Annotated in this window: 108 protein-coding genes and 2 tRNA genes (2 of these 110 only partly in view); 69 read left to right on the top strand and 41 right to left on the bottom strand. The window is 68.0% G+C overall.

The features are described 5' to 3' along the window. The 4 genes in view from WG903_RS14830 to WG903_RS14815 are tightly spaced (each overlapping or abutting the next) and all read left to right on the top strand, a layout consistent with a single transcriptional unit that may run on beyond the window. On the top strand, positions 1–109 hold the 3' portion of the coding sequence (locus tag WG903_RS14830) for a HutD/Ves family protein (RefSeq protein WP_340076748.1). It extends 446 nt beyond the left edge of the window; 109 of the gene's 555 nt are visible here — the last part of the coding sequence; its start codon lies off the left edge, out of view; the stop codon is at positions 107–109. Beyond that, complete coding sequence (hutI, locus tag WG903_RS14825; RefSeq protein ID WP_340076746.1) at positions 106–1311, top strand: imidazolonepropionase; 1206 nt, start codon at positions 106–108, stop codon at positions 1309–1311. The genes WG903_RS14830 and hutI overlap by 4 nt, the downstream gene beginning before the upstream one ends. Next, the gene (hutG, locus tag WG903_RS14820; RefSeq protein WP_340076744.1) at positions 1308–2108 is read left to right on the top strand and encodes an N-formylglutamate deformylase; all 801 of its coding nucleotides are present in this window, start codon (positions 1308–1310) and stop codon (positions 2106–2108) included. The genes hutI and hutG overlap by 4 nt, the downstream gene beginning before the upstream one ends. Continuing rightward, positions 2098–3474 carry a formimidoylglutamate deiminase gene (locus tag WG903_RS14815; protein ID WP_340076741.1) on the top strand — a complete coding sequence of 459 codons (1377 nt, stop codon included), beginning with the start codon at positions 2098–2100 and terminating at the stop codon, positions 3472–3474. The genes hutG and WG903_RS14815 overlap by 11 nt, the downstream gene beginning before the upstream one ends. Here WG903_RS14815 and WG903_RS14810 read toward each other — a convergent pair. Then, positions 3471–4289 carry an AraC family transcriptional regulator gene (locus tag WG903_RS14810; protein ID WP_340076739.1) on the bottom strand — a complete coding sequence of 273 codons (819 nt, stop codon included), beginning with the start codon at positions 4287–4289 and terminating at the stop codon, positions 3471–3473. The genes WG903_RS14815 and WG903_RS14810 overlap by 4 nt on opposite strands. 70 nt (positions 4290–4359) lie before the next feature. On the opposite strand from WG903_RS14810, the gene WG903_RS14805 reads away from it, so the two are divergent. The 3 genes from WG903_RS14805 to WG903_RS14795 are packed head-to-tail and all read left to right on the top strand — an operon-like array spanning position 4360 to position 7752. Further along, entirely contained in the window at positions 4360–5595 is a 1236-nt protein-coding gene (locus tag WG903_RS14805) for an MFS transporter (protein ID WP_340076737.1), read from the top strand. Between the two features lie 18 nt (positions 5596–5613). Continuing rightward, positions 5614–7158: an AAA family ATPase gene (locus WG903_RS14800; protein ID WP_340076735.1), complete on the top strand. Its 1545-nt coding sequence runs from the start codon at positions 5614–5616 to the stop codon at positions 7156–7158. A gap of 3 nt (positions 7159–7161) precedes the next feature. Continuing rightward, positions 7162–7752 (top strand): general secretion pathway protein GspB, encoded by a 591-nt coding sequence (locus WG903_RS14795; RefSeq protein ID WP_340076733.1) that lies wholly within the window; start codon positions 7162–7164, stop codon positions 7750–7752. On the opposite strand, the gene WG903_RS14790 is transcribed toward WG903_RS14795, so the two are convergent. Continuing rightward, a complete protein-coding gene (locus WG903_RS14790; RefSeq protein WP_340076731.1) occupies positions 7746–8441 on the bottom strand; it encodes a hypothetical protein in 696 nt (231 codons plus the stop codon). The genes WG903_RS14795 and WG903_RS14790 overlap by 7 nt on opposite strands. A gap of 216 nt (positions 8442–8657) precedes the next feature. Here WG903_RS14790 and WG903_RS14785 point away from each other — a divergent pair, with 216 nt between their 5' ends. Further along, positions 8658–9179 carry a bactofilin family protein gene (locus tag WG903_RS14785; protein WP_340076729.1) on the top strand — a complete coding sequence of 174 codons (522 nt, stop codon included), beginning with the start codon at positions 8658–8660 and terminating at the stop codon, positions 9177–9179. Positions 9180–9193: 14 nt separating this feature from the next. Here WG903_RS14785 and WG903_RS14780 read toward each other — a convergent pair whose 3' ends face one another. From WG903_RS14780 to WG903_RS14760, 5 genes are all read right to left on the bottom strand, one after another. After that, positions 9194–10045: a sugar phosphate isomerase/epimerase family protein gene (locus tag WG903_RS14780; protein ID WP_340076727.1), complete on the bottom strand. Its 852-nt coding sequence runs from the start codon at positions 10043–10045 to the stop codon at positions 9194–9196. Further along, complete coding sequence (locus tag WG903_RS14775) at positions 10042–11199, bottom strand: dihydrodipicolinate synthase family protein (RefSeq protein ID WP_340076723.1); 1158 nt, start codon at positions 11197–11199, stop codon at positions 10042–10044. The genes WG903_RS14780 and WG903_RS14775 overlap by 4 nt, the downstream gene beginning before the upstream one ends. A gap of 7 nt (positions 11200–11206) precedes the next feature. Next, on the bottom strand, positions 11207–12370 hold the full coding sequence (locus tag WG903_RS14770; protein ID WP_340076720.1) for a Gfo/Idh/MocA family protein: 1164 nt from the start codon (positions 12368–12370) through the stop codon (positions 11207–11209). Then, a complete protein-coding gene (locus WG903_RS14765; RefSeq protein WP_340076718.1) occupies positions 12370–13347 on the bottom strand; it encodes a tripartite tricarboxylate transporter substrate binding protein in 978 nt (325 codons plus the stop codon). The genes WG903_RS14770 and WG903_RS14765 overlap by 1 nt, the downstream gene beginning before the upstream one ends. Positions 13348–13441: 94 nt before the next feature. Continuing rightward, positions 13442–14092 (bottom strand): TetR family transcriptional regulator, encoded by a 651-nt coding sequence (locus tag WG903_RS14760; protein WP_340076716.1) that lies wholly within the window; start codon positions 14090–14092, stop codon positions 13442–13444. A gap of 34 nt (positions 14093–14126) precedes the next feature. Between WG903_RS14760 and WG903_RS14755 the strand changes: the two genes are divergently transcribed. Continuing rightward, on the top strand, positions 14127–15812 hold the full coding sequence (locus WG903_RS14755; protein WP_340076714.1) for a thiamine pyrophosphate-binding protein: 1686 nt from the start codon (positions 14127–14129) through the stop codon (positions 15810–15812). A 78-nt stretch (positions 15813–15890) separates the two neighbouring features. Here the strand turns inward: WG903_RS14755 and WG903_RS14750 are convergent, their stop codons facing one another. Beyond that, positions 15891–16322 (bottom strand): SWIB/MDM2 domain-containing protein, encoded by a 432-nt coding sequence (locus WG903_RS14750; protein ID WP_340076712.1) that lies wholly within the window; start codon positions 16320–16322, stop codon positions 15891–15893. A gap of 136 nt (positions 16323–16458) precedes the next feature. Continuing rightward, positions 16459–17361, bottom strand: a complete 903-nt coding sequence (gene yedA / locus WG903_RS14745) for a drug/metabolite exporter YedA (RefSeq protein WP_340076710.1) — start codon at positions 17359–17361, stop codon at positions 16459–16461. Positions 17362–17451: 90 nt separating this feature from the next. Here yedA and WG903_RS14740 point away from each other — a divergent pair, with 90 nt between their 5' ends. Further along, entirely contained in the window at positions 17452–17946 is a 495-nt protein-coding gene (locus WG903_RS14740) for an Lrp/AsnC family transcriptional regulator (protein WP_340076708.1), read from the top strand. Here the strand turns inward: WG903_RS14740 and WG903_RS14735 are convergent. Continuing rightward, positions 17912–18808: a DMT family transporter gene (locus WG903_RS14735; protein WP_340076706.1), complete on the bottom strand. Its 897-nt coding sequence runs from the start codon at positions 18806–18808 to the stop codon at positions 17912–17914. The two genes, WG903_RS14740 and WG903_RS14735, sit on opposite strands and share 35 nt — an antisense overlap. Before the next feature lie 43 nt (positions 18809–18851). On the opposite strand from WG903_RS14735, the gene WG903_RS14730 reads away from it, so the two are divergent. From WG903_RS14730 to WG903_RS14655, 16 genes are all read left to right on the top strand, one after another. Next, positions 18852–19253, top strand: a complete 402-nt coding sequence (locus WG903_RS14730) for a gamma-glutamylcyclotransferase family protein (protein WP_340076704.1) — start codon at positions 18852–18854, stop codon at positions 19251–19253. A gap of 217 nt (positions 19254–19470) precedes the next feature. After that, positions 19471–20799 (top strand): isocitrate lyase, encoded by a 1329-nt coding sequence (gene aceA / locus WG903_RS14725; RefSeq protein ID WP_340076702.1) that lies wholly within the window; start codon positions 19471–19473, stop codon positions 20797–20799. Positions 20800–20930: 131 nt separating this feature from the next. Next, positions 20931–23240, top strand: a complete 2310-nt coding sequence (locus WG903_RS14720; protein WP_340076700.1) for an SLC26A/SulP transporter family protein — start codon at positions 20931–20933, stop codon at positions 23238–23240. An 87-nt stretch (positions 23241–23327) separates the two neighbouring features. Continuing rightward, positions 23328–23522: a hypothetical protein gene (locus WG903_RS14715; protein ID WP_340076698.1), complete on the top strand. Its 195-nt coding sequence runs from the start codon at positions 23328–23330 to the stop codon at positions 23520–23522. 172 nt (positions 23523–23694) lie between these two features. Further along, on the top strand, positions 23695–25602 hold the full coding sequence (gene thrS, locus WG903_RS14710; RefSeq protein ID WP_340076695.1) for a threonine--tRNA ligase: 1908 nt from the start codon (positions 23695–23697) through the stop codon (positions 25600–25602). An 87-nt stretch (positions 25603–25689) separates the two neighbouring features. Then, on the top strand, positions 25690–26298 hold the full coding sequence (gene infC, locus WG903_RS14705; protein WP_340078249.1) for a translation initiation factor IF-3: 609 nt from the start codon (positions 25690–25692) through the stop codon (positions 26296–26298). Between the two features lie 132 nt (positions 26299–26430). Then, positions 26431–26634, top strand: a complete 204-nt coding sequence (gene rpmI, locus WG903_RS14700; RefSeq protein ID WP_340076692.1) for a 50S ribosomal protein L35 — start codon at positions 26431–26433, stop codon at positions 26632–26634. 18 nt (positions 26635–26652) lie between these two features. Next, positions 26653–27012: a 50S ribosomal protein L20 gene (rplT, locus tag WG903_RS14695; protein ID WP_340076690.1), complete on the top strand. Its 360-nt coding sequence runs from the start codon at positions 26653–26655 to the stop codon at positions 27010–27012. 88 nt (positions 27013–27100) lie between these two features. Then, a complete protein-coding gene (pheS, locus tag WG903_RS14690; protein WP_340076688.1) occupies positions 27101–28147 on the top strand; it encodes a phenylalanine--tRNA ligase subunit alpha in 1047 nt (348 codons plus the stop codon). Between the two features lie 13 nt (positions 28148–28160). Continuing rightward, positions 28161–30578, top strand: a complete 2418-nt coding sequence (pheT, locus tag WG903_RS14685) for a phenylalanine--tRNA ligase subunit beta (protein ID WP_340076686.1) — start codon at positions 28161–28163, stop codon at positions 30576–30578. 19 nt (positions 30579–30597) lie between these two features. Further along, the gene (locus tag WG903_RS14680) at positions 30598–30951 is read left to right on the top strand and encodes an integration host factor subunit alpha (RefSeq protein ID WP_340076683.1); all 354 of its coding nucleotides are present in this window, start codon (positions 30598–30600) and stop codon (positions 30949–30951) included. A gap of 143 nt (positions 30952–31094) precedes the next feature. Next, complete coding sequence (locus tag WG903_RS14675) at positions 31095–31547, top strand: MerR family transcriptional regulator (protein ID WP_340076680.1); 453 nt, start codon at positions 31095–31097, stop codon at positions 31545–31547. 23 nt (positions 31548–31570) lie between these two features. Further along, a tRNA-Pro gene (locus WG903_RS14670) sits at positions 31571–31647 on the top strand. A 117-nt stretch (positions 31648–31764) separates the two neighbouring features. Continuing rightward, positions 31765–32658: an adenylate/guanylate cyclase domain-containing protein gene (locus WG903_RS14665; RefSeq protein WP_340076678.1), complete on the top strand. Its 894-nt coding sequence runs from the start codon at positions 31765–31767 to the stop codon at positions 32656–32658. Positions 32659–32676: 18 nt separating this feature from the next. Further along, entirely contained in the window at positions 32677–33759 is a 1083-nt protein-coding gene (locus tag WG903_RS14660; RefSeq protein ID WP_340076676.1) for a type VI secretion system-associated FHA domain protein, read from the top strand. An 89-nt stretch (positions 33760–33848) separates the two neighbouring features. Next, entirely contained in the window at positions 33849–36044 is a 2196-nt protein-coding gene (locus WG903_RS14655; protein WP_340076673.1) for a serine/threonine-protein kinase, read from the top strand. Between the two features lie 10 nt (positions 36045–36054). Here the strand turns inward: WG903_RS14655 and WG903_RS14650 are convergent, their stop codons facing one another. From WG903_RS14650 to WG903_RS14615, 8 genes are all read right to left on the bottom strand, one after another. Then, positions 36055–36612 carry an NUDIX hydrolase gene (locus WG903_RS14650; RefSeq protein ID WP_340076671.1) on the bottom strand — a complete coding sequence of 186 codons (558 nt, stop codon included), beginning with the start codon at positions 36610–36612 and terminating at the stop codon, positions 36055–36057. Positions 36613–36629: 17 nt separating this feature from the next. Continuing rightward, on the bottom strand, positions 36630–37682 hold the full coding sequence (locus WG903_RS14645) for a TRAP transporter substrate-binding protein (RefSeq protein WP_340076669.1): 1053 nt from the start codon (positions 37680–37682) through the stop codon (positions 36630–36632). A gap of 70 nt (positions 37683–37752) precedes the next feature. Continuing rightward, positions 37753–39072: a TRAP transporter large permease gene (locus WG903_RS14640; RefSeq protein ID WP_340076667.1), complete on the bottom strand. Its 1320-nt coding sequence runs from the start codon at positions 39070–39072 to the stop codon at positions 37753–37755. Beyond that, positions 39069–39554, bottom strand: coding sequence for a TRAP transporter small permease (locus WG903_RS14635; protein WP_340076664.1), 486 nt, complete (start codon positions 39552–39554; stop codon positions 39069–39071). Before WG903_RS14635 ends, WG903_RS14640 begins: the two co-directional genes overlap by 4 nt. 40 nt (positions 39555–39594) lie before the next feature. Further along, positions 39595–40299 (bottom strand): fumarylacetoacetate hydrolase family protein, encoded by a 705-nt coding sequence (locus tag WG903_RS14630; protein ID WP_340076662.1) that lies wholly within the window; start codon positions 40297–40299, stop codon positions 39595–39597. Next, complete coding sequence (gtdA, locus tag WG903_RS14625) at positions 40296–41351, bottom strand: gentisate 1,2-dioxygenase (protein ID WP_340076660.1); 1056 nt, start codon at positions 41349–41351, stop codon at positions 40296–40298. Before gtdA ends, WG903_RS14630 begins: the two co-directional genes overlap by 4 nt. After that, positions 41348–42694, bottom strand: a complete 1347-nt coding sequence (locus tag WG903_RS14620) for an FAD-dependent oxidoreductase (RefSeq protein ID WP_340076658.1) — start codon at positions 42692–42694, stop codon at positions 41348–41350. Before WG903_RS14620 ends, gtdA begins: the two co-directional genes overlap by 4 nt. Continuing rightward, positions 42691–43884, bottom strand: a complete 1194-nt coding sequence (locus WG903_RS14615; protein WP_340076656.1) for a 3-hydroxybenzoate 6-monooxygenase — start codon at positions 43882–43884, stop codon at positions 42691–42693. Before WG903_RS14615 ends, WG903_RS14620 begins: the two co-directional genes overlap by 4 nt. A gap of 52 nt (positions 43885–43936) precedes the next feature. On the opposite strand from WG903_RS14615, the gene WG903_RS14610 reads away from it, so the two are divergent. Next, the gene (locus WG903_RS14610; protein WP_340076654.1) at positions 43937–44368 is read left to right on the top strand and encodes a MarR family winged helix-turn-helix transcriptional regulator; all 432 of its coding nucleotides are present in this window, start codon (positions 43937–43939) and stop codon (positions 44366–44368) included. Here WG903_RS14610 and WG903_RS14605 read toward each other — a convergent pair. Genes WG903_RS14605 through WG903_RS14590 form a run of 4 tightly spaced genes read right to left on the bottom strand, consistent with a single transcriptional unit; the run spans position 44352 to position 47778 of the window. Further along, entirely contained in the window at positions 44352–44654 is a 303-nt protein-coding gene (locus WG903_RS14605) for an antibiotic biosynthesis monooxygenase family protein (RefSeq protein ID WP_340076652.1), read from the bottom strand. The genes WG903_RS14610 and WG903_RS14605 overlap by 17 nt on opposite strands. Positions 44655–44662: 8 nt before the next feature. Further along, on the bottom strand, positions 44663–44992 hold the full coding sequence (locus WG903_RS14600) for a 2Fe-2S iron-sulfur cluster-binding protein (protein ID WP_340076650.1): 330 nt from the start codon (positions 44990–44992) through the stop codon (positions 44663–44665). Next, positions 44993–46408 (bottom strand): glutamine synthetase family protein, encoded by a 1416-nt coding sequence (locus WG903_RS14595; protein ID WP_340076648.1) that lies wholly within the window; start codon positions 46406–46408, stop codon positions 44993–44995. After that, complete coding sequence (locus WG903_RS14590; RefSeq protein ID WP_340076646.1) at positions 46405–47778, bottom strand: Rieske 2Fe-2S domain-containing protein; 1374 nt, start codon at positions 47776–47778, stop codon at positions 46405–46407. The genes WG903_RS14595 and WG903_RS14590 overlap by 4 nt, the downstream gene beginning before the upstream one ends. 36 nt (positions 47779–47814) lie before the next feature. Here WG903_RS14590 and maiA point away from each other — a divergent pair, with 36 nt between their 5' ends. Together maiA and pgeF are read left to right on the top strand one after the other, a co-directional pair. Then, on the top strand, positions 47815–48456 hold the full coding sequence (gene maiA, locus WG903_RS14585; RefSeq protein WP_340076644.1) for a maleylacetoacetate isomerase: 642 nt from the start codon (positions 47815–47817) through the stop codon (positions 48454–48456). Next, a complete protein-coding gene (gene pgeF / locus WG903_RS14580; protein ID WP_340076642.1) occupies positions 48456–49193 on the top strand; it encodes a peptidoglycan editing factor PgeF in 738 nt (245 codons plus the stop codon). Before maiA ends, pgeF begins: the two co-directional genes overlap by 1 nt. Here pgeF and WG903_RS14575 read toward each other — a convergent pair. Continuing rightward, positions 49125–49397: a hypothetical protein gene (locus WG903_RS14575; RefSeq protein ID WP_340076640.1), complete on the bottom strand. Its 273-nt coding sequence runs from the start codon at positions 49395–49397 to the stop codon at positions 49125–49127. The two genes, pgeF and WG903_RS14575, sit on opposite strands and share 69 nt — an antisense overlap. Positions 49398–49488: 91 nt before the next feature. Between WG903_RS14575 and WG903_RS14570 the strand changes: the two genes are divergently transcribed. Genes WG903_RS14570 through phbB form a run of 3 tightly spaced genes read left to right on the top strand, consistent with a single transcriptional unit; the run spans position 49489 to position 53154 of the window. Next, a complete protein-coding gene (locus tag WG903_RS14570; RefSeq protein WP_340076637.1) occupies positions 49489–51177 on the top strand; it encodes a PHA/PHB synthase family protein in 1689 nt (562 codons plus the stop codon). Between the two features lie 9 nt (positions 51178–51186). Further along, complete coding sequence (locus WG903_RS14565; RefSeq protein ID WP_340076635.1) at positions 51187–52374, top strand: acetyl-CoA C-acetyltransferase; 1188 nt, start codon at positions 51187–51189, stop codon at positions 52372–52374. Between the two features lie 39 nt (positions 52375–52413). Then, on the top strand, positions 52414–53154 hold the full coding sequence (phbB, locus tag WG903_RS14560) for an acetoacetyl-CoA reductase (RefSeq protein WP_340076633.1): 741 nt from the start codon (positions 52414–52416) through the stop codon (positions 53152–53154). Between the two features lie 61 nt (positions 53155–53215). Here phbB and WG903_RS14555 read toward each other — a convergent pair whose 3' ends face one another. Together WG903_RS14555 and WG903_RS14550 are read right to left on the bottom strand one after the other, a co-directional pair. Then, positions 53216–54361 (bottom strand): outer membrane beta-barrel protein, encoded by a 1146-nt coding sequence (locus WG903_RS14555; protein ID WP_340076631.1) that lies wholly within the window; start codon positions 54359–54361, stop codon positions 53216–53218. Between the two features lie 32 nt (positions 54362–54393). After that, positions 54394–56349 (bottom strand): Ig-like domain-containing protein, encoded by a 1956-nt coding sequence (locus tag WG903_RS14550; RefSeq protein ID WP_340076629.1) that lies wholly within the window; start codon positions 56347–56349, stop codon positions 54394–54396. Between the two features lie 297 nt (positions 56350–56646). On the opposite strand from WG903_RS14550, the gene WG903_RS14545 reads away from it, so the two are divergent. Beyond that, positions 56647–56958 (top strand): BON domain-containing protein, encoded by a 312-nt coding sequence (locus WG903_RS14545; protein WP_340076625.1) that lies wholly within the window; start codon positions 56647–56649, stop codon positions 56956–56958. Between the two features lie 6 nt (positions 56959–56964). Continuing rightward, on the top strand, positions 56965–57333 hold the full coding sequence (locus WG903_RS14540; protein ID WP_340076623.1) for a hypothetical protein: 369 nt from the start codon (positions 56965–56967) through the stop codon (positions 57331–57333). 10 nt (positions 57334–57343) lie between these two features. Here the strand turns inward: WG903_RS14540 and WG903_RS14535 are convergent, their stop codons facing one another. Next, positions 57344–57769 carry an RNA-binding protein gene (locus tag WG903_RS14535; protein ID WP_340076621.1) on the bottom strand — a complete coding sequence of 142 codons (426 nt, stop codon included), beginning with the start codon at positions 57767–57769 and terminating at the stop codon, positions 57344–57346. Positions 57770–57883: 114 nt separating this feature from the next. Between WG903_RS14535 and dusA the strand changes: the two genes are divergently transcribed. From dusA to WG903_RS14500, 7 genes are read left to right on the top strand one after another with little or no spacing between them, the layout of a single operon-like run. Further along, the gene (gene dusA / locus WG903_RS14530) at positions 57884–58888 is read left to right on the top strand and encodes a tRNA dihydrouridine(20/20a) synthase DusA (RefSeq protein WP_340076618.1); all 1005 of its coding nucleotides are present in this window, start codon (positions 57884–57886) and stop codon (positions 58886–58888) included. Between the two features lie 50 nt (positions 58889–58938). After that, entirely contained in the window at positions 58939–61278 is a 2340-nt protein-coding gene (locus WG903_RS14525) for a bifunctional salicylyl-CoA 5-hydroxylase/oxidoreductase (protein ID WP_340076616.1), read from the top strand. Then, positions 61262–62122, top strand: a complete 861-nt coding sequence (locus WG903_RS14520; RefSeq protein WP_340076614.1) for an enoyl-CoA hydratase family protein — start codon at positions 61262–61264, stop codon at positions 62120–62122. The genes WG903_RS14525 and WG903_RS14520 overlap by 17 nt, the downstream gene beginning before the upstream one ends. Position 62123: 1 nt before the next feature. Beyond that, the gene (locus WG903_RS14515) at positions 62124–63266 is read left to right on the top strand and encodes an acyl-CoA dehydrogenase family protein (protein WP_340076611.1); all 1143 of its coding nucleotides are present in this window, start codon (positions 62124–62126) and stop codon (positions 63264–63266) included. Further along, entirely contained in the window at positions 63263–63661 is a 399-nt protein-coding gene (locus tag WG903_RS14510; RefSeq protein WP_340076609.1) for a RidA family protein, read from the top strand. Before WG903_RS14515 ends, WG903_RS14510 begins: the two co-directional genes overlap by 4 nt. Next, the gene (locus WG903_RS14505; RefSeq protein ID WP_340076607.1) at positions 63658–64869 is read left to right on the top strand and encodes an MFS transporter; all 1212 of its coding nucleotides are present in this window, start codon (positions 63658–63660) and stop codon (positions 64867–64869) included. The genes WG903_RS14510 and WG903_RS14505 overlap by 4 nt, the downstream gene beginning before the upstream one ends. A 28-nt stretch (positions 64870–64897) precedes the next feature. Continuing rightward, the gene (locus WG903_RS14500; protein ID WP_340076604.1) at positions 64898–66076 is read left to right on the top strand and encodes an acyl-CoA dehydrogenase; all 1179 of its coding nucleotides are present in this window, start codon (positions 64898–64900) and stop codon (positions 66074–66076) included. A 3-nt stretch (positions 66077–66079) separates the two neighbouring features. Here the strand turns inward: WG903_RS14500 and WG903_RS14495 are convergent, their stop codons facing one another. Then, positions 66080–66556: a GNAT family N-acetyltransferase gene (locus WG903_RS14495; protein WP_340076601.1), complete on the bottom strand. Its 477-nt coding sequence runs from the start codon at positions 66554–66556 to the stop codon at positions 66080–66082. A 36-nt stretch (positions 66557–66592) separates the two neighbouring features. Between WG903_RS14495 and WG903_RS14490 the strand changes: the two genes are divergently transcribed. Continuing rightward, positions 66593–68302, top strand: coding sequence for a M14 family metallopeptidase (locus WG903_RS14490; RefSeq protein ID WP_340076598.1), 1710 nt, complete (start codon positions 66593–66595; stop codon positions 68300–68302). A gap of 11 nt (positions 68303–68313) precedes the next feature. Here WG903_RS14490 and dbpA read toward each other — a convergent pair whose 3' ends face one another. From dbpA to WG903_RS14470, 4 genes are all read right to left on the bottom strand, one after another. Further along, positions 68314–69708 carry an ATP-dependent RNA helicase DbpA gene (gene dbpA, locus WG903_RS14485; protein ID WP_340076596.1) on the bottom strand — a complete coding sequence of 465 codons (1395 nt, stop codon included), beginning with the start codon at positions 69706–69708 and terminating at the stop codon, positions 68314–68316. Between the two features lie 38 nt (positions 69709–69746). After that, complete coding sequence (locus tag WG903_RS14480; RefSeq protein WP_340076594.1) at positions 69747–72353, bottom strand: FG-GAP-like repeat-containing protein; 2607 nt, start codon at positions 72351–72353, stop codon at positions 69747–69749. Between the two features lie 138 nt (positions 72354–72491). Next, positions 72492–73517, bottom strand: coding sequence for a redoxin family protein (locus WG903_RS14475; protein WP_340076591.1), 1026 nt, complete (start codon positions 73515–73517; stop codon positions 72492–72494). Continuing rightward, positions 73517–73936, bottom strand: coding sequence for an organic hydroperoxide resistance protein (locus WG903_RS14470; RefSeq protein ID WP_340076589.1), 420 nt, complete (start codon positions 73934–73936; stop codon positions 73517–73519). The genes WG903_RS14475 and WG903_RS14470 overlap by 1 nt, the downstream gene beginning before the upstream one ends. Before the next feature lie 105 nt (positions 73937–74041). Here WG903_RS14470 and WG903_RS14465 point away from each other — a divergent pair, with 105 nt between their 5' ends. Next, positions 74042–74494 carry a MarR family winged helix-turn-helix transcriptional regulator gene (locus WG903_RS14465; protein WP_340076587.1) on the top strand — a complete coding sequence of 151 codons (453 nt, stop codon included), beginning with the start codon at positions 74042–74044 and terminating at the stop codon, positions 74492–74494. A gap of 3 nt (positions 74495–74497) precedes the next feature. On the opposite strand, the gene WG903_RS14460 is transcribed toward WG903_RS14465, so the two are convergent. Then, positions 74498–75238: an SDR family NAD(P)-dependent oxidoreductase gene (locus tag WG903_RS14460; RefSeq protein WP_340076584.1), complete on the bottom strand. Its 741-nt coding sequence runs from the start codon at positions 75236–75238 to the stop codon at positions 74498–74500. Further along, a complete protein-coding gene (locus tag WG903_RS14455) occupies positions 75239–76528 on the bottom strand; it encodes an FAD-binding oxidoreductase (RefSeq protein ID WP_340076582.1) in 1290 nt (429 codons plus the stop codon). A gap of 20 nt (positions 76529–76548) precedes the next feature. Between WG903_RS14455 and WG903_RS14450 the strand changes: the two genes are divergently transcribed. Then, the gene (locus WG903_RS14450) at positions 76549–77427 is read left to right on the top strand and encodes a decaprenyl-phosphate phosphoribosyltransferase (protein ID WP_340076580.1); all 879 of its coding nucleotides are present in this window, start codon (positions 76549–76551) and stop codon (positions 77425–77427) included. Here WG903_RS14450 and WG903_RS14445 read toward each other — a convergent pair. Continuing rightward, positions 77424–79247, bottom strand: a complete 1824-nt coding sequence (locus WG903_RS14445) for a hypothetical protein (protein ID WP_340076578.1) — start codon at positions 79245–79247, stop codon at positions 77424–77426. The two genes, WG903_RS14450 and WG903_RS14445, sit on opposite strands and share 4 nt — an antisense overlap. Before the next feature lie 43 nt (positions 79248–79290). Beyond that, entirely contained in the window at positions 79291–79929 is a 639-nt protein-coding gene (locus WG903_RS14440; RefSeq protein ID WP_340076576.1) for a GntR family transcriptional regulator, read from the bottom strand. 109 nt (positions 79930–80038) lie between these two features. On the opposite strand from WG903_RS14440, the gene scpA reads away from it, so the two are divergent. The 12 genes from scpA to WG903_RS14380 all read left to right on the top strand — a co-directional run bounded on the left by scpA (position 80039) and on the right by WG903_RS14380 (position 95118). Further along, positions 80039–82198 carry a methylmalonyl-CoA mutase gene (scpA, locus tag WG903_RS14435; RefSeq protein ID WP_340076571.1) on the top strand — a complete coding sequence of 720 codons (2160 nt, stop codon included), beginning with the start codon at positions 80039–80041 and terminating at the stop codon, positions 82196–82198. Next, a complete protein-coding gene (locus WG903_RS14430) occupies positions 82195–82926 on the top strand; it encodes an SGNH/GDSL hydrolase family protein (protein ID WP_340076569.1) in 732 nt (243 codons plus the stop codon). Before scpA ends, WG903_RS14430 begins: the two co-directional genes overlap by 4 nt. Next, the gene (meaB, locus tag WG903_RS14425) at positions 82923–83894 is read left to right on the top strand and encodes a methylmalonyl Co-A mutase-associated GTPase MeaB (RefSeq protein WP_340076567.1); all 972 of its coding nucleotides are present in this window, start codon (positions 82923–82925) and stop codon (positions 83892–83894) included. The genes WG903_RS14430 and meaB overlap by 4 nt, the downstream gene beginning before the upstream one ends. 12 nt (positions 83895–83906) lie before the next feature. Continuing rightward, entirely contained in the window at positions 83907–85439 is a 1533-nt protein-coding gene (locus WG903_RS14420; protein ID WP_340076565.1) for an acyl-CoA carboxylase subunit beta, read from the top strand. Next, positions 85436–86224, top strand: coding sequence for a YdcF family protein (locus WG903_RS14415; RefSeq protein ID WP_340076563.1), 789 nt, complete (start codon positions 85436–85438; stop codon positions 86222–86224). Before WG903_RS14420 ends, WG903_RS14415 begins: the two co-directional genes overlap by 4 nt. Further along, positions 86217–88238 (top strand): acetyl-CoA carboxylase biotin carboxylase subunit, encoded by a 2022-nt coding sequence (gene accC / locus WG903_RS14410; RefSeq protein WP_340076560.1) that lies wholly within the window; start codon positions 86217–86219, stop codon positions 88236–88238. The genes WG903_RS14415 and accC overlap by 8 nt, the downstream gene beginning before the upstream one ends. Positions 88239–88329: 91 nt before the next feature. Then, a complete protein-coding gene (locus WG903_RS14405) occupies positions 88330–89370 on the top strand; it encodes an alkaline phosphatase D family protein (RefSeq protein ID WP_340076558.1) in 1041 nt (346 codons plus the stop codon). Then, positions 89367–89849 carry a VOC family protein gene (locus tag WG903_RS14400; RefSeq protein ID WP_340076556.1) on the top strand — a complete coding sequence of 161 codons (483 nt, stop codon included), beginning with the start codon at positions 89367–89369 and terminating at the stop codon, positions 89847–89849. Before WG903_RS14405 ends, WG903_RS14400 begins: the two co-directional genes overlap by 4 nt. A 102-nt stretch (positions 89850–89951) precedes the next feature. Continuing rightward, the gene (locus tag WG903_RS14395; RefSeq protein ID WP_340076554.1) at positions 89952–91772 is read left to right on the top strand and encodes an FAD-dependent oxidoreductase; all 1821 of its coding nucleotides are present in this window, start codon (positions 89952–89954) and stop codon (positions 91770–91772) included. After that, a complete protein-coding gene (locus WG903_RS14390) occupies positions 91769–93613 on the top strand; it encodes a 2-oxoacid:acceptor oxidoreductase subunit alpha (RefSeq protein WP_340076552.1) in 1845 nt (614 codons plus the stop codon). The genes WG903_RS14395 and WG903_RS14390 overlap by 4 nt, the downstream gene beginning before the upstream one ends. After that, positions 93610–94665, top strand: a complete 1056-nt coding sequence (locus tag WG903_RS14385; protein WP_340076550.1) for a 2-oxoacid:ferredoxin oxidoreductase subunit beta — start codon at positions 93610–93612, stop codon at positions 94663–94665. The genes WG903_RS14390 and WG903_RS14385 overlap by 4 nt, the downstream gene beginning before the upstream one ends. Positions 94666–94680: 15 nt before the next feature. Next, complete coding sequence (locus tag WG903_RS14380) at positions 94681–95118, top strand: CBS domain-containing protein (protein WP_340076548.1); 438 nt, start codon at positions 94681–94683, stop codon at positions 95116–95118. Here the strand turns inward: WG903_RS14380 and rsxB are convergent. The 3 genes from rsxB to WG903_RS14365 form a co-directional block, all read right to left on the bottom strand. After that, a complete protein-coding gene (gene rsxB / locus WG903_RS14375; protein WP_340076546.1) occupies positions 95115–95762 on the bottom strand; it encodes an electron transport complex subunit RsxB in 648 nt (215 codons plus the stop codon). The genes WG903_RS14380 and rsxB overlap by 4 nt on opposite strands. After that, positions 95759–97081 (bottom strand): polyhydroxyalkanoate depolymerase, encoded by a 1323-nt coding sequence (locus tag WG903_RS14370; protein ID WP_340076543.1) that lies wholly within the window; start codon positions 97079–97081, stop codon positions 95759–95761. The genes rsxB and WG903_RS14370 overlap by 4 nt, the downstream gene beginning before the upstream one ends. Before the next feature lie 123 nt (positions 97082–97204). After that, entirely contained in the window at positions 97205–98404 is a 1200-nt protein-coding gene (locus tag WG903_RS14365) for an amino acid aminotransferase (protein WP_340076540.1), read from the bottom strand. Positions 98405–98523: 119 nt separating this feature from the next. On the opposite strand from WG903_RS14365, the gene uvrB reads away from it, so the two are divergent. Continuing rightward, the gene (uvrB, locus tag WG903_RS14360; RefSeq protein ID WP_340076538.1) at positions 98524–100626 is read left to right on the top strand and encodes an excinuclease ABC subunit UvrB; all 2103 of its coding nucleotides are present in this window, start codon (positions 98524–98526) and stop codon (positions 100624–100626) included. 6 nt (positions 100627–100632) lie between these two features. Here the strand turns inward: uvrB and WG903_RS14355 are convergent, their stop codons facing one another. Further along, positions 100633–101427 (bottom strand): FkbM family methyltransferase, encoded by a 795-nt coding sequence (locus tag WG903_RS14355; protein WP_340076536.1) that lies wholly within the window; start codon positions 101425–101427, stop codon positions 100633–100635. Between WG903_RS14355 and WG903_RS14350 the strand changes: the two genes are divergently transcribed. The 8 genes from WG903_RS14350 (at position 101402) to fdx (ending at position 107264) form a co-directional block, all read left to right on the top strand. Then, complete coding sequence (locus tag WG903_RS14350) at positions 101402–101896, top strand: low molecular weight protein-tyrosine-phosphatase (RefSeq protein ID WP_340076534.1); 495 nt, start codon at positions 101402–101404, stop codon at positions 101894–101896. The genes WG903_RS14355 and WG903_RS14350 overlap by 26 nt on opposite strands. A 128-nt stretch (positions 101897–102024) precedes the next feature. After that, positions 102025–102558 carry a Fe-S cluster assembly transcriptional regulator IscR gene (gene iscR, locus WG903_RS14345; protein WP_340076531.1) on the top strand — a complete coding sequence of 178 codons (534 nt, stop codon included), beginning with the start codon at positions 102025–102027 and terminating at the stop codon, positions 102556–102558. Between the two features lie 13 nt (positions 102559–102571). Beyond that, positions 102572–103795 carry an IscS subfamily cysteine desulfurase gene (locus WG903_RS14340; RefSeq protein ID WP_340076529.1) on the top strand — a complete coding sequence of 408 codons (1224 nt, stop codon included), beginning with the start codon at positions 102572–102574 and terminating at the stop codon, positions 103793–103795. Between the two features lie 15 nt (positions 103796–103810). Next, positions 103811–104197 carry a Fe-S cluster assembly scaffold IscU gene (gene iscU, locus WG903_RS14335; RefSeq protein ID WP_340076527.1) on the top strand — a complete coding sequence of 129 codons (387 nt, stop codon included), beginning with the start codon at positions 103811–103813 and terminating at the stop codon, positions 104195–104197. A 22-nt stretch (positions 104198–104219) separates the two neighbouring features. Then, positions 104220–104543, top strand: a complete 324-nt coding sequence (gene iscA, locus WG903_RS14330; protein WP_340078248.1) for an iron-sulfur cluster assembly protein IscA — start codon at positions 104220–104222, stop codon at positions 104541–104543. Further along, positions 104540–105058, top strand: a complete 519-nt coding sequence (gene hscB, locus WG903_RS14325; RefSeq protein WP_340076525.1) for a Fe-S protein assembly co-chaperone HscB — start codon at positions 104540–104542, stop codon at positions 105056–105058. The genes iscA and hscB overlap by 4 nt, the downstream gene beginning before the upstream one ends. Before the next feature lie 4 nt (positions 105059–105062). Next, on the top strand, positions 105063–106922 hold the full coding sequence (gene hscA, locus WG903_RS14320) for a Fe-S protein assembly chaperone HscA (RefSeq protein WP_340076523.1): 1860 nt from the start codon (positions 105063–105065) through the stop codon (positions 106920–106922). A 3-nt stretch (positions 106923–106925) separates the two neighbouring features. After that, the gene (gene fdx, locus WG903_RS14315) at positions 106926–107264 is read left to right on the top strand and encodes an ISC system 2Fe-2S type ferredoxin (protein ID WP_340076521.1); all 339 of its coding nucleotides are present in this window, start codon (positions 106926–106928) and stop codon (positions 107262–107264) included. A gap of 33 nt (positions 107265–107297) precedes the next feature. Here the strand turns inward: fdx and WG903_RS14310 are convergent, their stop codons facing one another. Beyond that, positions 107298–108050: an SDR family NAD(P)-dependent oxidoreductase gene (locus WG903_RS14310; RefSeq protein WP_340076519.1), complete on the bottom strand. Its 753-nt coding sequence runs from the start codon at positions 108048–108050 to the stop codon at positions 107298–107300. Between the two features lie 20 nt (positions 108051–108070). On the opposite strand from WG903_RS14310, the gene dnaQ reads away from it, so the two are divergent. Then, complete coding sequence (dnaQ, locus tag WG903_RS14305; protein ID WP_340076517.1) at positions 108071–108784, top strand: DNA polymerase III subunit epsilon; 714 nt, start codon at positions 108071–108073, stop codon at positions 108782–108784. 24 nt (positions 108785–108808) lie between these two features. Further along, positions 108809–108883 (top strand) — tRNA-Val (locus WG903_RS14300). A gap of 5 nt (positions 108884–108888) precedes the next feature. On the opposite strand, the gene WG903_RS14295 is transcribed toward WG903_RS14300, so the two are convergent. Then, positions 108889–109749: a hypothetical protein gene (locus tag WG903_RS14295; RefSeq protein WP_340076515.1), complete on the bottom strand. Its 861-nt coding sequence runs from the start codon at positions 109747–109749 to the stop codon at positions 108889–108891. An 88-nt stretch (positions 109750–109837) separates the two neighbouring features. Between WG903_RS14295 and WG903_RS14290 the strand changes: the two genes are divergently transcribed. Continuing rightward, complete coding sequence (locus WG903_RS14290) at positions 109838–110686, top strand: N-formylglutamate amidohydrolase (RefSeq protein ID WP_340076513.1); 849 nt, start codon at positions 109838–109840, stop codon at positions 110684–110686. Further along, positions 110686–111679 carry the 5' portion of an NAD(P)/FAD-dependent oxidoreductase gene (locus WG903_RS14285; protein ID WP_340076510.1) on the top strand. It continues 116 nt past the right edge of the window, so 994 of the gene's 1110 nt are visible here — the first part of the coding sequence; its start codon is at positions 110686–110688; its stop codon lies off the right edge, out of view. Before WG903_RS14290 ends, WG903_RS14285 begins: the two co-directional genes overlap by 1 nt.

Raw genomic sequence — 111679 nt, 5'->3', positions numbered from 1 at the left:
AGTGCGCATCGTCATCCCGCCGCGCACGCTGGCGTGGCACGTCGTGCCGCGGGACGAGCGCGTCGACTTCGCGACCGACGGCGCACTGTGGTTCGAGGTGCAGCCATGACCGTGCGCATCTGGGACAACGCGACGCTCGCCACGATGGAAGGCGGCGACTACGGAACGGTCGACGCCGGTGCGCTCGCGGTCGACGGCGAGCGCATCGCCTGGGCCGGGCCTTCGTCGCAATTGCCGCGCGAATGGCGCGACCGCAGCGCCGAAACGCGCGACCTTGGCGGGGCGCTCGTCACGCCGGGGCTGGTCGACTGCCACACGCACCTGGTCTACGGCGGCGACCGCGCCCATGAATTCGAGCTGCGCCTGAAGGGCGCGAGCTACGAGGAGGTCGCGCGCGCCGGCGGCGGCATCGTGTCGACGGTCAAGGCCACGCGGGCGGCCAGCGAAGAAGAGCTCTTCGCGCAGAGCGAGAAGCGGCTCGCGGAGCTGCTGGCCGAAGGCGTGACCACCGTGGAGATCAAGACCGGCTACGGCCTGGCGCTGGAGCACGAACGCAAATGCCTGCGCGTCGCACGCGGGCTCGGCGAGCGGCACCGCGTCACCGTGAAGACGACCTTCCTGGGCGCGCACGCGATCCCGCCGGAATTCGCGGGCAGGGCCGATGCATACATAGCCGACGTGCTGCACATGTTGCGCGACTTGCACCGCGAGGGTCTCGTCGACGCGGTGGATGCGTTCTGCGAGCGCATCGCGTTCACGACGCAGCAAACCGACAAGGTCTTCGCCCTGGCGCGGGAGCTGGGGCTGCCCGTGAAGCTGCACGCCGAGCAATTGAGCGACAGCGGTGGCACCCAGCTGGCGGCGCGCTACGACGCGCTGAGCTGCGATCATCTCGAATGGGTGGGCGAGGAGGGCGTGCGGGCGATGGCCGCCGCAGGCTCGGTGGCCGTGCTGCTACCCGGCGCCTTCTACTTCCTGCGCGAAACGAAACTGCCGCCAGTGGAGCTGCTCCGTGCGCATGGCGTGCCGATCGCCATCTCGACGGACTGCAACCCGGGCAGCTCGCCGTGCACCTCGCTCCTCTTGATGATGAACATGGCATGCACCTTGTTCCGGCTGACGCCCGCGGAGGCTTTGGCCGGCGTCACGCGCAACGCGGCGCGCGCGCTCGGGCTCCAGGACCGCGGCGTGCTGGGCGCAGGCAGGCGCGCGGACTTCGTGGTGTGGGACGCTGACCATCCGGCGCAGCTCGCGTACGCCATCGGCGCCAATCCCTGCCGGCAGGTCGTTTTCGGGGGAGAGGCGGTATGAGCTTCAGCTTGCACCGGGGCAGCGCGCCGCTGCTGGTGAGCATGCCGCACGTGGGCACGGAGATCCCCGCGGAGTTGCGCGACCGCTATGTCGAGCGTGCGCTGCAGGTCGAGGACACCGACTGGCACCTGGCGCGCCTGTATGCGTGGGCGCGCGACATAGGCGCCAGCGTGCTGCAGCCGCGCTATTCGCGCTACGTGATCGACCTGAACCGCCCGCCCGACGACGCCCCGATGTACCCGGGCGCTTCCAACACCGAGCTGTGCCCCACGCGCTTCTTCACCGGCGACCCCCTGTACCGCGAAGGCCGCGAGCCGGATACCGCCGAACGCGCGCACCGGCGCGCGACGTACTGGCAGCCGTACCACGATGCGCTGGCGGGTGAACTGGAGCGCATCAAGGCGCAGCACGGCTTTGCGCTGCTGTGGGACGGCCACAGCATTCGTTCTCGCATCCCCTGGCTCTTCGAAGGCGAGCTGCCGGGCCTGAACATCGGCACGGCGAACGACGTCAGCGCCGACGAGACGATCACGCGCGCCGTCGCCAACGCCGCGCGCCGCCACCCCGAGTTCACGCACGTGGCCAACGGCCGCTTCAAGGGCGGCTACATCACCCGCCACTACGGCCGTCCCGCGCAGGACGTGCACGCAGTGCAGCTGGAGATGTGCCAGAAGCTGTACATGCAGGAGGAGGCGCCGTTCGCCTACGACGAGGAGAAGGCGGCAACCGTGATCCCCGTCGTGCGCGAGATGCTGCTGGCAGCGCTGGTGACTGCGGAGGCGATTCATGCGCGATGACGGCCGGCGCTTTTACGCGCCCATGGCCTGGGTGCGCGGGGGCTGGCAGCACGACGTGCTGCTGGAGGTGGACGCGGCGGGCCTCTGGTCGCGCGTCGAGGCCGGCGCATCGCTCGCGCAGCGCGCGGGTGCGACATCGCTCGGGGGCCCCGTGCTGCCCGGCATCGTCGACGCGCACAGCCACGCGTTCCAGCGCGCCATCGCCGGGCTGACCGAACGCAGCCCCGGCGGCGACGACGACTTCTGGAGCTGGCGCGACCGCATGTACCGCGCCGCCAACCGCATCACGCCGGAGCAGCTCGAAGCGATCGCGGCCTTCCTCTACGCGGAGCTGTTGGCTGCGGGCTACACGCAGGTGTGCGAGTTCCACTACCTGCACAACGACGCGGATGGCCGGCCCTACGCGGACCCGCTGGAGCTGTCGCGCGCGCTGGCCCGTGCCGCGCGGCGCGTGGGCATCGGGCTGACGCTGCTGCCCACGCTGTACATGCGGTCGGGTTTCGCGGCGAAGGGCTTGCGCGACGACCAGCGGCGCTTCGCCTCGACACCGCAATCGGTGCTGGCCATCGCCGAAGCCGTGCGCGCGGGCGCGAGCGACGCCGGGCGCATCACGGCCGGCGTGGCGATCCACTCGCTGCGCGCGGCGGATGTCGCCGCCATCCGCGAGACGGCGCAAGGTGCGCGCGGCCTTCCGGTGCACATCCACATCGCGGAGCAGCGGCGTGAGGTGGAAGACTGCCAGGCCGAACACGGGCTGAAACCCATGGAATTCCTGCTCGCGCAGGCGCCGGTCGATGCGCGCTGGAACATGGTCCATGCCACGCAAGCCAGCGCGTCGGAACTCGCGGCGCTGCGCCAGACCGGCGCTTCGATCGTGATCTGCCCGACCACCGAGGCGAACCTCGGCGATGGCATCTTCGACTTCGCCACGTGGGCGGGCGAGAGCGGCGTGTGGTCCGTCGGCTCCGACAGCCACGTGACGCGCAGCTGGCGCGAGGAGCTGCGCCTGCTCGAGTACTCGCAGCGCCTGCACGCGCGCAAGCGCAATGTCGCGGCGCAGGCCGGCGTCGCGGAAAGCAGTGCGGCGGCCTTGTTCCAGGGCGCGCTGGAAGGCGGCAGCGCCGCCGCGGGACTGCCGCTGGGCGGCATCGCCGTGGGCCAGCGCGCCGACTTCGCCGTCGTCGATGCCGATGCGCCGGAGCTTGCGGGCCTGCCCGCGGACCACGTGCTGGATGCGCTCGTGTTCTCCACGCCCGAGTCGAAGTTCGCGCGCGTGTTCGTCGCGGGCGACGAGGTGCTGGGGGGCGGCGAGATCGCGGAACTCGCACGCGGCTTCCGCGCCGCGATGAAAGCCCTCTGGGCCTAGGCTTTGCCGAGGAAGCGGCTGGGCGGCTGGCCCATCGCCGACTTGAACATCGCGGTGAACGCGCTCTCGCTCGAATAGCCGCTGGCCGCCGCGACGTGGCTGACGGGCGCGCCGCGCGCCAGCATCGGCAGCGCATGCGCCAGGATCGCCTGCTGCCGCCATTGCTGGAACGTGGTGCCGAGCTCGTCGCGGAACAGGCGCGCCATCGTGCGTTCGCTCGCGCCGAAGCGTGCTGACGCTTGCGCGAGCGTCTCGCGTTGCTCGGGCGCATCGAGAACGGACTGGCACAGCGCGCGCAGTCGCTTGTCACCGTGCGCGCGCGGCATCGGCACGCCGAGCTCATGCGGGTCGGCGTGCCCGATCTCGTCGAGCACGAGTTCCACCAGGCGCTGCTCGCGCTGGCGCGCAATGCCCTCGACGTCGAGCGAGCCCACCAGCTCGCGCAGCAGTGGCGATACGACGATGACACGGCAACCTTCCCAGCCGGCGGGCGTAGCGCTGGCATCGATGTAGAGCGTGCGGAACTGCGCGTCTTCGAGCACGTGCACCGAATGGCGCGCGCCCGGCGCGATCCACACCGCGCGCGACGGCGGCACGATGAAGGTCGCTTCGTCGTCCGATCCCGCCTCGCGCTGCGCCGTCACCTGCACGATGCCGGTGGCGCAGTAGGCCAGTTGCGACCAGGAATGCCGGTGTGGCTCGAAATGCGTGTCCGCCGCCATCGAACGCGCCCGCACCCGCACTGGCCGCTGGCGCGTGGGGCGGAAGGCGTCGGTGTCGCCGACGGGGGCGGCGCGGAAGCTGCGGCGGGCCATTGGCCGATTCTCGCCGATTCCTGTCCTTCTGTCGCAATCCGGAAACAGCGCCCCGACGTACGATGCGGCCATGAGCACGACGATGGCCAACGGGGCGATGGCGCCGGCGACCCTGCGCGAGGACGCGGGCGTGATCGGTTTCGTGGGCCTGGCCCACATGGTCAGCCACTTCAGCCAGCTGATCCTGCCGCCGCTGTTCCCATGGCTCAAGGACGCGCTCCATGCCAGCTACACCGAGCTGGGCTTCCTCATGACGGTGTTCTTCGTCGTTTCCTGCGGCGTGCAGACGCTCTCGGGGTTCCTCGTCGACCGCTGGGGCCCGCGGCCCGTGCTGTTCGCGGGGCTGGCGCTGATCGGGATCGCCGCTTTCGGCTTTGCGTGGAGCCCCGATTACGTCACGATGGCCCTGTGCTCGGTCATCGCTGGCGTCGGCAACGGCGTCTTCCATCCCGTCGACTACACGCTGATCAACCGCAAGGTCAGTCCCGCGCGCCTGGGCCATGCCTACAGCGTGCATGGCATCACCGGCAGCCTGGGCTGGGCGCTCGCACCGGCGGTGGTCGTGCCGCTCGCGCTGGCGTATTCGTGGCGCGTGGCGCTCATGGGCGCGGGCACGATCGCGTTCGCCGTCCTGGTGGTCATCTGGTTCAACCGCAGCAAGCTGGCCTTGCCCGCGGCCGCACCCAAGGCGCACACGAGCGGCCCCGCCGAACACAGCCTGGCTTTCCTGCGCATTCCCGCCGTGTGGATGTGCTTCGGGTTCTTCTTTTTCTATGCCGTGGTCCTGAGCACCATCCAGGCTTTCGCGCCCGAGGCGGCGCGCCGCCTGCACGACGTGCCCGTGGGCTGGGCCGCGATGTGCCTCACGGTGTACATGGTGTGCGCGGCCGGCGGCATGGTCGTGGGCGGCTTCCTCGCGTCCGACCCCGAGCGCTGCGAACGCATCGTGGGCGCGGGCTTCGGCATGGCGGCGCTGGTCGCGCTGCTGATCGGCCTGGGCCATGTGCCGGCCATCGCCGTGCCGGCCCTCTTCGGCGCCATGGGTTTCGCCAGCGGCATCGCCGGCCCTTCGCGCGACCTGCTGGTGAAGAAGTCCACCCCCGACAACGCGACGGGGCGCGTGTACGGCGTCGTGTACTCGGGCCTGGACATCGGCCAGGCCATCGCACCGCTGTTCTTCGGCGCCCTGATGGACCACCAGCAGTACCGCGGCGTGTGGCTGGGGCTGGTCTTCATGCAGGCGGTGCTGATCACGAGCGCCTTCAACGTGCGCAAGGTCCGCCGGACGTCGCTGGCCCCGGCATAGGGGGTTATCCTTCGGGCCATGTACGCCTCGTACTTCGGCCTGAAGCACGAACCCTTCTCGATCGCGCCCGACCCGCATTTCCTCTTCATGAGCGAGCGGCACCGCGAGGCGCTCGCGCACCTGCTGTATGGCTTGGGCGGTGGCGGCGGCTTCGTGCTGCTGACCGGCGAGATCGGCACCGGCAAGACCACGCTGTGCCGCCTGTTCCTGGAGCAGATCCCCGCCAACTGCAACGTCGCCTACATCTTCAACCCGAAGCTCACGGTCACCGAGCTGCTGCAATCCATCGGCGAGGAATTCCACCTGCCGGCGCCGCAGGGCGACACGGTGAAGGCCCACGTCGACAGGCTGAACGGGTTCCTGCTGCAGTCGCATGCGGCGGGCCGCAACAACGTGCTGATCATCGACGAGGCGCAGAACCTCGAGCCCGATGTACTGGAGCAGCTGCGGCTGCTCACGAACCTGGAGACGCGCGAGCGCAAGCTGCTGCAGATCGTGCTGATCGGCCAGCCCGAGCTGCGCGACATGCTGGCGCAGCCGCAGCTGGAGCAGCTCGCCCAGCGCGTGATCGCGCGCTACCACCTGGGGGCGCTGACCCCGGCCGAAACCGAGCAATACATCCGCCACCGGATGGATGTCGCCGGGCTGGAGCGGCCGTTTCCCTTCGAGCCGCGTGCCCTCAAACGCATCCATGAGATCTCGCGCGGCGTCCCGCGCCGCATCAACCTGCTGTGCGACCGGGCGCTCCTCGGCGCCTACGCGACCTCGCGCGCGACCGTCGATCGCAAGGTCGTCGACCAGGCCGCGCAGGAGGTGTTCGGCAAGGCCAGCGTCCAGCCGCCGGTGCGCCAGCGCACGGCGCTCGTGCTGGGGCTCGGGCTCGCGGCGGGCGCGGGCCTGTACGCGGCGGCCACCCGTGTGGCGCAGGACGATGACGCGCCCCGCGTGGTGGCCAAGGCGCCGGCCGTCCGCGCCGCGCCGGCCCCGACGACGAAGGCGAGTGCACCTGCGGCGCCACCGCGCTTGCACAAGGACGTGCAGGAAGCGTGGCGCGAACTCGCGGCGCTGTGGAAGGCGCCGGCGGGCGAGGGCGATGCTTGCGCCGAGCTCGCGAAGTCGCAGGTGCAATGCTTCACGAAGACGCTGCCGCTCGCGCTGGTGCGCGAGCTGGACCGCCCCGGCATCGTCACGCTCGACGCGCAACAGGGCACGCCCAGCTACGCGCTGCTCACGCGCCTGACGCGCGACAGCGCGACGCTGCGCGCGGGCGGCACGGAGCAGACCGTCACGCTCGATGCGCTGGCCGCTCGCTGGAACGGCGAGTTCGCGACCTTGTGGAAGTCGCCGCCCGGTTACGCGCCGCGCGGCGAGCCCGGCGTGCAGACCACCGAGTGGATGCGCCGCCTGCTCGCCGCCGCGCCCGACGCGCCGTTCAAGCCGCAACTGCGCAGCTTCCAGCTGGCGCACGGACTGCCGGCCGACGGCCAGCCCGGTCCCATGACCTACATGCAGCTCAATCGCGCCGGTGGCGCCGACGAGCCGCGCCTTGCCACGGGACCCTGATCCATGTCGTACATCCTCGATGCCCTGCGCAAGGCCGACGCCCAGCGTGAACGCGATGCCTCGCGCGGCATCCACGCGCAGCCGGCTTCGCTCGGCACGCCGTCGGCTGCGGGTGCGCCGGAGCGGCGCGGCGGTTGGGTGGCGTTGGCAGCGGCCGGCATGGTCGTCGCCGCTGCCGCGGGCTGGTACTTCACGCGCAGCGAAGTTCCCCCGCCAGTGGTCACGGCGCCGCCTGCCGTCGTTCCATCCCCGCCGGCGGCGGCTGCGATCTCACCGCCTCCGCCCGCTCCCATGGCCCCGGCGGCCCTGCAGGCGAGGGAGGCCGCTTTCACCAAGCAGGCCACCGCTGCGCCTGCCGCAACGGATGCAAGTGCGGTTGCTGCACCGATCCCGGGCGGACTGCCCGCCGATGCGCCGCGCGTGGCGATCAGCGGCGGTGTCTACTCGCCCAACCCGGCGCAGCGCCTGCTGATCGTCAACGGCCAGGTATTCAACGAAGGCAGCGAGGTCGCGCCGGGCGTGAAGGTCGAGGCGATCCAGGCGCGCACCGCGACGCTGTCGTTCCGCGGCGGGCGCTACACCGTCGCCTACTGACCGCGCGGGGGCTGGAACACCGACCAGCGCCCGTCCTTGAACAGGTACAGGCCGGATGACACGCGGCGGCCGCCGCCGCCCGCGTAGAGCGCCGCCGCCGAGAAGCGCAGCGCGTCGATGGCATCGTCGTCCTTGGCCGACGCGAACACCAGTCCGCCGCGCTGGGGCACGGCGGCGACGACGCCTTCCGGGTGGCCGCGCTGCACGCCCAGCCAGAACTCGCGGTCGAGGAAGTAGCTGCTGGCGAAATCGGGCGCCATGCCTTGCACCTGCATGAGCCCGCCGCTCCACGGCGTGGCCGTCGGCTGGCCATAGACGCGCCGCAGGTTGCGCACGGCGGTGTCGAGCGCCTCTTCGGGCGACAGGCGCAGGCGCTCGAGGTCGTTGGGCGAGGCGCTCTGCAGGGTCTGCCCGCCGTCGAACACCAGGCGGATGTGCATATCGCCGATGTAGTGGTACCAGCTGGTGGCGAGTTCCACGCGCTTGCCGTCGGGCAATTCGGCGACCACGCGGCCATAGGGGCGCAGCGTCGTGTCGGGGTGGTTCTCGCCCAGCGACTCGCGCAGGACCACGATCAGGTTCGCGGCCGACGTGTCGATCACTTCCTCGCCCGTCGGCGCGGCGAAAGCGGGAGTCGTTGCAATGGCAAGGGCCGCGGCCCAAGCGCGCAGCCGGTCGATGGCGCCCATGGAGTTCCCCTCGTTCGAACCCCCAATGTGCCGCGAGAGCCGCGCGGATGCAACGGCCGTTTACAAGCGCCGCGAAATATGTCGCACGCGCGTGTGGACGAGCGTGTACGCCGCCACGAATTCGGTTACTTCCGTTGCGTAAAACGTCTTTGTGCGGGCGTGGGTCATCCGTAGCATCGGCACCTCATTCAACGCCACCTCAGAGGAAGCATCACCATGGCCTTGCAATCCCCCTTCTTCAACAAGCGCGACGAGAACAACCCGAACATGCGCGCGCCGGGCACCAGCCCCAACCAGGCCGCCGCCTCGGGCGCGACGAACATCGTCGCCGCCACCGCCGCGCCCACCGCCGCCGCCGCCAACACGACGGCCGGCAAGGAAGGCGAGAGCAAGCTGACCGTGGGCCCGAACATCAAGCTGAAGGGCGTGGAGATCACCGACTGCGACACGCTGGTGGTCGAAGGCTCGGTCGAGGCCACCATGGACTCGCGCGTGATCCAGATTTCCGAGCGCGGCTCGTTCAAGGGCTCGTGCGAGATCGACATCGCCGAGATCCACGGCCAGTTCGAAGGCAGCCTGACCGTGCGCCAGAAGCTCACGATCTACTCCACCGGCAAGGTCACCGGCAAGATCCGCTACGGCAAGGTGGTGATCGAGGAGGGCGGCCAGCTCTCCGGCGAGATCGACGCCGGCGGCACGCGCGCGGCGGACAAGAGCCTGCGCGTCGCGAACGCGTAACTACCCGGCGGCGGTCACACGAAAGTGTGGTGCCGCTGTATGCAGGTGTCGAGCACGTCACCGTGCTCGCGCCGCCACCAGTTGTTCTCCGAGAAGATTTCGACTTCGCTGTAGCCGGCGAAGCCCGCATCTTCCACCCAGCCGCGGATGCGGCGGATTTCGATGACGCCGTCGCCCATCATGCCGCGGTCGAGCAAGAGGTCGGTCGTGGGCACGAGCCAGTCGCAGACGTGGAACGCAAGCAGGCGTTCGCGTCCTGCGCGAGCGATCTGCGCTTGCAGCTTCGGGTCCCACCACACGTGGTAGACGTCGCACGCGACGCCGAGGGCCCCTGACTTCGACGGGTCGAGTTCGTCGCAGAGGTCGAGCGCATGCTCCATCGTGTTCACGCAAGCACGATCAGCCGCGTACATCGGGTGCAGCGGCTCGATCGCGAGCGGCATGCCGACCGACCGCGAGTGCTCGAGCAGTTTCGCGATGCCGTCGCGCACTTGCGTGCGCGCAAGCGCGATGTCCTTGCCGCCGCCGCCGACCACGAGGACCAGGCACCGGGCGTTCAGCTCGCGCGCTTCATCGACCGCGCGCCGGTTGTCGTCGTGTGCGGCCTGCAACCCTTCGGGCGTGCCCGCGGGGAACATCCCGCCGCGACAGTACCCCGAGAGCTCCAGGCCATGCGCCTTCACGAGTTTCGAGATCGTCGCAAGGCCCGCCGCCGCCACCTGGTCGCGCCAGGGCGAGATCGCGCGGATGCCGCGCCCGACGCAGGCTTCGATGATGTCCGGCAAGGGCAATTCCTTGCCTTCGCTCTTGCGGATCGTGGCCGTGTTGATGGACAGCCAGTGGGGGTCTTGCGAAAAATCCCTCATTCGACCCCGTGCACCGCGAGGAGCGATTTCATGCGCTGCACCGCGAGGTCCGGCTTCTCGAGCAGGTTGGCGCGGTCGGCCAGGCGGAACAGTTCCGCGAGGTGAACGAGCGAGCGCGTGCTCTGCTGGCCGCCCACCATGGTGAAGTGCGACTGGTGGCCATTGAGCCACGCCATGAACACCACGCCCGTCTTGTAGAAGCGCGTGGGCGCCTGGAAGATGTGGCGCGACAGGGGCACCGTCGGGCCCAGGATGTCGTGGAACCTCGCGGTGTTGCCCTGCGCGAGTTCTCCCAGCGCCGCGCTGGCGGCGGGAGCGATGGCGTCGAAAATGCCCAGCAGCGCGTCGCTGCCGGTCTCGATCAGCTCCGCGTAGTTGAAGTCGTCGCCGGTGTACATGCGCACGCCCTTCGGCAGGCGCGCGCGCATGGCGATCTCCTTGTCCTTGTCCAGCAGGGAGATCTTGATGCCGTCGACCTTGGCTGGGTGCGCCTCGATGATGCCGAGCGCGGTGTTCATCGCCGCATCGACGTCCTTCGATCCCCAATAGCCCGCCAGCGCCGGGTCGAACATGTCGCCCAGCCAGTGCAGCACGACGGGCTGCTTCGCCTGCGACAGCACGCGGTCGTACACGCGCTCGTAGTCCGCCGGCGACTTCGCGACCTTCGCGAGCGCGCGGCTGGCCATCACGATCAGCTTGCCGCCCAGCTTCTCGATCGCAGCCATCTGCTCCTCGTAGCCGCGGATGACGTCGTCCACCGACTTCACCTCGTCGATGGCGAGGTGGTCGGTGCCGCAGCCCGATGCGACGATCGCGCCCGGCACGTCGCGCGCGGCGTCGAGCGAGCGGCGGATCAGCTCGAGCGAGGTCGGCCAGTCCAGGCCCATGCCGCGCTGCGCCGTGTCCATCGCCTCGGCCACCCCCAGGCCCAGCGACCACAGGTACTGGCGGTACTTGATCGTCGTGTCCCAGTCGACCGCGCATTGCAGCCACGGGTCGATGGCCGCACGCGGGTCGGCCACGACGTGCGCGGCCGAATAGGCGATGCGGTTGAACGCCACGCCCTTCGCGGGACGCACGGGCTTGGTCCCCGAGAGTGCGTAGTTCTCGATCCGGCCGTTGGCGGCCGCGGGCAGGTACAGCGTCAGTGCCATTGCGCCCTCAGATCGCGAGCTTCGGAACGTCCACCCAGCGCCGCTCCTTCCAGCTTTGCAGCGCGGCTTCCACCAGCTGCACGCCCTTGGCGCCTTCGGGCAGCGTCCACTTGTAGGGCGCGTCCTCGACGATGTGGCGGATGAAGTGCTCCCACTGGATCTTGAAGCCGTTGTCGTAGGTCTGGCTGTCCGGCACTTCCTGCCACTGGTCGAAGAAGTCCATCGACTGCTTGACGTCCGGGTTCCACACGGGCCGCGGCGTCGTCACGCGCGATTGCGCGCGGCATTCCTGCAGGCCCGCGACGGCGGAGCCGTGCGTGCCGTCGACGTGGAAGGTGACGAGGTCGTCGCGGCGCACGCGCGTGGCCCACGACATGTTCAGCTGCGCAATGATCGGCTCGCCGTTGTGGCCCACGAGTTCCGCCGTTGCGTACGCGGCGTCGTCCGCCGTGGCCGCGTACGGCTTGCCGTCTTCGTCCCAGCGCTGCGGGATGTGCGTGGTGCCCAGGCACGAGATCGACTTCACCTCGCCGAAGATGTTGTCCAGCACGTAGCGCCAGTGGCACATCATGTCCAGGATCATCCCGCCGCCGTCCTCGGCGCGGTAGTTCCAGCTCGGGCGCTGGATCGGCTGCAGGTCGCCTTCGAACACCCAGTAGCCGAACTCCAGGCGCAGCGACAGCATGCGGCCGAAGAAGCCGGCGCGGCGCAGCATGTCGAGCTTGCGCAGCCCCGGCAGGAACAACTTGTCCTGCACGGCCCCGTGCTTCAGGCCGGACTCCTGCGCCAGGCGCGCGATCTCCACCGCCTCGTTCAGGTTGGTGGCGATCGGTTTCTCGCAGTACACGTGCTTGCCGGCGCGGATCGCCTTGGCCAGCAGGGTGGGGCGCATCTGCGTCGTGCCCGCGTCGAAGAACACCGTGTCGTTCTTGTCCGCCAGCGCCTTGTCGAGGTCCGTGGTCCAGCGCTCGATGCCGTTGGCCTTGGCCAGCGCCGCGATCTTTTCGGCGTTGCGGCCGACGAGGATCGGGTCGGGCATGACCTTGTCGCCGTTGGAAAGCATCACGCCGCCTTCCCTGCGGATCGCGACGATGGAGCGGATCAGGTGCTGGTTCATGCCCATGCGTCCGGTGACGCCGTGCATGACGATGCCGAGTCTTTGCGTAGCCATTACTTGTGCACCTCCAGGCCGGCAGCCTTCACCAGGCCCGCGTTGGCCTTGATTTCGTCGTGGACGTAGGCGTCGAACTGCTCGGGCTTGAGCGTCCACGCATCGGCGCCCAGTGACGCGAAACGTTCCTTCACCTCGGGCGTGTTGAGCGCCTTGATCACTTCCGCGTTCAGGCGGTCGACGATCTCCTTCGGCGTCTTCGCGGGCGCGAACATGCCGATCCAGAAATTGAACTCGGAGCCGGGCACGCCCGCTTCGGCGGTGGTCGGCACGTTGGGCAGGGCGGCGGCGCGCTTGGGCGAACCGACGGCCAGCGGCACGAGCTGGCCGTTGCGGATCTGGCCGATCACGGGCGCGATGGGCGAGAAGTAATAGTCGACGCGGCCCGAGATGACCTCGGTCACCGCTTCCGCCGAGCCCTTGAACGGCACGTTCACCGCGTCGATCTTCGCGGCGAGCTTGAACTTCTCGGCGTTCAGGTGCGTGGCGCTGCCCTGGCCGGCGGAAGCGAAATTGAGCTTGCCGGGGTTCGCCTTGCCGTACGCCAGCAGGTCTTGCAGCGTCTTGATGTTCTTGGCGGGGGAGATCACCAGCACGTTCGGCGTCGTCGAGATCGGCGTGATGGCGACGAAGTCCTTCTCGGTGTCGAAGGGCAGCTTCGCGAAGGTGTGCGGGCTGACGGTGTGCGACGACGAGTGCACCATGATCGTGTAGCCGTCGGGCTGCGCCTGCGCCACGGCCGCCTGGCCGATGGTGCCGCTGGCGCCGCCGCGGTTGTCGACCACGAGCTGCTGGCCCATGCTCTGGCTCATCTTGTCGGTGATCGCGCGCGCAATGATGTCCGTGGTGCTGCCCGCCGCGAAGGGGACGATGACACGGATCGGCTTGTTCGGGTAGCCGGCCTGCGCGAAGGCGGCCAGGGGTGCGGCGAGCGAAAGGGTGGCTGCGGCCAGTGCGGCGCGGCGGGAAAGGCGCATGGAAGTCGTCTCCTGGGGCGGTGGACCTTAATTCACTAACTGGTGAATTATAGGGCGCAGGACGGCCGGCGCAAGCCCCCGCGGAAAACGCGGCTCAGCTCCTCAGCAGGTAGCCCAGCGTCACGTCGACCATGTGCGAGAGGCGCTCGGCCTTGGCCTTGGTCGACAGGAGGTCGCGGCCGAAGATGGCCGACAGTGTGTAGCTGTTCGAAAGGTAGAAGTACGACAGCCCGGCGATCGACACGTAGAGCTGCACGGGGTCGACGCCGCCGCGGAACGTGCCTTCGCGCCGGCCGCGCTCGAGGATCTGGCCGAGCGTCTCGATGAGCGGCGAGTTGAGTTCCTTCGCGCGCCGTGACTCCGCCAGGTGGCGCGCCTTGTGCAAGTTGGCGCTGTTCAGCAGCGTAAGGAACTCCGGGTGCGCGAGGTAGTAGTCCCAGGTGAATTCCACCAGCTTGCGCACGGCGTCGGTGGGCGCCAGATCCAGCAGGTGCAGGTGCCTTTCTTCCTCGCGGATGTCGAGGTAGGCCTGCTCCAGCACGGCCTCGAACAGCTTCTCCTTGTCCTCGAAGTAGTAGTAGATCAGGCGCTTGTTCACGCCGGCGCGTTCGGCGATGCGGTCCATGCGCGCGCCGCCCAGCCCGAACTCGGCGAACTCGTCCCGGGCCGCTGCTAGGATGGTGAGCTGCGAGCGGTCGGCATCGCGCTGGCGCTCCTCCGCGACGGGGGCGGTGTCTCTCGTCATGGCGCAATAATTCACCACACGGTTAATAAAGTCAATGACTCAGATCGCCGGCCACCTCATCGTCGAATGCCTCGTGGCGCAGGGCGTGACGCATGCCTTCGGCGTGCCGGGCGAGAGCTTCCTCGCGGTGCTCGACGGCTTCCACGCCTATCGCGACAAGATCGAATTCGTCATCAACCGCCAGGAGGGCGGCGCCGCGTACATGGCGGAAGCCGCGGGCAAGCTCACGGGACGGCCCGGCGTGTGCTTCGTCACGCGCGGTCCCGGCGCGACGAACGCGTCGATCGGCGTGCACACCGCGTTCCAGGATTCGACGCCGATGGTGCTGTTCGTCGGCGACGTCGCGAGCGACCAGCGCGACCGCGAGGCCTTCCAGGAGGTCGACTACCGCAGCTTCTTCGGCCCGTCCACCGGCGGCATGGCCAAGCGCGTCGAGCGCATCGACGACCCGAACCGGATTCCCGAATACGTCGCCCGTGCCTTCGCCACGGCGATGAACGGCCGCCCCGGCCCCGTGGTGCTGGTGCTGCCCGAGGACATGCTGGTGCAGCAGACGGCCTCGCGGCCCGTGGGACGCGTCGAAGCCGTCGAAGCGTGGAGCGACCCCGGCGCGATCCGCGAGTTGCGCGAGATGCTGCTCGCGGCGAAACAGCCTTTCGTGATCGCGGGCGGCGGCGGCTGGACGCAGCAGTCGGCGCAGGCGCTGCAGCGCTTCGCCGAGAACTGGAAGCTGCCCGTGGGCAACGCCTTCCGCTTCCAGGACACCTTCGACAACCACCACGCGCTGTACGCGGGCGACGTGGGCATCGGCATCAACCCGAAGCTCGCGGCGCGCATCAAGGAAGCCGACCTGATCCTGGCAATCGGCCCGCGCCTGGGCGAGATGACCACCAGCGGCTACACGCTGCTCACGCCGCCCAAGCCGAAACAGAAGCTGGTGCACATCCACGCGAGCGCGGAGGAGCTGAACCGCGTGTACCAGGCCGACCTGGCGATCAACGCCACGATGAACGCCGCGGCGCGTTCGCTCGAGGTGCTGACGGCGCCGCCCGACGTGCCGTGGGCCGCATGGACCGAAGCCGTGCATGCCGAGTACGAGCAGAACCTCGTCCCGACGAAACTGCCGGGCGACATCGACATGCCGGCGATCGTGGCCGTGCTCAAGAAGCACCTGCCCGACGACGCGGTGCTCACCAACGGGGCCGGCAACTTCGCCAGCTGGATCCACCGCTTCTTCAAGCACCACGGGCTGGCGAAGGGCCACAAGACGCAGCTCGCGCCCACGGTGGGTTCGATGGGCTACGGCGTGCCGGCAGGCATCGCCGCGAACATCGTCAGCGGCCGCACCGCGTTCACCATCGCGGGCGACGGCGATTTCTTGATGAACGGGCAGGAGCTCGCGACCGCCGCGCAGTACGGCGCGAAGAGCATCGTCGTGCTGCTGAACAACGGCATGTACGGGACGATCCGCATGCACCAGGAGCGCGAGTACCCGGAACGCGTGCACGGCACCCAGCTCGCCAACCCCGACTTCGCCGCGCTGGCGCGCGCGTATGGCTATGCGGGCGTGCGCATCACGAAGACCGCGGAGTTCGAGCCGGAGCTCATCGCCGCGCTGGAGCGCAAGCAGGGCACGCTGATCGAAGTGGTGCTCGACCCCGAGGTGATCAGCACGCGCGGCACCTTGAGCGCGATCCGCCAGAACGCGCTGAAGAAGTAGCCGCGCAAATGAGAAAGGGCCGGTTGCCCGGCCCTTGCAAGTCGCGCAAGGCGACCGCGCCTTTCGGCGCGGGCCTGCTTACTTGATGTGCTTGCCGATGAGGCCGGCCATCTCGAACATCGAGACCTGGGCCTTGCCGAACAGCGCGCGCAGCTTCTCGTCGGAGTTGACCATGCGCTTGTTGACGTTGTCCTGCAGCTTGTTCTTCTTGATGTAAGCCCACAGCTTCGACACGATTTCCGTGCGGGGCATCGCGCTGTTGCCAACCACCGCGGCCAGCGCCGCATCGGGTTGCAGGGGCTTCATGAACGCCGCGTTCGGCGTGCGCTTCTTCGCGGGCTTCGCGGCCTTCTTCGCCGGCGCCTTCTTCGCAGCGGCCTTCTTGGCCGGAGCCTTCTTCGCCGGTGCCTTCTTCGCGGCCGGCTTCTTCGCTGCGGCCTTCTTCGCCGGAGCCTTCTTCGCGGGGGCCTTCTTGGCCGACTTCTTCGCAGCTTTCTTTGCAGTTGCCATGACTTGATTTCCTTCTAGAAGTTGATTGACCACCATTGGGACTTCATCCCGTTGGCAGAGCGGATGCTAATGGCAAAAAAGCGCGTTTCCAAGGGGAGAAAGCGTTTTTCTCCTCTGGCGTTGCGCTTTTTTCACTCTAGGAGGAGCCCGATTTCCCTCTGAAAATCAGCAAGACGCCCGCGAGGATCACGCCGCACGCCGCCCATTCGCCCCCCGTGACGTGCTCGGAGCCGACGAAAACGCCCAGCAAAAGCGCGATCACGGGGTTCACGAAGGCGTAGCTCGTCGCTACCGCGGGCGTCGCGTGCGCCAGCAAATACATGTACGCGCTGAACGCGATGAGCGAGCCGAACACCACGAGGTAGAGCCACGCGGCGATCGAAACCGGCTGCAGCGGCAGCACCGCTTGCTCACCCAATGCGAGAGAAACCACCATCAACACCGCGCCGCCACACAACATTTCGCTGGCGAACCCCATCGCGCCGCGCGCCAGCGGGAGCTTGGTGGTGGTGAGGACGGACGCAAGCGTCCACGTGAGGACGGCGCCGGCGACGCAGGCGATGCCGACCGGCGAAGCCGCGAAGCTCGCGCCGCGCACCAGCAGGAGCACGCCGGCGACGCCCACGGCCATCCCGGCGAATTCCATCCGGGTGGGCTTCTGGCCGAAGAACAGGCCCCAGCCGCTGTTGACCATGGGCGAGACGGCGATGAACGCCGCGATCAGCCCGGAGCCGATGTATTGCTCCGATGCCGCGCACAGCCCCATCCCGCCGCCGAGCATCAGGGTGCCGATGACGAGGGCGTTGCGCCACTCCACGGCGGTGGGCCAGGGATCCTTGCTGCGCCAGGCGAGCCAGGCCATGAGCAGGCTCCCGGCCACGAGGAAGCGCGTCCCCATCTGCAGGAAGGGCGGCAGACTCTCGAGCGCGAAGCGGATGGCCAGGTAGGTGGAGCCCCAGATCAGGTAGCACGCGAGCAGCGCGGGAACCAGCAGGGATGGGCGGGCGGCGGGCCCGGGGGAGGTGAGCACGGCGGACATGGCCGCATCTTAGGAGCGGATGGGCGGCAGCGCCATGCAGAAATCAAGGCGCGTCCTATACTGCTGCCATGTTTTTCAAGGTGGAATGAGATGCCGACCGAAATCGCCCCGCTGGACGGCTCCGACGCGCAGATCCTGGGGGAGCTGCAGCGCGATGCGCGCATCACCATGGCGGAGCTCGGCCGGCGCGTCGGCCTGAGCCAGCCGGCGGTGACGGAGCGCGTGCGCAAGCTGGAATTGAGCGGCGTGATCCGCGGCTACCGCGCCATCGTCGACGCGCAGCGACTGGGCTATGGCATCCGCGCGCTGGTGCGGGTGGGGCGCGCCGAGTACGCGCGCGTCGTCAAGCTGATCGAGCAGACGCCGGAGGTGGTCAACGCCTGGAACGTGACCGGCGAGGACAGCTGGATGCTGCAGATCGCCGTGATCGACGTCGAGCACCTCGATGCCGTGGTCACCAAGTTCTGCATCCTGACCGAGACCTCGACCGCGATCGTGCTCAACGCGCCGCGCGAAGACGCGCCGCTGTTGCCGGCGCGGCGCGAGAACATCAAGCCCGCGATCCGGAAGGTGACCGGGCGCTAGCGAGGACGACGCCGGCCAGCGCCAGCGCGAAGGCGACGGCCTGCACCGCCGTGAACGGCTCTCCCAGCACGACGACACCGACCATCGCTGCCGACACCGGCAGCATCACCGTGAATACTCCCCCTTGCGACGCCGGCACGGTCTTCAAGCCAGTCATCCACAGCCACACCGTCCACACGCTCGCGGCGAGCGAATAGAACAGCAGCAGCACCCAGGTCGGCGCCTGGACCTGCGTGAAGTCGAAGTGCAGCGCCTGGTACAGGCCGAAGGGCGTGACCAGCGCGAAGCCCCACAGGTTGATCAGCGAGGTGATGCGCCGCGGCGCCAGCGCGCCGGTGAGCTTCTTGCCGATCACGGCATACGACGCCTCGCAGACCACGGCGCCGAACACCAGCAGGTTTCCCAGCAGGGAGGACGTGCCTTGCGCCTCGGGCTTCGCGATCGCCAGCAGCCCGATGCCGGCGGCCGCGCAGGCCACCGCACCCCACACGCGCGGGCCGACGCGCTCGCGCAGGAAGATCCAGCTCAGGACAGCGACCACCGCGGGGATCGCCGCCATGATCACGCCCGCCGAGACGGCGCTGGTCATGCTCACGCCGAACAGCATGCAGATCGAGAACAGGAAGTTGCCCAGGAAGGATTCGAGGAACAGCAGCTGGCGGACCTGGGGCGACAGCGGCAGCTCGCCCATCGGCTTGCGCAGCCAGTGCACCATCGCCAGGCCGCCGATGCCGAAGCGCAGCCAGGCGAGCAGGAAGACGGGGATCGCCGCCGCGAGCGGCTTCGAGAGCGCGACGTAGCTGCCCACCAGGGACATCGACAGCGCGAGGCAGGCGTAGGCGAGTAGGCGCTCGGCCTTCATTCGTCGGAAAATCCGCGGCTGGGAAGCAAGGAAGAGCGGGATCATGCCTGAAGGCGGCATTCGCCATGTCTTCGTCTACGGCACGCTGCGCAAGGGCGGCCGCAACGACATCAATCGCCTGGCGCCGGCGCCGAAGTACCTCGGCATGGGCGAGGTGAAGGGCAGCCTGTACCACCTCGATTGGTACCCGGGCCTCGCGCTGGGAGGCGAGCAGGCGGTGACGGTGGTGGGCGAGGTCTACGAAGTCACGCGCGAGCTCGAGGCAGTGCTCGACGACATCGAGGGGCTCGTCGACGGCGCGCACAGCGAGTACTTCAAGCGCGACCTCGAAGTGGCCGTGGCGGGCCGGCCGGTGCCGTGCTTCCTCTACGAGATCAACCCCTCGCGCATCGCCGGCAAGGAGCCGATCGGGCATGGCGACTGGATCCGATTTCACTCATCGTGAAAACCGTTTCGCATCGCGAAATGACGGGATGTTGCGCCGCGCCAAAATTTCTCGATATGAGAGATCAATTCCCATATCGAGAAATTGCAGGTGCAAGTCATTGATTTGCATGGATAAAAATTTATCTCTTGTATAAGACACAAGACGTTCACAAAGTCTTGTAGAAGACTTAAAGTTCAGCCATCGATTTCGGCAACTACCCTGATGGAGTGAACCCATGACGAACTGGACCCACCTCACCCGCGAACAGCAGATCGCGCAGCTCGAGAAGGACTGGGCTGAGAACCCCCGCTGGAAGGGGATCAAGCGCGGCTACAGCGCCGCCGACGTCGTGAAGCTGCGCGGCTCGCTGCAGATCGAGCACACCCTGGCCAAGCGCGGCGCCGAAAAGCTCTGGAACCTGGTCAACACCGAGCCCTTCGTCAACACGCTGGGCGCGCTGACGGGCAACCAGGCCATGCAGCAGGTCAAGGCCGGCCTGAAGGGCATTTACCTCTCCGGCTGGCAGGTGGCAGGCGACGCCAACAGCAACGGGGAGATGTACCCCGACCAGTCGCTGTACTCGGTGGATTCCGTGCCGAAGGTCGTGAAGAAGATCAACGCCACGTTCGCGCGTGCCGACCAGATCCAGTGGAGCGAAGGCAAGGGCCCCGGTGACGAGGGCTACATCGACTACTTTGCGCCCATCGTGGCCGATGCCGAAGCCGGTTTCGGCGGCGTGCTGAACGCCTTCGAGCTGATGAAGGCCATGATCGAAGCGGGCGCCGCCGGCGTGCACTTCGAGGACCAGCTCGCCTCCGTCAAGAAGTGCGGCCACATGGGCGGCAAGGTGCTCGTGCCGACGCGCGAAGCCAACGCCAAGCTGATCGCCGCGCGCCTGGCCGCCGACGTGATGGGCACGCCCACCATCCTGCTGGCCCGCACCGACGCCGAAGCCGCCGACCTCGTGACGAGCGACGTCGACGAGAACGACAAGCCGTTCCTCACCGGCGAGCGCACGGTCGAAGGCTTCTACCGCACGAAGAAGGGCCTGGACCAGGCCATCAGCCGGGGCCTGGCCTACGCCGAGTACGCCGACCTGATCTGGTGCGAGACGGGCACGCCCGACCTGAAGTTCGCCAAGGCCTTCGCCGACGCGATCCACGCCAAGTTCCCGGGCAAGCTGCTCGCGTACAACTGCTCGCCGTCGTTCAACTGGAAGAAGAACCTCGACGACGCGACCATCGCCAAGTTCCAGAAGGAGCTGGGCGCCATGGGCTACAAGTTCCAGTTCATCACGCTGGCCGGCTTCCACAGCCTGAACTACTCGATGTTCGAGCTGGCCTACGGCTACGCGCGCAACAACATGACCGCCTTCGTCGAGATGCAGCAGAAGGAATTCGCGGCGGCCGAGCGCGGCTTCACCGCGGTGAAGCACCAGCGCGAGGTGGGGACCGGTTACTTCGACGCGGTGACGACCACGATCGAAGCCAATGCTTCCACGGCGGCCCTGAAGGGCTCCACGGAAGACGAACAGTTCTTCGACGACCACAAGAAGGCCGCATAAGAAGACGCTCCGCTACCGGGAGACAAGGGCCCCGCCGGCGATCCCGGCGGGGTTTCTCTTTTGGGGAGCCGTCTTCGCCTTGACGCGGCCCGGGCCGCACCTTATGTTTCGACGTCGCAGCAGGAGGGCCCATGGCGAACTTGTCCCAGCGCTGGGGTTACGGCCTGCCGGACCAGGCCGCCGCAGCGCCTTCCCCCGCGAAAGACGTCCGTCCCGAGGGGCCGCCCTGGCTCGCGCGTCTGCGCGGCGACGCGGTCGGCGGTTTCGCCGCGGCGGTCCTCACGATCCCGGTGAGCATGGGCTACGGCATCCTCGCGCTGTCGCCCCTGGGGCCCGACCAGCTCGCGCACGGCATCCTCGCGGGCCTGTACGCACCGGTCATCGGCTGCATCGTGGCGTACCTCCTCGGCGCGAACACGACGATGATCTATTCGCCGCGCAGCATCGTCACTTTCCTGATCGGCTCCATCGTGTTGACCGGCATGGTGCAGTCGCAGGTCCCGTTCCTGCGCTCGGCGTCGCCCCAGACCTTGCTGGCGCTCGTGTTCCTGCTGGTGTTCCTCGGCGGGGCGATCCAGCTGCTGTTCGGCCTGCTCGGCTTCGGCACCTGGGTCAAGTACGTGCCGGCGCCCGTCATCGCAGGCTTCGCGGACGCCGCGGCGCTCCTGATCTTCCTCTCGCAACTGGACAGCCTTTTGGGCTTCACGCAGCACGTGGCTGCGTGGCGCATCCCGGCGCACGTCGCCGACGTGATGCCGGCGAACCTGCTGGTCGGGGTGATCACCTGCACGCTGGTGATCAAGGGGGCGCGCATCACGAAGGCGGTGCCGCCGACCCTCCTGGGCATGGCGGGCGGCCTGGCGTCCTATTACCTGTTCAAGCTCGCGGGACTGGGCGGCCAGCTCGGGCCCGTGGTCGGCGCCATCCCGTTCGCATGGCCCAACCCGCGGTACTTCGCGGAGTTCGCGGGCCTCGCCGCGAACCCTGAGGCCCTCGCGGCCTTGCCGATGATCCTCGGCGGTGCGCTGAGCCTGGCGCTCATCGCGTCGCTGGACGGCGTGCTGTGCGGACGGCTGGTCGAGGCCGACTCCGGCAACCGCATCCAGACCAACCGCGAGCTCGTGCGGCTGGGCGCGGGCAACATGGTGGCCGCGGGCTTCGGCGGGATCGCCAACGGCATCAACCTCGGGTCGAGTTTCGCCAATCACCGCAGCGGCGCGCGCACGCCCGTGTCACTGCTGGTGCACGCCGCCGTGATCCTGCTGGCGATCCTGGTGATCTCGCCGCTGGTGGGCTTCCTTCCGCGCGTGGTCATCGCCGGGATGCTGACGGCCGTCGCCATCCAGCTGGTCGACCGCTGGTCGGTCGCGAACTGCGTGCGCCTCTTCAAGGGCCAGTTCTCCAGCCCGCAGAGCGTGGCGCTCGACCTGCTGGTGATCCTGGCCGTCGCCGTCGCCGCGGTGGCGTTCAACGTCGTCGTCGCGGTCGCCGTGGGCATCGCCGTGACGATCGCGTTCTTCCTCTTCCGCATGAGCAAGTCGGTGATCCGCCGCACCTACCGCTGCGACGTCGTGCACTCGCGCCGCTCGCGCAATTCGGCGCAGGCGGACCTGCTGCGCGGACACAGCGAGCGCATCGTGGTCTTCGAGCTCGAAGGGCCGATCTTCTTCGGCACGGCCGAGGACCTCGCGGGGGAGATCGAGGCGGCGCTGCGCGAACCGACGTCCCACGTCATCCTGGACCTCAAGCGCGTGCGCGAGATCGACAGCACCGGCGCGAAGATGCTGCTGCAGATCCACGAACGGCTCAAGCGCGAAAAGGTCGCGCTGCTGCTTGGCGCGCTGGAGCAGGGCACGCGGCTGGAGGCATTCATGAAGGACATGGGCCTGCACAAGGCGCTGACGGCCGCGCACCTGTTCCAGGACACCGACCGCGCCATCGAATGGGCCGAAGACCGCCTGCTGGAAGGCCTGGCCGACGACTCGCAGTTCGGGCTGGACGTCGGGCTGGAGCAGTTCGGGGTGCTCTGGCGCCTGGATCCGCGGGAAATGGAGGTGCTTGCGGGCGCCATGCAGGAGCGCGTGTTCGCCCGGGGCGATGCCGTGTTCCGCGAAGGCGACACGAGCCGGGACTTGTACCTGATCTGCGAAGGATCGGCGAGCGTGCGGCTGCGCCTGCCCGGCGCGCAGCGCGACACGCGCCTGATGACTTTCTCGGCCGGGACGGTCTTCGGTGAACTGGCGCTGCTGGACCAGCAGGTGCGGTCGGCGACGGTGGAAGCCGATGGCCGGCTGGTGTGCTATGTGCTGCCGCACGACGCGTTCGAGAGGATGGCGCGCAGCGAACCGACCGTCGCGATGAAGGTGCTGGCGGGCATCGGCCGCGAATTGGGCAACCGCCTGCGGCGGGCGAGCCGGACCATCTTCGAGCTGGCCAGCTAGGCCGCCGGGGCCGGGGGAACCCCCGGTTTGGACTCTCGCCGGATTGGTCGTAGAGTTGGGCTTCCTTTGCCACATGGGGGCGGAAGAATGGCCGGTACCGACGAAAAGACGGGTGTTTTCGACGCCAGCAAGCTCAACCAGAAGAAGTGCCCGGATTGCGGCGGCACCGGCGAGCTCAGGTTCGAGAGCGAGAACATCAACGAGAACTTCGAGGTCGAGAAGCAGATCGTCATCACGGCTTGCGAGAAGTGCGGCGGCACCGGCTTCGTGGCCGCAGGGTAAAATCGGGCCGTTGTCCACCCACAAGGGCGAGAAAGGCACATTGGTTATGACACCGCGAACGCGAACGGAAGGTTCCACCACCCGCTAGGGGCGGGTAGTCGCGCGTGCATCGAACCACGAAAAAGCGCGGCTGCCGGCCGCGCTTTTTGCTTTTGAATTCCCTTCTAGTCCCATGATCCAGATCACGCTCCCAGACGGCTCGAAACGCGAGTTCCCAGGCCCCGTGAAGGTGGCCGAGGTCGCCGCCTCCATCGGCGCAGGCTTGGCGAAGGCCGCCCTCGCCGGCAAGGTCGACGGCAAGGTCGTCGACACGTCGTTCACCATCGACCGCGACGCCCAGCTCTCCATCCTCACGGCCAAGGACCCCGAGGGCCTGGATGTCATCCGCCATTCGACGGCCCACCTGCTCGCGTATGCGGTCAAGGAGCTCTTTCCCGACGCCCAGGTCACGATCGGCCCGGTCATCGAGCACGGCTTCTATTACGACTTCTCGTACAAGCGGCCCTTCACGCCCGAGGACTTGCAGGCCATCGAGAAGCGCATGGCCGAACTGGCCGCGAAGGACGAGCCGGTCACGCGCCGCGTGCTGCCGCGCGACGAGGCGGTGAAGCACTTCAAGGAGATCGGCGAGCACTACAAGGCCGAGATCATCGCGAGCATCCCGCAGGGCGAGGACGTGTCGCTGTACCGCGAAGGCGCCTTCGAGGACCTGTGCCGGGGCCCGCACGTGCCGTCCACGGGCAAGCTCAAGCACTTCAAGCTGATGAAGGTGGCCGGCGCCTACTGGCGCGGCGACCACCGCAACGAGATGCTCCAGCGGGTCTACGGCACGGCCTGGGCCAGCAAGGAGGAACTGCAGCAGTACCTCACGATGCTGGAGGAGGCCGAGAAGCGCGACCACCGCAAGCTCGGCCGCGAGCTCGACCTGTACCACATCGACGACGTGGCGCCCGGCGTGGTGTTCTGGCACCCGAAGGGCTGGGCGGTCTGGCAGCAGGTGGAGCAGTACATGCGCCAGGTCTACAAGGACACGGGCTACCAGGAAGTGAAGGGCCCGCAGATCCTCGACCGCTCGCTCTGGGAGAAAACGGGCCACTGGCAGAACTACCGCGACAACATGTTCACCACGGAATCGGAAAAGCGCGACTACGCGCTCAAGCCGATGAACTGCCCGGGGCACGTGCTGATCTTCAAGTCGCAGATGCGCAGCTACCGCGACCTGCCGCTGCGCTACGGCGAATTCGGGCAGTGCCACCGCAACGAGCCGTCGGGGGCGCTGCACGGGATCATGCGCGTGCGCGGCTTCACGCAGGACGACGGCCATGCCTTCGTCACCGAGGACCAGATCCTGGAGGAATGCGTCGCCTACACGGCCAAGCTGCAGCAGGTCTACCGCGATTTCGGCTTCCACGACATCCTCTACAAGGTGGCGACGCGCCCCGAGAACCGCGTGGGCTCGGACGAGCTGTGGGACAAGGCCGAGCACGCCGTGATGGAGGCGCTGCGGCGCTCGGGCGTCGAGTTCGAGATTTCCCCGGGCGACGGGGCTTTCTACGGCCCGAAGATCGAGTACACGCTGAAGGACGCCATCGGCCGCCAGTGGCAGTGCGGCACGATGCAGGTGGACTTCAACACGGCCGAGCGCCTGGGCGCCGAGTACGTGACGGAGACGAGCGGCCGGGCGCACCCGGTGATGCTCCACCGCGCCATCGTCGGCAGCCTGGAGCGTTTCATCGGCATGCTGGTCGAAAACCACGCCGGGGCGCTGCCCGCCTGGCTGGCGCCGGTGCAGGTGGCCGTGCTCAATATCACGGACTCGCAGGCCGATTACGCTGGGGAAGTCGCGAAAACGCTTCGAAATCAAGGGCTTAGGGTGGAGCTGGACCTGCGCAACGAGAAAATTACGTATAAAATACGGGAGCATTCGATGCAGAAGCTGCCTTTCATCCTGGTCGTGGGCGACAAGGAGAAGGCGGCAGGTGCCGTCGCAGTGCGCGCCCGGGGCAACCAGGACCTCGGTGCGATGCCCCTCGAAGCGTTCCTAGCGCGCATCTCGAAGGACATCCAGGACAAGGTCTGATTTGGAATCGAATCACGCTCTTGCCGGCGCGGACCGCGGCGGTTTCGCTGTTCATGAAACAGCATGATTTTGTGAGGACAACAGACCATCGCTACTGATTTTCGCGACCGCCGCCAACGCGAGGAACGCAAGCACCGCCTGAACCGGGAGATCATGGCCCCGGAAGTCCGCCTCAGCGGACCCAACAACGAGCCGATCGGCATCGTCAGCCTGCAGGAAGCCCTGCGCATGGCGGGTGAGATGGACGTGGACCTGGTCGAGATTGCCGCGACCGCCAGCCCGCCGGTGTGCCGGCTGATGGACTACGGCAAGTTCAAGTACCAGGAACAGAAGAAGGCAGCGGAAGCGAAAGCGAAGCAGACCGTCATCGAGATCAAGGAAGTCAAGTTCCGCCCGGGTACGGACGAAGGCGACTACAACATCAAGATGCGCAACATCCGCCGATTCCTGGCGGAGGGCGACAAGGTGAAGATCACGCTGCGCTTCCGCGGCCGCGAGATCACGCACCAGGAGCTGGGGATGGCGCTGTTGAACCGGATTCGCGACGAGCTGGCCGACCTGATCCTGGTCGAGCAGTTCCCGAAGCTGGAAGGCCGGCAGATGATCATGATGATCGCGCCGGGCAAGAAGAAGGTGGCCCCGGCGAAGCCGGCGGAGACCAAGCCGGCGCCGAGCACGCAGGCGGCGCAGGCTTAAAGGTACAAGGCCCCGGAAGGGGCATTGAAGCGTGGTGGAAGTCCACGCGAACAAGTGGCTCGGGGCCATCAAGACGCGAAACATTCGCGGCGCCTCACGAGCACGAAGGCAAGAGAGAGAAGGAGCATTCACATGCCCAAGATGAAGACCAAGAGCGGAGCGAAGAAGCGTTTCCGCGTCCGTCCGGGTGGGACGGTCAAGCGTGGCCAGGCTTTCAAGCGCCACATCCTGACCAAGAAGTCCACCAAGAACAAGCGCCACCTGCGCGGCCCCACGGGCGTGCATGAGACCAACATGGGTCACATGGCGGCCATGCTGCCCGGTGCCGGCATCTAACGGACAAGGAGAAACGACATGCCTCGCGTCAAACGTGGTGTAACGGCTCGCGCCCGCCACAAGAAGGTTCTCGCCCTCGCCAAGGGCTTCCGCGGCCGCCGCGGCAACGTCTTCCGCATCGCCAAGCAGGCGGTGATGAAGGCGGGCCAGTACGCGTACCGCGACCGCCGCGCCAAGAAGCGCGTGTTCCGCCAGCTGTGGATCGCGCGTATCAACGCCGCCGCTCGCGCCAACGGGCTGACCTACAGCCAGTTCGCCAACGGCATCCGCAAGGCCGGCATCGAGATCGACCGCAAGGTCCTGGCCGACATCGCCGTGCACGACCCGGCGGCGTTTACCGGCATCGTGGAACAAGTCAAGGCCAAGCTGGCTGCTTGATTCACGGTGGGGGCTCCGCAAGGGGCCTCCGGCGAAAATCCAATCAAGACAGGGCTAGGGCCGTTGGCTCTAGCCCTGTTTTTTCTCCATGACACAAGAACTCGAATCCATCGTTGCCGGCGCGCGTGAGGCTTTCTCGAAAGCGGGCACGCCCGCCGACCTCGAGAACGCCAAGGCGCAGTTCCTGGGCAAGTCCGGCCGCATCACGGAACTGATGAAGGGCATGGGCTCGCTGTCCGTCGACGAGAAGAAGACGCGCGGCGCCGCGGTCAACCAGGCCAAGCAGGCGATCGAGGCCGCGCTGGCCGACCGCCGCGAGGCGCTCGCGAACGCGGAGCTCGAATCGCAGCTGAAGGCCGAGGCGCTGGACGTCTCCCTGCCGGGCCGCATGCGCGAGCCGGGCGGGCTTCACCCGGTGAGCCTGACGATGGAGCGCATCGAGCAGATCTTCGCCAGCATGGGCTTCGACGTGGCCGACGGCCCCGAGCTCGAAAGCGACTGGCACAGCTTCACGTCGCTGAACAACCCGCCGAACCACCCGGCGCGGTCGATGCAGGACACCTTCTACGTCGACATCAAGGGCGACGACGGCATCCCCTACAACCTGCGCCCGCACACCAGCCCGATGCAGGTGCGCTACGCCCACGCGCACATCAAGAAGTACGCCGGCGCCAAGGTCATGCCCGAGATCCGCGTGATCGCACCGGGCCGCACCTACCGCGTGGACAGCGACGCGACGCACTCGCCCATGTTCCACCAGTGCGAAGGCCTGTGGCTGGGCGAGAACGTGAGCTTCAAGGACCTGAAGGTCGTGTTCACCGACTTCTGCCGCACCTTCTTCGAAAGCGACGACCTCGCGCTGCGCTTCCGCCCGAGCTTCTTCCCGTTCACGGAGCCGAGCGCCGAAATCGACATCCAGTTCCAGCACGGCCCGCTCGCGGGCAAGTGGCTCGAAGTGGCGGGCTCCGGCCAGGTGCATCCGCAGGTGGTGCGCAACATGGGCCTGGACCCCGAGAAGTTCATCGGCTTCGCGTTCGGCATGGGCCCGGACCGCCTGACCATGCTGCGCTACGGGGTGAACGACCTGCGCCTGTTCTTCGACGGCGACATCCGTTTCCTGCGCCAGTTCCGATAACCAGAGAAGAAGAATGCAATTCCCCGAGTCCTGGCTGCGCGAGTTCTGCGACCCGCGGCTGAGCACGAAAGAGATCGCCGACACGCTCACCATGGGCGGGCTGGAGGTCGAGGACCTGCGCCCGGTCGCGCCGCCGTTCGACAAGGTCGTCGTCGGCGAGATCAAGGAGTGCGTACAGCACCCCAACGCCGACCGCCTGCGCGTCTGCCAGGTGGACGTGGGGCAGGGCGCGCTGCTCAACATCGTGTGCGGCGCGCCCAACGCGCGCGTCGGGATCAAGGTGCCGACGGCGCTGGTCGGCGCCGTGCTGCCGCCGGACGAGGAGGGCAAGCCCTTCGAGATCAAGCTCGGCAAGCTGCGCGGCGTCGAAAGCCAGGGCATGCTCTGCTCGGCGCGCGAGCTGAAGCTGTCCGAGGACCACGCGGGCCTGCTGGAGCTCGATGCGTCCACGCCCATCGGCAGGAACGTGCGCGACGTGCTGCGGTTGGACGACCACGTCTTCACGCTGAAGCTCACGCCCAACCTCGCGCATGCGCTGTCGGTGTACGGCGTCGCTCGCGAGCTGTCGGCGTTGACCGGCGCGCCCCTCAAGGAGCCGAAGTTCGAGCCCGTGCAGCCGAAGCACGACGCGAAGCTCAAGGTCAAGATTTCCGCGCCCGACCTGTGTGGCCGCTTTTCCGGCCGCGTCGTGCGCAACGTCAACACGAAGGCGAAGACCCCCCAGTGGATGGTCGACCGCCTCGCCCGCTGTGGCCAGCGCAGCGTCACCGCGCTGGTGGACATCTCGAACTACGTGATGTTCGAGTTCGGCCGCCCGTCGCACATCTTCGACCTCGACAAGATCCACGGCGCGCTCGACGTGCGCTGGGGCAAGCCGGGCGAGCAACTCAAGCTTCTGAACGGCACCACGATCACGGTCGACGACAAGGTCGGCGTGATCGCCGACGACAGGGAAGTCGAGTCGCTGGCCGGCATCATGGGCGGCGATGCCACGGCGGTCTCCGACGACACGAAGAACGTGTACGTCGAGGCGGCCTTCTGGTGGCCCGAGGCCGTACAGGGCCGTTCGCGCCGCTACAACTTCTCCACCGACGCCGGCCACCGCTTCGAGCGCGGCGTCGACCCGAGCCTGACGGTCGAGCACATCGAACACATCACACGGCTGATCATCGACATCTGCGGTGGCGAAGCCGGCCCGATGGACGACCAGGCGCCGAAGCTGCCCGAGCGCAAGCCGGTGCAGATGCGGGTGGCGCGCGCCGCCAAGGTCATCGGCATGCCGATCACCGAAGCGCAGTGCATGGATGCGTTCGCGCGCCTGAAGCTGCCCGCGAAGTCTTCGGGCGGCGTGATCACCGTGACGCCGCCGCCCTACCGCTTCGACATGACGATCGAGGAAGACCTCATCGAGGAGGTCACGCGCATCGTCGGCTACAACAACCTGCCGACGACCCCGCCGCTTGCGCCCATCACCGCGCGCGTGCGCCCGGAATCGCAGCGCAGCCGCTTCGCCGTGCGCCGCCACCTGGCCGCCCTGGGCTATTTCGAGACCATCAACTTCAGCTTCGTCGAGGAGAGCTGGGAGAAGGAGCTCGCCGGCAACCCGAACCCGGTCCAGCTCCTCAACCCGATCGCCAGCCAGATGAGCGTGATGCGCTCCTCGCTCGTCGGTTCGCTGCTGCAGGTGCTGCGCTTCAACCTCGACCGCAAGGCCGAGCGCGTGCGCGTGTTCGAGATCGGCCGTGTGTTCCTGCGCGACACGTCCGTTGCGACGACCGACACGACGGTGCACGGCATCCACCAGCCGATGCGCGTCGCGGGCCTCGCCTGGGGCAACGCGGACGACGCGCAGTGGGGCAGGCGCGCCACGCCCGTCGATTTCTACGACGCCAAGGGCGACGTGGAAGCCCTGCTCGCGCCGCGCAAGGCCGAATTCAAGCCGGCCCAGCACCCGGCCATGCATCCCGGCCGCTGCGCGGGCGTGTGGCTGGACGGCCGGCAGGTCGGCACGGTCGGCGAACTGCACCCGCGCTGGCGCCAGCAATGGGAGTTCGCGCAGGCGCCGGTCGTGTTCGAACTGGAACTCGATGCCGTCACGAAGCGCGACGTTCCCGCGTTCGAGCCCGTGCCGCGTTTCCAGCCGGCTCAGCGCGACATCGCAGTCATCGTCAAGGATGGGGTCACGCACGACGCGGTGCTTGCGGCCATCAACGCCGCGCCGACCGATGGCTTGCTGCGTGACGCATTCCTCTTCGACGTCTACAAACCCAAACAGGCGGTTGCAGGCATGGCGGCGGACGAGAAGAGCTTCGCGCTTCGCTTGACGCTCGCCAGCAACGACGCGACACTGACCGACGAACAGATCGAGGCTTGCGTCCAGGCCATCGTGAGGGAAGTGGCGAGCCGCACCGGGGCCCGCCTGAGGGGATGACATGCATGCCGTGACAACAATGAACAAGCCAGAAGACATCATCGAGTTCGCGGTCGAAAGCCTGGAAACGCCCGCGCTCACCAAGGCCCAGCTCGCGGAATTGCTGTTCGAGCAGATCGGCCTGAACAAGCGCGAGTCGAAGGACATGATCGATGCCTTCTTCGACCTCATCGCGGCCAGCCTGGTGGACGGCCAGGACGTGAAGATTTCCGGCTTCGGCAATTTCCAGATCCGCACCAAGGCGCCGCGACCGGGCCGCAACCCGCGCACCGGCGAGGCGATCCCGATCGAGGCCCGCCGCGTGGTCACCTTCCACGCCAGCCACAAGCTCAAAGAGCAGATCCAGGGCGCCACCGGCCCCGCCGAGCGCTGACCGCGCGCTGGCCCGGCGGCGTCCGTGCGGCGCCGCGGCAAAACCGTTTGCCCGCCAAAAAGCAACGCCTGTCAGCGGCCTCTTTGCACCCCTGCCGGTCTTAGAGTAACCTTGGAGCTTTCTCTCCTACAACATTGATTTCAATGGAGAAAGGCCTCCCGGCAATCCCGGCAAAGCGCTACTTCACCATCGGTGAGGTCAGCGAACTGTGTGGCGTCAAGCCCCACGTGCTACGGTATTGGGAGCAGGAGTTCACGCAGCTGCGTCCGATGAAGCGGCGCGGCAACCGCCGTTACTACCAGCACCACGAGGTGCTGATGATCCGCCGCATCCGCGACCTGCTGTACGACCAGGGCTTCACCATCAGCGGCGCGCGCAACAAGCTGCAGGAGATCGTGCAGGTCGAGCGCGACAAGCGCCGCGCCGGCGAGGTGATGCTCGAGGGCGTGGAGGTGATCGAGGTCGAGGATTCGGCCTTCGCCGACGACTTCGAGGACAGCGCGCCGCCCGAGGAGCGCGACGCCTTCTCGCAGAAGATCATGCTCGTGCGCCGCGAGCTCTTCGAGATCCGCGACCTGCTCTCCAATACGCACTAGGGCGCAAGCTATAATCGCCGGCTCGGCGTGTAGCGCAGCCTGGTAGCGCACTTGCATGGGGTGCAAGGGGTCGCGAGTTCGAATCCCGCCACGCCGACCACAAACCCAAAGGGCCTGCAACTTCACGGTTGCCGGCCCTTTTTTCCTGTGCAATCGTTGGCATGCTCCGGGTTGCAGGGCTTGCCCGGCGGACCCGCACGCATAGAATGCCCCAACCATGGCCACGGTCGTCTTTGCAGACCTCGTCGGGAGCACCGGCATCTTCGAGCGGCTCGGCGACGAGACCGCCGGGCGCTTCGTCACGCAGCTCACCACGGCCCTGTCCAAGACCTTCGAGGAGCACAGCGGCCGCGTCGTGAAGCTGCTCGGCGACGGCATCTTCACCGTCTTCCAGACCGAGAACGACGCCATCGATGCCTGCATCGCGATCCAGAACCGCCTGAAGGAAAAGCCCGTGTACCCCGGCGGCACCGGCGCTCCCGTGCAGATGCAGATGGGCGTGGAGTCGGGCGAGGTCGTCGAGATCGAGGGCGACTGCTACGGCGACGCCGTGAACAGCGCGGCGCGCCTGGCGGACCTGGCCGGCGCCGACCAGATCCTCACCACCGCGCGCGTGCGCGAATCGCTCGGGGGGGCACAGCAGGCCCAGCTGCGCAGCCTCGGGCCCATGTACCTGCGCGGCAAGCAGGAAGTGACCGAAGTCTTCCGCGTCGACTGGAACGTCGGCGGCGGCGACAGCGAAGCCACCGTGATGGGCGTGTCCATGTTCAAGGCGGGCAAGGCCGGCGTGCTGGAGATCACCGGCGTCGGCAAGACCGTGCGCCTGGAGCCGCACGGCGAGAAAGTGTCCATCGGCCGCTCGATCACCGCCTCGCTCACCGTCAACGACGGCCGCGTCTCGCGCGTGCATTGCACGGCCGGCTGGCGCGGCGGGCACTTCGTGCTGGAGGACGCCTCCAGCTTCGGCACCTGGGTGTACTTCGGCAACCAGGCCGAGCCGGTGGTGCTGCGCCGCACCGAGTGCTACCTGGTGGGGCAGGGCAAGATCTCGCTCGGCTGCGAGCGCGAAGCCGAAGACGCGCCGCTCATCGAGTTCAACGTGCGCGCCTGACGCGCCCCTTCCCGCCCCATGGCCCTCGAAATCCATGTCTCGGGCCCCGGCCTCGACGCCACCCGCCGCCTCGCGGCCGGCGACCCCCAGCTGGTGCTGGGCCGTGACACCGAGTGCGACGTGTGCCTGCCGGACCCGCAGCGCACGGTCTCGCGCCGGCACCTGGCCCTGTGGGCCGAGGGCGATGAGCTGCACTTCCACGTCGTCTCCTCGGTGAACGGCATCGAGATGGCGTTCGGGGAGGCGCCGCCGGGCGCGCGCGGCGTGCTGCCCGCCGGCCAGTCGATGAAGGTCGGCGACTACGTGGTCGTCGCCCGGCAGGTCGCGGGCGAAACGAAGGCGGACACGAAGGAGGCCGACCCCTGGGCTGCGCTGCAGGCCAGCGCCGAGACGATGCCGCTGGTGGCCGCGCCGCCCCCGGAAGACGACCCCTTCGGCGCCGACTGGGGCTTCACCACGACCTTCGGGCCGGTCAACACGGCGGGCGGCGGCGGCGGCTTCGACGCGGCGTCGATGGAGGCCGGCGAGGTGGCGTCCTTCTTCCAGGGCCTGGGCGTGGAGGCGGGCACCATGAGCAAGGGCGAGCTCGAGGCCATGGGCCGGCTCGTGCGGCTGCTGGTCCTGGGCGTGCTGGACCTGCATGCCACGGTCACGGGCGTGAAGAAGGACCTGCGCTCCGAGGACCGCACGATGATGGCGACCAAGGACAACAACCCGCTCAAGACCGCCTGGCCTGCCGAGACCAAGCTCAAGTACCTGTTCGGCGGCAGGCTCGCGGCGGTGGGTTTCGTGTCCGCGGAGCGCGCCATGCGCGAGGTGCTGGTGGACCTCGTCGCGCACAACACGGCGTCGGCCGCCGCGGCGCGCGCGGCGATCGAAGGCACGCTGCGCGACCTGGCGCCCGCCACGCTCAGGACGAAGCTGCTCGGCGAAGGCACCAAGCTGTTCGAGGGCACCCGCGCCTGGGACGCCTACTCGAAGTGGTACGAGGAGCAGGGCGCCGACATGCAGAAGTGGGCGCAGCGCCAGCTGGACCGGCACTTCACCGAGGCCTACCTGCGCGAGAGCCTGCGTATCCGGCGCGAGACACGCAAGGCGTGAAAGCCGCGCCGGGCCTTGCTTTCCCGCGTGCCCGCTGCTGAGCCTGAGGCTAGAATGGGTTTTCCCTCAAGCAGGACCGCTGCAGTCTCGTGAGTCTCAAGAAACTCGGCCGCTACGAACTCGTCCGCGTCCTGGGCAAGGGCGCGATGGGCATCGTGTACGAGGGCAAGGACCCCAACCTCGACCGCCGCGTCGCGATCAAGACCGTCAAGGTCGAGAACCTGTCGGAAGAAGCCGCGGCCGAGTACGAGCACCGCTTCCGCACCGAGGCCCGCAGCGCGGCCCGCCTGCAGCACCCCAACATCGTCAGCGTCTACGACTCCGACCGCGACGGCGACATCGCCTTCCTGGTTATGGAGTACATCCAGGGCGACGACCTCAAGCACCACCTGGACAAGGGCGTGCGCTACTCGCTGGAGCAGTCGCTCAAGATGGTGCGCGACCTGCTCTCGGCGCTGGACTACGCGCACAAGCAGGGCATCGTCCACCGCGACATCAAGCCGGCCAACCTGCTGATCGAGCCGGGCGGGCGCGTGAAGCTCACCGACTTCGGCGTGGCCCGCATCCAGGACTCGGGCGAGGCCACGCGCACGCAGGGCAGCATGGTCGGCACGCTGAAGTACATGGCGCCCGAGCAGGTGCAGGGCCAGAAGATCGATTCGCGCGCGGACCTGTTCTCCGTCGGCGTCGTGCTCTACCAGCTGCTCACCGACAAGCGGCCCTTCGACGGCGACAACGACTTCTCGATCATCCACCAGATCATCGGCCACACGCCGCCGCACCCGAGCACGATCAACCCGAAGCTGCCGACCGCGATCGACGCCGTGGTGGCCCGCGCACTGGCCAAGACGCGCGAGGAGCGTTTCGCCACCGCGCGCGATTTCGCCGCCGCCATGCAGTCGGCCATCCGCCGCGCGGAGGACGTCACCGTCGTGCCCGCGGCCAACCCGCTGAAGAAGCCCGATGCGGGCGGCACCGGCTCGCGCGGCCTGCAATCGGTGGTCGGCGCGGTCACGAGCCCCTCCACGGTCACGCAGGAGGTCGAGCTCGTCTACTGGAAGGACATCAAGGACTCCACCGATGCGGAGGAGTTCGAGGCCTTCCTCGAGAAATTCCCCGCCGGCATCTATGCCGACCTCGCGCGCCGGCGCCTGCGCAAGCTCACCGGCGGGGCCAACACCTCGCCGGACCAGACGGTGCTGAGCGGGTCGGCGCTGACGGCCACGCCGCAGCGGGCCGACGAGCCCGACGAGGAAGCGACGCGCCTTCGCACCGGCACCATGCCCTCCATGGTCAAGCCGGTGGAGGCGACGAGCCCCGCGGCCGTCCCGGCCCCGCCCCCGGTGGCCGCGCCCGTACCGGCCGTCGCGTCGGCTCCTGCGGTGGCCCCGGCTGCTGCCGAAGCCGCGCCCGTCGCTTCGCTGGTGACGGCCGAAGGCGGCTCGAGCCCGACCGGTACGGGTACAGGCACGGGCACCGACGGCACCGACTTTCCCGAGACCATCACGTTCATCCGTCCCGACGCGCAGAAGGCGGTGGCGAAGGCGGGCGCCGCGCCGGCGACGCCGGTGTCCAGCCCGGCGCCCGCGGCCGCAGCGTCGGCGGCTACGGCGAAGGCCGCGCCTGCCGAGCGGGCGGCGAAAGCGCCCGCCGCGGCAGGCACCGCCAGGAAACCGCCGGTCGCGGTGCTGGCCGGTATCGGCGCGGTGGCCGTCATCGGCATCGCAGCCTTCGCGCTGATGGGCCGCAGCCACGCGCCGGCCGATTCGGCAGCGGCGGCCGCATCGTCCGCCGCATCGGCGGCAGCCGCCCCGGCGGAGGTCGCTTCGGCCGCTTCGTCTTCGGCGCAGGTCCCCGCAACGGGTGTCACGCCCGCAGTGGCCGCCAGCGAGCCCGTTCAGACGGCCAGTGCGGCCGCCAGCGCCGCGCCTGCGGCCGCCAGCAAGACCGCGGTTGCCACCGCGTCCAAGCCCGCGCCGGCCAAGGTGGCGCCCGCCAAGCCCAAGGCCAGTGGCGGGCCCGCGCAGGTCGAGACTGCGCGTCCCGCGTTCGTGCCGCAACCGCACACCGAAACGGCGCGGCCCGCGCCGGCGCCTGCGCCAGCCGCGGCGAACGGGAGTGCGGTCGAGGCCTGCCGCGAGAAGATGTTCCTCACGCGCGAGTTCTGCCTGGCGGAGCAATGCGAGAAGCCCGCTGCGCGCAACCACCCGCTGTGCGTGAAATGGCGCGAAGAGAAGCGCCTGCGCGAAGGGACCGGGCGAGGCGCCGTCGGCGGCGGCTACTAGCGCGCCGCGGTCAGGTGATGTCGATCACGTGCACGGCGAAGCGGCCGGCGCGCCGGTCGGCGAAGTAGCACTTCAGTGTCTCGTACACCGTCTTGAAGGCGATCTCGTCCCACGGGATCTCGTCCTCCGTGAAGAGGCGCGCCTCGATGGTTTCGGTGCCGGGCTCGAAGCGGTCGGACAGCAGCTTCGCCAGCCAGTACATGTGCACCTGGCCCACGCGCGGCACCGACAGCACCGAGAGCAATTCGCCCATCTCGAACTTCGCGCCGGCTTCCTCGTCGGTCTCGCGCGCGGCACCTTCTGCCGCCGATTCGCCCAGTTCCATGAACCCCGCCGGCAAGGTCCACTTGCCCCAGCGCGGCTCGATGTTCCGCTTGCACAGCAGCACCTGGTCGCCCCAATGCGGCACCGTGCCCACCACGTTCAGCGGGTTCTCGTAGTGGATGGTGTCGCAGGCCGGGCAGACGGCGCGCACGCGCGTATCCCCGTCGTCCGGCACGCGGTACGCGACGGCCTCGCCGCAGTTGCGGCAGTGCTTGATGGGTGTGCGAAAAGGCGGGAGCGACACTCAGTCGAGTTTACCGCTCACGCCTTCGTCGTCTTCGTGTGCTTCTCGACGAGGCCGCGGGCCGTCTCGATCAGCTTCTTGCCGTCGAAGCCGCGCTTGTCCATGTCGGCGACCCACTCCACCTCCACCAGGCGGGCCTTGCGCTTGAATTCCTGCGCGTCGGCGGCGGGGATGGTGTAGATGGTGTTCTTGCGGTCTTCCGCGGCCTTGCGGCCGATGGGGTCGTTGCCCTGCTGCACCTTGCCCAGCCATGCGGAAGTCGCGAGCCCGGAGTTGGCGTCGATGACTTTCCTGAGGTCCGGCGCGAGCGCGTTGTACTTCGCCTTGTTCATCGCCATGACGAAGGTCGTCGTGTAGAGCGCGCCGCCCGCCGGGTCGAACTGGCTGTGGAACTTGGTGAGCTCGTGCACCTTCACCGAAGGCACCACCTCCCACGGGATCACGCAGCCGTCGATGGTGCCCTTGGACAGCGCATCGGGAATCTGCGGCAGCGGCATGCCCACCGGCGTGGCGCCCAGGTTGCCGAGCATCTTGGTGATCTGGCGCGTGGGGCCACGCAGCTTCATGCCGCGCAGGTCGTCCGGGTGCTTGATCAGCTTTTCCTTCATGTGGAACATGCCGGGCCCGTGCACGTGCAGCGCGATCACCTGCGTGTCGCTGAACTCCTCCTTGGCCATCGACTGGTGGTACTCCCAGTAGGCCTTGGAGGTGGCCTCCGCGTTCGTCATGAAGAACGGCAGCTCGAACACCTCGATGCGCGGGAAGCGCCCCGCGGTGTTGGCCGGCAGGGTCCACACGATGTCGACCACGCCGTCCTTGGCCTGGTCGTACAGCTGCACTGGCGTGCCGCCGAGCTGCATGGCGGGGTAGGCCTCGAACTTGATGCGGCCGCCCGAGTCCTTCTCGACCTTTTCCATCCACGGCTTGTGCATGGTGAGCCACACGTTCGACTGCGGCGCCATGAAGGTGTGGAACTTGAGCGTGACCGACTGCTGCGCAAGGCCGGACAGGCCGGGCGCGGCGAGCGCGACGGCGGCGGAGGATTGCAGCAGGGTGCGGCGGCGGATCATGGCGGGCTCCAATCTGGGGGACGTTGCTAACTTAACGCAGCGGGGACGTGCGCGTTTCCCGGGCTTTCCCTCAACCGATGTACTGCACGAGCCAGAGGGAAATCGCGGGGAAGAACAAAAGCAGCAGGGTGCGCAGCGTGTCGCTCACCAGGAAGGGCATCACGCCGCGGTAGCTCTCGGCGATGGGCACGTCGCGCGCCATGCCGTTCACCACGTAGACGTTCAGCCCGACGGGCGGCGCCAGCAGGCCGAACTCCACGACCATCAGCACCATGATGCCGAACCAGATCGCGACCGATTCCTTGGGCATGCCGAAGTCCAGGCCGATCACCATCGGGAAGAAGATGGGGATGGTCAGCAGGATCATGGACAGCTCGTCCATGACGGCGCCGAGGATCACGTAGAAGACCAGGATGGCGGCCACCACCATCAGCGGCGACAGGCCCCAGCTACCCACCACGGCGGCGAGCTGGTTCGGCACCTGCGTCAGCGCCAGGGCCGAGTTCATGAGGTCGGCGCCGATGAAGATCAGGAAGATCATCGCGGAGCTCTCGGCCGTGGCATAGAAGCACTGCTTGAACTTGTCCCAGGTCATCTCGCGCTTGATCAGCGCCGCGACGAAGGTCGATGCCGCGCCGACGCCCGCACCCTCGGTGGGCGTGAACAGCCCGCCGTAGATGCCGCCGAAGACCAGCAGGAAGATGATGGCGATGGGGGCGATGCCCGCGAACGCATGCAAGGTGAGCTTTGCCGGCTCGTCGTCGACGTCGGGCGCGTGGCCCGGGACGACGCGCACGTACACCGCGATCGCGGCCATGTAGCCGAACATCGCGATGATGCCGGGGATCATCGCCGCCGCGAACAGCTTGGCGATGTTCTGCTCGGTGAGGATCGCGTAGATCACGAGCGGCACCGACGGCGGGATGAGGATGCCCAGCGTCCCGGCGGCCGCCAGCGTGCCGGTTGCGAGGCGGCCCGAGTAGCCGTGGCGCTTCATCTCGGGCAGCGCCACCGAAGTGATCGTGGCAGCCGTGGCCACGGACGACCCGCAGATCGCGCCGAATGCCGCGCACGCCAGCACCGCGGCCATCGCGAGGCCGCCGCGGAAGCGGCCCATCACGCCCGCCGCGAATTCGAACAGCGCCTTGCTGATGCCGCCCTGCGTCGCGAAGTGGCCCATCAGGATGAACAGCGGGATCACCGACAGGTCGTAGCTGGCGAAGCGCGCGAAGGCCTGGTTGTTCAGGAAGTTCGCGAACGGCGCCCAGCCCGTCTGCATGACGTAGCCGATGGCGCCGGCGGCGAACATGGCGATGGAGATCGGCGTGCGGATCGCCATCAGCACCAGCATGATCGCGAAGATGATGAGCGTCAGCGTCAGCGCGCTCATGCGTGCGCCTCCGGCGCCTCGACCGGGAAGCCGAAGGCCGCCTGCCAGACGCCGATGACGGACGCCAGCACGAAGGGCGGGACCATCGCCACGTAGACCATCCACAGCGGGAAGCCGAGCATCTGGCTCTCGGAATGCGTGTCGTAGGCGTTCAGGCCGCCCAGCGTCGTGCGCCAGGCCAGCAGCGCGAACGAAACCGCGAGGAGCAGGGCGCCGAAGCGGTCGAGCAGGTCGTTGGTCCGCCCGCTCGCCTTGGCGGTGAAGAAGTCGACGATGATGTTCCCGCGGCGCCATTGGCACCACGGCATGAACAAGGCGATGGCCGCGCCGGTGGCCACACCCGTCAGCTCGAAGTCGCCGACGAGCGTCCAGCCCGTGGTGTTGCGGCCGATCAGGCTCGCGCAGGTCATGAGCGTGATGCCCGTGAGCAGCACGCCCGCGAGCACCGCGCACGCCTTGGCCAGGAAGTCCAGGACGCGCAAGTTTCTTCTCCTTCTTCTTGTCTTGCGCGCCGGCCGGGGCCTAGCGCGCCTGGGCGATTCTCACCGAAAGCGGCGGCAGCTTCCCGACGCCGCCCTCCAGCGTGTCGCCGGCCACCACGGCGGCGACGCCCTCGGGCGTTCCCGTGAAGATCAGGTCGCCGGGCGCGAGGTCCCAGGCGGCCGAGACGTGCTCGATGATCTCGCCTAGGTTCCAGATCAGCTTCGAGACGTTGCTGCGCTGGCGGTCCTGGCCGTTGACCTTCAGCCAGATGTCCGCGTTCACGATATCGCCCGCTTGCGCGGCGGGTGTGATGGGGCCGATGGGCGCGGACTGCTCGAAGCTCTTGCCGATCTCCCACGGGCGGCCCTGTTTCTTCATCTCGCCCTGCAGGTCGCGGCGCGTCATGTCCAGGCCCACGGCATAGCCCCAGATGTGCTTCATCGCGTCGGCGGCCTTGATGTTGCGCCCGCCCGTGCCGATGCACGCCACCAGCTCGATCTCGTGGTGCAGGTCCTTGGTCAGGCTCGGGTAGGCGATGGTGCCGGTTTCGCCCGCGTTGACGGGCACGATCGCGTCGGCCGGCTTGAAGAAGAAGAAGGGCGGCTCGCGGCCGGTGAATCCCATTTCCTTGGCGTGCTCGACGTAGTTGCGGCCCACGCAGATGACGCGGCGCACCGGGAAGCGCTCGCTGCGGCCGACGACGGGGACGCTGGCGGCGGGCGCGGGATCGAAGACGTAATTCATGACAGCCTTTCTTCGTGATGGAGGCCCAGTGCTTCCTGCACGGGGCGGTCGGAGAAACTGAACAGCACGCAGCCCCGCGGCGACGAGAAGCGGGCAGTGTGCCACGGGGGAACGACGAAATGGTCGCGCGGCGAGAAGGCGAAGCGCAGCTCCTGGCCGCCGCCTTCGATCACCGCTTCGCCTTCGCCCTCGACGACGCTGTAGACGGCGCCATCGGTCTGGCGCCACGCCTTGCCCGTGAAGCCGGCGGGCAGCTTCTGCATGAAGGTCTGCATCGTCGGCATGGGCGAGCCGCCGGTGAGCGGGTTGACGTACCGCAGCTTCACGCCGTCCCAGGGGTCGACGGGCGCGTCGCGCTCGAGCTGCTCGAGCGCCTCGCGGCTGCGGTCGTACGGGTAGCTGAAGATCGGCGAGGTCTTGCCGAAGGGCGATGTGGACCGCACGGGCGCCATGTTGTGCCCGTAGCGGGCCATGCTCTCGCCTTCCTTGCGGGTGACGACTTGCGAGCGCGCCGTGTCGTTTTCGGCGAAGCCGGCGTCGAAGAACCGCACGATGGGGATGTCGAGGCCGTCGAGCCAGATCACCGGGACGTCGGCGTCGTTGCCGTGGTCGTGCCAGGTCCAGCTGGGCGTGATGATGAAGTCGCCCGGGCGCATGGTGGTGCGCTCGCCATCGACGGCGGTGTAGGCGCCGGATCCTTCCACGATGAAGCGCAGGGCGCTTTGCGTGTGGCGGTGGCTGGGCGCGACCTCGCCGGGCAGGATCAGTTGCAGCCCGGCGTAGAGCGACTGCGTGATGCACGACTGGCCGCGCAGGGCCGGGTTCTCGAGCACGAGCACGCGGCGCACGGCCTCCTCGGCGGTGATCGCCTCGCCGGCGCGCATGAGGAACGGGCGCACGTCGGCGTACTTCCAGTGCGCCGGCACGCAAGGCGTCTTCGGCTCCTTGGGCACGAGCGCGTGCAGCACCTCCCACAATGGCGTGAGGTGCAGCGGCTCCATGTCGCGGTACAGCTGCTGGCGGGCCTGCAGGGTCTTGTCGGGAGCGTTCATGGTGTGTCTCCTTGGCCGAGGAAGGCGCCCTCGGCGGCGAGTCGCGATTGCAGGTCGTGCACGTCCACGCGCGCGGCAGCCGTGCCTTCGCGAAGCGCGAAGTGCGCCGCCGTGCCGCAGGCCTGTCCCATCACGAAGCAGGCGCCGGTGACCCGCGCGGCGGATTGCGCCTCGTGCGTCATCGAGGCGCAGCGCCCGGCGACCCACAGGTTGTCGAGCGAAGGCGTCACGGTCATGCGGTAGGGCAGCTGGTTGAAGCCGCGGCTTTCCGGGATGGGCGCGAAGCGGAACTCGACGTCGCCCTTCACGTGCAGCTCCAGCGGCCAGCCGTTGACGCCGATGGTGTCGTCGAAGTCGGCGCAGCCCAGCACGTCAGCTTCGGTGAGCATGTACAGGCCCTGCACGCGGCGCGTTTCGCGGATGCCGACCTGCGGCGGGATGTCGACGATGTAGAAGCGCTCGAAGCCCGGCACCTCGCGCAGGAACTTCGCGACCTGCGCCACCTGCCGGCGGCCGAGCGTTTCGGCGTCGGACAGCTCGCGCGCATCGGTGCCGTCCATCGCCTGGCCGCTCGCGTTGGCCAGCTGCGTCACGTTCACGCGCCATTCGATGCCGCTCTTCTGCGGCCGCACGATGGCGCCCTTGCGCGGGAACCGGTGGCGGCCTTCGGCTTCGGCTCGGGCCATCAGCTCGGGAATCGTCTTCCACGCGTCGCCCGCGCGCTCGCGGTCCACGTCGTTCACGCGGAACATCAGCGAGGGGTAGAGCATGTTGCCCGCGCCATCGCCTTTCTCGTAGGCCGCGCCCGCCCACGCGGCCAGGTCGCCGTCGCCCGAGCAGTCGATGAAGGCGCGGCCTTTCACGGCCACGCGTCCGGACTTCGTTTCCAGCAAGAGGGCGGCGATGCTGCGCTCGGACTCCTTCACGACGCCGCAAGCGAGCGCATGGAACAGGACCTCCGCTTTCGCCGAGGCGAGCAAGTCGTCGGCCGCGATCTTGTAGGCCGCCGTGTCGTAGGCCTGCGCGGCGATCTTGCCGAAAATCATGTGGGGCGCATTGAGCCCGCCGAGCGCATCGATGCGCGAGAGCAAGTCGTCCGCCACGCCGTGCACGACTTGCCGGATCTCGCCATGGACGTTCGCATGCAGGCCGCAGAAGTTGGTGACGCCGGCGGCCGTGCCCATGCCGCCGAGGAAGCCGTAGCGCTCCACGAGCAGCGTGGAGCGCCCGGCCCGGCCCGCTGCCACGGCAGCGGCGATGCCCGCGGGCCCGCCGCCGAGCACGACCACGTCGTACTCGCCGAAGACGGGCGTTTCGCGCGCGGGCTCGTGGACGACGCTCATGCGAACATCCTTTCGGGGTCAATGCCCTCGTACATCCACTTCAGGCCCGCGAAGCCCGCCGACTCCTTGCCGCCCTGGAACATCTGGTTGCGCAGCTCGCGCGTGACGCCGCTGGCGTGGTAGATGTCGCCGTAGAAGCGCGCGGTGAGCTGCACGCGGCCCGTGCGCAGGTATCGCGCCTGCTGGTATTGGATGAAGGCCGGCGCGACATCGCCGCGGGTGGCCTTGAGCGCCTGCCCGAGCACGACGGCATCCTCGATCGCCTGGCCCGCGCCCTGCGCGAGGTACTGCAACATGGGGTGCGCGGCGTCACCCAGCAGCGTCACGCGCCCATCGCTCCAGTTCTTCACCGGCTCGCGGTCGCACAACACCCACATCTTCCAGGTCTCGATCTTGCCGAGCAGTTCCCTCACCTGGGGCACGGCATCCGCGAAGCGCTCGTTCAGCTCCGCCGTGTCGCCGAAGGTGTTCCAGCCCTCGTCGTACTTGTTGCTGTGGAAGACGGCGACCAGGTTGAAGAGCTCGCCGCGCCGCAGCGGGTAGTGCACCAGGTGCGTCTTCTCGCCGCCCCACAGCAGCACTTCGTCGTTCCACAGGTGCCGGGGCACGTCCTCGCGCTTGAGCACCGCGCGGTACGCGATGTGGCCCGAGACGCGCGGCTTGCCGTCGCCGACGATGGCCTCGCGGATGCGGCTCCACAGGCCGTCGGCGCCGATGAGGGCGTCGCCGGATAGCCGCTCACCGCTGGCAAGCTTCACCGACACCGCGCTGCCCGACTGCTCGAAGCCCTCGACCTTGCTCGACGTGCGCAGCACGACGTCCCCGAAACGCGCGCACGCGTCGAGCAACACCTTGTGCAGGTCTGCGCGGTAGATCACGCCGTAGGGGTAGCCATACAAGGCCTTCACCGCGTCGCCGAAAGGCACGCGTACCACCTTCTCGCCGGTACGAACGTCGTTCATGCCCATGCCGGGCGGGAAGTAGGCGACGGCGTTGATCGCCTGCGTCAGCCCCAGCCAGTCGAACATGCGGAAGATGTTCGGCCCCAGTTGGATGCCGGCGCCGATCTCGCCGAACTGGGCCTGCTGCTCCAGCACCGTGACGCGATGCCCGTCGCGCGCCAGCACGTACGCGGCCGCCAGGCCGCCGATGCCGCCGCCGGCAATGAGGAAGTGCAGGGAAGCCGCCATGGCCGAAATTGATAAGAATGCATATTATCTGCCCAAACTACACTGGCGCGCCATGCCCAAGAGCTTCGACTTCCGCCATGCACCGGGTCACCTGATCCGGCGCGCCCACCAGCTGGCGGTGGCCGTCTTCATGGAGGAAACGGCCGAGTTCGGCGTGACGCCGGTGCAGTTCGCCATCCTCAACGCGCTGATCGAGGAGCCGGGCGAAGACCAGGTGACGCTGGCGGGCCGCGTGGCCTTCGACGCGGCGACCTTCGGCTCCGTCATCCATCGCCTGGAGGCCAGGGGCTGGGTCAAGCGCAGGCCCGACGCACAGGACCGCCGCCGCAAGCTGCTGTGGGTGACGCCCGAGGGCGAGCGAGCGGCGATGGCGATGAAGCGCGCCGTGACGAAGGCGCAGGGGCGCATCCTGGGCCCGCTGGAGGCGGGCGAGCGCGAGCAGCTGATGAAGCTGCTGGAGAAGCTGGTTATTCGCTCTTCGTGACGAGCGTGAAGTGCTCCACCAGCGGCGGGCCGGCGAAGTAGGGGCCGATGAAGCCGCGCCATTCGGCGAACAGCGGCCCCTGGCGGAATCCCACCGTGTGGTCCTCCAGCGTCTCCCAGAAGATCTGCAGGATGAACCGCTGCGGGTTCTCGATGCACTTGTTCACCTTGTAGCCGTGCACGCCCTTCGCCTTGGGCAGCACGGTCTTCACCGCGCGCTGGATGGCTTCCTCGAACGCGGCTTCCTGGCCGGGGTTCACGCGGATGTCGGCGATCTCGAGGATCATGGTCGTTCCTAGGTTTGGGTCTCGGGCAAGTCTACTGTCAGGCCGTCGAGTTCTTCCGTCAGCGGGATCTGGCACGAGAGGCGGCTGTTCGCCTTGCGCAGCGAGGCAGTGAAATCCAGCATCGAATCCTCGTCGCTCGTCATGATCGGAAGCTTGGGCAGGAACCCCTCGCGCACGTAGACGTGGCAGGTGGCGCAGGTCATCGTCCCGCCGCATTCGGCGTCGATGCCTTCGACGTTGCTGGCGATCGCCGCCTGCATGAGGCTCTGGCCCAGGGCGCATTCGAGCGTGGTTTCGTTCCCGTTGGCGGCGACGAGGTGGATGGTGACCTTCGCCATCTAGAAGCGCCCGAAGTACTCGCGCCGCTGGAACTCCTGCTTGTCCTCGGCGGCGTCGAAGCGTGCGAGCTCCGCCTGCTTGATGCGCGTGTAGTAGTCGATGAAGGTTGCGCCGAAGGCATTCGCGAACGACTTGTCGGCGCGCAGCGCCTCGAGCGCTTCGCCCAGCGAGGTCGGCAGCATGGTGGGTGCGGGACCGTACGGCGCTTCCGTCGGCGCAGGCGGCTGCAATTTGCGCTCGATGCCGTCCAGGCCGGCGTGGACCTGCGAAGCGAAGTAGAGGTAGGGATTCGCGGCGGGCTCGCCGATGCGGTTCTCGATGCGGAACGCGGCATCGCCGGCCTCGCCGATCACGCGCAGCATCGCACCGCGGTTGTCGCGGCCCCACACGACGGCCTGCGGCGCGAGCGCGTTGGGGCGGAAGCGCCCGAAGCCGTTGGCGGTCGGCGTGCAGAACACGGCCATCGCCCGCGCATGCTCGAGCAGGCCCGCTAGCCACGCCATGTCGGTGGCGTTCGCGCCGGTCTTCGCGTCCACGAGCGACTGGTGCAGGTGCCAGCCGCTCGACATGATGTTCGGGAAGGGCGGGCGGCACATGAAGGTGGCGTGGTAGCCCGCGCGGCGCAGCGCCTGCCTCACGGCACTGCGGAACAGGACCATGTTGTCGGCCGCGGTCAGCGCGTCCGTCACGTCGAACACCGCCTCGACCTGGCTGGGGCCCAGCTCGATCTCCAGCGAGGTCAGGGGCAGGCCCAGCGCCTGAGCCGTGTGCTGCACGATGCGCAGCGGTTCCTCGGCCATGTCGAACCAGCCTTCGGCCAGCAGGTTGTAGCCGGGATGGACCATCGACACGCGCGGCGGCGCGCCCGGCCACTCGGCATGCTCGGGGTCGAGCTGCGGCTGCGCGTCCTCGATGCGGTAGATGTGGAACTCGACTTCGAGCCCGCAGCGCATCGCCAGGCCGTGTTTGTCCAGCCGCGCGAGCGCCGATTGCAGGATGCGCCGGGTGTCGAGTTGCACCGGCCCCGCATCCTGGAACCAGGGCTGCGCCTGCATCCAGCCCGTGCGTTCCGTCCAGGGCAGCTGCCGGAAGCTTTCGGGGTCCGGCAGCAGCACGAGGTTGTTGGCGAAGGAAAAGCCCTCGAGCCCCCCGGTCCCGCCAGGCTCGAACACCTTGAACGCGGTGCGGTCCGACGTGTCCTTCAGCATCAGCGTGCTGACCATGCCGACGCCGTCGTGCAGCGCACGCAGTGCGGCACTCGCTGTCAGCGTCTTGCCGCGTGTGACGCCGTGCAGGTCGCACCAGACGACGCGCACGAGCTCGATGCCCGTCGATTCGATGAGGCGCGAGATGCGCTTCGCGGCCTCCTCGTGCCGCGCGTCGTGGATACCGCAGCGCTGCGCAAAGGTGGTCATGCCGTGACGGGTGCGGGCTTCGCCGTCCACGGCGCGTGTTCGCGCTTGGCGCGCACCTGCTCGCGCCACCACGTGGCCCACTCGCCCGCGGGCGCAATGCCGTCGACGGTGTCCGGCCCGACCAATGCCGCCGAATTCGCCGGGTCCGCCGCGCCGGGCGGCACGCCGCCGGCCTGCACCGTCTCGATCGCCTTCAGCAGCACGCGGCGGTTCGCCATGATCACCTTGTCGCTGGTACCCAGGTGCTCGCGCGTGCGGTCGGCGATCGGCCCCGGGCTTTCGACGGCCCACTGGTCGTGCACGTTGATGTCGTCCTCGCCCATGCCGAGGTAGGTGCGCGTCAACTGTTCGGCGGGGTTGAAGCCCCAGTTGTTGTGGCGCCCCGACTTGGGCACGTAGTCGGGCAGCGAGATGTACTGCAGCCGCTGGTTGCGCATGGCCTCCTTGTCCACCGGGCCGGCGAAGCTCGTGAAGACGGAATACCAGTAGGTGTGCGTGTCGTCCACCGGCAGGTGCATCTGCGTGATGGTGAGCGTCTCCGACAGCGGGATCACGAAGGTGTGCGGAAAGACGGCCTGCGTCACGCGCACGTGCGTGAGCTCCTGCGTCATGGGCCGCAGCGCGGTCACCTGCATGCCCCAGGGCATGTTCTCGAAGCTGATCTCGGGCTGGTGGAACTCGCGCATCACGCGCGTCATTGGCCAGCGCTCGCCCGCCATCTCTCCCGCCGCCGCGCTGCGGAACTGCTTGCCTGCCGGGTTGTCGCCGATGGCATCCAGCGCTTCATCGGACAGGAAGCGGTGCAGGAACGACGGGTGCGCCGGGTCGATGCCGACTTCGAACGCCTGCAGCCAGTTGCAGTGCCACAGGCCCTTGAACGCGAAGGTGTGCGAGGTGGGCGCGGCGAAGGCGTCGAAGTTCGGGAAGGGTGGCGGCGTGCCGCTGCCGAGGAAGGCGAACACCACGCCGCTCCTTTCCAGCACCGGGTAGCTGCGCTGCTTCACGCGATCGCACAGCTTGCTGCCCGCGGGCTCGGCCGGCGTCTCGAGGCAGTTGCCCGCCACGTCGAACTTCCAGCCGTGGAAGGGGCAGCGCAGGCCGTCGCCTTCGTTGCGCCCGAACGAAAGGTCGGCGCCGCGGTGCGGGCAGTCGCGGTCGAGCAGGCCCCAGCGCCCTTGCGCATCCCGGAACAGCACGAAGTCCTGGCCGAGCGCGCGCACGGCCTTCACGGGGCGGTTGGCCATCCGCGGGTCGAGGCGCGGGTCGAATTCGTCCACCAGCGCCAACGGTTGCCAGTAGGCGCGCATGACGCCGCCGCAGGCCGTCCCCGGGCCGATGCGGGTGATGAGCTCGTTCTGCTCCGCCTTCATGCGGCAAGTCTAGCGCCGGTTTATCCTTGGCGCGCCATGAAACTCTTCAACTACTTCCGCTCCTCCGCCTCGTTCCGCGTGCGCATCGCGCTGGAGCTGAAAGGGCTGCCCTACGAGTACGCGGCGGTGCACCTGGTGAAGGGGGAACACAAGAAAGACGAGTACGCGGCGGTGTCGCCGACGGGGCTGGTGCCCACGCTCGTCACCGACTCGGGCGAGGCGCTCGAGCAGTCGATGGCGATCATCGAATGGCTCGACGAAACGAAACCGCAGCCGCCCCTGCTGCCGCGCGACCCGCTGGGCCGGGCGAAGGTGCGCGCGCTGTCGCAGCTCATTGCGTGCGAGATCCATCCCCTGAACAACCTGCGCGTGCTGAAGTACCTGGTACGCGAATTGAAGGTGGAGGAAGAGGCGAAGAACGACTGGTACCGCCACTGGGTGCGCACCGGCCTCGAAGCCTACGAGCGCGAACTGGCGCGCCTGCCGGAATCGAAATTCAGCTACGGCGATACGCCGACCATGGCCGACTGCTGCCTGGTGCCGCAGATCTTCAACGGCCGCCGCGTGAACACGCCGGAGGACGGCTTGCCGCGCACGATGGCGGTGTTCAACGCGTGCATGGAGCACCCCGCGTTCCAGAAGGCGCAGCCTTCGAGCTGCCCCGACTTCGAGAAGTGATGGACCTGCTCACGCCGGACTGGCCCGTGCCGGCGAACGTGCGCGCCGTGTGCACCACGCGCACGGGCGGCGTCTCGCAAGGGCCGTACGACAGCCTCAACCTGGGCGACCACGTCGGCGACGAGCCGCAGCGCGTTGCCCGCAACCGCGCGATCGTGGCCGAAGCGATGGGCGCGCGGCCGGTGTACATGGAGCAGGTGCATGGCGTCGGTGTTGCCAGGCTCGATGCCGATGCGCGCGACGGCCTGCGGGCCGACGGCTGCTTCACGTCGCACCAGCAGGTCGCGTGCACGATCATGGTCGCCGATTGCCTGCCGGTGCTTCTCGCCGCTGAGGACGGCTCGATCGTCGGCGCCGCCCATGCGGGCTGGCGCGGCGCATGCGAAGGCGTGGTCGAAGCGACGGTGAAGGCGATGGGCGTCGCGCCCGCATCGCTCGTCGCATGGCTGGGCCCTTGCATCGGCCCGGAAGCTTTCGAAGTCGGCGACGAGGTGCGGGCCGCCTTTGCGGCGCGCGACCCGCAAGACGCGCAGCACTTCCAGCCCTACCGTGAAGGCAAGTGGCTTGCCGATCTCCCGGCCTTGACGCGCAGGCGCCTTCACGCCATGGGCGTCTCGCGCATCCACGGCAACGACGGCACCCGCGCCTGGTGCACCGTCGCCAACCCCTCAAGGTTCTTTTCGCACCGGCGCGACCGGGTCAGCGGGCGTTTCGCCGCCGTCGTCTGGCTGGCCTAGCTCAGCCTTCTCGCGGGCCTTGAGGGCGCGCTTGCGCGCGGGCGTCAACAAGATGTAGCCGACGAGCGCCACGGGAGCCACGCCATAGAGTACAAAGGTGAAGATGCCGCCGATCACCGAGCCGTTGGAGTGCGTGGCTTCGGCGAGCGACATCATGAGGGCGACATAGAGCCAACCGACGATGACCAGGAGGACGACAGGCATTGTGGGTACTACTCATGTTGCGCTGCAACATGAAAGCTGGGATACTTCGGGTTAACCCGAACAAAAACACGGGACCAGGAGACAAGACAACATGAATTCTCTGCCGGATTGGGGAGACATGGGCAAGCAGTGGTCGCAAGCCATGCAGTCGTTCGGCGGACTCGCGCAGGGCGCCGCCATGCCGAAGCTGCCCCAGCTGCCCGACGTGCCCCAGCTCACGTTCGACCCCCAGAAACTCGAAGCACTCCAGCGCGCGTACGTCGAAGAGGCCGCGCAGCTGTGGAACGCCAGCCTGCTGCCCGACCTCGCGAAGAAGGACAGGCGCTTCGCGGCCGATGCGTGGACGCAGAACCCCGTCGCTTCGTACTCCGCTGCGGTGTATTTGCTGAACGCCCGCACGCTGCTCGGCATGGTCGAAGCCGCCAAGACCGATACGAAGACCAAGGCCCGCCTGCGCTTCGCGGTGGAGCAGTGGATGGCCGCCTCAGCGCCCAGCAACTACCTGGCGCTGAACGCCGAAGCGCAGAAGAAGGCGCTGGAGACCAACGGCGAGAGCATCGCCAAGGGCATCCAGAACCTGCTGGCCGACATCCAGCAAGGCCACGTGTCGATGACCGACGAGAGCGTGTTCGAAGTCGGCAAGAACGTCGCCACCACCGAAGGCGCGGTCGTCTGGGAAAACGAGCTGTTCCAGCTGGTCGAATACAAGCCGCTCACGAAGCAGGTGCACGAGAAGCCTTTCCTCGTGGTGCCGCCTTGCATCAACAAGTTTTATATCCTCGACCTGCAGCCGGACAACTCGCTGGTGCGCTTCCTCGTGGAGCAGGGCCACCGCACGTTCGTCATGAGCTGGCGCAACCCCGACGACACGCTGCAGGAGAAGACCTGGGACGACTACGTCGGCGACGGCCCGATCGAGGCCATCCGCGTCGTGAAAGAGATTTCCGGCGCCAAGCAGATCAACGCGCTCGGCTTCTGCGTCGGCGGCACCATCCTCGGCACGTCGCTGGCGGTGCTGGCGGCGCGCGGCGAGAAGCCCGTCGCTTCGGCCACTTTCCTCACCACGCTGCTGGACTTCAAGGAGTCGGGCGTGCTCGACGTCTTCATCGACGAGGGCATGGTGAAGTTCCGCGAGATGCAGATGGGCAAGAAGGGCCTGCTCAAGGGGCAGGAACTCGCGTCCACCTTCAGCTTCCTGCGCCCGAACGACCTGGTGTGGAACTACGTCGTGGGCAACTACCTCAAGGGCGAGACGCCGCCGCCGTTCGACCTGCTGTACTGGAACAGCGACTCGACCAACCTGCCGGGCCCGATGTACACCTGGTACATCCGCAACATGTACCTCGAGAACAACCTGGTCAAGTCGAACAGGCTCACCGTGTGCGGCGAGAAGGTCGACCTGAAGAAGCTCGACATCCCCGTGTACATCTACGGCTCGCGCGAGGACCACATCGTGCCGATCGGCGGCGCGTACGCCTCCACGCAGGTGCTGCCCGGCAAGAAGCGTTTCGTGATGGGCGCCTCGGGCCACATCGCCGGCGTGATCAACCCGCCCGCGAAGAAGAAGCGCTCGTACTGGACCAACGACAAGCTGCCGAAGTCGCATGAGGAATGGACGGCCGGCGCCAAGGAGCACCCCGGCAGCTGGTGGACGGACTGGGCCGCGTGGCTCAAGCCGCACGCGGGCAAGCAGATCGCTGCACCCAAGACATTCGGCAAGGGCACGAAGTACAAGGCCATCGAGCCGGCACCCGGTAGATATGTGAAGGCGAAAGCCTAAGGAGACCCCATGAAAGACACCGACATCGTCATCGTTTCCGCCGTCCGCACCGCGGTCGGCAAGTTCGGCGGCTCGCTCGCCAAGATCCCGGCGACCGAGCTGGGCGCCATCGTGATCAAGGAAGCGCTCGCGCGCGCCAAGGTCAAGCCCGAGCAGGTGGGCGAGGTGATCATGGGCCAGGTGCTGGCGGCCGGCGCGGGCCAGAACCCCGCGCGCCAGGCGTCGCTGAAGGCGGGCCTGCCGAAGGAAGTGCCGGCGCTGACGATCAATGCGGTGTGCGGCTCGGGCCTGAAGGCCGTGATGCTCGCCGCGCAAGCCATCGCCTGGGGCGACAGCGAGATCGTGGTGGCCGGCGGCCAGGAGAACATGAGCGCCGCGCCGCACGTGCTGCAGGGCTCGCGCGACGGCCAGCGCATGGGCGACTGGAAGATGCAGGACACGATGATCGTCGACGGCCTGTGGGACGTGTACAACCAGTACCACATGGGCGTGACCGCCGAGAACGTCGCCAAGCAGCACGACATTTCGCGTGCCAAGCAGGACGAGCTGGCGCTGGGCAGCCAGACCAAGGCCGCCGCCGCGCAGGCCGCCGGCAAGTTCAAGGACGAGATCGTCGCCGTGACCATCCCGCAGAAGAAGGGCGACCCCATCGTCTTCGCCGACGATGAGTTCATCAACAAGAAGACCAGCGCCGAAGCGCTGTCGGGCCTGCGTCCCGCGTTCGACAAGGCGGGCACCGTGACGGCCGGCAACGCGTCCGGCATCAACGACGGCGCTGCCGCGCTCGTGCTGATGAGCGCGAAGAAGGCCGCCGAGCTGGGCCTCAAGCCCCTCGCGCGCATCGCCGCCTTCGGCACCAGCGGCCTGGACCCCGCCACGATGGGCATGGGACCGGTGCCGGCGACGAAGAAGGCGCTGGAGCGCGCCGGCTGGAGCGTGGGCGACGTCAACCTGTTCGAGCTCAACGAAGCCTTCGCCGCCCAAGCGTGCGCCGTCAACAAGGAGCTGGGCGTCGACCCGGCCAAGGTCAACGTCAACGGCGGCGCGATCGCCATCGGGCACCCCATCGGTGCGTCGGGCGCGCGCATCCTGGTGACGCTCCTGCATGAGATGCAACGGCGTGAAGCGAAGAAGGGCGTCGCGGCCCTCTGCATTGGGGGCGGCATGGGGGTTTCCCTCGCCGTCGAGCGCGTCTGATCGGAGTACAAGAATGAAACCCATCACAGGAGAACAACGATGAGCCAGAAGAGAGTCGCATACGTCACCGGTGGCATGGGCGGCATCGGCACCGCCATCTGCCAGCGCCTGCACAAGGACGGCTTCACGGTCATCGCCGGCTGCGGCCCCACGCGTGACCACGCGAAGTGGCTGGAGGAGCAGAAGCAACTGGGCTACACGTTCTACGCGTCCGTCGGCAACGTCGGCAGCTGGGAATCGACGGTGGAAGCCTTCGGCAAGGCCAAGGCCGAACACGGCGCCATCGAAGTGCTGGTGAACAACGCCGGCATCACGCGCGACCGCATGTTCCTCAAGATGTCGCGCGAGGACTGGGACGCGGTGATCGAGACCAACCTCAACTCCATGTTCAACGTGACCAAGCAGGTCGTGGGCGACATGGTGGAGCGGGGCTTCGGCCGCATCATCAACATCAGCTCGGTGAACGGCGAGAAGGGCCAGGCCGGCCAGACGAACTACTCGGCGGCCAAGGCGGGCATGCACGGCTTCACGATGGCGCTGGCGCAGGAGCTCGCGAACAAGGGCGTGACGGTCAACACCGTGAGCCCCGGCTACATCGGCACCGACATGGTCAAGGCGATCCGCCCCGACGTGCTCGAGAAGATCGTGAGCACGGTGCCGGTCAAGCGCCTGGGCGAGCCGAGCGAGATCGCGTCGATCATCGCGTGGCTGGCTTCGGACGAAGGCGGCTACGCCACCGGCGCGGACTTCTCCGTGAACGGCGGCCTGCACATGCACTGAAGGCGCCGCCGGCGCCCGCAAGAAAAAGGCCCGCTCGCGCGGGCCTTTTCAATTCCGTCGCTTACCGGCTTCCAGACACTTCCACGTCGACACGCCGGTCCGGCTGCAGGCAGGCGATCAGCGCGGGCGAAGGCTTGTTGCCCTTGCACTGGCCGCCCGTGAGCGGGTTGGAGCCGTCGACACCGCGAGCGGAGATTTTCGCGGAGGCAACGCCGGCCTGGACCAGGTACTCGCGCACGGCCTGTGCGCGGCGCTCTGACAGCTTCTGGTTGTAGTCGTGTCCGCCCAGCCGGTCGGTGTTGCCGGTGACCTGCACGCTGTCGTACTGCATGCCGCGCAATTGGGCCGCGAACTTGTCGAGCTCCACGCGTCCGGTGTCCTTGATCGTCGAGCGGTCGAAGTCGAACAACGCGTCGGCCGACAGGGACACGCGCGTGGGCGCCGGAGGCGGTGCGGGCCGGGGCGGCGGCGGCGGTGCAACGACTGCCGCGGGCGGCGGCGGCGGTGGCGGCGCGACCACCGCCGGAGCCGCGGCCACGTTCACGCGCCGGGGCTGCACGCCGAACAGGTAGACAAGGCCGAGCGAGGCCACGTCCGCGTTGCCGCGGTTGCCCACGCCGTCCTTGAAGCGGTAGCGCTCCAGCTCGACCCGCATCGACAGCGACGGCGTGAAGGCGTAGGCCAGCCCCGCGCCGAGCTTGATGTCGGTGCTGCGCTGGCTCGCGCTGCTGCTCGCATACGGCACGGACGCCGCGCCGCTGGCACTGAAATTGTCGCGGGCGCGGGTCGACGTGACGCCGACCCGGCCGAGGGCGGACAGGTTCCCCACCAGCGGGAACGTGCCGACCAGGTCGAGGTTCAGGCCACGCAGCTGCATGTTGCCGTTCAGGGTGCCCGTGGGCGCCGTGTGCGCCGAGTAGCCGAAGCGGCCCAGGTCGAAGTAGCCGCCTTCCAGCGCGACGCTCCGGTTGAACTGGTAGCCGCCGAAGACCTTGAACGCCGTTTGGCGGTCGTGGTCGTCGATCGACGTGGTGGCCAGGCCTTGGCCGGCCAGGCCCTGGGTGATGCGGTCGTCGTCGATGCTCACCGCGGCGCGGCCGACGTTGCCGCCCGCATACCAGCCCGAGTCCTGCGCGAGGGCCAGGGGCGAGGCCAGTGCCGCGAGTGCGGCAACGCCGAGCGCCACCGAAGTCATTGGGAATTTCATGTTCTGCTTTCGAGGAATGTTCGGGCGGGCGCTCAGGGAGCCGGCACGTTGATGACGGTGTTGACCATCGTGACGGAGGCGCCCAGCGACAGCACGCGGCCGTTGATGGTGACCAGGGCCACGTTGCCGGGCGTCGAGATCGCCGCGCCGGCCTGCGAGATCACGGTGCCGTAGAACGTCCCGCCACCCGCGGCGTTGATCGTTGCGGCGGAGCCCACTTGCCAGTACACGTTCTTGGCCTGCGCGCCGTTGGCCATGATGATGCTGGCCGGTGCCGCAGCGCCGGGGCCGCCCACCGTCAGGGTCGTCGCCATCTGGAAGACCCAGACCGCGTTGGCATCGCCTTGCGCATCGAGCGTCAGGTTGCCGCCCTGGATCATGAAGCTGCCTGCGGCTGCGGTGTACACGCCGGGTGCGAGCGTCTTGTTGGCGAGGTTGCCCGCGCCCGGATCCGGCCCACCCGGCATCGCGACCAGCGCGTTGTAGGCGGCCAGTGCGTCGGCGCGTGCCTGCGTTGCGATCGCGAACGTCGTGGCCGTTCCTTCGTTCGGGCAGGCAATGGTCGGCGGGGGCGGCGCGGTGTAGATCAGGCCGTTGACGGTGCCGACGTTCAGCCCGGTCTCGATGTACGTGCAGCCGGGGCCGGCGTCATGGAAGCCGGTGACGGCCGTGGACACGGCGGTGGTGCCGAGGTTGCCGTTGATCACGGTGTTCAGGCCCTGGTTGGTCACGCCGGCCGAGCCGCCGAATGCGCCGAACAGCGACGAGGAACCGAGCGCCACGGACGGCGGCGGGGGAGCGGCGCAATTCACCGCGGTGAAGTTCCATGTCGCGTCGGCGAGCAGGGTGTTGGCGGGGACCGCGAGGTCCACGGCGCCGGTCGCACCGCCCTTGATGCGGGCCGTGTACTGCGTGCCGGCCACGAGCGGGGCCGCGGGCGTGAACGTTGCGATTCGCCCGGTGGCGGCGTCCAGCACGACCGACGAAGCGACCACGGGTGCCGCACCGCTGACGGTGAAGACGGCCGAGTTGATCGAGTTCGGGTCCATCCGCAGGCCCGAGGGCACGGCGAAGGTGGCGTTCACGGTGGCGTTGGTGCAGACCGTCGTGGCGCCGGCAACCGGGTTGGTGGAGGCTACGGAGACGTTCGTCGCGGCAATCGGGCCCGCGGCCGTGGTGAACGACCAGACATGGTTGCTGGCGGCGGGCAGGGCGGCCTGGTTGCCGGCGAGCGCGTTGCCCGCGAGGTCGGTGGCACCCGTGGTGATCGTTGCGACGTAGGTGGTGCTCGCTGCGAGCGCGGCTGCCGGCGTGAACACGGCGGTGCGGTTACCGACGGAGTAAGACACCGTTCCTGCCGGTGACGTGCAAGGCGCGGCGCAGGTGAGCGTGAACGTGCTGGCCGAAAGCGAGGCCGCAGCCATGTCTTCGCTGAACAGCGCGCTGATCGCGGTGTTCGTCGCAACGCCTGCGGTCGGGCCGGGGCTGGTTGTCGCGGGCACTGTCAGCACCACGCTCGGGCGGGTGGTGTCGGCGACGACACCCGTCGTGAACTGCCAGACATAAGGCACCGCAAGCGCCAGGCCGGAGGCCGCGCTCTTGGCGCCGGTCACGGTGGCGGTGTAGGTGGTGCCGGCAGCAAGCGCTGCGCCGGCGGGCAGCGCGAATGTCGCGATGCGGCCGGTGCTGTCGAGCGTCACGGTCCCGGCGGGATTCACGCAGGGTGCGGCGCAGGTCACGGTGAAGCTCGCGGTGCCGGTGATCGGGGCCATCGGCTCGCTGAATGCGGCGGTGATGATGGTGTTGTTGGTGGGAACGCCGGTGGCGTTGTTGACCGGTGCCACGGCGGTCACCGTCGGCGGGACGGGAGGCGGCGCAGCCGGCCCGTCGAAGCCCAGGACCTTGTCGCGGCCCCCGCCGCCGCAGGCGACCAGCGCGCCTACCAGGAGTGCCGTGAGCCACGGCCGAATGCTCTTGAGTCTGTTCATCGAATTTCCATTCAGTTGGGCGTGACGCCTTGGGAGCCATTCGCCATGAACAGCAGAGCTTGGGGCCAGGCATGCTCGTCGATCTGTACGACGTCGGACGTAACAGGGTCGCGTACGCGATGAAGGCGCCTTGTCCTACAGGCGCCGTTGCTGCGCAACACTATTCACGCGGATTTGCGTGCGGCAGCACATAGACAACCCGGCGCCGTGGGCGCAACCTGCCGGTTGTTGACTCGCATGTCATCGCCCCGGCCGCAGCAGCGCCCGGGGGTCCCCAAAACAACCCACTGGAATTCCATGAACCGATTCAGCTCCGTCTCCGTCATCTTCGCCGCCGTCCTCCTCACCGCCGTGGCGGGCTGCGCATCCACGCAGAAGCACGAAAGCACCGGGCAATACGTGGACGACACGGTCCTCACCACGAAGGTGAAGGCCGCGATCTTCAACGACCCCATGCTCAAGTCCGCCGAGATCAACGTCGAGACGTTCAAGGGCCGCGTGCAGCTGAGCGGGTTCGTCCACGACCGCGCGAGCGTCGTCCGTGCCGTGCAAGTCGCGCAAGCCGTGGGCGGGGTCACTTCCGTCGCCAACGACATGCGCGTCAAGTAGGCCGCGATGATCCGCACTCCAACCGCCGCGATCCTGTGCGCGGGGGCGGCAGCGCTGCTGTCAACGTCGGGGGCGTTCGCCGCCAAGCCGTCGCCGGCGCAACTGCGCTACCAGCAGGAGCGGGCCGACTGCCTCAGTGGCGCGTCCAGCCAGGATCGCGCCACCTGCCTGCGCGAGGCGGCCGCGGCCTTGCAGGAAGCGCGGCGCGGCAACCTGTCCACGGGCGACCTTGCGCAAAACGGGGTCGCGCGCTGCAACGCGCTGCCCGCGGACGACCGCCAGGACTGCGTCCTGCGGATGCAACCCGGCGCCGCCAGCGGAAGCGTGAGCGGGGGCGGGGTCCTGCGCGAGTCCACCCGGCCGGCCGAGCGCTGAGCGCGCGGGCCTAGTTCTTTTCGTTGGCCTGGCCGACGATGTCCTCGATCACGAGGAGGCGGTAGCGCTGGGCGTACGAGATGTTCGTGCCCTTCAGCGCCGCCACGGCAAGTTCCGCATCCTTGGCCTTGGGCACCGGGACGAGGATCGCGTGATGGCCTTCGCGCGCCAGCTCTTCGTAGTGGCGCGCCGTTGCCGCTTCCGTGCCCGCCGACGGCATGTGGTCGTTGTCGATCACCGCCGAGGCGATCTTGGTGTGGATGTCATCCGGCGTGAGCAGCGAGATCGAATCGCCGCTGAAGCCGGCATCGAGGAGGCGGCGCTCGGCATCGTTGGCTTCCTCGGCGGTCGGGTACATGATGAAGATGTGCCCGGTGGGGTAGAACACGCCACCCAGCAGCGTGTACATCTTCGAGTCGGGGGCAAAGGCCTTCATCGTGTTTCTCCTTCCGTGCGATGCGGCAGCGCCGCACTCTCCAATGTCGGCTCAGGCATGGCGGCTGTCTGTCGGCGGAACGCCCGTCCTGCCGATGCGGCTAAAGTCCATGGGGTGAAGGATGAGGACAAGACCTTGAGCCCGTGGCGCATGAGCGTCGCGCCGATGATGGACTGGACCGACCGCCACTGCCGGTTCTTCCACCGCCTGCTCACGCGCCGCGCCTTCCTGTACACGGAGATGGTCACCACCGGGGCGCTCCTGCATGGCGACATTCCGCGCCACCTGGACTTCAACAAGGAAGAGCATCCGGTCGCGCTGCAGCTCGGCGGCAGCGACACGGCCGAGCTCGCCCAGTGCGCGAAGCTCGCCGAGCAGTGGGGGTACGACGAGGTCAACCTCAATTGCGGCTGCCCCAGCGAGCGCGTGCAGCGCGGCTCGTTCGGCGCGTGCCTGATGGCCGAGCCGCAGCTCGTGGCCGATTGCGTGAAGGCGATGGTCGACGCCGTCGGCATCCCGGTCACCGTCAAGCACCGCATCGGCATCGACAAGGTGGAGAGCTACGACTTCGTGCGCGACTTCGTCGGCGCGGTCAGCCAGGCCGGCTGCGGCGTGTTCTTCGTGCATGCCCGCAACGCGTGGCTCAAGGGCCTGTCGCCCAAGGAGAACCGCGAGGTGCCCCCCCTGCGCTACGACTTCGTGCACCGGCTCAAGCGCGACTTTCCGCACCTGACCTTCGCGCTCAATGGCGGGATCGCCGCGCCCGAGCAGGTGAGCGAGGCACTGGCGCACGTCGACGGCGCGATGATCGGCCGCGAGGCGTACCACAACCCCTGGTGGCTTTCGACATGGGACGCCGCGTACTTCGGCGAGCCGCAGCGCGACATCTCGCGCGAGACGGTGGAGATGGCCATGTGCGACTACATGGCCCGCGAGAAGAAGCTGCACGGCACGCCCTGGCCCAACATCGCGCGCCACATGCTGGGCCTGCGCAACGGGCTGCCCGGCGCCCGGCGCTGGCGGCGGGTCTGGAGCGACCACAAGTTGCGCGACTCGGACCCGCACGACGTCATGGCCCTCGCCGACGAGGAGGTGGCGCGGGCGGCCGAATTGCTTTAAACTTAAAATATCGAGGCATCGCCAATCGCGCCAGCGCCCAGGAGCCATCCATGAAGATCGTCTGCATCGGCGGCGGCCCCGCGGGGCTGTACTTCGCGCTCCTGATGAAGAAGCAGGACCCCGCGCACGACATCACCGTCGTCGAGCGCAACCGCCCCTACGACACCTTCGGCTGGGGCGTCGTCTTCTCCGACCAGACGCTGGGCAACCTGCAGGCCGCCGACCCGCAGACGGCGGCCGAGATCCTCGGCGCCTTCAACCACTGGGACGACATCGAGGTCAACATCCGCGGCCACAAGGTGCGCTCCGGTGGCCATGGCTTCTGCGGCATCGGCCGCAAGCGCCTGCTGAATATCCTGCAGCGCCGCTGCGAGGAACTGGGCGTGAAGCTGGTGTTCGAGACCGACGTGCAGGGCGACGAGCAGTACTCCGACGCCGACCTCATCATCGCCAGCGACGGCCTGAACAGCCGCATCCGCAACAAGTACGCCGCCACCTACCAGCCCGACGTGGACCTGCGCAAGTGCCGCTTCGTCTGGCTGGGCACGCACAAGAAGTTCGAGGCGTTCACCTTCGCCTTCGAGGAAACCGGGCACGGCTGGTTCCAGGCGCACGCCTACCAGTTCGACGGCGACACCTCCACCTTCATCGTCGAGGCGCCGGAAGACGTGTGGCTGAAGGCGGGCATCGACAAGATGGAGAAGGAGGAGGGCATCGCGTTCTGCGAGAAGCTCTTCGCCAGGTACCTGGACGGCAACCCGCTGATGTCGAACGCATCGCACCTGCGCGGCTCGGCGCAGTGGATCCGCTTCCCGCGCGTGGTGTGCAAGACCTGGGTGCACCACAACGGCCGCGCGCCGGTGGTGCTGATGGGCGATGCCGCGCACACGGCCCATTTCTCCGTGGGTTCGGGCACGAAGCTGGCGCTGGAGGATTCGATCGAGCTCGCGCGCTGCATAGGCCGCAGCCCCGGTGACCTGCCGCAGGCGCTGGCCGACTACGAGGCCGTGCGCAGCATCGAGGTGCTCAAGATCCAGAACGCCGCGCGCAACTCCACCGAGTGGTTCGAAAACGTCTCGCGCTACGTCAACCTGCCGCCGGAGCAGTTCGCCTACTCGCTGCTCACGCGCAGCCAGCGCATCAGCCACGAGAACCTGCGCCTGCGCGACAAGGGCTACGTGGAGCAGTACGAGGACTGGATCGCCTTGCGGTCGGGCGTCAACCGCGCCCCGGTGCGCCAGCCGATTCCGCCGATGTTCACGCCGTACACCGTGCGTAGCGTCACGCTGAAGAACCGCGTCGTGGTCTCGCCGATGGCGCAGTACTCGTGCGTGGACGGCCTGCCCGGCGACTACCACCTGGTCCACCTGGGCTCGCGGGCGATGGGTGGCGCGGGGCTGGTGTTCGTGGAGATGACCTGCCCCACGCCCGACGCGCGCATCACGCCCGGCTGCCCGGGGCTGTGGAACGAGCAGCAGCGCGATGGCTTCAAGCGCATCGTCGACTACGTGCACCAGTGGTCCGACGCCATGATCGGCATGCAGCTCGGTCACGCGGGCCCCAAGGGCTCGACCCGCGTGCCGTGGGAAGGCGAGGACCAGCCGCTGGAATCGGGCAACTGGCCACTGATCTCGGCTTCGCCCGAGCAGTACATCGACGGCGTGAGCGACTGGTCCAAACCCATGACGCGCGCCGACATGGACCGCGTGCGGGACGACTTCGTGCGCTCCACGCGCTATGCCGCCGAGGCCGGCTTCGACTGGCTGGAGCTGCACTGCGCGCACGGCTACCTGCTTTCCAGCTTCATCTCGCCGCTGACGAACCAGCGAACCGACGAATACGGCGGGTCGCTGGCCAACCGCTTGCGCTACCCGCTCGAAGTCTTCAAGGCGATGCGGGCCGCGTGGCCGAAGGACCTGCCGATGTCGGTGCGCATCTCCGCGCACGACTGGGTGGAAGGCGGCATCACGCCCGACGACGCGGTGGAGATCGGCCGCATGTTCAAGGCCGCCGGCGCCGACATGATCGACTGCTCGTCGGGCCAGGTGAGCAAGGCGCAGAAGCCGGTGTACGGGCGCATGTACCAGACGCCCTTTGCCGACCGCATCCGCAACGAGGCCGGCATCGCGACCATCGCCGTCGGCGCGATCTCGGAAGCCGACCACGTGAACAGCATCATCGCCGCCGGACGTGCCGACCTGTGCGCCATCGCCCGGCCGCACCTGGCCAACCCGCAGTGGACCTTGCTCGAAGCCGCGAAGATCGGCTACCACGACCTGGGCTGGCCCGTGCAGTACCTGTCCGGCAAGAATCAGCTCGAGCGCAACATCGAGCGCGAGAAACAGATGGCGGCGCAAGCCGCGGAGGCAGCCAATGAGCGATTCAACTGAACGCGTCGATCCCGCGCTGGCAGCGGGCAACCGCAAGCAGCTCGCGGGCTACAAGGCCAAGCACTTCAAGTGGGAGGTCGATGGCGCGGTGGCCACGATCACCCTCAACCGCCCCGAGCGCAAGAACCCGCTGACCTTCGATTCGTACGCCGAGCTGCGCGACCTGTTCGGGCAACTGAAGTACGCCACCGACGTGCATGCGGTCGTGGTCATGGGCGAAGGCGGCAACTTCTGCTCGGGCGGTGACGTGCACGAGATCATCGGGCCGCTGGTGAAGCTGAAGGCGCCGGAGCTGCTGATGTTCACCCGCATGACGGGCGACCTGGTCAAGGCCATGCGCGCCTGCCCGCAACCGATCGTCGCGGCCATCGACGGCGTCTGCGCCGGCGCGGGCGCCATCGTCGCGATGTCATCCGACCTGCGCATCGGCACCGCGCGCAGCAAGACGGCCTTCCTGTTCAACCGCGTGGGCCTGGCCGGCTGCGACATGGGCGCGTGCGCCATCCTGCCACGCATCATCGGCCAGGGCCGCGCCAGTGAATTGCTCTACACCGGCCGCTCGATGTCGGGCGAAGAGGGCGAGCGCTGGGGCTTCTTCAACCGCCTGTGCGCGCCCGAGGAACTGGCCGCCGAGGCGAAGAAGCTCGCGGCGTCGCTGTGCGAAGGCCCGACGTTCGCGAACGGCATCACCAAGACCATGCTCCACCAGGAGTGGGCCATGACGATCGAGCAGGCCATCGAAGCCGAGGCGCAGGCGCAGGCCCTGTGCATGCTGACGCAGGACTTCACGCGCGCGTACGAAGCCTTCGTCGCCAAGCAGAAGCCGAAGTTCGAAGGCAACTGACATGGCCGACACCAGTTACCTGGACTGGCCGTTCTTCGAAGATCGGCACCGCCAGCTGGCGCGCGAGCTCGACGCGTGGGCGGCGCAAAACGTGGCCGACCACCACAGCGCCGACGTCGACACCGAGTGCCGCACCCTGGTCCGCAAGCTGGGCGCAGCGGGCTGGGTGCAGCACGCCACCGGCGAGAAGATCGACACCCGCGCCATCTGCCTGATCCGCGAAACGCTGGCGCGCCACAACGGACTGGCCGATTTCGCGTTTGCGATGCAAGGCCTGGGCAGCGGGGCGATCACGCTGCAAGGCACACCGGAGCAGAAGCAGAAGTACCTGCCGCGCGTGGCGAAAGGCGAAGCCATCGCGGCCTTCGCGCTCTCCGAGCCCGACGCGGGCTCCGACGTCGCGGCGATGCAGTGCTCCGCGCGCATCGAGGGCGACCAGGCGATCCTGAACGGCGAGAAAACCTGGATCTCCAACGGCGGCATCGCCGACTTCTACGTCGTGTTCTGCCGCACGGGCGAGGCGCCGGGCGCGCGCGGCATTTCCGCTTTCATCGTCGACAAGGACGCACCGGGTTTCGAGATCGCCGAACGCATCGACGTGATCGCGCCGCACCCGCTGGCGCGCCTCGCGTTCGGCAATTGCCGCGTGCCGCTTGCCAACCGCATCGGCGCGGCGGGCGAGGGCTTCAAGGTGGCGATGCGCACGCTGGACGTGTTCCGTACCTCCGTCGCCGCGGCTGCCCTGGGCTTCGCGCGCCGCGCGCTCGACGAAGCCTTGCACCGCGCCGCCACGCGCAAGATGTTCAACGGCACGCTGGCCGACTTCCAGCTGACGCAAGCCAAGCTGGCGCAGATGGCCACCACCATCGACAGCGCCGCGCTGCTGGTCTACCGCGCCGCGTGGCAGCGCGACCAGGGCAAGGGCGTGACCAAGGAAGCCGCGATGGCCAAGCTCGCCGCCACCGAAGGCGCGCAGCAGGTCATCGACGCCGCCGTGCAGATCTTCGGCGGCATGGGCGTGCAAAGCGAGCAGGTGGTCGAGCGCCTGTACCGCGAGATCCGCCCGCTGCGCATCTACGAAGGCGCCAGCGAGGTGCAGCAACTGATCATCGGCCGCGAGCTGTTGAAGGAAATGAAGGCATGACGCACCAAGCGATCCTCCCGGCCGGCTGGCCCAGGCCCAAGGGCTACGCGAACGGCGTCGTCGCCAGGGGCCGCATGCTCTTCATCGCCGGCATGATCGGCTGGGACGCCAACGAGCGGTTCCCCAGCGACGACTTCGCCGCCCAGGCGCGCCAGGCACTCTCCAACATTGCCGCCGTGCTGAAGGAAGCCGGCGGCAAGCCCGAGCACATCGTGCGCATGACCTGGTACGTCACCGACAAGCGCGAGTACCTGGCGGCGGCCAAGGACATCGGCAAGGCGTTCCGCGAAATCGTCGGCTGCTATGACATCGCGATGACCGCCGTGGAAGTGAAGGCGCTGATCGAGGACCGCGCCAAGGTCGAGATCGAAGCGACGGCTATGCTGCCGGAGTGAACGACTCGCCAGGTTCCCGCACCGCCTGGACGATGCTGCTGGTGCTCATCGGCGGCTTCGCCTTGAGCCAGGCCTTCCGCACGGCGGCGGCCATCATGGCGCCGGCGCTGACGCACGATTTCGACCTCACGAAGCAGCAGCTGGGCCTGTTCGCGGCGGCCTTCCACTTCTCGTTCGCGGGCCTGCAGCTGTTCATGGGCATGGGCATCGACGTGTACGGGCCGCGCAAGACCATCGTCACCGTGTTCCCGCTGGCCATCGTGGGTGCGCTGGTGGCCGCCACCGCGCCGAACTACGCGATGCTGATCGTCGGCCAGATCCTCATCGGCATCGGCTGCGCGCCGGCCTTCCTGGTCTGCACGGTATTCGTCTCGCGCCGCTTCCCCATCGAGCGCTTCGCGGCCGTCAACGGCGCGGCGCTGGGCATAGGCTCCGTCGGCTTGCTGCTCACCGGCACGCCGCTCGCGTGGGTGATCGAAGCCTTCTCGTGGCGCTGGGGTTTCGTCGCGCTGGCGGTGCTGGCGGCCGGCGCGTGGCTGGCGATCTTCACGCTGGTGCGCGACGACGGCAGCGCCACCCAGCGCCAGAAGCTCGACGTGGGCGCCGCGCTGCGCGGCTACGGCGAGCTGTTCCGCCTGCCGCACACCGCGGGCATCTTCCTGCTGGCGCTCACGACCTATTCGTCCTTCATGACGCTGCGCGGCCTCTGGCTGGGGCCGATGCTCATCGACCGCCACGCGTTCAGCCTGGTGCAGACCGGCAACGTGGCCATCGCGATCTCTGTCACCGGCATGATCGCCGCGCCGCTCTTCGGCCGGCTCGACCCGGGCGAAGCACGCCGCCGCAGCTGGATCATGCGGTTCGCCCTGATCAATGCCGCCTGCTTCGCCGTGATGGCCGTGAGCCCGCACGCGGCCATCGAAGTGGTGCTGGCCCTGGCCATCGGGCTGATGTCGGGCTTCGGCAGCCTGCAGTACGCCGACGTGCGCTCGGCCTACCCGCCGCACATGACGGGCCGCGCGATGGCCGTCTTCACGATGGCGCTCTTCCTCGGCGTGGCGGTGATGCAGTGGTTCACGGGCGGCGTCGCATCCGCCGCCGGTGCGTTCAAGGTCGACCCGTATGCCGCCGTGCTGGGCGCCATCGCACTGTCACTGGTGCTGGGCTGCGCGGCTTTCCGCGTGCTGCCCGCGCCCCGCAAAGACTAAACTCCAAGTTCCCCAAGGAGATCCCCCCATGGCCGCCAAAGCATCGTTCAACTGGGCCGACCCGCTGCTGCTGGAGCAGCAACTCACCGACGACGAACGCGCCGTGAAAGACGCCGCGCAAGCCTATGCGCAGGAGCGCCTGGCGCCGCGCGTGCTCGAGGCCTTCCGCAACGAAAGCACGGACCCGAAGATCTTCCGCGAGATGGGCGAGCTGGGCCTGCTCGGCTCGACGATCCCCGAGCAGTACGGCGGCGCGGGCCTGAACTACGTGTGCTACGGCGTGGTGGCGCGCGAGATCGAGCGCGTGGATTCCGGCTACCGCTCGATGATGAGCGTGCAGAGCTCGCTGGTGATGGTGCCGATCAACGAGTTCGGCAACGAGGCGACCAAGAAGAAATACCTGCCCAAGCTGGCCACCGGCGAGTGGATCGGGTGCTTCGGCCTGACCGAGCCCAACCACGGCTCCGACCCCGGCAGCATGATCACGCGCGCGAAGAAGGTCGACGGCGGCTACAAGCTGACCGGCAGCAAGATGTGGATCACCAACAGCCCCATCGCCGACGTGTTCGTGGTGTGGGCCAAGGACGACGAGGGCGCCATCCGCGGCTTCGTGCTGGACAAGGGCGCCAAGGGCCTGTCGGCGCCCAAGATCATGGGCAAGGTGGGCCTGCGCGCCAGCATCACCGGCGAGATCGTGATGGACGAGGTGTTCTGCCCCGAGGAGAACGCCTTCCCGGAAGTACGCGGCCTGAAAGGCCCGTTCACGTGCCTGAACTCAGCGCGTTACGGCATCGCGTGGGGCGCGCTCGGCGCCGCAGAAGACTGCTGGCACCGCGCGCGCCAGTACACGATGGACCGCAAGCAGTTCGGCAAGCCGCTGGCCGCCAACCAGTTGATCCAGAAGAAGCTGGCCGACATGCAGACCGAGATCACCATGGGCCTGCAAGGCTGCCTGCGCCTGGGCCGCATGAAGGACGAGGGCACCGCGTCGGTGGAGATCACCTCGATCATGAAGCGCAATTCGTGCGGGAAGGCGCTCGATATTGCGCGCACGGCGCGGGACATGATGGGCGGGAACGGGATCAGCGACGAGTTCGGCGTGGCACGGCACCTAGTGAACCTCGAGGTGGTGAACACGTACGAGGGGACGCATGACATCCACGCCCTGATCCTCGGCAGGGCGCAGACGGGCATAGCCGCGTTTTAGTTGTCACGGGCGCTCCAGCATCTTGAACATGCCCATGCCGCCCACCCGGAACCCCGCGCTCTCGTACAGCGACCGCGCGGCGGTGTTGTAGCCGAACACGTTCAGCCCGATGCGCGTGGCGCCCAGCTCGATGGCTTTCGCCTCCACCGCCTGCAGGAGCCGGCGGCCCACGCCCTGGCCGCGCGATTCGGCGTTCACGAAGATGTCGTAGATGTAGGCGGCGCGCCCCGACGGGCGCTCGCTCATTCCGACCCACGCCAGGCCCACCGCGGGCCCGCCGGCTTGCAGCCGCGCGGTGAACAAGTGCTGGTTGGGCGACGCCAGGCCGTCGGGCAGCAGCTCGGCAAAATCCTTCCTCGCGCGCTCCTCGACTTCCTCGGGGGGCCGCGCCCACGCGCGTGCCGTGTCGCGGATGTAGTTGTCCACGGACGTGGCGATGTACGCGTCGTATTCGGCTTGCGTCATCGGATCGAGCTGCATCACGGGCCCTTTCGCAACAAGGCAGAATCCGCACCCATGTTCCGCCAGAAATACCTCGATCATTCCGAACTCCTTGCCCAGCTGCAAGCGTGGGCCAAGGCGCACCCCGATTTCGTCCGACTCGGGTCCATCGGCACCAGCTCCGAAGGGCGCGATATCCCCATCCTCACCATCGGCCGCAAGCCCGACGAGGAGCGGCCGGCCGTCTGGATCGACGGCAACATGCACGCGTCGGAGCTGTGCGGCACGAGCGTGGCGCTGGCGATCGCCGAAGACGTGATCGGGCTGCACCTGGGGCGCAAGGAAGTGGGCGGCAAACCCATCGCCGCGCCGATGGTCGAATCGCTGCTGGATACCTTGTTCTACGTGGTGCCGCGCATCTCGCCCGACGGCGCCGAGGCGGTGTTGAAGCAGGCGCGCTACGTGCGCTCCACGCCCATGGACGACCGCGTGGCGCGCAGCCACCCGCACTGGCAAAGCGCCGACATCGACGGCGACGGCCTGGGCGGCTACATGCGCATCCAGGACCCGGAGGGCGAGCTGGTCGAGCTGCGCGGCGACGACGGCCAGCCCGTGGACCCGCCGGTGATGGTGGCGCGCCAGCCCGACGACGAAGGGACGTTCTTCAAGCTGTACCCCGAAGGCACGATCGCCAACTACGACGGCCGCCACGTGCCGGCGCCGTTCTTCCTTTCGGACAACCCCTACGACTTCAACCGCAACTTCCCGCACACCTGGGCGCCCGACCACGAGCAGATGGGCGCGGGCCATTACCCGGGCAGCGCGCCGGAGACGCGCGCGGTGCTGGAGTTCACCACGCGCCACCCCAACATCTTCTGCTGGCTGAATTTGCACACCTTCGGCGGCGTGCTGATCCGCCCGCTGGGCGACAAGCCCGACAGCAAGATGGACCAGGGCGACTTCGCCGTGTACGAGCAGGTCGAGGACTGGATGAAGAAGTTCACCGGCTACGCGGTGGTGAGCGGCTTCCACGAATTCCTGTACGAGCCCGACAAGCCGCTCAAGGGCGACCTGACCGACTACGCCTACCACCAGCGGGGCGCCCTCGCGTACGTGGTGGAGCTGTGGGACCTGTTCGACCAGGTGGGACTGGAGCGCAAGAAGCCCTTCGTCGACCGCTACTCCAAGCTCACGCGCGACGACATCCGCAAGATCGCCGCCTTCGACAAGGAGCACAACGCCGGGCGCGTGTTCAGGAAATGGCGCAAGGCGAAGCACCCGCAACTGGGCGAGGTGGAAGTGGGCGGCTTCGACCCGCGCGTGGGCATCTGGAACCCGCCGTACGAGAAGCTCGCGAAAACGTGCGACGACCAGAGCGCCGCCTTCCTGCGCGTCGCTTCACTGGCGCCGCGCATCGTCGTCGAGGTCGTCTCCAGGGAAAAGCGCGGCGAGCACACCAAGGTGGAACTGCGCATCGCCAACCGCGGCTACCTCGCGAGCTTCGGCCTGCCGTCCGCCAAGAAGCTGCCGCATGCGGAGCCGCTGCGCCTGACGGTCGATGCCGGCAAGGCGCAAGTCGTCGCGCCTTCGACCGAAGTGGAGATCGGCCACCTGGAAGGGTGGGGCGCGGGCCTCTACGGCGGGGCCAGCGTGTTCTCGCCCTGGACGCGCGGCAACAGCCACGAGAAGTTCGTGACGCTGGTGCTGGCCGGCGCCGGTGAGGTGAAGGTGAAGGTCGGCAGCGCGCGCGTGGGGTTCCAGGTGGTTTCCATCACGGCGGCGTAGCCGGGTACCCTTCAGTCCTTCAGCAGCCGCGCCTTGACTGCGCGGCCCTTGATGCGCCCCTGGTTCAGCCGCGCGACGACCTCGCCGCCGATCTCGCGGGCGACGGCGACGTACGTGGCGAACTCGTTGATGTCGATCTTGCCCACCTGCTCGCGCGAGTAGCCCAGGTCGGCGGTCAGAGCCCCCAGCACGTCGCCGGGACGGATCTTCTCCTTGCGGCCCGCCTGGATGTGCACGGTGGCCATCGCCGGCAGCAGGCGGGGGCCGCCGGCTGGGGTGAGCTCGGCCGTCTCCTGCCATGTCGACTCGCGGCCTTGCAGCAGGTCGATGCGGCCCACCGCGCCCATCTCGTCCAGGCTCGCGAGGCAAAGCGCCATGCCCGATTCGCCGGCGCGGCCCGTGCGGCCGATGCGGTGCACGTGCACTTCCGCATCGGGCGTGGTGTCCACGCAGATGACGGCTGCAAGGCCGGCGACGTCGAGGCCGCGCGCCGCGACGTCGGTGGCCACCAGCACCGTGCAGCTGCCGTTCGCGAACCGGACCAGCACCTGGTCGCGGTCGCGCTGCTCCAGGTCGCCGTGCAGCGCCAGGGCGCTGTAGCCCTGCGCGCGCAACAGTTCGGCCAGCTCGCGGCAGCGCGCCTTGGTGTTGCAGAACGCCAGCGCGCTCGCGGGGCGGAAGTGGTCCAGCAGGCGCGCGACGGTGGGCAGGCGCGCAGCCTCGGTCACCTCGTACCAGCGCTGCTCGATGTGCTCGCCGCCATGCTGAGCCTCGACCTTGACCGTCACCGGGTCGCGCATGAACTGCGCGGCCAGCTTCGCGATGCCTTCGGGGTAGGTCGCCGAGAACAGCAGGGTCTGGCGCTGCGCCGGGCATTGCCGCGCAACGCGCGCGATGTCGTCGACGAAGCCCATGTCGAGCATGCGGTCGGCCTCGTCGAGCACGAGCGTGTTCAGGGCGCCCAGTTGCAGGTTGCCGCGGTCGATGTGGTCGAGCACGCGGCCCGGCGTGCCGACGGCGATGTGCGCGCCGTGCGCCAGGCTGTTCGTCTGGCCGCGCAGCGGCACGCCGCCCGCCAGCGCGACGACCTTGATGTTGTCCTCGGCGCGGGCGAGGCGCCGGATTTCGGTGGTGACCTGGTCGGCGAGTTCCCGGGTCGGGCAGAGCACCAGCGCCTGCACGGCCAGGCGCTTGGCGTCCAGCCGCGCGAGCAGCGACAGCGCGAACGCGGCCGTCTTGCCGCTGCCCGTCTTGGCCTGCGCGATCAGGTCCTTGCCGAGCAGGGCCGGCGGCAGGCTCGCGGCCTGGATCGCCGTCATCCCGGTGTAGCCGAGGCGGTGCAGGTTCTCGAGCGTGGCGGGGGAGAGTGCGAGCGTGTCGAAGGCGGTCGGGGAAGCGGCGGGCATGCCGCGATCATTCCACAGCGGAGCGCCTGGCGCGCTCCTCAGGACACGAATGCGGGATCGTCGATCCCCACCAGCGCCACCGCCGCGTGGAAGTCGGTCGGCGTCACCGCCGCGGCGATCGCCATGCCCTTCGTGATCGAATCCGCCCCGGTCAGGTAGGTCAGGCCGTGCTGGATGGCCACGTAGTCGGCGACGTAGGCCTTGTTGTCCAGCAGGTCGGCCACCCAGCCCCAGGTGGCGTCGCCCTTGAACGTGTGCGCCGAGCCGAGCATCTGCGTGAGCAGCGAGCCCTTCGTCTCCGCGCCCGAAGCGAGCCGGCCGGCCCAGAAGTTCACGTCCGGGTCTGGCGGCGCGGTGTCGCCGGAGCGGCCCAGCACGTTTTTGTAGATCACGCGCACGAAGTCGGCGTTGGTCATGCTGGCGGAATAGCCCGTCAGCGACTGGAAGGCGATGGCACTCGAATAGAAGGCGTCGGCGATGCTGTCGATCGAGACGCCGGCCTTCAGCTGCCCGATCCAGTAGGCCAGGCCGTCGGCATCCGGCGTGCGGTTGAAGAAGCCGACGTACAGCTCCTCCAGCAGCTTCACGCTGGCAGCGGCGATCGCCGCCGCTTCCTGCTCCACGTGCAGGTTCACCGTCATGTCGCCGAACCGCACGTGGTCGATGCCCGTCAGCGTGTCGATGCCTTCGGCGGCGGTCTTGTCGCGCACGGTAAGGCCGTTCGCGGTCCATTGCAGCGAGAAGTTCGCGCGCGCGCCGGAATACTGCACCGTGTCGGCGGCGGCGCGGCCGATGAACGAATCGTTGCCCGAGGAGCCGCGCATCGTGCCGCCGTCGAAGTCCGCGCGGTACACGTGGCCGTTGGCCATCTTGTTCAAGAGCACGTCGTAGCTCGTCGGCCCGGCCTGGATGATGTCCACCAGGCCGTCGCTGTCGACGTCCGCGGTGGTCACGTGCTGGCCGGTGCCGCCCTGCCATGTCGCATTGAAATGCCCCTGGCCGTCGTTCATGTAGACCATCGAAGGACGGCTCATGCCGTCGATCACCAGGTCCTGGAAGCCGTCGCGGTTCAGGTCGACCGGGGTGACCAGCTTGTACCAGGGCCCCGCACCCGCACCGGCGACGGGTGTCGGCAGCACCTGCGGCAGCCGCGATGCCGTCTCGTCGTGGAAGTGCCCGCCGCCGTCGTTCACGAGCAGCTGGATGTACGGGGTCTGGTAGAAGATGCCGTGGTCGCCGCCGTTGGTGAGCGACAGCACGAGGTCCGGCAGGTCGTCGCCGTTGAGGTCGACGCGCTGGATGTCGAGCACGATCTCCTTCTGAACCGGGCTGCGCGGCAACGCGATGGGCACCGAATTCGCGAAGCTGCCGTGGCCGTTGTTCAGGTACACCTGCGACGGGGCGGGGTTCGGGTCCCACGTGCCGAGCACCATGTCGGCGTAGCCGTCGCCGTTCACATCGGCGAGCAGCGAGTTGGTGTGCCCGGGGTTGAACGTCGCGGCCCTCATTGCCGCAGGCTCGAGGTTCGGCGACGAAACGAACCGGCCGGCGCCGTTGTTCACCAGCAGGTCCTCGGCATGGCCGGTGCGTTCGTTGAGCGCGTTCACCAGGATGTCGGCGTAGCCGTCGTTGTTGACGTCGCCGATGGAGGTGCCGTGGTTCTGGCGCAGGGCTTGCGGCAGCGTGCTCGTGAGGTTCTGCAGCTGCTTGTCCGGGCCCGAGACATAAAGCGAGTTCTGGCCGCCCGGGAACGGCGGGGCGTCCAGCCCGAAGTCGGGGGCGAAGATGTCGGTGACGCCGTCGTTGTTGAAGTCGGCCACGTAGATGCGCGGCACGTAGTGCACGTATTGCACGCCGCCGGCAAACACCGTCGCGCTGTGGTCGATGAACTTGCCGGCGCCGTCTCCCAACATCACCTGCAAGGCCACGGGCGTGGCGCCGACGTCCCCCTTCGTGCGGGTCGCGAGGATGTCGACCTTGCCGTCGCCGTTGAAGTCGCCCGTGCGCAGCTGGTCGACCGTACCCATGTCGTCCGAAGGCGAGCGAACCGTGGATCGCAGGAAGCCGCCCACCGGCGCGAACATGTCGGGCGTGTAGGTGACGTTGTCCGAATCGGGGCCGGTGAACAGGATGGCCTCGATGCCCGTGAGCCTGTCCGTGCCGCTGTCGCCCGCCGCCGTGTGCTTGCGCACGGTGAAGGTGGCCGTGGCGGCGTCGTACGTGATGTCGAATTCGGTGGACTTCTGGTTGTAGAAGGTCACCGTGTCGTAGCCGGCGCCGCCATCAACCGTGTCGTTGCCGCGGCTCAACCAGAAGGTGTCGTCGGTGCCGGAACCGGTGAGCCTGTCGGAGAAATTGGAATCGAAGGCGGTGTGCACGCCGACCAGCCTGTCGACGGTGCCGAAGCCGTCCTGCGCGGTGCCCGCGGCCAGGTCGATGACCACGCCCGTCGGCGAGTCGAAGTAGGCAGCGCCGGCCCACTTCGTCAGCGCGGTGATGATGTCGTTGCCGGCGCCGCCGATGGCGTTGGCGTACGAAACCGTGACGGAGTCGTTGCCGTTGCCGGCATAAATGAGGCTTCCCGGCTCGATGCCGAGGCCGCTCTCGCTCAGGGTATCGTCCCCGTTCGTCCCGTGGTACTCCATGACTGCCGCCTGCTGTTGTTGTTACCGCGGGCGGATTGTAGGCATGCGAACAGTGACGGAGGTTCGGGATTTCCTCCCTAGGCAGCGGCCCTCGGGCCGTTCGTGAAATGTTCCTGCATCCTTTTGGTTGCGGTCTTCCTAGCCGAACGTGAACGCATAGGCGCACACCCCGGGCTTCGCGAACTCGATCTCGAAGAGGCGCTCCCCGCTGCCCTTGCCTTGCCGCACCAGCTGGAACAGCCGGTGCGCGTCGGCGCGGCCGTTGCCGGCGGCATCCGTGTCGAAGCCCTTGTCCGGCCCGGGATCGCGGCCGTCGACGCGCACGCGGAAGGGGATCGTCTCGCCGTCCATCGCGGGGCCCGCCACGAGATGCAGGTCGCGCGCCATGAAGCGATAGGCGATGCGCCCCGTGCCCTGCCTGAGGCACACGCGCTCGTCTTCCACCGTCCACGCGCCGTCCAGCGTCCACTCGTTCAGCGAAAGCTTCGCGGCGGGCGTCACGCGAAAGCCCTGGCGCTGCGCGGCGCCCAGGTAGGTTTCGTTCGACGCGGTGCGCTGGCGGCCCGGCGCGGCTTGCGTGCCTTCGCCTTGCGGCGCGACGAAGCCGGTGGGCACCGGCGCTGCGCCCGCATCCCGCAGCAGTTGCTGGATGGCGCGCTCGGTGTCTTCGTAGCCGCCTTCGCCCAGCTGGCGCAGGCGGATCTTGCCCTGCGCATCGACGAGCATCATCGTCGGCCAGCCTTGCACGCCGAAGGCTTGCCACAGCGCGCGCTTGCTGTCGGTGACCACCGGGAAGTCGACGGCCAGGTCCTTCACCGCGCGCTGCACATTGGGCCCGCGCATCTCGAATCCGAACTCCGGCGTGTGCACGCCGACGACCGCCAGCCCGGCATCCTTGTACTTCTGCGCCCAGGCCTTGACGTAGGGCAGGGTGCGCAGGCAGTTGATGCACGAGTAGGTCCAGAAGTCCACCAGCACCACCTTGCCGCGCAGCGACTCGGTGGTGATGGGCGCGGAGTTGACCCAGCCCGTGCCCGCGGCGAGCGAAGGCATCGCGTCCTTGCGCTGGAACAGGCCCTGGGCTTGCGTGGGGGAGAAATGCGCGCAGGTCAGCGCGACCACCACGGCGAAGGCGAACCAGAAGAGGCGAGCGGTCGTTTTCATCAGGCGGCGACGATGGTCACGTCGATGTTGCCACGCGTGGCCTTCGAGTAGGGGCAGATCTGGTGGGCGGCATCGGCCAGCGCTTGCGCGGTGGCGGTGTCGACGCCGGGCAGGTTCACCTTCAACCGGGCCTGCAGCAGGAACTGGTCGCCGGCCGAAGCCAGGTCGACCTCGGCGTCGACCGAGGCGCCCTGGGGCATGGCCACGTTCATCTTCTGCGCGGCTCGGCCCATGGCGCCGAGGAAGCAGGCTGACCAGCCGGCGGCGAAGAGCTGCTCGGGGTTGGTGCCGGCGCCGGTGCTGCCGGGGCGCGAGAGCTTGATGTCCAGCCGACCGTCGTCGCTGCGCGAGCTGCCGTCGCGGCCGGAGAGGGTGTGGGTGCGGCCCGTGTACAGGACCTTGTCGATGGGGGTGTTCATGGATTCCTTTCTGATCCGATTCAATCGGATGCGATGGAATGTACGGGCCGGGCCCGCCGATGTCAAGCGCTTCCGATTCAATCGGGTCCGATGTACAATCGCGGCATGGGTACCAAGGCGCCGGCCGAACGGAAGCTGTCGGACTTCCTGTGTTTTTCCATCTATTCCGCCAACCTGGCCTTCGGCAAGGCCTACCGGCCGCTGCTGGACGCGCTCGGGCTGACGTACACGCAATACATCACGCTGATCTGCCTGTCCGAGCAGGACAACCAGACCGTGCGCGAGCTGGGCCGCAACCTGTTCCTGGAGTCGAACACGCTCACGCCGATCCTGAAGAAGCTGGAGGAAATGGGCCTGGTCACCCGCACGCGGGATCTCACCGACGAGCGGCAGGTGGTGGTGAGCCTCACCGCCGAAGGGCGCAGGTTGCGAGAAAAGGCGGCGGATACGAACCTGGTCGGCGCCACGGGCCTGAGCCCGCAGGAGTTCCGCACGCTGCAAAAGGCCGTCGCGGGCCTGCGCGACAACCTGATCGAGTCGCTGAAGCCCGGGGAGTAAGGCTCAGATGTCCAGCCGGTCGAAGACCCGGCGCGGCAGGTGGCGGATGACGAACATGATCAGCCGCCACTTCGCGGGCGCGTAGATCACGGGCTGCCCGCGCCGGGCGCCTTCGACGATGCGCTTGGCGACGTCCGCGGCCGAGGCCATGCCGCGCGTGTCCATGTGCGCCGTCATCGGCGTGTCGGTCGGCCCCGGCTTGGCCAGGACGATGCGGACACCCGAGCCGGCGAAGCGGTGCTGCAGCCCCTCCACGTAGCGGTCGACGAGCGCCTTCGCGGCGCCATACGTGTAGTTCTTGCGCCGGCCGCGGTCGCCGGCGACGGAGCCGATGACCACCAGCGTGCCGCGTCCTGCCTTCTGCAACTGCTTGGCAAAGGCCTCGGCGAACAAGGCGGGCGAGAGCGCGTTGACCTGCAGGGCATCGGCCGCGATGCGCAGGTCGTCCTGGCAGGCCGCCTGCTCCGGAAGAGAACCGTGGGCGATGAGCACGATGTCCGGCGCACCACCTTCGCAGAGGTCTGCAACACCTTGCTCGATGGCCGCCACGTTCACCAGGTCCAACTCGCGCACGGAGATGGCCGAGCCCGGCGAGCGAACGCGCATGTCGGCGGCCGTGCTTTCGAACCGGCGTGCATCGCGGCCGACCAGCGTGACATCCGAAGCTTCTTCCTCGAGCCACAGGCGCACGCACTGGCGCGCGATGGCGGACGTGGCTCCGACGACTGCGATCTTTCGTGTCATTCAGCTTCCCATGAGGCGGCGCGACATCGCGGAGCTGATCCCCGGGTCGCGGTACGCCTTGAATTCTTGCAGCCCCGGATAACCGGCTTCGAACAGCGCGGCGGGCATGCGCGCATCCTTGGCCGGGTAGAGCCGGCCCTTGGCGTCGCGCACGACGTCGTCGAGCGATGCCAGCAGCTTCGCGGTCCGCTCCCCCGCATTCGCGAAATCCACCGCCAGCGTGACGCCGTGCATGGGGAAACTCAGCATCCCCGGGGCTTCGCGGCGCCCGAAGGTCTTGAGCACCGCGAGGAAAGAGCCTTCGCCTGATCGGCTGATGCGCGTGAGCATTTCGCGCGTCGCCTCCACACGCGAGCCCTGCGGCACCACCGACTGGTACTGGTAGAAGCCGCGCCGCCCGTAGATGCGGTTCCAGTGGGCGATGCCGTCCAGCGGGTAGAGGAAGCGCGAGTAGTGCTGCACGGATTGCTGCGGCGCCCGCGACTGCTTGGCGTGATAGAGCATGTTGAAGGCGCGCAGGCTGAAGCGGTTGACCAGGGGCAGGTCGACCGGCAGCCGCCGGCGATGCTCCCGCGGCGGTGGCGCATCGGATGGCACGGGCCGGCCACGAAAGAAGATGCCCCGGCCCTCGGCGCTGAGGCAATCGATCCAGGCCACGGTGTGCTCCCATGCCGCTTCGGATTCGTCCGAGTAGCGGAAGAAGTCGGCGAGCGTGCGAAAGGGCAGCGTCTGCACCTCAAACCACGGCCCGGGCACGCGGGCCAGCCGCAGCGTGGCGCGCGCGATCACGCCGGTCAGGCCCAGCCCGCCGACCGTCGCAGCGAACCAGCCGCTTTCGCGCTGCGGCCCGCATTCGATGACGCGGCGGTCGGTGCGCACCAGCGTGAGCGCGTCGACGTGCTCGCCGAACGTGCCGCGCGCATGGTGGTTCTTGCCGTGCACGTCGTTGGCGATGGCGCCGCCCACGGTCACGAACTGCGTGCCGGGCGAGACGGCCAGCATCCAGCCGCGTGGCGCGAAGGTTCGCTGGATATCGCCGAGCAGCACCCCGGCTTCGCAATCGAGCAGGCCCGTGGCTGCGTCGAAGGAGGCGAAGCGGTCCAGCCGCCCCGTCTCCCACAGCGTGCCGCCGGGGTTGAGGCACGCGTCGCCGTAGCTGCGCCCCATCCCGTAGGCCAGTCCCGGCAGCGGCGACCCCGCGATGGCAGCGGCGAGGCTATCGCTTTCCAGCAACGGCACCGTGCGATGCGCGCTGCGTTCCAGGCGGCCCCAGGAGGAGACGTCCTTCATGGTGCGAGAATCATCCGGCGATGGAAGACAACGCCGCCCTGAACGTCCGCACCGGCCAGATGCCGGGGCTCGTGCGCCTGATGCGGCCGAAGCAATGGGTGAAGAACGGCTTCGTCCTGGCGCCGCTGGTGTTCGCCGGGCTGTTCACCGATTCCTCCGCGATCGTCCGTTCCATCCTCGCGATGCTCCTGTTCTGCGCGGCTTCGTCCGCCGCGTACATTGTGAATGACCTTCACGACGTCGAGCGGGACCGGGCGCATCCGAAGAAAAGCCGCAGCCGGCCGCTGGCCGCGGGCATCGTGACGCCGCAGGCCGCGCTCACGCTCCTGGGCGTCCTCTATGCCATCCTGGTCGCCGCCTGGTTCGTGATGCCGGCGGTGGTCAACGTGATCGCCGCCTACCTGGTCCTGAACCTCGCCTACACCGTCTCGCTGAAGCACCAGCCGGTGATCGACATCTTCGTCGTGGCGATCGGCTTCGTGCTGCGCGTGTTCGCCGGCGGCATGGCGCTGGGCGTGCCCGTGTCGTCGTGGATGTTCATCACGACGCTGTGCCTGGCGCTGTACCTCGCCGCCGTCAAGCGCCGGCAGGAACTCAAGATGGGCGCGGCGACGCGCGAGGTGCTCGATTCCTACCCGGTCACGCTGGTCGAGCGCTACGCCGAGATCGCGGCGACGGGCGCGCTGGTGTTCTACGGCATGTTCGTCGTGGCGACGCGGCCGCAGCTGGCCATGACGATCCCGCTCGTGCTGTTCGGCCTGTTCCGCTACTGGTACGTGGTGGAGGTGCATGACGAAGGCGAATCGCCCACCGACGCCCTGCTGGGCGACTGGCAACTGGCGCTGACGGTGGTGGCGTGGGTTGCCGTCTGCGCCTGGAGCATGTGGCCCGGCGCCTAGTGCGCGCCTTCGCGCAGCAAGTCGAGCGCCTTGCGCCACGCGCGCGGGTCCTCGGCGCCCGCGATGAGGAACAGGTCGTAGTCGCGCGACGGGCTGTTCTCGAACAGCGTCCTGAGCTTCGGGACGTCGCCTTGCGCGCGGAACTCCGGGAGCATGCGGTACACCGACCGCGCCACGTAGACGCACGATGCCTTGCACGCCTGCAGTTCCGCGGCGACACGCGCCACGTCCGGCTTGCGGGCCAGGTCCTGAAGCAAGGCACGCTCGCGGCTGGCTGAATCGCGCATCACGTCCTTGCGGATCCAAACGCCCGAGGGCGCTTCCACGCCCTTGCACGAGATCGTCGGCTTCGCATCGGGCGCCCCCGCGAAGGCGTAGCGCTCGAAGAAGGCCGGGCCGAGCGCGCGTGCGTAGCGGCAACTCCAGAAACCATGCGCCTCGAACATGTCGGGCGCGGCGAAGTCGAGCAGGTAGCGCCGCATCGCGGGCCCGTCCGCGTCCAGCCGCGGAACGATGGACGAGCCCAGGAGGCCCAGGTCGACGATGTTCATCGTCTTGTGCCAGCTGACGATGCCCAGGTCGGGGTTGGCGACGGTGGGCCGCGGGATGCCTTCGCGCTGCGCGAGCTGCTCGAACGACTTGCGCGTCTTGTCGAAGTCGTCGAGGCCGCAGCACACGCCGTAGGGCGCCGAGGATGAAACCTGGTGGATCAGGAACACCGCGATGGCGGTGACGAGCATGGGGTAGCGGTCGGCGCGGCGGGGCTGCCAGTCGGCCGCGGCGGCTATCAGCACGATGACGACCGCGACCGCCAGCTGCGTGGTGGTGCGGGAGGTGTCCAGCCGCGCCACGCCGAAGAGGAAGGGCGTGAACAGGGCGGTGAGGACGAGCGTTCCGCCCAGCGCCAGCAGCAGCACGTTGGGGCCGGAGCGCGATCGCAGCAGCAACAGCGGCAGCGCAAGCAACAGCAGGTACGCGCCATGCCGCGAGAAGATCACGCGCGCCGCCGTCAGCGACTGGTCGAGGTAGGTGGGGCTGAGGGTCACCAGCTCCACCAGCCGTTCGCCGACCGAGATGCCTTGCGCGACCGCGGTGTTGGGAAACACGGCGCCGAAATAAAAGTAGCGCCAGGCATTGAACGCGATCCAAAGCACCGCGACGACGGCCGTGAAGCGCCGCGCCTCGCCGCCGCCGCGCGCCGTCGCCCAGTACGCGCAGAACACGGCCAGCAGCGGGGCCACGTGGTAGACCGCCTCGACGCGCACGATGCTGGCCAGGAAAGGCACGACGGCCCAGCGCAAGTCCACCTGGCCCGTGACGGAGAAGCGGTACAGCAGGTACACCGTCCAGGGCAGCAGGACGTGCATGAGCGCGTTCTCCATGCCGGACCCATGCCACACGACGAACGACCCCGCCTGCGTGAGCACGAGGGCCGATGCCGCTGCCACGCCGAGCGCGAACCAGGGCCGAGTGGCGAAGAAAAAGGTGAGGATCGCGCCCAGCGCAAAGGTGCAAGCCCATGTCTGCACGTTGACGAACGGCGCGTAGCCTGCGCCGAACAGCGCGTACGCAGCCGCATACAGGAACATCTGCAGCGGCGCGGACGTGGCTTCCAGCCGCTCGCCCGACGGGTTGATCCCGATGAAGCCGAAGTCGACCCAGTTGCGGCCGTGGCTCAGGGTGATGATGCCGTCGTCGCGGAACTCGTAGAGCAGCGGCGAGACGGTGGCGTAGCGCCACTGGAACGCGGCGAGGAAGAGGAGGCCGCCGATGGAAGCCAGCACCCACGGGTTCGCCACCCATTGCTTCCAGCGCCCCAATGCACCCTCCCTCGATTTGGATCGCGGGAGTCTAGCAGCGCGTCTAAGCGGCGGCCTTCAAGCCGTTGGTGAAATGCTCCTGCATCCGCTTGGTCGCCGCCTTCGCATCGCGCCTGGCGATGGCGTCGACGATCGCGCGATGCTCCAGCATCGATTCCTTGACCCGCCCGGCCTTCAGCAGCGAGTTGTGGCGATTGAGCTTCATCACCTTGCGCAGGTCGGCGACCAGCTGGTCGCGCCACTTGTTGCCGGCGATCTCCAGCAGCCGCATGTGGAAGCGCTCGTTGATCGCGAAGAACTTGTCGCGGTCGGATTGCGCGGCCTCCAGCTGCTTGTGCAGCTGCTGCAGCTCCTTGACCTGTTCGTCGGTGGCCTTTTGCGCCACCACGCCCGCGGCATCGCTCTCCAGCAGGGAGAGCAGGTGGTAGACGTCGGCCAGGTCCGTCTCGGACACTTCGGTGACGTAGGCGCCGCGGCGCACCTTCATCGTGACCAGGCCCTCGGCGGCCAGCACCTTCAGCGCCTCGCGCAGGGGCGTGCGGCTGATGCCGAACTCGCTGGCGATCTTGACCTCGTCGATCCAGCTGCCCGGCTCGAGCTCGCGCCGGAAGATCTGCTGGCGCAGTTGCTCGGCCACTTCTTCGTAGAGGGCGCGCGGGGCTAGGGAGACGGCGGAGGCCATGTTTGCCGGCATTCTGCCAGCTTTCTCATTCTTCATCAATAATTATAAATGCGGTAAGATGCCGGGATCGGCTTCTGACGGCCGCGAACCAAAGGAAGACACTTCCGCCATGAACAAGCCCAGCCCCGAATTCAGCGCCGCGGACCTCGACGCGTGGCGCAAGGCTGCCGCCAAGTCATCGCCCGGCGGCGACGTGCACGCGCTCGATTGGGTCACCCCGGACGGCATCGCCGTCAAGCCGCTGTACACGGCCGAGGACCTGCAGGGCCTGCCGTACGCCAACACGTTGCCGGGCTTCGAGCCCTTCATCCGCGGCCCGCAGGCCACGATGTATGCGGCGCGGCCGTGGACCATCCGGCAGTACGCAGGCTTCTCTACCGCCGAGGAATCGAACGCTTTCTACCGCAAGGGCCTCGCCGGGGGCGGGCAAGGCGTGTCGGTCGCTTTCGACCTGGCGACGCACCGCGGCTACGACAGCGACCACCCGCGCGTGAAGGGCGACGTGGGCAAGGCCGGCGTGGCGATCGATTCGGTCGAGGACATGAAGATCCTGTTCGACGGCATCCCGCTGGACAAGGTCAGCGTGTCCATGACGATGAACGGCGCCGTGCTGCCGGTGCTGGCCGGCTACGTGGTGGCGGCCCAGGAGCAGGGCGTCGCGCAGGACAAGCTTTCGGGGACCATCCAGAACGACATCCTCAAGGAGTTCATGGTCCGCAACACGTACATCTACCCGCCGCAGCCGTCGATGCGCATCGTCGGCGACATCATCGAGTACACGGCCCGCAACATGCCGAAGTTCAACTCGATCTCGATCTCCGGCTACCACATGCAGGAGGCGGGGGCCAACCAGGCGCTGGAGCTGGCCTTCACGCTGGCCGACGGCAAGGAGTACGTGAAGACGGCCATCGCGAAGGGGCTGGACGTCGACGAGTTCGCCGGCCGCCTGTCGTTCTTCTGGGCGATCGGGATGAACTTCTACCTGGAGATCGCCAAGATGCGCGCCGCGCGCCTGCTGTGGTGCCGGATCATGAAGGGCTTCAACGCCAAGCAGCCCAAGAGCCTGATGCTGCGCACGCACTGCCAGACCTCGGGCTGGTCGCTGACCGAGCAGGACCCGTACAACAACGTGGTGCGCACGACCATCGAGGCCATGGCAGCCGTTTTCGGCGGAACGCAGTCGCTGCACACCAATTCCTTCGACGAGGCCATCGCGCTGCCCACGGAGTTCTCGTCGCGCATCGCCCGCAACACGCAATTGATCCTGCAGGAAGAGACGCACATCACGAACGTGATCGACCCCTGGGCCGGCAGCTACATGATGGAGAAGCTGACGCAGGAGATGGCCGACGCCGCGTGGAAGATCATCGAAGAAGTCGATGCGATGGGCGGCATGACGCGCGCGGTCGATTCGGGCTGGGCCAAGCTCAAGATCGAGGCGGCGGCCGCCGAGAAGCAGGCGCGCATCGACTCGGGCAGGGACGTGATCGTGGGCGTCAACAAGTACCGGCTCGAGAAGGAAGGCGTGCACGACATCCTCGAGGTGGACAACAACAAGGTGCGCGAGCAGCAGGTGGCGCGCCTCGCGAAGGTCCGTGCCGCGCGCGACGGCGCCAAGGTGAAGGCGGCGCTTGACACGCTGGTGAAGGGCGCGGAAAGCGGGCAGGGCAACCTGCTGGAGCTGACCATCCAGGCGATCCGCCTGAGGGCGACCGTCGGTGAAGTCTCCGACGCATTGGAGCAAGTCTTTGGGCGCCATCGCGCCGATACGCAAAAGGTGACCGGCGTGTACGCAGCTGCCTACGACTCGGCCGAGGGCTGGGACAAACTCAAGAAGGAAATCGACGAATTCGCCCGCGCGCAGGGCCGCCGGCCGCGCGTGATGGTGGCGAAGCTCGGGCAGGACGGGCATGACCGCGGCGCGAAGGTCGTGGCCACGGCGTTCGCCGACCTGGGGTTCGACGTCGACATGGGGCCGCTGTTCCAGACGCCCGAGGAATGCGCGCGGCAGGCGATCGAGAACGACGTGCATGCCGTGGGTATCTCGACGCTGGCGGCGGGCCACAAGACACTGGTGCCGGCGATCATCGAGGAACTGAAGAAGCAGGGCGCCGACGACATCATCGTGTTCGTCGGCGGCGTGATCCCGCAGCAGGACTACGACTTCCTCTACGAAGCGGGCGTGAAGGGCATCTACGGCCCGGGCACCCCGATCCCCGCGAGCGCGAAAGACGTGCTCGAGCAGATCCGCAAGGCCCAGAAGGCGTGACCGCCGCGCTCGTCGCCGCGAAGCTGGCGCTGGGGCCGGTGCTGTTGCCGCAGGCGCGCTGGCTGCGCCGCACGGCGCTGCGCCTGCCGGAAGCACCGGGGCCGCGCGACGGCGTCGAGGGCAAGGGCGAGACGAAGCTGCGCGTGCTCGTGGTCGGCGATTCGTCGGCCGCCGGTGTCGGGATGGCCGACCAGGCGCAAGCCCTTGCCTTGCCGCTGGCGAAGGAGCTGGCGTTGCGCGAAGGCTATGCGGTCGGCTGGCAGCTCGTCGCGCAATCGGGCGTGAATGCGTCGGAGGCGATCGCCCTGGTTCGCGCTTCGCGCGTCGAGCCCGCCGACGTCGCGGTGATCGTGCTCGGCGTGAACGACGTGACCTCGCAGACCACCGCGGCCGGCTTCGTGGAGCGGATCGCGGCGCTGTGGAGCCTGCTCGAGGAAGACGTGGGCGTGAAGTGGGGCGTGGTTTCGGGCCTGCCGCCCATGGGCCGGTTGACGGCCCTGCCGCAGCCGCTGCGTTGGTACCTCGGGCGCTACGCGAGCTGGCTGGACAAGGCGCTGGGTGAATGGGCGACGTCGCGCGGCGTGGGTTACTGGCCGGCGAACATTCCCACGGAGCCGGGCGTGCTCGCCGAGGACGGCTTCCACCCGGGTCCCGCCGTCTACCCGATGTGGTCGGCGCGCCTGGCGGACATCATCCTGCAGGGCCGGGCGAAATGGGCGGCGCGATGAACCTCGCCGACCAGGTCCTCGCCGGGGAGCGCCGCGCCATTGCGAAGGCGATCACGCTGCTGGAATCGACGCGCGCCGACCATCGCGCGCAGGGCGACGAACTCCTCACGAAGCTGCTGCCCCATTCGGGCCGGTCATTCAGGCTCGGTATCAGCGGCGTGCCCGGTGTGGGCAAGAGCACCTTCATCGAGGCGCTGGGGCTGTACCTGATCGAGAAAGGGCATCGTGTCGCCGTGCTCGCCGTCGACCCGTCGTCGACCGTGTCCGGCGGCTCGATCCTGGGCGACAAGACGCGCATGGAGATGCTGTCGGTCAACGACAAGGCCTACATCCGGCCCAGCCCGTCGAGCGGCACGCTGGGCGGCGTGGCCGAGAAGACGCGCGAGTCGATGCTGGTCTGCGAAGCGGCCGGCTACGACGTCGTGATCGTCGAAACCGTCGGCGTCGGCCAGAGCGAAACGGCGGTGGCCGGCATGACGGACATGTTCGTGCTGATGCAACTGCCCAATGCCGGCGACGACCTGCAGGCCATCAAGAAGGGCGTGATGGAGCTGGCCGACCTGGTGGTGATCAACAAGGCGGACATCGACCCCGACGCCGCCACGCGCGCGCAGGCGCAGGTGACGGGCGTGATGCGCATCTTCAGCCAGCAGGGCCGCAAGCGCGAGCACTCGGCGCAGGTCATCCAGTTGAGCGCGCTGAAGGGCGAGGGCCTGGACCGCTTCTGGCAGGCGGTGACGGACTTCCGCGACGCGCGCACGAAGAACGGGCAGCTGGCCGCGCGCCGGCAGCACCAGTCGCTGGCGTGGATGTGGGAGCGCATCGAGGCCGGGCTGAAGAACGATTTCCGCGAGCATGCCGCCGTGCGCGGCCTGCTGCCGCAATTGACGAACGATGTCGAGGCGGGCCGCGTGCCCGCGTCGACGGCCGCGCGCCGCCTGCTGGACGCGTGGGAAAAAGGAACCTGAGAGGGACGCAACATGCACGACATCCTCGAACAACTCGAGAAAAAGCGCGAAGCCGCGCGGCAAGGCGGCGGCGCTAAGCGCATCGACGCGCAGCACAAGAAAGGCAAGCTGACGGCGCGCGAGCGGCTGGAGCTGCTGCTCGACGAAGGCACGTTCGAGGAGTGGGACATGTTCGTGGAGCACCGCTGCCACGACTTCGGGATGGACAAGCAGAAGATCCCCGGCGACGGCGTGGTCACCGGCTACGGGATGATCAACGGCCGCCTCGTGTTCGTCTTCAGCCAGGACTTCACGGTGTTCGGCGGTGCGCTGTCGGAAGCGCACGCCGAGAAGATCTGCAAGGTGATGGACCAGGCCATGAAGGTCGGCGCGCCGGTGATCGGCCTGAACGACTCGGGCGGCGCGCGCATCCAGGAAGGCGTGGCGTCGCTGGGCGGCTACGCCGACGTGTTCCAGAAGAACGTGCTGGCGTCGGGCGTCATCCCGCAGATCAGCATGATCATGGGGCCGTGCGCCGGCGGCGCCGTCTACTCGCCCGCGATGACGGACTTCATCTTCATGGTGAAGGACTCCAGCTACATGTTCGTCACGGGCCCCGACGTGGTGAAGACCGTGACGCACGAGGAGGTGACGGCGGAGGAACTGGGCGGCGCGGTCACGCACACCACGCGCAGTGGCGTGGCCGACCTGGCGTTCGAGAACGACGTCGAGGCGCTGCTGATGTTGCGGCGCTTCTACAACTACCTGCCGCTGAACAACCGCGAGAAGGCGCCGATCCGCCCCAGCAACGACCCGGCCGAGCGCATGGACATGTCGCTGGACACGCTGGTGCCCGACAACCCCAACAAACCGTACGACATGAAGGAGCTGATCCTGAAGGTCGTGGACGACGGCGACTTCTTCGAGCTGCAGGCCGACTACGCGAAGAACATCATCGTGGGATTCGGGCGCATGGAGGGCCAGACGATCGGCTTCGTCGCCAACCAGCCGCTGGTGCTGGCGGGCTGCCTGGACATCAAGAGCTCGATCAAGGCCGCGCGCTTCGTGCGCTTCTGCGACGCCTTCAACATCCCGGTGATCACCTTCGTCGACGTGCCGGGCTTCATGCCGGGCACAAGCCAGGAGTACGGCGGCATCATCAAGCACGGAGCGAAGCTGCTCTACGCCTACGCCGAGTGCACGGTGCCCAAGATCACCGTGATCACGCGCAAGGCCTACGGCGGCGCCTACGACGTGATGAGCTCCAAGCACCTGCGCGGCGACGTCAACTTCGCCTGGCCCAACGCCGAGATCGCGGTGATGGGCGCCAAGGGGGCGGTGGAGATCATCTTCCGCGAGGACAAGGGCGACCCCGCCAAACTCGCCGCGCGCGAGGCCGAATACAAGGCGCGCTTCGCCAACCCGTTCATCGCCGGCGCTCGCGGCTTCATCGACGACGTGATCCTGCCGCACGAGACGCGCAAGCGCATCTGCCGCTCGCTGGTGATGCTGCGCGAGAAGAAGCTGGACAACCCATGGCGCAAGCACGGGAACATCCCGCTGTGAGGACTGCCACCGCCGGTGGCGTGGTGGGGTTGCTCCTCGTGGGCGACGCGCTGTTCCTCTTTGCGCAGCGCGTGTTCAGCCTGGGGGCGACCTTGCCGTTCCTGTTCGGCACGGTGCTGCTGGCGCTGGCCCTGCGGCGCGAACGCGTGCAGGCGTGGCTGGACGTGTCGCCGCGGCGGCGCTGGCTGTGGCGCGCTGCGTGGGCGCTGGTCGCCTTGTGGATGGCGAGCGTGGCGATCTTCTTCGTGTTTCTCGCGCAGCACCTGCAAGCGGCAGCCGCGCCGGCCGCTGCTCCGGCGGCGATCATGGTGCTGGGCTCCGGCACACCCGGCGGCAAGGTGTCGCCGGTGCTCGAGCGGCGCCTGGAGCTCGCGCTTTCCCGTGCGCGGGCATACCCCGGCATTCCCGTCGTCGTGAGCGGCGGGCGCGGCTTCGACGAGGAGCGCGCCGAGGCGCAGGTGATGGGCGACTGGCTGCGCGCGCATGCCCTGGAGTCCGCCCGCATCGTGCAGGAAGAGGCGAGCACCAGTACCCACGGCAATTTCGTGCTGAGCCGCCCGCTGCTGCAGCGCCACGGTGTCGCGCCGGCGTCGCCCATCCTCGTCGTGACGAGCGATTTCCACGCGCTGCGCGCCTCGTGGATCGCGCGGAATGCCGGATACACCAACGTCAGCGCCGCCGGCGCGCCCACCCCGCTGTACATCCGCTTCAACGCGTGGCTGCGCGAATACTTCGCGTTCGCGGCCGGCTGGGCGCTGGGCGAATTCGGAGAAAAGAATGTTTGAAAAAATCCTCATTGCGAACCGCGGCGAGATCGCCTGCCGCGTCATCCGCACCGCGCGCAAGATGGGCATCATGACCGTCGCCGTGTACTCCGACGCGGACCGCGACGCGCGCCACGTGGAGCTGGCCGACGAAGCGGTGCACATCGGCGCCGCGCCCTCGCGCGAGTCCTACCTGCGCATGGATCGCATCATCGAGGCGTGCAAGCAGACGGGCGCGCAGGCGGTGCACCCGGGCTACGGCTTCCTGTCCGAGAACGAGGAGTTCGCGAAAAAGGTCGAGGAGGAGGGCATCACCTTCATCGGCCCCAAGCACTACTCCATTGCGGCGATGGGCGACAAGATCGCCTCGAAGAAGCTGGCGAAGCAAGCCAACGTCAACACCATCCCGGGATGGAACGACGCGATCGAGTCCGCCGACCAGGCGGTGAAGATCGCGAAGGACATCGGCTACCCGGTGATGATCAAGGCGTCGGCCGGTGGCGGCGGCAAAGGCCTGCGCGTAGCGTTCAACGACAAGGAGGCGCGCGAGGGCTTCGATTCCTGCCGCAACGAGGCGCGCAACAGCTTCGGCGACGACCGCGTGTTCATCGAGAAGTTCGTCGAGGAGCCGCGCCACATCGAGATCCAGGTGCTGGGCGATTCGCACGGCAACGTGATCTACCTGAACGAGCGCGAATGCTCGATCCAGCGGCGGCACCAGAAGGTGATCGAGGAAGCGCCGTCGCCCTTCATCAGCGACAAGACCCGCAAGGCCATGGGCGAGCAGGCCGTGGCGCTGGCCAAGGCCGTGAAGTACGAATCGGCGGGCACGGTGGAATTCGTCGTCGGCAAGGACGAATCGTTCTACTTCCTGGAGATGAACACGCGCCTGCAGGTGGAGCACCCGGTGACGGAATACATCACGGGGCTGGACCTGGTGGAGCTGATGATCCGCGTGGCGGCGGGGCAGGAGCTGCCGTTGACGCAGGCCGGCGTGAAGAAGGACGGCTGGGCGATCGAGTGCCGCATCAACGCCGAAGACCCGTTCCGCAACTTCCTGCCGTCGACGGGGCGGCTCGTGCGCTTCCAGCCGCCCAAGGCGACGGACGACGTGCGCATCGACACCGGGGTACAGGAGGGTGGCGAGATCCCGATGTTCTACGACTCGATGATCGCCAAGCTGATCGTGCACGGCAAGGACCGCGACGAGGCGATCGCGAAGATGCGCGAGGCGCTGAACGCCTTCGTCATCCGCGGTATCTCCAGCAATATCCCGTTCCAGGCGGCGCTGCTGGCGCACCCGAAGTTCGTCGCGGGCGACTTCAACACGGGCTTCATCGCCGAGAACTACGGCAAGGGCTTTCATCCGGAAGATGTTCCCCATGCCGACCCCGACTTCCTCGTGGCGATCGCCGCCTACGTGAACCGGCGGTCGCTGCAGCGCGCCGCCGGTATCAGCGGGCAATTGCACGGCCACGAGTTCACGGTGGGCGAGGACTTCGTCGCCGTGGTGCTCGACGCCGAGGGCGACCACAAGCGCATCCCCGTGAAGGTGAGCGACTTCCAGGCCGTGACGGGCTCCAGCGTGGTGGACGTCGGCGGCAAGCGCTACGAGATGTGCAGCAACTGGCACCTGGGCGCGGCGCGCATCCGCGGCACCGTCAACGGCAAGCCCTTCACCGCGCAGGTGGAGCGCGGCTTGCCCAAGAACCCCATGGCGATCCGCGTCGGGCACAACGGCACGCGGCTGGATGCGATGGTGCTGGCGCCGCGCGCGGCCGACCTGCATGCGCTGATGCCGCACAAGCCGCCGCCGGACATGAGCCGCTACGTGCTGTCGCCGATGCCGGGCCTGCTGGTGGACGTGGCCGTGCAGCCGGGGCAGAAGGTGCAGGCGGGTGAACGCGTGGCCGTGATCGAGGCGATGAAGATGGAGAACGTGCTGTTCGCCGCCGCCGACGGCGTGGTGGCGAAGGTGCTCGCCGGCAAGGGCGAGAGCCTGGTGGTGGACCAACCCATCGTGGAGTTCGAATGAACGAGCAGGGCTTCCGGCTGCCGCCGGACCTTTCCCACCGCGAGAACGCGGGTGCGAAGGGCGTTCGCCACCTCTCGGGCCGCAAAGGCTGATGCTGCTGCGGCGCAGGCAGTTCGTTGCGTGGGGCGCCTCGGCACTGGCCGGGTGCGCGGCGGCGCCCGCGCGGCTCGCGGGCCACACCGTCATCGGCTTCGCGTCGTGCACGGAGCAGTCGCACCCGCAGCCGATGTGGGACACGATCCTGGCGCAACGGCCGGACTTCTTCGTCTTCGCCGGCGACAACGTGTACGCCGACCGCCCGCCGTTCTCGCTGGCGGTGCTGCGCGATGCCTATGCGATGCAGGAGGCGGTGCCGGGCTTTGCGCGCCTGCGCGCCACGGTCCCGCACATGGCGATCTGGGACGACGGCGACTACGGCGAGAACGACGGCGGCGCGGACTTCGCCTTCAAGCAGCCGTCCAAGGACGAGTTCCTGAAGTTCTGGCGGGCGCCAGCCGACGACCCACGCCGGGCCCGCGAGGGCCTCTACGACGCGCGGATGGTGGCCGGCCGCGTGCAGGTGATCGTGCTCGACACGCGCTGGTTCCGCTCGCCCCTGAAACGCACCGACGAACGCAATGCGCCCGGCAAGGAGCGCTACGTGCCCGATGCGGACCCTGCCAAGACCATGCTCGGCCCGCAGCAGTGGGCCTGGCTGGAGGAGCAGCTGCGGCAGCCTGCCGACCTGCGGCTCATCGTGTCGAGCGTGCAGGTCGTTGCCGACGGCCATGGCTGGGAGCGCTGGGGCAACTTACCGCTGGAGCGCCAGAAGCTCTACGACCTGGTGAAGCGCACGCGCGCGAACGGTATCGTCTTCCTCTCCGGCGACCGGCACATCGGGGCGATCTACCGCGAAACGGACGGCACGCCGTATCCGCTGCACGACATCACCTCCAGCGGTGTCACGCACTCCTTCGAATCGAACAACGAGGCGGGTCCCAACCGCGTCGGCCCGCCGTTCACCGGCCTGAACTTCGGCACCGTCGACGTCGACTGGGCCGCGCGCACGGTCGAGCTGGCGGTCCGGGACATCCGCGGCGCCAAACGCCGCGCACAATCCATCCACCTGGACGAACTCAAGGCCCCGACATGACACGCCCCTTCAAGGTCCTCGGCATCCAGCAGGTCGCCATCGGCGGCCCCGACAAGGAGCGACTGCGCAAGCTGTGGGTGGAGATGTTCGGGCTGGAAGTGACGGGCACGTTCCGCAGCGAGCGCGAGAACGTCGACGAGGACATCTGCGCCATCGGCACCGGCCCGTTCAAGGTGGAGGTGGACCTGATGCAGCCGCTGGATGCGGCGAAGAAGCCGGCGGTGCACCAGACGCCGCTGAACCACGTCGGCCTGTGGATCGACGACCTGCCCAAGGCCGTCGAATGGCTGAGCCGGCATGGCGTGCGTTTCGCTCCGGGCGGCATACGAAAGGGTGCAGCGGGCTTCGACATCTGCTTTGTGCACCCGAAAGGCAGCGAGGAGAGCCCGGTCGGCGGCGAGGGTGTGCTGATCGAGCTGGTGCAGGCGCCGCCGGAAGTGATTTCGGCCTTCGAGCGCCTGGCCCTGACGTGGAGCTGAGAAGCCACGGGGTAAAACCCTAGCAGCGCCTCTTTGCGCGCAGGCCTTAGACTGCCTCGCGGGGCCCATGACGCCCCGGTCCCGCGCCAAGGAGACAACAGCTTGCAGCGCACAGAAAACGCGAGCCCGGCCTACTTCCACAAGGTCGTCGATTGCCAGTGGGCCTGCCCGGCCCATACGCCCGTTCCCGAATACATCCGGTTCATCGCGCAAGGCCGCTACAGCGACGCCTACATGATCAACTGGGTGTCGAACGTCTTTCCCGGCATCCTCGGGCGCACCTGCGACCGGCCTTGCGAGCCCGCCTGCCGCCGCGGCCGCGTCGAGGAAGAGAACCTCGAGAAGCCCGAGCCCGTCGCGATCTGCCGCCTCAAGCGCGTCACGGCCGATTTCAAGGACGGCGACGACGTCAAGTCGCGCATGCCGAAGATCGCGCCGAAGAACGGCAAGCGCATCGCGTGCGTGGGCGCCGGCCCGGCGTCGCTCACCGTCGCGCGCGACCTCGCGCCCCTGGGCTACGACATCACCGTGTTCGACGGCGAGCCCAAGCCCGGCGGCTTCATGTGGACGCAAATCCCGCGCTTTCGCCTCCCCGAGTCGGTGATCGACGAGGAGACGGGCTACATCCTGGACATGGGCGTGACGTTCGTGGCCAACCAGCGCATCGAGTCGATGAAGGCGCTGATGCAGCAAGGCTACGACGCGATCTTCGTCGGCTGCGGCGCGCCGCGCGGGCGCGACCTGGACATCCCCGGGCGAAAGGAAGCGGCCGCGAATGTGCACATCGGCATCGACTGGCTGGCGTCGGTGTCCTTCGGCCACGTCACGAAGGTCGGCCGGCGCGTGATCGTGCTGGGCGGCGGCAACACGGCGATGGACTGCTGCCGCTCGGCGCGGCGCCTGGGCGGCGAGGACGTGAAGGTCATCGTGCGCAGCGGCTTCGACGAGATGAAGGCCTCGCCGTGGGAGAAGGAAGATGCCATGCACGAGGGCATCCCCTTCATCAACTACCACGTGCCCAAGGCCTTCGTGCACGAGGGCGGCCGGCTCAAGGGCATGACCTTCGAGATCGTCCGCGCGGAGTACGACGACAAGGGCAACCGCAAGCTGGTGCCCACGGGCGAGCCCGATCCCTTCTTCGAGTGCGACGACGTGCTGGTGGCGGTGGGGCAGGAGAACGCCTTCCCGTGGATCGAGCGCGACTGCGGCATCGCCTTCGACAAGTGGGGCCTGCCCGCCCTGCACAAGGAGACGTTCCGCTCGACGGCGCCCACCGTCTTCTTCGGCGGCGACGCGGCGTTCGGCCCGAAGAACATCATCACGGCGGTGGCGCACGGCCACGAGGCGGCCGTGTCCATCCACAAGCTGCTGCAGGGCGAGGATCCGGCGCAGCGGCCGGAGCATTTCGCGAACCTCGTGTCGCAGAAGATGGGCATCCACGAGTGGAGCTACGACAACGACACGTCGGACGACGCGCGCTTCAAGGTGCCGTGGGCCAAGGCCGAGAAGGCGCTGGCCAGCATCAAGGTGGAGGTGGAGCTGGGCTTCGACCTGAAGACGGCGTTCAAGGAAGCGCAGCGCTGCCTCAACTGCGACGTGCAGACGGTGTTCACCGACAACCTGTGCATCGAGTGCGACGCCTGCATGGACATCTGCCCGATGGACTGCATCACGTTCACCGAGGACGGCGCGGAGCCCGACGTCCGCACGCGCCTGAAGGCGCCCGCGCTGAACCTCGCGCAGGACCTGTACGCCTCCGGGCCGCTGAAGACCGGCCGCATCATGGTGAAGGACGAGGACGTCTGCCTGCACTGCGGCCTGTGCGCCGAGCGCTGCCCGACGGGCGCGTGGGACATGCAGAAGTTCCTGCTGCACACGGCCAAGGCCGGCGGGCAGGGCGAGAAGGTGGGAGTTGCGGCATGAAGCGCATCGAGGCGGTCAACGACTTCGTCATCAAGTTCGCCAACGTCAACGGCTCGGGCTCGGCCAGCGCCAACGAGCTGTTCGCCAAGGCGATCCTGCGCATGGGCGTGCCGGTGAGCCCGCGCAACATCTTCCCGAGCAACATCCAGGGCCTGCCCACGTGGTACGAGGTGCGCGTGACGGAGAAGGGCTGGCTGGGCCGGCGCGGCGGCATCGACATGATGGTCGCGATGAACCCGCAGACCTGGGAGGCCGACGTGGCGGAGCTCGAGCCGGGCGGCTACCTCTTCTACGACAGCACGCGGCCGCTGCCGCCGGCGAAATTCCGCGACGACATCAACGTGATCGGCATGCCGCTCACGGAGATCTGCAACGCGGTCTACACCGATGCGCGGCAAAGGCAGCTGTTCAAGAACATTGTCTACGTCGGCGCGCTGTCGGTGCTGATGGAGATCGAGCCGGAGGTGATCGAGAAGCTCTTCGGCGAGCAGTACAAGGGCAAGGAGAAGCTGCTGTCGTCCAACGTGCAGGCGCTGCACCTGGGACGCGACTTCGCCAAGGAGCACCTGCAGTGGCCCATCGGCCTGCGCGTGAAGCGCGCGGACAACGTGGGCAACAAGATCTTCGTGGACGGCAACAGCGCCGCGGCGCTGGGCTGCGTCTACGGCGGGGCGACCGTCGCGGCCTGGTACCCGATCACCCCGTCGTCGTCGTGCGCCGAGGCGTTCCAGAAGTACTGCATGAAGATGCGCGTGGACCCGAACACGGGGCAGAACAAGTTCGCCATCGTGCAGGCCGAGGACGAAATCGCCTCCATCGGCATGGTCGTGGGCGCGGGGTGGAACGGCGCCCGTGCGTTCACGGCGACCTCCGGGCCAGGCATCTCGCTGATGACGGAATTCATCGGGCTGGCGTACTTCGCCGAGATTCCGGTGACGATCATCGACGTGCAGCGCGGCGGGCCCTCCACGGGCATGCCCACGCGCACGCAGCAGGCGGACATCCTGGCCTGCGCCTACGCGTCGCACGGCGACACCAAGCACGTGCTGCTGCTGCCGGAGGACCCGGCGGAATGCTTCGAGCACGCGGCGGCGGCGCTGGACCTGGCCGACCGCCTGCAGACGCCCGTCTTCCTGATGACCGACCTGGACATCGGCATGAACCAGCGCCTGTGCGCGCCGTTCAAGTGGGAAGACGGCAAGGACTACGACCGCGGCAAGGTGATGACCGCCGAGGAACTGGAGGCCGGCAAGGACTTCGGCCGCTACAAGGACGTGGACGGAGACGGCATCCCCTGGCGGACGCTGCCGGGCACGCACCCGACCAAGGGCTCGTACTTCACGCGCGGCACGACGCGCGACCCGTACGCCCGCTATTCCGAGCGCGGGCCGGACTACATGTACAACGTGGAGCGGCTGCTGCGCAAGTTCGCGACGGCCGCGACGATGGTGCCGCAGCCCGTGATCCAGCTGGGTCGCCAGCAGTCGAAGCTGGGCGTCATCTACTACGGCTCGACCAGCCCCGCCATGAAGGAAGCGCTCGAGGTGCTCGACGCGCAGGGCGTGCATATCGACGCGATGCGGCTGCGGGCCTTCCCGTTCCCGGAAAGCGTGGCGCGCTTCATCGCCGATCACGACAAGGTGTTCGTCGTCGAGCAGAACCGCGACGCGCAGATGCGCAGCCTGCTGGTGAACGAACTCGAGGCCGACCCGAAGAAGCTGCTGAAGGTGCTGCACTTCGACGGCACGCCGATCACGGCGCGGTTCATCACCCGGGCGATCATGGACCGGTTGCCGTCGCGCATGAAGTCCGGCGGCAAGGTCGAGGAGAAGATGGCATGACGTACATCGCGAAACCGCGGCTGAAGCACCCGACCCTGGAGACCAACAAGGTCGGCTACACGCGGCGGGACTACGAAGGCAAGATCTCCACGCTGTGCGCCGGCTGCGGGCACGACTCGATCTCCGCCGCGATCATCCAGGCCTGCTGGGAGCTGGACATCGAGCCGCACCGCGTCGCCAAGCTCTCGGGCATCGGCTGCAGCTCGAAGACGCCGGACTACTTCCTGGGCGCCTCGCATGGCTTCAACACCGTGCACGGGCGCATGCCCTCGGTGCTGACGGGCGCGAACCTGGCCAACCGCGAGCTGCTGTACCTCGGTGTCTCGGGCGACGGCGACTCCGCGTCCATCGGCCTGGGGCAGTTCGCGCACGCGATGCGCCGCGGCGTGCGCATGGCCTACATCGTGGAGAACAACGGCGTGTACGGCCTGACCAAGGGCCAGTTCTCGGCGACGGCGGACCAGGGCAGCAAGAGCAAAAAGGGCGTGGTCAACAGCGACAGCCCGATCGACCTGGTCGGCATCGCGCTGCAGATGGGCGCCACCTACGTGGGCCGCGGCTTCTCGGGCAACAAGGCGCAGCTGGTGCCACTCATCAAGGGCGCGATCACGCACGGCGGCGCGGCCTTCATCGACGTCATCAGCCCCTGCGTGGCGTTCAACAACCACCCGGGCAGCACCAAGAGCTACGACTATGTACGCGAGCACAACGAGTCCGTCAGCCGCATCGACTTCATCACGCCGCGCGACGAAATCGTGAGCGAGTACGCGCCCGGCGAGGTGGTGGACGTGCGCCAGCATGACGGCACGCTCCTGCGCCTGCGCAGCCTGCACGCCGACTACGACCCGACCAACCGCCACGCGGCCATGAGCTACATGCACGAGCACGCCGCGCGCGGCGAGGTGCTGACCGGACTGCTGTACGTCGACCCCCTAGCCACCGACCTGCATACGGCGTACAACACGAGTGCGAAGCCGCTGAATTCCTTGGATGTACCGGAGCTCTGCCCCGGCGCGGCGGCATTGGAGAAGATCAACGCATCCTTGCGCTAGACGAAGGAGACCGCCATGGCCGAGCGCACCGTCTTCCAGTCCATCTCGCAGAAGCATGCCCTCTCGGTGCCGCCCCACGCGACGGTGCGGGACGCTGCAGGGGCCATGACGCGCGTCAACTGCGGCAGCGTGCTCGTGATCGAGCCGCCGGACGTGCTGCTGGGCATCCTGACCGAGCGCGACCTGATGACGCGCGTGCTGGCCCGGGGCGTGGACCCGGAGAAGACGACGGTCAAGGAGGTGATGACACCCAAGCCGATCGTCGTGCCGCCGGAGATGACGGTGTCGGACGCGCTGGTGATCATGCTGGAGCGCGGTTTCCGCCACCTGCCGATCGTGCAGGGCTCGCGCATCCTGGGCGTGTTCTCGATCCGCGATGCGCTGCCGCGGGAGCTGGGCAACGCTTTCGCGGTGTCCGAGTTCAACGAGCAGATCAACGACGCGCTGGGCTAGGCCTTCGGGCGTTGCGCGCGGGCGCGGGCCAGGGCCGCCTCGATCGTCGCGCGCTTGCGGTCCACGTCACCGCCCTTCGTGAGCTGCGGCAGGTTCGCGAGCTTCTCGCGCGCCTTCGCTTCCAGCCGCTCTTCATGCTCCTTCGCATTGCGCGCCAGGCGCGCCTTGCGCCATTCGTAGCGCTCCAGCGCTTCCTCGGCGAGCGCCGGCGACCAGGCATCCCAGCCGGTCGCGCCGCCGGTGACGTTCTCGAGCGAGATGCAATCCACCGGGCACACAGGCACGCACAGCTCGCAGCCGGTGCAATACGGGTCGATCACCGTGTGCATGCGCTTGTTGGTGCCGAGGATCGCGTCGGTCGGGCAGACCTCGATGCACAGCGTGCAGCCGATGCACCAGTTCTCGTCGATGACGGCGAGGGTGCGCGGGCCTTCGAGGCCGTTCGCGGGGTTGAGGGGAAGCGGTGCGCGCTGCGTCAGCTGCGCCAGGCGGGCGACGCCTTCCGCGCCGCCGGGCGGGCACTGGTTGATGCCGGCTTCGCCGGCGGCGATCGCCTCGGCGTAGCCCGCGCAGTCCGGGTAGCCGCAGCGCGTGCACTGCGTCTGCGGCAGCGCCGCGTGGATGCGCCGGGCCTGGGGGCTCACGCCTCCACGGCAGTGCGGCGCGACTTCTTCTTCGCGGGCGCGCCGACCTGCGGGCCCTGGTTGTTCTTCAGGATGAAGTCGCGGATCTGCGGGTAGACGATCTCGCGCCAGCGGCGGCCGCTGAAGATGCCGTAGTGGCCCGCGCCCTTGACCTCGAGGTGCTTCTGGCGCGCCTTCGGGATGCCGGTGCACAGGTCGTGCGCCGCTTCGGTCTGGCCGGCACCGGAGATGTCGTCCAGCTCGCCCTCGATCGTGAAGTGCGCGGTGGTCTTGATGTCCTGAGGGCGCACGCGCTCGAGGTCGCCGTTGTCGGCGATCACGTCCCAGGTGCCGTTCACCAGGGCGAACTCCTGGAACACGACGCGCACGGTCTCGAGGTAGTAGTCCGCGTCCATGTCGAGGACGGCGTTGTACTCGTCGTAGAACTGGCGGTGCGCCTCGGTGCTGGCGTCGTCACCGCGGATCAGGTTCTTGAAGTAGTCGTAGTGCGAACTGAGGTGGCGGTCGGGGTTCATCGCCACGAAGCCGGTGTATTGCAGGAAGCCCGGGTACACGCGGCGGCCGGAGCCGGCGAAATTCGTCGGCACCCGGTAGATCACGTTGTTCTCGAACCACTCGTAGCTCTTGTTCATCGCGAGGTTGTTCACCGCGGTGGGCGACCTGCGCGCGTCGATGGGACCGCCCATCATGGTCATCGTCAGCGGCGTGACCTCGCCGCGCGAGGCCATCAGCGAAACCGCCGCCAGCACCGGCACGGTGGGCTGGCACACGCTGATGACGTGGCAGTTGCCGTAGACCTTCTGCAGGTGGCGGATGAACTCCTCGACGTAGTGCACGTAGTCGTCGAGGTGGAACTCACCGGCTTCCAGCGGCACGCCGCGGGCGTTCTTCCAGTCGGTGATGTAGACCTTGTGGTCCTTGAGCATGGTGCGCACGGTGTCGCGCAACAGCGTGGCGTAGTGGCCTGAAAGGGGCGCCACGATCAGCACCGCCGGCTCGCCCTTCATCTTCTCGAGCGTCGCGGGGTCATCCGAGAAGCGCTTGAAGCGGCGCAGCTCGCAGAAGGGCTTGTCGATCTCGACGCGGTCGTGCACGGCGATCTCGGTGCCGTCGATCTCCACCGTGGTGATGCCCCAGTCCGGCTTGCCGTAGTCCTTCCACAACCGGTACATCAGGTCGTAGCTGGCCGAGAGGCGCTGGGAGAAGGGAGCCTGCCCGAAAGGCGTCAGCGGGTTGCTGTAGAGCTTGGAGGCGGCCTGCGCGAACTCCGCGAAGGGCTCCATGATGTTCCGCTGCGCTTCGTAGATCTGGTAAAGCATGCTTTCGCCCGGGTACTTTGTGCAGTGCAATATACACCCGGATGAGCGCCTCAACTGGGGTGAATCCACTAGTCCGGAAGTAGGACACGGGCGGCCGGCCCGGCCCGGTGGCTTACGCCAAACTTACTGGAGGACGGCGGCGATCGACCGCGCCACGTGGTCGATGTTCTTGTCGTTCAGGGCCGCCACGCAGATGCGGCCGCTGTCCACGCCGTAAACGCCGAACTCGCCGCGCAGGCGCTGCATCTGGTCCTTGGACAGGCCCGAGTAGCTGAACATGCCGACCTGGTCGACGATGAAGCCGAAGTCCTGCTGGACGCCCGCGGCCTTGAGCTTGTCGACCAGCGCGTGGCGCATCTTCTTGATGCGCGTGCGCATGCCGGCCAGCTCCTGCTCCCATTGCGTGCGCAGGGCCGGCGTGTTGAGCACCGTCGCCACCACCTGCGCGCCGTGCGTCGGCGGGTTGCTGTAATTGGTGCGGATCATGATCTTCAGCTGCGACAGCACGCGCGATGCGTCTTCGGCGTTCGTGCAGCACACGGACAGGGCGCCGACGCGTTCGCCGTACAGGCTGAAGCTCTTGGAGAACGAGGTCGAGACGAAGAAGTCCAGGCCCGCCGCGACCCACTTCGCGATCACGGCGCCGTCTTCCGCGATGCCCTGGCCGAAGCCCTGGTAGGCCATGTCCAGGAAGGGCACCAGCTTGCGCTGCTTCACGGCCGCGATCACCTGGTCCCACTGCGCCGGCGTGATGTCGTAGCCAGTGGGGTTGTGGCAGCAGGCGTGCAGGACGACGATCGTGCCTTCCGGCGCCGTGCCCAGCGCGGTGAGCATGCCGTCGAAGTCGATGCCGCGCTTGGCGGCGTTGTAGTACGGGTAGGCCTCCACCTCGAAGCCCGCCTGCAAGAAGAGCGCGCGGTGGTTTTCCCAGCTCGGGTCGCTGATCAGGACCTTGGCGCTGGGGCGCACCTTCTTCAGGAAGTCGGCGCCGATCTTCAGGCCGCCGGTGCCGCCCAGGGCCTGCACGGTGGCGACGCGCTTGCCCTTGACGGGCTCGCTGTCGGCCCCAAATACGAGGCCTTGCACCGCCGCGTCGTACGCCGCGATGCCGTCGATGGGCAGGTAGCCGCGCGCCTTGGGCGCTTCCATCATCTGCTTCTCGGCCGCCAGCACGCAGCCCAGCAGCGGCAACTTGCCGTTCTCGTCGTAGTACACGCCGACACCCAGGTTGACCTTGTTCGGGTTGGGATCGGCGTTGAACTGCTCGTTGAGACCCAGGATCGGGTCGCGCGGGGCCATTTCGACGGCGGCAAAGAGGGACATTGGTTTCCTTGTGTCAGTAGCGGCGTTGGCTGGGCGGGCGGAGCGTGCACGGATGGCATGCCTTGCGGTACGCTGTCCGGCTGACCTCGATTTTAGGGGTAACCCGTAGAACCTCACCCATGCCAGAGCTTTCCGAAGTCACCGTTGAATCCCAGAAGAAGGGCGAGTTCCTCACCTTCCCCGGCTCCCCGTTCGAGTTGTACCTGCCGTACCCGCCCGCCGGCGACCAGCCGCAGGCGATCCAGAAGCTCGTCGAAGGCGTGCAGGACGGCGAGGTGTTCCAGACGCTGCTGGGCGTGACGGGCTCGGGCAAGACCTTCACGATGGCCAACGTGATCGCGCGCCTGGGGCGCCCTGCGATCGTGTTCGCCCCGAACAAGACGCTGGCGGCGCAGCTGTATTCGGAGTTCCGCGAATTCTTCCCGCACAACGCCATCGAGTACTTCGTCAGCTACTACGACTACTACCAGCCCGAGGCCTACGTCCCGCAACGGGATCTGTTCATCGAGAAGGACAGCTCCATCAACGAGCACATCGAGCAGATGCGCCTGTCGGCCACCAAGAGCGTGCTGGAGCGGCGCGACACGGTGATCGTCGCGACGGTGTCGGCGATCTACGGCATCGGCGCCCCCGAGGACTACACGCAGATGCGCTTCATCTGCCGGGTGGGCGACAAGATCGGCCAGCGCGACGTGATCGGCCAGCTCATTCGCATGCAGTACCAGCGCAACGAGCAGGACTTTTCGCGCGGGACGTTCCGCGTGCGCGGCGACACCATCGACGTGTTCCCCGCGGAACACAGCGAGCTCGCCGTGCGCCTGGAGCTGTTCGACGACGAGATCGAGTCGCTGCAGCTTTTCGACCCGCTCACCGGCCGCATCCGCCAGAAAGTGCCGCGCTTCACCATCTACCCGTCGAGCCACTACGTCACGCCGCGCGAGAAAACGCTGTCGGCCGTGGAGACCATCAAGATCGAGCTGGACGAGCGCCTGAAGGAACTCGTCGGCATGGGCAAGCTCGTCGAGGCGCAGCGGCTGGAGCAGCGCACGCGCTTCGACCTGGAGATGCTCAGCGAGGTGGGCCACTGCAAGGGGATCGAGAACTACACCCGGCACCTCTCGGGCTCGCCGCCGGGATCGCCGCCCTCGACGCTCACCGACTACCTGCCCAAGGACTCGCTGATGTTCCTGGACGAGAGCCACCAGATGATGGGTCAGCTCGCGGCCATGTACAACGGCGACCGTGCGCGCAAGCTCACGCTGGTCGAGTACGGCTTCCGGCTGCCGTCCGCGCTGGACAACCGGCCGCTGAAGTTCGAGGAATTCGAGACGCGCATGCGGCAGGTGGTGTTCGTCTCGGCCACCCCGGCCGAGTACGAGCGCACGCATGCCGGGCAGGTGGTGGAGCAGGTGGTGCGGCCCACGGGCCTGATCGATCCCGAAGTGGAGGTGCGCAAGGCCACGCACCAGGTCGACGACGTGCTGCAGGAGATCCGCATCCGCGAGGAGAAGGGCGAGCGCGTGCTGATCACCACGCTGACCAAGCGCATGGCCGAACAGCTCACCGACTACCTGGCCGACAACGGCGTGAAGGTGCGCTACCTGCACAGCGACATCGACACGGTGGAGCGCGTGGAGATCATCCGCGACCTGCGCCTGGGCCAGTTCGACGTGCTGGTGGGCATCAACCTGCTGCGCGAGGGCCTGGACATCCCCGAGGTGTCGCTGGTGGCCATCCTCGATGCGGACAAGGAAGGCTTCCTGCGCGCCGAGCGTTCGCTGATCCAGACCATCGGCCGCGCCGCGCGCCACGTGAACGGCAAGGCGATCCTGTACGCCGACAACATGACCGAGTCGATGAAGAAGGCCATCGGCGAGACGGAGCGCCGCCGCGCCAAGCAGGTGGCCTACAACCTGGAGCACGGCATCACGCCGCGCGGCATCCAGAAGCAGATCAAGGACATGATCGACGGCGTCTACAGCGCCGCGGCTTCGAAGGAGATGGAAAAGCAGGAACTGCAGCGCGCCATGGTCGAGGACATGTCCGAGAAGGACATCGCCAAGGAGATCAAGCGGCTCGAGAAGCAGATGCTCGAGCACGCGCGCAACCTGGAGTTCGAGAAGGCCGCCCGCGTGCGCGACCAGCTGGCGCTGCTCAAGGAGCAGGCCTTCGGGGCGTCGGTGCACGACAACGTCGTGCCCATCCAGGCCGCGAAGAAGTGAAAGCGGCTACTCCCAGCGGTTCGTGCTGACCAAAGCCGAATCGTTTCTCGCGAAGAACGCGTCGCATTGCCACAGGGCGCGGTCGTAGGGCCGGTAGTACATGGGCAGGATGTCGTAGAGGCGGTAGCCGCGCGCGGCGGTCCAGTTCATGACTTCCAGGAATGACGGCGCGATGCCCATCTGGATCAGGGAGACTTCCAGGACGAGCACTTCGAAGGCGGCGAGCCGGTCCCCGGCACCTTCCAGGACGGACAACTCCGATCCCTGCACGTCCACCTTGAGGAGGTTGGGGCGGAAATCGGGGTACCGCGCGAGCACGGCATCGAGGCGGTCGGCCCGCACTTCGATGGCGGCGGATTCGCCGGGGGCGGCAATCCGCGAGTTCGTCTCCTCCGACCGGAAGCGGACGATGCCAGGCGCCTCGGCCAGCGCCAGCGGTTCGACCATGAACGGGTGCTGGCGGGCCAGTTCGCGGAGTGCCTCCTGCATCTGCGGCAGCGGTTCCGCAAGAAGGACCTTGCAGCCGAAGACTTCCCGCGCCTCCCGGGCCCAATCGCCCGCGAAGGCGCCCACGTCGACCGCGCCGCTGCATTCGAACCCCGCGCGGCGCAGGTTCTCGAGGCGCGATCGCATCGAGGGAACGCCCGCCCAGCGCTTGATGCGTTGCTTGAACCCGTAGGGCAGCAGCTTCTTGAGGACGGTGGGTACGAGCGCCATCTGGATGCCGGAATATGGCATAGCGACGTCGGCCCGGCCGGCTTGAGACAATGCGCACATGACGCCGAAGTATTCGATCCTCATGGTCTGCATGGGCAACATCTGCAGGAGCCCGACGGCCGAAGCGGTGCTGCGCCACCTGGTCCAGGAGGCGGAACTGGGCGACCGCGTGCGCATCGACTCCGCCGGGACGCTCGACTACCACGTGGGCTCGCCGCCGGACCGGCGCAGCCAGGAACACGCGACCAAGCGCGGCTACGACCTGTCGAAGCTGCGCGCGCGCCAGGTCGCAGCGAGCGACTTCGAGGAGTTCGACCTGATCCTGGCGATGGACTGGCAGAACCTCGGCGAGCTGGAGGAGATGTGCCCGCCGCAGCACCGGCGCAAGCTCATGCGCCTGATGGAGTTCGCGCCGCCGGGCATCAACGATATCGTGCCGGACCCGTACACCGGCGGGCCGCTGATGTTCGAGCGCGTGCTGGACCAGGTCGAGGCCGCCTGCCGGGGCCTCCTGGTCTTCATCCGCAACCGCCTCGCCACCGCCCCAAGCTGAGCGATTCCTGAAGTACCCGAGCGCTCCGGTGGGGAATCGGGTATACTTGACAGGAACACTCAGGATACGCCGAAAAACCCAATGAACTCAACGGCTTGCCGTGGGGCAGGCTGCAAGGAGAAGCTCGCATGAGACTCACCACCAAGGGCCGCTTCGCGGTCACCGCCATGATCGACCTGGCCCTGCGCCAGAACAACGGTCCCGTCACGCTGGCGGCGATCAGCCAGCGGCAGCAGATTTCGCTGTCCTACCTGGAGCAGCTCTTCGGCAAGTTGCGCCGGCACGAGCTGGTGGAGTCCACCCGCGGCCCCGGCGGCGGCTACACGCTCGGCCGCAAGGCTGCCGAGATCACCGTTGCCGACATCATCGTCTCGGTCGACGAGCCGATCGACGCCACGCAATGCGGCGGCAAGGAAAACTGCAACGACGGCGGCCGCTGCATGACGCACGAGCTGTGGGCCTCGCTCAACCAGAAGATGGTCGAGTTCCTGGACTCCGTCACGCTGCAGAAGCTGGTGGACGACCAGCTCGCCAAGGGCATCCAGATCGAGGACAAGCCCGCCGTGAAGCGCGCGATCTCGCCGCAGCCGGTGGTCAAGCCGATCCGCGTGAACGCGCCGAACTCGGTCTTTGCCCTCGGAAATTCCTTCGCCAAGAGCTGACACCGACACGACGATGAGCGACTCGACCCCGCACTTCCCGATCTACATGGACTACGGCGCGACGACGCCGGTGGACCCGCGCGTCGTCGACGCGATGATCCCGTGGTTGCGCGAGCATTTCGGCAACCCGGCGTCGCGCAGCCATGCGTGGGGCTGGGAGGCGGAAGAGGCTGTCGAGAAGGCGCGCCAGCAGGTGGCCGATTTGATCAACGCCGACCCGCGCGAAATCGTGTGGACGTCGGGCGCGACCGAGTCGGACAACCTGGCGATCAAGGGCGCGGCGCATTTCTACAAGACCCGCGGCAAGCACCTGATCACGGTGAAGACCGAGCACAAGGCGGTGCTGGACACGATGCGCGAGCTCGAGCGCCAGGGCTTCGAGGTGACCTACCTCGACGTCAAGGAAGACGGCATGCTCGACTTCGAGGTGCTCAAGGCCGCGATCCGCCCCGACACCACGGTCATCTCGGTCATGTACGTGAACAACGAGATCGGCGTGATCCAGGACATCCCCGCCATCGGCGCGCTGTGCCGCGAGAAGGGGATCATCTTCCACGTCGACGCTGCACAGGCCACCGGCAAGGTCGAGATCGACGTCAAGAAGACGCCCATCGACCTGATGTCGCTGGCGTCGCACAAGACCTACGGCCCCAAGGGCATCGGCGCGCTGTATGTGTGCCGCAAGCCGCGCGTGCGGATCGAGCCGCAGATGCACGGCGGCGGCCACGAGCGTGGCATGCGCTCGGGCACGCTGCCCACGCACCAGATCGTCGGCATGGGCGAGGCTTTCCGCATCGCCAAGGCCGAGATGGGCCAGGACAACGCCAAGGCGCACGCGCTGCAAAAGCGCCTGCTGGACGGCCTGAAGGACGTGGAGCAGGTGTTCATCAACGGCCACCTCGAGCATCGCGTGCCGCACAACCTGAACATCAGCTTCAATTTCGTCGAAGGCGAGTCGCTGATCATGGGCATCAAGGGCCTGGCGGTGTCGTCCGGCTCCGCCTGCACCTCCGCTTCGCTCGAGCCGAGCTACGTGCTGCGCGCGCTCGGCCGCAGCGACGAACTGGCGCACTCGAGCCTGCGCATGACCATCGGGCGTTTCACGACCGAGCAAGAGATCGACTATGCCGTCGACACGATCCGCAAGAACGTCGCCCGCCTGCGCGAACTCTCCCCCCTGTGGGAGATGTACCAGGACGGCGTGGACATCTCGTCGATCCAGTGGACGGCGCATTGAGACTGGAGAACAACCATGGCCTATTCCGAAAAAGTCGTTGAACACTACGAGAACCCGCGCAACGTGGGCTCTTTCGACAAGGGCGACGAGACGGTCGGCACCGGCATGGTCGGCGCGCCCGCCTGCGGCGACGTGATGAAGCTGCAGATCAAGGTGAACCCGTCCACCGGCGTCATCGAGGACGCGCGCTTCAAGACCTACGGCTGCGGCTCCGCGATCGCCTCCAGCTCGCTGGTGACCGAGTGGGTCAAGGGCAAGACGCTGGACGAGGCCGCGTCGCTGAAGAACAGCCAGATCGCCGAGGAGCTCGCGCTGCCCCCGGTGAAGATCCACTGCTCGATCCTGGCGGAAGACGCGATCAAGGCGGCCGTGGCCGACTACAAGAAGAAGCATGCAGCCTGACGAGTCGCATCGCCTGGAGAAGATGGCGGTTTCCCTCACCGAGCCTGCCGCGCGCCACATCAAGAGGTACCTGGCGAAGCGTGGCAAGGGCGTCGGCGTGCGCCTGGGCGTCAAGACCACGGGCTGCTCGGGCCTGGCCTACAAGCTCGAGTACGTGGACGACGCCGCGCCCGAGGACCTGGTGTTCGAACAGCACGGCGTGAAGGTGCTGGTGGACCCCAAGAGCTTGGCCTACATCGACGGCACGCAGCTGGACTTCGTGCGCGAAGGCCTGAACGAGGGTTTCAAGTTCAACAACCCCAACGAGCGCGACCGCTGCGGCTGCGGCGAATCCTTCCGGGTGTGAATCTCCAGAGCAACGATTTCGAGCTCTTCGGCGTGCCCGAGCAGTTCGCGCAGGACCTTGGCCGCATCGACGAGCGCTGGAAGGACCTGCAGCGCGAAGCCCATCCCGACCGTTTCGCGGCGCAGGGCGCCGCCGCCCAGCGCATCGCCATGCAGTGGTCGGTGCGCATCAATGAAGCCTACAAGCGCCTGAAGGATCCGCTCAAGCGCGCCGCCTACCTGTGCGAGCTGCGCGGCTCCCCCATCGACCCCGAGAACAACACGGCGATGCCGGCGACTTTCCTCGTCGAGCAGATGGAATGGCGCGAGGCTCTGGAAGAGGCACGTTCGATCGAGGACGTCGACCGCCTCGAGGGCGAGCTGCAGGTGGCCCGCCGCGACACGGTCGAGCGCGTGCGCCGCATGCTCGACGACGAGAACGACCCCCGCGCCGCTGCCCAGCAGGTGAGAGCCCTCATGTTCATCGAGCGCTTTGCCCACGACGTCGAAGGCCGCGCCGAGCAACTGGGACAATAGCGCGATGGCGCTCCTGCAGATTTCAGAGCCCGGGCAATCGCCCGACCCGCACCAGCGGCGGATCGCGGTCGGCATCGACCTGGGCACCACGCATTCGCTCGTTGCCACGGTGCGCAACGGCGTCGCCGAGTGCCTGCCCGACGACCAGGGCCGCGTGTTGCTGCCTTCGGTCGTGCGCTACCTCGAAGGCGGCCGCCGCCAGATCGGCTTCGACGCGCAGCAGGCGCAGTCCGAAGATGCCGAGAACACCATCGTTTCGGCCAAGCGCTTCATGGGCCGCGGCCTCGCCGACATCGCCAACCGCGAAAAGATGCCCTACCGCTTCATCGACAAGCCGGGCATGGTGGCGCTGGCCACGCGCGAGGGCGAGAAGTCGCCCGTGGAGGTCAGCGCCGAAATCCTTGCCACGTTGCGCCACCGCGCCGAGGACACGATGGGCGACGACCTGCACGGCGCCGTCATCACCGTGCCCGCCTACTTCGACGACGCGCAGCGGCAGGCCACCAAGGATGCCGCGAAGCTGGCAGGCATCAACGTGCTGCGCCTGATCAACGAGCCCACCGCGGCTGCGATCGCCTACGGGCTGGACAACGCCTCGGAGGGTATCTATGCGGTGTACGACCTGGGCGGTGGCACCTTCGACATTTCGATCCTGCGGCTCGCGCGGGGCGTCTTCGAGGTGATCGCCACGGGCGGCGACTCGGCGCTGGGCGGTGACGACTACGACCGCGCGCTCGCCGACTGGCTGCTCACGCAAGCCGGCGCCGCGGCGACCAGCGCGCGCGACAAGTCCGCGGTGAAGGTGGCGGCACGCGCGGCCAAGGAGAGCTTGTCGGAGCACGGCAGCGTGCTGGCCACGTTCACGGCGGGCGGGCAGGAACACGCGATACCCGTGACGCGCGAGGATTTCGAGGGCGTCACGGGCGAACTCACGGCCCGCACGATGGGTGCGGTGCGCAAGGCGCTGCGGGACGCGAAGCTGGCCAAGGACGACGTGCAGGGTGTCGTGCTCGTGGGCGGCTCCACGCGCATGCCGCAGGTGCGGCGCGCCGTGGCGCAGTTCTTCGGCCGCCAGCCGCTCACCAACCTGGACCCCGACCAGGTGGTTGCGCTGGGCGCGGCCATCCAGGCCAACCAGCTCGCGGGCAACGGCGCCGCCGGCGACCTGCTGCTGCTGGACGTGATCCCGCTGTCGCTGGGCATCGAGACCATGGGCGGGCTGGTCGAGCGCATCGTCCACCGCAACGAGACGATCCCCACCGCCAAGGCGCAGGACTTCACGACCTACAAGGACGGCCAGACGGCGATGGCGATCCACGTCCTGCAAGGCGAGCGCGACCTGGTACAGGACTGCCGCAGCCTCGCGCGCTTCGAGTTGCGCGGCATCCCGCCGATGGCCGCGGGCGCGGCGCGCATCCGGGTGACGTTCACGGTCGACGCCGACGGCTTGTTGTCCGTGAGCGCGAAGGAGCAGGGCAGCGGCGTGGAGGCGAGCATCGACGTCAAGCCGTCGTACGGCCTGACCGACGACGAGATCGCGCGCATGCTGAAGGAGAGCTTCTCGACCGCCGAGCACGACATGAAAGCCCGCGCGCTGGCGGAAGCCAAGCTCGAGGCGCAGCGCATGTTGCTCGCGACGCAGAGCGCGCTGGACGCCGATGCCGCGCTGCTGGCCGGCGAGGAACGTGCGCACATCGATGCCCTGATGGCGTCGTTGCGGGCGATCGCCGAGAACTCAACCGACGCGGCCGCCATCGAGGCCGCCACCGAAGCGCTGGCCAAGGGCACCGAAAGCTTCGCCGCCACGCGCATGAACCACAGCATCCAGAAGGCGCTGGCCGGCAAGAACGTGGAAGCCCTCTAGAGCATGACGAAGATCAAGGTCCTCCCGCACCCCGAATATGCGCCGCAAGGCGCCGAGATCCAGGCTACGCCCGGCACGTCCATCTGCGAGGCGCTGCTGGACAACGGCATCGCGATCGAGCATGCGTGCGACATGAGCTGCGCCTGCACCACCTGCCACGTCGTCGTGCGCGAGGGCTTCAAGTCGCTCAACGAGATGGACGAGAACGAGGAAGACCTGCTGGACCGCGCGTGGGGGCTGGAGGCCGACTCGCGCCTGTCATGCCAGGCGATCGTGGCGCAGAAGGACCTGGTGGTCGAGATCCCCAAATACTCGATCAACCACGCGAAAGAGAAACACTAGAAGACCCTGGCCCCCGGCCTGCGCCGGGATTCACTAGGCGATCGAGTAGCCGCCGTCCACGGGGATCGCCGCGCCGGTCACGAAGTCGGACGCGCTGCTGGCGAGGAACACGGCCACGCCGGCAAGGTCCGACGGTGCACCCCAGCGCCCCGCCGGTGTTCTCGCGACGACGCGCTCGTTCAACCCTGGCACCTGCTCGCGAGCGCCTTGCGTGAGCTCGGTGTCGATCCACCCCGGCAGCACGGCGTTGGCCTGGATGTTGTCCGCGGCCCACGCCGTTGCGATGGAGCGGGTGAACTGCACGATGCCGCCCTTGCTCGCGCCGTACGCCGACGCGTAGGGCGCGCCGAAGATCGACATCATCGAGCCGATGTTGATCACCTTGCCGCCCTGGCGCTTGAGCAGCGGGTACGCCGCCTGCGAGCACAGGAAGGCGCTCGTGAGGTTCGTGTCCATCACGTGCCGCCACTCGTCCAGCGTCAGCTCGTGCGGCCGCTTGCGCACCGTGGTGCCCGCGTTGTTCACCAGGATGTCCAGGCGACCGTGGTGCTTGTCCGTTTCGGAAAAGAGACGCGCCACCTCGCCTTCGTCGGTCACGTCGGCCTCGACCGCCTCGGCCTTGCAACCTTCCCGGCGCAATTCGTGCGCGGCTTCGCGGGATTTTTCCGCGTTGCGTCCCGCGATCACAACGAGTGCGCCCGCCTGCGCGAGCCCGCGCGCCATGCCCAGGCCGATGCCGCCGTTTCCGCCCGTCACGACCGCGATTTTTCCGGTGAGTTGGAACATCCCTCAAGCATAATCCCGCCGTGCGCCAAATCGTCCTCGACACGGAAACCACGGGCCTTTCGGCGGAGGCGGGCGACCGCATCATCGAGATCGGCTGCGTGGAGCTCGTCGCTCGCAAGCTCACGGGCAACAACAAGCATTTCTACCTGAACCCCGAGCGCGACAGCCACGAGGACGCGCTCAAGGTCCACGGCATCAGCAACGAGTTCCTGCGCGACAAGCCGAAGTTCGCCCAGGTCGCGGACGAACTGGTCGAGTACCTCGCCGGCGCCGAGATCATCATCCACAACGCCGCCTTCGACGTCTCGTTCCTCGACAAGGAGCTCGAGCTCGCCGGCAAGTCGCGCATCGGCGCCATCGTGCAGCAGGTGACCGATACGCTGGCGATGGCCAAGGAGCAGTGGCCGGGCAAGCGCAACAGCCTCGATGCGCTGTGCGACCGCCTGGGCGTGGATAACTCCGGCCGCACGCTGCACGGCGCCCTGCTCGACGCGGAGCTGCTGGCCGACGTCTACATCAACATGACGCGCGGCCAGGACGCGCTGCTGATCGACGCGGGCGCGTCCGACGCCATCGCGGGCATCGCGACGCGCGTGGACCTGCGCCAGTTCACGTTGCCCGTTCTGCTGGCGAACGAGCAGGAAGCCGCCGCGCACGAGGAGGTCCTGCAGCAGCTCGATAAGGCGAGCGGCGGCAAGGCGATCTGGAAAATCGTGACTCAGCCTGTGGCATAATCCAAGGCTTTCCCAATGGGAAGAGGGCGATTAGCTCAGCGGTAGAGCACTGCATTCACACTGCAGGGGTCACATGTTCGATCCATGTATCGCCCACCAGACATTCATGAAGCCGGCCCAGCGCCGGCTTCGCCTTTTTCCACGGCGAACGCGAGCCCCTGCTTGCAGCGATAGAGCCGCGGCTTGTGCGAGGGAATGATGGCGGCGACGACGGCCCACAGCGGCGCTGCCTCCTCGCGGATGTCCTCGATCACGATCCAGCCCCCGCGCCGCGCGATCACCAACGCGAAACGCAGGAACTCGAGGTTCGCATGCGGGCCGTGGACGCCGTCGTCGATCACGAGGTCGAAGTCGTGGGGCATGCCCGCCGCCAGTTCCGCGAGCGACTGCGCCGAGCATTGGTCGGCGTGCACGGTGCGGATGCGTTCTTCCTGGAAGAGGATGCGGCGGTCGATGTCCGCGCCCCAGATTTCGGCCTGCGCGAACACGTCGCGGAAGGCCCGCAGGGATGCACCCGGCCGCCCCTGCGGGCCCATGTTCCCGAGCATGTCGGCGTGCGGCGACCCCAGGCCGATCTCGAACACGCGCCGCACTTCTTCCGGCTGCGGACACAGTGCACCGTACAGCAGGTGGCAATCGTGTTCGGTCGACTTGTCGCTGCCGTGGTGGTCGAACCGTTCCTTCAGCGACTGCGCGACGCGCTCCTGCTGCGGCGAACGGGGCGACGACGCGAGCTCGACAGGATCGCTCGGGTCCCCGTGCGAGCAGGCCAGGGTTTTCAGGACGGGAAAGACGCCGTTGATCGCATCCAGCGACATCGCGTCGAGCTGGTCGCGCGGGCCGCTGTTGTTGCACTGGAAAAGCGGGAACTCACGGCCGAGGTCCACGGGGGTCTTGTGCGTGAAACGTCCCAGCCCGTCCTGCGCCGATGCGGCCACGCGTTGAAGGACTGCCCTGAGCGTCATGGGTCCCCGTCATCTTTCGACTCTTCATTATCGGCGGCATACGCGGTTTCCGAGCCCCGGCGCGGCGTGCCTGCGCCACAATCCGTGCATGGATGCATGGATCCGCGTGGTGCCCGGCACGAGCCCGCTGGTGCTCGACTCGCCGCACAGCGGCACGGTCTACCCGGAGGATTTCCGCCACGCCTGCGACATGGGCGAGCTGCGGCAGGCCGAGGACACGCACGTCGAGAAGCTGTACGACTTCGCGCCCGCGATGGGCATCGCATGGGTGGAAGCGCTGTTCCCCCGCAGCTACCTCGACGTGAACCGCAACGTCACCGAGATCGACGTCGCGATGCTGGAAGACGCTTGGCGCGGTGAGGTCGCCTCGGACCCGAAGTCCCTCGCGAAGGTGAGGCTCGGCAAGGGGCTGATCTGGCGCATCACGGACAGCGGCGTGCCGATCTACTCGCGCAAGCTCACGGCGGCGGAGGTCGAGGCGCGCATCGAGAACTGCTGGCGGCCGTTTCACGAAGCCGTCGGCAAGGCCATCGACGCGGCGCATCGCCGCCACGGCTGGTGCATCCACATCGACTGCCATTCGATGCCCGCGGTGTCGGCGCCGTTCTCCACCGACTATCCCGGCCTGGTCCATGCCGACTTTGTCATCGGCGACCGCGAGGGTACGACCGCCGACCCGCGCCTGTCGAAGAAGATTTGTGCGCACCTGGAGGCACTGGGCTACAGCGCCTCGTACAACCATCCGTACAAGGGCGTGGAACTCGTGCGGCGGCACGCCGACCCCGCGCACCACCGCCACAGCATCCAGGTCGAGATCAATCGCAAGCTGTACATGGACGAAGCCACGCTCGAGCTGACGCCGCGCGCCGCCAGGCTCAAGGCGGACCTTCGCTCGCTGCTGGCGATGCTGCTCGAAACGGACCCGCGGCGCCTCTGATGGATCGCATAGGGGCACTCGTCGTCGGGGCGGGCGTGGTGGGGTTGGCCGTCGCACGCGCCTTGGCGCAGGCCGGCCATGAAACCATCGTCTGCGAAGCCGAAACGGCCATCGGCCAGGGGGTGAGTTCGCGCAACAGTGAGGTGATCCACGCGGGGCTCTACTACACACCCGGCTCGCTCAAGGCGCGCCTGTGCGTGCGCGGCAAGGAGATGCTCTACGCCTTGTGCGCCACGCACGGCGTGCCGCACCGCAACTGCGGCAAGTTCGTCGTGGCGAACAGCCCGGAAGAGGCGAAGGGCCTGGACGCGCTGCTGGCGCGCGCCGCGGCGAACGGCGTGCCCGTGGAGCGTATCGATGCCGCGCAGGCCAGGGCCGCGGAGCCCGCGCTGCAATGCGTGGCTGCGCTGTCGTCGCCGACGACCGGCATCGTCGACAGCCACGCGCTGATGCTGGCGCTGCAGGGCGACCTGGAGCGTGCAGGCGGCTTCGTCGCTTTGGGCTCCGCCGTCGATTCGGCCGTGCTCGGCCACGACGGCGAACCGCACGTGGTCCGCATGGCCGACGGCTCGGAGATCGCCGCGCCCATCCTCGTCAACTCCGCGTCGCTGCATGCGTGCGCGCTGGCGCGCCGCTTCGCCGGCCTGCCGCCTTCGGCGATCCCGCGCGAGCATTTCGCCAAGGGCAATTACTACAGCCTCGCCGGCAAGGCGCCGTTCTCGCGCCTGATCTACCCCGCGCCGGCCGATGCGTGGCTGGGTGTGCACCTCACGCTCGACCTGGGCGGGCAGGCGAAGTTCGGCCCCGACCTGGAATGGCTCGCGGCCCGCACGCCGCAGGAGATCGACTACGCCGTGGACCCGAAGCGGGCCGACGGCTTCTACGCGGAAGTGCGGCGCTACTGGCCGGCGCTGCCCGACGGCGCGCTGCAACCGAGCTATAGCGGCGTGCGGCCCAAAATCTACGGCCCGGGCGAGGCCGCGCCCGACTTCC

Origin of the sequence: Ramlibacter sp. PS4R-6 (assembly GCF_037572775.1) — a bacterium.
GTDB lineage: Bacteria > Pseudomonadota > Gammaproteobacteria > Burkholderiales > Burkholderiaceae_C > Ramlibacter.
Note: the sequence above shows the minus strand (reverse complement) of the source record. Positions and strands in the feature narration are given on the sequence as shown.

Excerpts from the sequence above, each read along its gene's own strand:
- hutI (WP_340076746.1), top strand. The coding sequence starts at position 106 with ATGACCGTGCGCATCTGGGACAACGCGACGCTCGCCACGATGGAAGGC.
- hutG (WP_340076744.1), top strand. The coding sequence starts at position 1,308 with ATGAGCTTCAGCTTGCACCGGGGCAGCGCGCCGCTGCTGGTGAGCATG.
- WG903_RS14815 (WP_340076741.1), top strand. The coding sequence starts at position 2,098 with ATGCGCGATGACGGCCGGCGCTTTTACGCGCCCATGGCCTGGGTGCGC.
- WG903_RS14810 (WP_340076739.1), bottom strand. The coding sequence starts at position 4,289 with ATGGCCCGCCGCAGCTTCCGCGCCGCCCCCGTCGGCGACACCGACGCC.
- WG903_RS14805 (WP_340076737.1), top strand. The coding sequence starts at position 4,360 with ATGAGCACGACGATGGCCAACGGGGCGATGGCGCCGGCGACCCTGCGC.
- WG903_RS14800 (WP_340076735.1), top strand. The coding sequence starts at position 5,614 with ATGTACGCCTCGTACTTCGGCCTGAAGCACGAACCCTTCTCGATCGCG.
- WG903_RS14795 (WP_340076733.1), top strand. The coding sequence starts at position 7,162 with ATGTCGTACATCCTCGATGCCCTGCGCAAGGCCGACGCCCAGCGTGAA.
- WG903_RS14790 (WP_340076731.1), bottom strand. The coding sequence starts at position 8,441 with ATGGGCGCCATCGACCGGCTGCGCGCTTGGGCCGCGGCCCTTGCCATT.
- WG903_RS14785 (WP_340076729.1), top strand. The coding sequence starts at position 8,658 with ATGGCCTTGCAATCCCCCTTCTTCAACAAGCGCGACGAGAACAACCCG.
- WG903_RS14780 (WP_340076727.1), bottom strand. The coding sequence starts at position 10,045 with ATGAGGGATTTTTCGCAAGACCCCCACTGGCTGTCCATCAACACGGCC.
- WG903_RS14775 (WP_340076723.1), bottom strand. The coding sequence starts at position 11,199 with ATGGCACTGACGCTGTACCTGCCCGCGGCCGCCAACGGCCGGATCGAG.
- WG903_RS14770 (WP_340076720.1), bottom strand. The coding sequence starts at position 12,370 with ATGGCTACGCAAAGACTCGGCATCGTCATGCACGGCGTCACCGGACGC.
- WG903_RS14765 (WP_340076718.1), bottom strand. The coding sequence starts at position 13,347 with ATGCGCCTTTCCCGCCGCGCCGCACTGGCCGCAGCCACCCTTTCGCTC.
- WG903_RS14760 (WP_340076716.1), bottom strand. The coding sequence starts at position 14,092 with ATGACGAGAGACACCGCCCCCGTCGCGGAGGAGCGCCAGCGCGATGCC.
- WG903_RS14755 (WP_340076714.1), top strand. The coding sequence starts at position 14,127 with ATGACTCAGATCGCCGGCCACCTCATCGTCGAATGCCTCGTGGCGCAG.
- WG903_RS14750 (WP_340076712.1), bottom strand. The coding sequence starts at position 16,322 with ATGGCAACTGCAAAGAAAGCTGCGAAGAAGTCGGCCAAGAAGGCCCCC.
- yedA (WP_340076710.1), bottom strand. The coding sequence starts at position 17,361 with ATGTCCGCCGTGCTCACCTCCCCCGGGCCCGCCGCCCGCCCATCCCTG.
- WG903_RS14740 (WP_340076708.1), top strand. The coding sequence starts at position 17,452 with ATGCCGACCGAAATCGCCCCGCTGGACGGCTCCGACGCGCAGATCCTG.
- WG903_RS14735 (WP_340076706.1), bottom strand. The coding sequence starts at position 18,808 with ATGAAGGCCGAGCGCCTACTCGCCTACGCCTGCCTCGCGCTGTCGATG.
- WG903_RS14730 (WP_340076704.1), top strand. The coding sequence starts at position 18,852 with ATGCCTGAAGGCGGCATTCGCCATGTCTTCGTCTACGGCACGCTGCGC.
- aceA (WP_340076702.1), top strand. The coding sequence starts at position 19,471 with ATGACGAACTGGACCCACCTCACCCGCGAACAGCAGATCGCGCAGCTC.
- WG903_RS14720 (WP_340076700.1), top strand. The coding sequence starts at position 20,931 with ATGGCGAACTTGTCCCAGCGCTGGGGTTACGGCCTGCCGGACCAGGCC.
- WG903_RS14715 (WP_340076698.1), top strand. The coding sequence starts at position 23,328 with ATGGCCGGTACCGACGAAAAGACGGGTGTTTTCGACGCCAGCAAGCTC.
- thrS (WP_340076695.1), top strand. The coding sequence starts at position 23,695 with ATGATCCAGATCACGCTCCCAGACGGCTCGAAACGCGAGTTCCCAGGC.
- rpmI (WP_340076692.1), top strand. The coding sequence starts at position 26,431 with ATGCCCAAGATGAAGACCAAGAGCGGAGCGAAGAAGCGTTTCCGCGTC.
- rplT (WP_340076690.1), top strand. The coding sequence starts at position 26,653 with ATGCCTCGCGTCAAACGTGGTGTAACGGCTCGCGCCCGCCACAAGAAG.
- pheS (WP_340076688.1), top strand. The coding sequence starts at position 27,101 with ATGACACAAGAACTCGAATCCATCGTTGCCGGCGCGCGTGAGGCTTTC.
- pheT (WP_340076686.1), top strand. The coding sequence starts at position 28,161 with ATGCAATTCCCCGAGTCCTGGCTGCGCGAGTTCTGCGACCCGCGGCTG.
- WG903_RS14680 (WP_340076683.1), top strand. The coding sequence starts at position 30,598 with ATGAACAAGCCAGAAGACATCATCGAGTTCGCGGTCGAAAGCCTGGAA.
- WG903_RS14675 (WP_340076680.1), top strand. The coding sequence starts at position 31,095 with ATGGAGAAAGGCCTCCCGGCAATCCCGGCAAAGCGCTACTTCACCATC.
- WG903_RS14665 (WP_340076678.1), top strand. The coding sequence starts at position 31,765 with ATGGCCACGGTCGTCTTTGCAGACCTCGTCGGGAGCACCGGCATCTTC.
- WG903_RS14660 (WP_340076676.1), top strand. The coding sequence starts at position 32,677 with ATGGCCCTCGAAATCCATGTCTCGGGCCCCGGCCTCGACGCCACCCGC.
- WG903_RS14645 (WP_340076669.1), bottom strand. The coding sequence starts at position 37,682 with ATGATCCGCCGCCGCACCCTGCTGCAATCCTCCGCCGCCGTCGCGCTC.
- WG903_RS14640 (WP_340076667.1), bottom strand. The coding sequence starts at position 39,072 with ATGAGCGCGCTGACGCTGACGCTCATCATCTTCGCGATCATGCTGGTG.
- WG903_RS14630 (WP_340076662.1), bottom strand. The coding sequence starts at position 40,299 with ATGAATTACGTCTTCGATCCCGCGCCCGCCGCCAGCGTCCCCGTCGTC.
- gtdA (WP_340076660.1), bottom strand. The coding sequence starts at position 41,351 with ATGAACGCTCCCGACAAGACCCTGCAGGCCCGCCAGCAGCTGTACCGC.
- WG903_RS14620 (WP_340076658.1), bottom strand. The coding sequence starts at position 42,694 with ATGAGCGTCGTCCACGAGCCCGCGCGCGAAACGCCCGTCTTCGGCGAG.
- WG903_RS14615 (WP_340076656.1), bottom strand. The coding sequence starts at position 43,884 with ATGGCGGCTTCCCTGCACTTCCTCATTGCCGGCGGCGGCATCGGCGGC.
- WG903_RS14610 (WP_340076654.1), top strand. The coding sequence starts at position 43,937 with ATGCCCAAGAGCTTCGACTTCCGCCATGCACCGGGTCACCTGATCCGG.
- WG903_RS14605 (WP_340076652.1), bottom strand. The coding sequence starts at position 44,654 with ATGATCCTCGAGATCGCCGACATCCGCGTGAACCCCGGCCAGGAAGCC.
- WG903_RS14600 (WP_340076650.1), bottom strand. The coding sequence starts at position 44,992 with ATGGCGAAGGTCACCATCCACCTCGTCGCCGCCAACGGGAACGAAACC.
- WG903_RS14595 (WP_340076648.1), bottom strand. The coding sequence starts at position 46,408 with ATGACCACCTTTGCGCAGCGCTGCGGTATCCACGACGCGCGGCACGAG.
- WG903_RS14590 (WP_340076646.1), bottom strand. The coding sequence starts at position 47,778 with ATGAAGGCGGAGCAGAACGAGCTCATCACCCGCATCGGCCCGGGGACG.
- maiA (WP_340076644.1), top strand. The coding sequence starts at position 47,815 with ATGAAACTCTTCAACTACTTCCGCTCCTCCGCCTCGTTCCGCGTGCGC.
- pgeF (WP_340076642.1), top strand. The coding sequence starts at position 48,456 with ATGGACCTGCTCACGCCGGACTGGCCCGTGCCGGCGAACGTGCGCGCC.
- WG903_RS14575 (WP_340076640.1), bottom strand. The coding sequence starts at position 49,397 with ATGCCTGTCGTCCTCCTGGTCATCGTCGGTTGGCTCTATGTCGCCCTC.
- WG903_RS14570 (WP_340076637.1), top strand. The coding sequence starts at position 49,489 with ATGAATTCTCTGCCGGATTGGGGAGACATGGGCAAGCAGTGGTCGCAA.
- WG903_RS14565 (WP_340076635.1), top strand. The coding sequence starts at position 51,187 with ATGAAAGACACCGACATCGTCATCGTTTCCGCCGTCCGCACCGCGGTC.
- phbB (WP_340076633.1), top strand. The coding sequence starts at position 52,414 with ATGAGCCAGAAGAGAGTCGCATACGTCACCGGTGGCATGGGCGGCATC.
- WG903_RS14555 (WP_340076631.1), bottom strand. The coding sequence starts at position 54,361 with ATGAAATTCCCAATGACTTCGGTGGCGCTCGGCGTTGCCGCACTCGCG.
- WG903_RS14550 (WP_340076629.1), bottom strand. The coding sequence starts at position 56,349 with ATGAACAGACTCAAGAGCATTCGGCCGTGGCTCACGGCACTCCTGGTA.
- WG903_RS14545 (WP_340076625.1), top strand. The coding sequence starts at position 56,647 with ATGAACCGATTCAGCTCCGTCTCCGTCATCTTCGCCGCCGTCCTCCTC.
- WG903_RS14540 (WP_340076623.1), top strand. The coding sequence starts at position 56,965 with ATGATCCGCACTCCAACCGCCGCGATCCTGTGCGCGGGGGCGGCAGCG.
- WG903_RS14535 (WP_340076621.1), bottom strand. The coding sequence starts at position 57,769 with ATGAAGGCCTTTGCCCCCGACTCGAAGATGTACACGCTGCTGGGTGGC.
- WG903_RS14525 (WP_340076616.1), top strand. The coding sequence starts at position 58,939 with ATGAAGATCGTCTGCATCGGCGGCGGCCCCGCGGGGCTGTACTTCGCG.
- WG903_RS14520 (WP_340076614.1), top strand. The coding sequence starts at position 61,262 with ATGAGCGATTCAACTGAACGCGTCGATCCCGCGCTGGCAGCGGGCAAC.
- WG903_RS14515 (WP_340076611.1), top strand. The coding sequence starts at position 62,124 with ATGGCCGACACCAGTTACCTGGACTGGCCGTTCTTCGAAGATCGGCAC.
- WG903_RS14510 (WP_340076609.1), top strand. The coding sequence starts at position 63,263 with ATGACGCACCAAGCGATCCTCCCGGCCGGCTGGCCCAGGCCCAAGGGC.
- WG903_RS14500 (WP_340076604.1), top strand. The coding sequence starts at position 64,898 with ATGGCCGCCAAAGCATCGTTCAACTGGGCCGACCCGCTGCTGCTGGAG.
- WG903_RS14495 (WP_340076601.1), bottom strand. The coding sequence starts at position 66,556 with ATGCAGCTCGATCCGATGACGCAAGCCGAATACGACGCGTACATCGCC.
- WG903_RS14490 (WP_340076598.1), top strand. The coding sequence starts at position 66,593 with ATGTTCCGCCAGAAATACCTCGATCATTCCGAACTCCTTGCCCAGCTG.
- dbpA (WP_340076596.1), bottom strand. The coding sequence starts at position 69,708 with ATGCCCGCCGCTTCCCCGACCGCCTTCGACACGCTCGCACTCTCCCCC.
- WG903_RS14480 (WP_340076594.1), bottom strand. The coding sequence starts at position 72,353 with ATGGAGTACCACGGGACGAACGGGGACGATACCCTGAGCGAGAGCGGC.
- WG903_RS14475 (WP_340076591.1), bottom strand. The coding sequence starts at position 73,517 with ATGAAAACGACCGCTCGCCTCTTCTGGTTCGCCTTCGCCGTGGTGGTC.
- WG903_RS14470 (WP_340076589.1), bottom strand. The coding sequence starts at position 73,936 with ATGAACACCCCCATCGACAAGGTCCTGTACACGGGCCGCACCCACACC.
- WG903_RS14465 (WP_340076587.1), top strand. The coding sequence starts at position 74,042 with ATGGGTACCAAGGCGCCGGCCGAACGGAAGCTGTCGGACTTCCTGTGT.
- WG903_RS14460 (WP_340076584.1), bottom strand. The coding sequence starts at position 75,238 with ATGACACGAAAGATCGCAGTCGTCGGAGCCACGTCCGCCATCGCGCGC.
- WG903_RS14455 (WP_340076582.1), bottom strand. The coding sequence starts at position 76,528 with ATGAAGGACGTCTCCTCCTGGGGCCGCCTGGAACGCAGCGCGCATCGC.
- WG903_RS14450 (WP_340076580.1), top strand. The coding sequence starts at position 76,549 with ATGGAAGACAACGCCGCCCTGAACGTCCGCACCGGCCAGATGCCGGGG.
- WG903_RS14440 (WP_340076576.1), bottom strand. The coding sequence starts at position 79,929 with ATGGCCTCCGCCGTCTCCCTAGCCCCGCGCGCCCTCTACGAAGAAGTG.
- scpA (WP_340076571.1), top strand. The coding sequence starts at position 80,039 with ATGAACAAGCCCAGCCCCGAATTCAGCGCCGCGGACCTCGACGCGTGG.
- meaB (WP_340076567.1), top strand. The coding sequence starts at position 82,923 with ATGAACCTCGCCGACCAGGTCCTCGCCGGGGAGCGCCGCGCCATTGCG.
- WG903_RS14420 (WP_340076565.1), top strand. The coding sequence starts at position 83,907 with ATGCACGACATCCTCGAACAACTCGAGAAAAAGCGCGAAGCCGCGCGG.
- accC (WP_340076560.1), top strand. The coding sequence starts at position 86,217 with ATGTTTGAAAAAATCCTCATTGCGAACCGCGGCGAGATCGCCTGCCGC.
- WG903_RS14405 (WP_340076558.1), top strand. The coding sequence starts at position 88,330 with ATGCTGCTGCGGCGCAGGCAGTTCGTTGCGTGGGGCGCCTCGGCACTG.
- WG903_RS14400 (WP_340076556.1), top strand. The coding sequence starts at position 89,367 with ATGACACGCCCCTTCAAGGTCCTCGGCATCCAGCAGGTCGCCATCGGC.
- WG903_RS14390 (WP_340076552.1), top strand. The coding sequence starts at position 91,769 with ATGAAGCGCATCGAGGCGGTCAACGACTTCGTCATCAAGTTCGCCAAC.
- WG903_RS14385 (WP_340076550.1), top strand. The coding sequence starts at position 93,610 with ATGACGTACATCGCGAAACCGCGGCTGAAGCACCCGACCCTGGAGACC.
- WG903_RS14380 (WP_340076548.1), top strand. The coding sequence starts at position 94,681 with ATGGCCGAGCGCACCGTCTTCCAGTCCATCTCGCAGAAGCATGCCCTC.
- WG903_RS14370 (WP_340076543.1), bottom strand. The coding sequence starts at position 97,081 with ATGCTTTACCAGATCTACGAAGCGCAGCGGAACATCATGGAGCCCTTC.
- WG903_RS14365 (WP_340076540.1), bottom strand. The coding sequence starts at position 98,404 with ATGTCCCTCTTTGCCGCCGTCGAAATGGCCCCGCGCGACCCGATCCTG.
- uvrB (WP_340076538.1), top strand. The coding sequence starts at position 98,524 with ATGCCAGAGCTTTCCGAAGTCACCGTTGAATCCCAGAAGAAGGGCGAG.
- WG903_RS14350 (WP_340076534.1), top strand. The coding sequence starts at position 101,402 with ATGACGCCGAAGTATTCGATCCTCATGGTCTGCATGGGCAACATCTGC.
- WG903_RS14355 (WP_340076536.1), bottom strand. The coding sequence starts at position 101,427 with ATGAGGATCGAATACTTCGGCGTCATGTGCGCATTGTCTCAAGCCGGC.
- iscR (WP_340076531.1), top strand. The coding sequence starts at position 102,025 with ATGAGACTCACCACCAAGGGCCGCTTCGCGGTCACCGCCATGATCGAC.
- WG903_RS14340 (WP_340076529.1), top strand. The coding sequence starts at position 102,572 with ATGAGCGACTCGACCCCGCACTTCCCGATCTACATGGACTACGGCGCG.
- iscU (WP_340076527.1), top strand. The coding sequence starts at position 103,811 with ATGGCCTATTCCGAAAAAGTCGTTGAACACTACGAGAACCCGCGCAAC.
- iscA (WP_340078248.1), top strand. The coding sequence starts at position 104,220 with ATGGCGGTTTCCCTCACCGAGCCTGCCGCGCGCCACATCAAGAGGTAC.
- hscA (WP_340076523.1), top strand. The coding sequence starts at position 105,063 with ATGGCGCTCCTGCAGATTTCAGAGCCCGGGCAATCGCCCGACCCGCAC.
- fdx (WP_340076521.1), top strand. The coding sequence starts at position 106,926 with ATGACGAAGATCAAGGTCCTCCCGCACCCCGAATATGCGCCGCAAGGC.
- WG903_RS14310 (WP_340076519.1), bottom strand. The coding sequence starts at position 108,050 with ATGTTCCAACTCACCGGAAAAATCGCGGTCGTGACGGGCGGAAACGGC.
- WG903_RS14295 (WP_340076515.1), bottom strand. The coding sequence starts at position 109,749 with ATGACGCTCAGGGCAGTCCTTCAACGCGTGGCCGCATCGGCGCAGGAC.
- WG903_RS14290 (WP_340076513.1), top strand. The coding sequence starts at position 109,838 with ATGGATGCATGGATCCGCGTGGTGCCCGGCACGAGCCCGCTGGTGCTC.